General features: G+C 57.6%; 105 protein-coding genes and 5 tRNA genes (1 of these 110 running past the window's edge). 54 read left to right on the top strand and 56 right to left on the bottom strand.

Annotated features, from left to right (window positions below; translation table 11 throughout):
* Positions 1–202 (bottom strand): hypothetical protein (locus tag AC2TEL_RS14030; RefSeq protein WP_480904630.1); only part of this gene is annotated, 202 nt, incomplete at its 3' end.
* A gap of 513 nt (positions 203–715) precedes the next feature.
* On the opposite strand from AC2TEL_RS14030, the gene AC2TEL_RS14025 reads away from it, so the two are divergent.
* Positions 716–1,015, top strand: a complete 300-nt coding sequence (locus AC2TEL_RS14025; RefSeq protein WP_480839809.1) for an immunity protein TriTu family protein — start codon at positions 716–718, stop codon at positions 1,013–1,015.
* Between the two features lie 665 nt (positions 1,016–1,680).
* Here AC2TEL_RS14025 and AC2TEL_RS14020 read toward each other — a convergent pair.
* The 12 genes from AC2TEL_RS14020 to iscR form a co-directional block, all read right to left on the bottom strand.
* Positions 1,681–2,976, bottom strand: a complete 1,296-nt coding sequence (locus AC2TEL_RS14020; RefSeq protein WP_480904627.1) for a hypothetical protein — start codon at positions 2,974–2,976, stop codon at positions 1,681–1,683.
* A gap of 10 nt (positions 2,977–2,986) precedes the next feature.
* Entirely contained in the window at positions 2,987–4,354 is a 1,368-nt protein-coding gene (locus AC2TEL_RS14015) for a tyrosine-type recombinase/integrase (RefSeq protein ID WP_480904625.1), read from the bottom strand.
* Positions 4,355–4,467: 113 nt separating this feature from the next.
* A tRNA-Arg gene (locus AC2TEL_RS14010) sits at positions 4,468–4,544 on the bottom strand.
* Positions 4,545–4,619: 75 nt separating this feature from the next.
* The gene (locus AC2TEL_RS14005) at positions 4,620–5,840 is read right to left on the bottom strand and encodes a cysteine desulfurase (protein WP_480904622.1); all 1,221 of its coding nucleotides are present in this window, start codon (positions 5,838–5,840) and stop codon (positions 4,620–4,622) included.
* A 12-nt stretch (positions 5,841–5,852) separates the two neighbouring features.
* A complete protein-coding gene (locus AC2TEL_RS14000; protein WP_480904619.1) occupies positions 5,853–6,419 on the bottom strand; it encodes a Yip1 family protein in 567 nt (188 codons plus the stop codon).
* Complete coding sequence (locus AC2TEL_RS13995) at positions 6,416–6,901, bottom strand: YIP1 family protein (RefSeq protein ID WP_480839821.1); 486 nt, start codon at positions 6,899–6,901, stop codon at positions 6,416–6,418. The genes AC2TEL_RS14000 and AC2TEL_RS13995 overlap by 4 nt, the downstream gene beginning before the upstream one ends.
* Complete coding sequence (gene sufD, locus AC2TEL_RS13990; RefSeq protein ID WP_480904616.1) at positions 6,901–8,181, bottom strand: Fe-S cluster assembly protein SufD; 1,281 nt, start codon at positions 8,179–8,181, stop codon at positions 6,901–6,903. Before sufD ends, AC2TEL_RS13995 begins: the two co-directional genes overlap by 1 nt.
* Entirely contained in the window at positions 8,181–8,936 is a 756-nt protein-coding gene (gene sufC, locus AC2TEL_RS13985; protein WP_480839825.1) for a Fe-S cluster assembly ATPase SufC, read from the bottom strand. The genes sufD and sufC overlap by 1 nt, the downstream gene beginning before the upstream one ends.
* Before the next feature lie 49 nt (positions 8,937–8,985).
* Positions 8,986–9,189 (bottom strand): hypothetical protein, encoded by a 204-nt coding sequence (locus AC2TEL_RS13980; protein ID WP_480839827.1) that lies wholly within the window; start codon positions 9,187–9,189, stop codon positions 8,986–8,988.
* The gene (sufB, locus tag AC2TEL_RS13975; protein WP_480839829.1) at positions 9,189–10,709 is read right to left on the bottom strand and encodes a Fe-S cluster assembly protein SufB; all 1,521 of its coding nucleotides are present in this window, start codon (positions 10,707–10,709) and stop codon (positions 9,189–9,191) included. The genes AC2TEL_RS13980 and sufB overlap by 1 nt, the downstream gene beginning before the upstream one ends.
* 18 nt (positions 10,710–10,727) lie before the next feature.
* Complete coding sequence (locus AC2TEL_RS13970; protein ID WP_480904614.1) at positions 10,728–11,771, bottom strand: cysteine desulfurase family protein; 1,044 nt, start codon at positions 11,769–11,771, stop codon at positions 10,728–10,730.
* Positions 11,772–11,831: 60 nt separating this feature from the next.
* A complete protein-coding gene (iscR, locus tag AC2TEL_RS13965; RefSeq protein WP_480839833.1) occupies positions 11,832–12,290 on the bottom strand; it encodes a Fe-S cluster assembly transcriptional regulator IscR in 459 nt (152 codons plus the stop codon).
* Between the two features lie 180 nt (positions 12,291–12,470).
* Here iscR and AC2TEL_RS13960 point away from each other — a divergent pair, with 180 nt between their 5' ends.
* From AC2TEL_RS13960 to AC2TEL_RS13940, 5 genes are all read left to right on the top strand, one after another.
* Positions 12,471–13,124, top strand: a complete 654-nt coding sequence (locus AC2TEL_RS13960) for an alpha/beta hydrolase (RefSeq protein ID WP_480839835.1) — start codon at positions 12,471–12,473, stop codon at positions 13,122–13,124.
* Positions 13,124–13,369, top strand: coding sequence for a hypothetical protein (locus tag AC2TEL_RS13955; protein ID WP_480839836.1), 246 nt, complete (start codon positions 13,124–13,126; stop codon positions 13,367–13,369). The genes AC2TEL_RS13960 and AC2TEL_RS13955 overlap by 1 nt, the downstream gene beginning before the upstream one ends.
* Before the next feature lie 388 nt (positions 13,370–13,757).
* Positions 13,758–14,093: an SMR family transporter gene (locus AC2TEL_RS13950; protein WP_480840234.1), complete on the top strand. Its 336-nt coding sequence runs from the start codon at positions 13,758–13,760 to the stop codon at positions 14,091–14,093.
* 76 nt (positions 14,094–14,169) lie between these two features.
* Entirely contained in the window at positions 14,170–15,987 is a 1,818-nt protein-coding gene (typA, locus tag AC2TEL_RS13945) for a translational GTPase TypA (protein ID WP_480904611.1), read from the top strand.
* 422 nt (positions 15,988–16,409) lie between these two features.
* Complete coding sequence (locus AC2TEL_RS13940) at positions 16,410–16,865, top strand: hypothetical protein (protein ID WP_480904608.1); 456 nt, start codon at positions 16,410–16,412, stop codon at positions 16,863–16,865.
* Positions 16,866–17,059: 194 nt separating this feature from the next.
* Here the strand turns inward: AC2TEL_RS13940 and AC2TEL_RS13935 are convergent, their stop codons facing one another.
* The 4 genes from AC2TEL_RS13935 to recA form a co-directional block, all read right to left on the bottom strand.
* Positions 17,060–17,698: a transglutaminase-like cysteine peptidase gene (locus AC2TEL_RS13935; protein WP_480904605.1), complete on the bottom strand. Its 639-nt coding sequence runs from the start codon at positions 17,696–17,698 to the stop codon at positions 17,060–17,062.
* Between the two features lie 295 nt (positions 17,699–17,993).
* The gene (locus tag AC2TEL_RS13930) at positions 17,994–18,281 is read right to left on the bottom strand and encodes a DUF1330 domain-containing protein (RefSeq protein WP_480839844.1); all 288 of its coding nucleotides are present in this window, start codon (positions 18,279–18,281) and stop codon (positions 17,994–17,996) included.
* A 1-nt stretch (position 18,282) separates the two neighbouring features.
* Positions 18,283–20,955, bottom strand: a complete 2,673-nt coding sequence (alaS, locus tag AC2TEL_RS13925) for an alanine--tRNA ligase (RefSeq protein ID WP_480904602.1) — start codon at positions 20,953–20,955, stop codon at positions 18,283–18,285.
* 183 nt (positions 20,956–21,138) lie between these two features.
* Positions 21,139–22,203 carry a recombinase RecA gene (gene recA, locus AC2TEL_RS13920; protein ID WP_480904600.1) on the bottom strand — a complete coding sequence of 355 codons (1,065 nt, stop codon included), beginning with the start codon at positions 22,201–22,203 and terminating at the stop codon, positions 21,139–21,141.
* A 192-nt stretch (positions 22,204–22,395) separates the two neighbouring features.
* Between recA and AC2TEL_RS13915 the strand changes: the two genes are divergently transcribed.
* Entirely contained in the window at positions 22,396–22,989 is a 594-nt protein-coding gene (locus AC2TEL_RS13915) for a gamma-glutamyl kinase (protein ID WP_480839850.1), read from the top strand.
* 5 nt (positions 22,990–22,994) lie between these two features.
* Here the strand turns inward: AC2TEL_RS13915 and AC2TEL_RS13910 are convergent, their stop codons facing one another.
* From AC2TEL_RS13910 to guaB, 3 genes are all read right to left on the bottom strand, one after another.
* On the bottom strand, positions 22,995–25,286 hold the full coding sequence (locus tag AC2TEL_RS13910) for a hybrid sensor histidine kinase/response regulator (RefSeq protein ID WP_480904597.1): 2,292 nt from the start codon (positions 25,284–25,286) through the stop codon (positions 22,995–22,997).
* A 106-nt stretch (positions 25,287–25,392) separates the two neighbouring features.
* Positions 25,393–26,556 (bottom strand): RsmB/NOP family class I SAM-dependent RNA methyltransferase, encoded by a 1,164-nt coding sequence (locus tag AC2TEL_RS13905; protein ID WP_480904594.1) that lies wholly within the window; start codon positions 26,554–26,556, stop codon positions 25,393–25,395.
* 67 nt (positions 26,557–26,623) lie between these two features.
* A complete protein-coding gene (gene guaB, locus AC2TEL_RS13900; protein ID WP_480839856.1) occupies positions 26,624–28,072 on the bottom strand; it encodes an IMP dehydrogenase in 1,449 nt (482 codons plus the stop codon).
* A 217-nt stretch (positions 28,073–28,289) separates the two neighbouring features.
* Between guaB and AC2TEL_RS13895 the strand changes: the two genes are divergently transcribed.
* Both AC2TEL_RS13895 and AC2TEL_RS13890 read left to right on the top strand, forming a co-directional pair.
* On the top strand, positions 28,290–30,335 hold the full coding sequence (locus AC2TEL_RS13895) for an ASKHA domain-containing protein (RefSeq protein ID WP_480904591.1): 2,046 nt from the start codon (positions 28,290–28,292) through the stop codon (positions 30,333–30,335).
* 24 nt (positions 30,336–30,359) lie between these two features.
* Positions 30,360–31,217, top strand: coding sequence for a class I SAM-dependent methyltransferase (locus AC2TEL_RS13890; RefSeq protein ID WP_480904588.1), 858 nt, complete (start codon positions 30,360–30,362; stop codon positions 31,215–31,217).
* Between the two features lie 13 nt (positions 31,218–31,230).
* On the opposite strand, the gene AC2TEL_RS13885 is transcribed toward AC2TEL_RS13890, so the two are convergent.
* From AC2TEL_RS13885 to AC2TEL_RS13865, 5 genes are all read right to left on the bottom strand, one after another.
* Positions 31,231–31,304 (bottom strand) — tRNA-Gly (locus AC2TEL_RS13885).
* A gap of 45 nt (positions 31,305–31,349) precedes the next feature.
* Positions 31,350–32,174 carry a polyphosphate kinase 2 family protein gene (locus tag AC2TEL_RS13880; protein WP_480904585.1) on the bottom strand — a complete coding sequence of 275 codons (825 nt, stop codon included), beginning with the start codon at positions 32,172–32,174 and terminating at the stop codon, positions 31,350–31,352.
* Positions 32,175–32,302: 128 nt separating this feature from the next.
* Positions 32,303–33,364, bottom strand: coding sequence for a methyltetrahydrofolate cobalamin methyltransferase (locus AC2TEL_RS13875; protein WP_480839864.1), 1,062 nt, complete (start codon positions 33,362–33,364; stop codon positions 32,303–32,305).
* A 9-nt stretch (positions 33,365–33,373) separates the two neighbouring features.
* On the bottom strand, positions 33,374–34,300 hold the full coding sequence (locus AC2TEL_RS13870; protein ID WP_480904582.1) for a methylenetetrahydrofolate reductase: 927 nt from the start codon (positions 34,298–34,300) through the stop codon (positions 33,374–33,376).
* A 26-nt stretch (positions 34,301–34,326) separates the two neighbouring features.
* Positions 34,327–34,623 (bottom strand): virulence factor, encoded by a 297-nt coding sequence (locus tag AC2TEL_RS13865; protein ID WP_480904579.1) that lies wholly within the window; start codon positions 34,621–34,623, stop codon positions 34,327–34,329.
* Between the two features lie 239 nt (positions 34,624–34,862).
* Between AC2TEL_RS13865 and AC2TEL_RS13860 the strand changes: the two genes are divergently transcribed.
* Entirely contained in the window at positions 34,863–35,975 is a 1,113-nt protein-coding gene (locus tag AC2TEL_RS13860; protein WP_480904642.1) for a Ppx/GppA phosphatase family protein, read from the top strand.
* Positions 35,975–36,691 (top strand): RlmE family RNA methyltransferase, encoded by a 717-nt coding sequence (locus tag AC2TEL_RS13855; protein ID WP_480904576.1) that lies wholly within the window; start codon positions 35,975–35,977, stop codon positions 36,689–36,691. The genes AC2TEL_RS13860 and AC2TEL_RS13855 overlap by 1 nt, the downstream gene beginning before the upstream one ends.
* Positions 36,692–36,698: 7 nt before the next feature.
* Here AC2TEL_RS13855 and AC2TEL_RS13850 read toward each other — a convergent pair whose 3' ends face one another.
* Together AC2TEL_RS13850 and AC2TEL_RS13845 are read right to left on the bottom strand one after the other, a co-directional pair.
* Positions 36,699–36,893 carry a hypothetical protein gene (locus AC2TEL_RS13850; protein WP_480839873.1) on the bottom strand — a complete coding sequence of 65 codons (195 nt, stop codon included), beginning with the start codon at positions 36,891–36,893 and terminating at the stop codon, positions 36,699–36,701.
* A gap of 110 nt (positions 36,894–37,003) precedes the next feature.
* The gene (locus tag AC2TEL_RS13845) at positions 37,004–37,873 is read right to left on the bottom strand and encodes a YihY/virulence factor BrkB family protein (protein ID WP_480904573.1); all 870 of its coding nucleotides are present in this window, start codon (positions 37,871–37,873) and stop codon (positions 37,004–37,006) included.
* Positions 37,874–37,990: 117 nt separating this feature from the next.
* On the opposite strand from AC2TEL_RS13845, the gene AC2TEL_RS13840 reads away from it, so the two are divergent.
* Positions 37,991–39,109 (top strand): AI-2E family transporter, encoded by a 1,119-nt coding sequence (locus tag AC2TEL_RS13840; protein ID WP_480839877.1) that lies wholly within the window; start codon positions 37,991–37,993, stop codon positions 39,107–39,109.
* Here AC2TEL_RS13840 and AC2TEL_RS13835 read toward each other — a convergent pair.
* Positions 39,092–39,772: a Crp/Fnr family transcriptional regulator gene (locus AC2TEL_RS13835; protein ID WP_480904570.1), complete on the bottom strand. Its 681-nt coding sequence runs from the start codon at positions 39,770–39,772 to the stop codon at positions 39,092–39,094. The genes AC2TEL_RS13840 and AC2TEL_RS13835 overlap by 18 nt on opposite strands.
* A gap of 192 nt (positions 39,773–39,964) precedes the next feature.
* Here AC2TEL_RS13835 and AC2TEL_RS13830 point away from each other — a divergent pair, with 192 nt between their 5' ends.
* The 3 genes from AC2TEL_RS13830 to cls all read left to right on the top strand — a co-directional run bounded on the left by AC2TEL_RS13830 (position 39,965) and on the right by cls (position 44,054).
* A complete protein-coding gene (locus tag AC2TEL_RS13830; protein WP_480904567.1) occupies positions 39,965–41,575 on the top strand; it encodes an arylsulfatase in 1,611 nt (536 codons plus the stop codon).
* Between the two features lie 71 nt (positions 41,576–41,646).
* Positions 41,647–42,618: an HAD family hydrolase gene (locus AC2TEL_RS13825; protein WP_480904564.1), complete on the top strand. Its 972-nt coding sequence runs from the start codon at positions 41,647–41,649 to the stop codon at positions 42,616–42,618.
* A gap of 23 nt (positions 42,619–42,641) precedes the next feature.
* The gene (gene cls, locus AC2TEL_RS13820) at positions 42,642–44,054 is read left to right on the top strand and encodes a cardiolipin synthase (RefSeq protein ID WP_480839884.1); all 1,413 of its coding nucleotides are present in this window, start codon (positions 42,642–42,644) and stop codon (positions 44,052–44,054) included.
* Here the strand turns inward: cls and AC2TEL_RS13815 are convergent.
* Entirely contained in the window at positions 44,051–44,485 is a 435-nt protein-coding gene (locus tag AC2TEL_RS13815) for an ion channel (protein WP_480839886.1), read from the bottom strand. The genes cls and AC2TEL_RS13815 overlap by 4 nt on opposite strands.
* 172 nt (positions 44,486–44,657) lie before the next feature.
* Here AC2TEL_RS13815 and AC2TEL_RS13810 point away from each other — a divergent pair, with 172 nt between their 5' ends.
* From AC2TEL_RS13810 to AC2TEL_RS13795, 4 genes are all read left to right on the top strand, one after another.
* The gene (locus AC2TEL_RS13810) at positions 44,658–45,305 is read left to right on the top strand and encodes an ABC transporter ATP-binding protein (RefSeq protein ID WP_480904561.1); all 648 of its coding nucleotides are present in this window, start codon (positions 44,658–44,660) and stop codon (positions 45,303–45,305) included.
* Positions 45,302–47,713, top strand: coding sequence for an ABC transporter permease (locus AC2TEL_RS13805; protein WP_480904557.1), 2,412 nt, complete (start codon positions 45,302–45,304; stop codon positions 47,711–47,713). The genes AC2TEL_RS13810 and AC2TEL_RS13805 overlap by 4 nt, the downstream gene beginning before the upstream one ends.
* Complete coding sequence (locus tag AC2TEL_RS13800) at positions 47,703–48,737, top strand: lipocalin-like domain-containing protein (RefSeq protein WP_480904554.1); 1,035 nt, start codon at positions 47,703–47,705, stop codon at positions 48,735–48,737. The genes AC2TEL_RS13805 and AC2TEL_RS13800 overlap by 11 nt, the downstream gene beginning before the upstream one ends.
* Positions 48,738–48,802: 65 nt before the next feature.
* Positions 48,803–49,618 carry a sugar phosphate isomerase/epimerase family protein gene (locus AC2TEL_RS13795; RefSeq protein WP_480839894.1) on the top strand — a complete coding sequence of 272 codons (816 nt, stop codon included), beginning with the start codon at positions 48,803–48,805 and terminating at the stop codon, positions 49,616–49,618.
* 18 nt (positions 49,619–49,636) lie between these two features.
* Here the strand turns inward: AC2TEL_RS13795 and AC2TEL_RS13790 are convergent, their stop codons facing one another.
* The 4 genes from AC2TEL_RS13790 to AC2TEL_RS13775 form a co-directional block, all read right to left on the bottom strand.
* Complete coding sequence (locus AC2TEL_RS13790; protein WP_480839896.1) at positions 49,637–50,068, bottom strand: universal stress protein; 432 nt, start codon at positions 50,066–50,068, stop codon at positions 49,637–49,639.
* Positions 50,065–52,674, bottom strand: coding sequence for a TRAP transporter permease (locus tag AC2TEL_RS13785; RefSeq protein ID WP_480904551.1), 2,610 nt, complete (start codon positions 52,672–52,674; stop codon positions 50,065–50,067). The genes AC2TEL_RS13790 and AC2TEL_RS13785 overlap by 4 nt, the downstream gene beginning before the upstream one ends.
* Before the next feature lie 99 nt (positions 52,675–52,773).
* Positions 52,774–53,742, bottom strand: coding sequence for a TAXI family TRAP transporter solute-binding subunit (locus AC2TEL_RS13780; protein ID WP_480839900.1), 969 nt, complete (start codon positions 53,740–53,742; stop codon positions 52,774–52,776).
* A 313-nt stretch (positions 53,743–54,055) separates the two neighbouring features.
* A tRNA-Leu gene (locus AC2TEL_RS13775) sits at positions 54,056–54,141 on the bottom strand.
* Positions 54,142–54,285: 144 nt separating this feature from the next.
* Here AC2TEL_RS13775 and AC2TEL_RS13770 point away from each other — a divergent pair.
* A complete protein-coding gene (locus AC2TEL_RS13770; protein ID WP_480839902.1) occupies positions 54,286–54,864 on the top strand; it encodes a YqaA family protein in 579 nt (192 codons plus the stop codon).
* Complete coding sequence (locus AC2TEL_RS13765) at positions 54,861–55,325, top strand: disulfide bond formation protein B (protein ID WP_480839903.1); 465 nt, start codon at positions 54,861–54,863, stop codon at positions 55,323–55,325. Before AC2TEL_RS13770 ends, AC2TEL_RS13765 begins: the two co-directional genes overlap by 4 nt.
* Positions 55,326–55,328: 3 nt before the next feature.
* Here AC2TEL_RS13765 and AC2TEL_RS13760 read toward each other — a convergent pair whose 3' ends face one another.
* Positions 55,329–55,916: an HNH endonuclease gene (locus tag AC2TEL_RS13760; RefSeq protein WP_480839905.1), complete on the bottom strand. Its 588-nt coding sequence runs from the start codon at positions 55,914–55,916 to the stop codon at positions 55,329–55,331.
* 212 nt (positions 55,917–56,128) lie between these two features.
* Here AC2TEL_RS13760 and AC2TEL_RS13755 point away from each other — a divergent pair, with 212 nt between their 5' ends.
* Positions 56,129–56,734, top strand: coding sequence for a pseudouridine synthase (locus AC2TEL_RS13755; protein WP_480904548.1), 606 nt, complete (start codon positions 56,129–56,131; stop codon positions 56,732–56,734).
* Between the two features lie 31 nt (positions 56,735–56,765).
* Positions 56,766–57,191 (top strand): VOC family protein, encoded by a 426-nt coding sequence (locus AC2TEL_RS13750; RefSeq protein ID WP_480904546.1) that lies wholly within the window; start codon positions 56,766–56,768, stop codon positions 57,189–57,191.
* Between the two features lie 11 nt (positions 57,192–57,202).
* Here AC2TEL_RS13750 and AC2TEL_RS13745 read toward each other — a convergent pair whose 3' ends face one another.
* From AC2TEL_RS13745 to AC2TEL_RS13735, 3 genes are read right to left on the bottom strand one after another with little or no spacing between them, the layout of a single operon-like run.
* Complete coding sequence (locus AC2TEL_RS13745; protein ID WP_480904544.1) at positions 57,203–57,676, bottom strand: N-acetyltransferase family protein; 474 nt, start codon at positions 57,674–57,676, stop codon at positions 57,203–57,205.
* Positions 57,677–57,679: 3 nt separating this feature from the next.
* Positions 57,680–58,345, bottom strand: coding sequence for an alpha/beta hydrolase (locus AC2TEL_RS13740; RefSeq protein WP_480839913.1), 666 nt, complete (start codon positions 58,343–58,345; stop codon positions 57,680–57,682).
* The gene (locus AC2TEL_RS13735) at positions 58,342–58,974 is read right to left on the bottom strand and encodes a DNA-3-methyladenine glycosylase family protein (RefSeq protein WP_480839915.1); all 633 of its coding nucleotides are present in this window, start codon (positions 58,972–58,974) and stop codon (positions 58,342–58,344) included. The genes AC2TEL_RS13740 and AC2TEL_RS13735 overlap by 4 nt, the downstream gene beginning before the upstream one ends.
* Before the next feature lie 99 nt (positions 58,975–59,073).
* Between AC2TEL_RS13735 and AC2TEL_RS13730 the strand changes: the two genes are divergently transcribed.
* Complete coding sequence (locus tag AC2TEL_RS13730; RefSeq protein WP_480904541.1) at positions 59,074–60,300, top strand: MFS transporter; 1,227 nt, start codon at positions 59,074–59,076, stop codon at positions 60,298–60,300.
* Positions 60,301–60,303: 3 nt separating this feature from the next.
* Here AC2TEL_RS13730 and AC2TEL_RS13725 read toward each other — a convergent pair whose 3' ends face one another.
* From AC2TEL_RS13725 to cysS, 3 genes are read right to left on the bottom strand one after another with little or no spacing between them, the layout of a single operon-like run.
* Positions 60,304–61,080 carry a squalene/phytoene synthase family protein gene (locus AC2TEL_RS13725; protein ID WP_480904638.1) on the bottom strand — a complete coding sequence of 259 codons (777 nt, stop codon included), beginning with the start codon at positions 61,078–61,080 and terminating at the stop codon, positions 60,304–60,306.
* A 2-nt stretch (positions 61,081–61,082) separates the two neighbouring features.
* Positions 61,083–62,717: a citramalate synthase gene (cimA, locus tag AC2TEL_RS13720; RefSeq protein WP_480904539.1), complete on the bottom strand. Its 1,635-nt coding sequence runs from the start codon at positions 62,715–62,717 to the stop codon at positions 61,083–61,085.
* Entirely contained in the window at positions 62,717–64,114 is a 1,398-nt protein-coding gene (gene cysS / locus AC2TEL_RS13715) for a cysteine--tRNA ligase (protein ID WP_480904536.1), read from the bottom strand. The genes cimA and cysS overlap by 1 nt, the downstream gene beginning before the upstream one ends.
* 217 nt (positions 64,115–64,331) lie before the next feature.
* On the opposite strand from cysS, the gene AC2TEL_RS13710 reads away from it, so the two are divergent.
* Positions 64,332–64,676, top strand: coding sequence for an MmcQ/YjbR family DNA-binding protein (locus AC2TEL_RS13710; RefSeq protein ID WP_480839919.1), 345 nt, complete (start codon positions 64,332–64,334; stop codon positions 64,674–64,676).
* Between the two features lie 53 nt (positions 64,677–64,729).
* Positions 64,730–65,917, top strand: a complete 1,188-nt coding sequence (locus tag AC2TEL_RS13705; protein ID WP_480904533.1) for a pyridoxal phosphate-dependent aminotransferase — start codon at positions 64,730–64,732, stop codon at positions 65,915–65,917.
* 15 nt (positions 65,918–65,932) lie between these two features.
* Here AC2TEL_RS13705 and AC2TEL_RS13700 read toward each other — a convergent pair whose 3' ends face one another.
* Positions 65,933–66,451 (bottom strand): outer membrane protein, encoded by a 519-nt coding sequence (locus tag AC2TEL_RS13700; protein ID WP_480904530.1) that lies wholly within the window; start codon positions 66,449–66,451, stop codon positions 65,933–65,935.
* A 431-nt stretch (positions 66,452–66,882) separates the two neighbouring features.
* Here AC2TEL_RS13700 and AC2TEL_RS13695 point away from each other — a divergent pair, with 431 nt between their 5' ends.
* Positions 66,883–68,427, top strand: a complete 1,545-nt coding sequence (locus AC2TEL_RS13695) for a trimethylamine methyltransferase family protein (protein WP_480904527.1) — start codon at positions 66,883–66,885, stop codon at positions 68,425–68,427.
* A gap of 54 nt (positions 68,428–68,481) precedes the next feature.
* On the opposite strand, the gene AC2TEL_RS13690 is transcribed toward AC2TEL_RS13695, so the two are convergent.
* Together AC2TEL_RS13690 and AC2TEL_RS13685 are read right to left on the bottom strand one after the other, a co-directional pair.
* Positions 68,482–68,727 carry an EF-hand domain-containing protein gene (locus tag AC2TEL_RS13690; RefSeq protein WP_480839924.1) on the bottom strand — a complete coding sequence of 82 codons (246 nt, stop codon included), beginning with the start codon at positions 68,725–68,727 and terminating at the stop codon, positions 68,482–68,484.
* A 542-nt stretch (positions 68,728–69,269) separates the two neighbouring features.
* Positions 69,270–72,887 (bottom strand): vitamin B12-dependent ribonucleotide reductase, encoded by a 3,618-nt coding sequence (locus AC2TEL_RS13685; protein WP_480904524.1) that lies wholly within the window; start codon positions 72,885–72,887, stop codon positions 69,270–69,272.
* 697 nt (positions 72,888–73,584) lie between these two features.
* Here AC2TEL_RS13685 and AC2TEL_RS13680 point away from each other — a divergent pair.
* Entirely contained in the window at positions 73,585–73,866 is a 282-nt protein-coding gene (locus AC2TEL_RS13680) for a hypothetical protein (RefSeq protein ID WP_480839928.1), read from the top strand.
* Between the two features lie 6 nt (positions 73,867–73,872).
* Here the strand turns inward: AC2TEL_RS13680 and AC2TEL_RS13675 are convergent.
* The 4 genes from AC2TEL_RS13675 to pdxH all read right to left on the bottom strand — a co-directional run bounded on the left by AC2TEL_RS13675 (position 73,873) and on the right by pdxH (position 75,720).
* Positions 73,873–73,949, bottom strand: a tRNA-Pro gene (locus tag AC2TEL_RS13675).
* A gap of 43 nt (positions 73,950–73,992) precedes the next feature.
* Entirely contained in the window at positions 73,993–74,457 is a 465-nt protein-coding gene (locus tag AC2TEL_RS13670) for a DUF192 domain-containing protein (RefSeq protein ID WP_480904521.1), read from the bottom strand.
* An 8-nt stretch (positions 74,458–74,465) separates the two neighbouring features.
* Entirely contained in the window at positions 74,466–74,993 is a 528-nt protein-coding gene (locus tag AC2TEL_RS13665; protein ID WP_480839932.1) for a cold-shock protein, read from the bottom strand.
* A 121-nt stretch (positions 74,994–75,114) separates the two neighbouring features.
* Positions 75,115–75,720, bottom strand: a complete 606-nt coding sequence (gene pdxH / locus AC2TEL_RS13660) for a pyridoxamine 5'-phosphate oxidase (protein ID WP_480839934.1) — start codon at positions 75,718–75,720, stop codon at positions 75,115–75,117.
* Between the two features lie 135 nt (positions 75,721–75,855).
* Here pdxH and fabI point away from each other — a divergent pair, with 135 nt between their 5' ends.
* The 5 genes from fabI to trpE all read left to right on the top strand — a co-directional run bounded on the left by fabI (position 75,856) and on the right by trpE (position 81,869).
* Positions 75,856–76,662 (top strand): enoyl-ACP reductase FabI, encoded by an 807-nt coding sequence (fabI, locus tag AC2TEL_RS13655; RefSeq protein ID WP_480839936.1) that lies wholly within the window; start codon positions 75,856–75,858, stop codon positions 76,660–76,662.
* A 4-nt stretch (positions 76,663–76,666) separates the two neighbouring features.
* On the top strand, positions 76,667–77,176 hold the full coding sequence (gene gpt / locus AC2TEL_RS13650; RefSeq protein WP_480839938.1) for a xanthine phosphoribosyltransferase: 510 nt from the start codon (positions 76,667–76,669) through the stop codon (positions 77,174–77,176).
* A gap of 69 nt (positions 77,177–77,245) precedes the next feature.
* Complete coding sequence (locus AC2TEL_RS13645) at positions 77,246–78,421, top strand: aminotransferase (RefSeq protein WP_480904518.1); 1,176 nt, start codon at positions 77,246–77,248, stop codon at positions 78,419–78,421.
* An 82-nt stretch (positions 78,422–78,503) separates the two neighbouring features.
* Positions 78,504–80,345, top strand: a complete 1,842-nt coding sequence (locus AC2TEL_RS13640) for a peptidyl-prolyl cis-trans isomerase (RefSeq protein WP_480904515.1) — start codon at positions 78,504–78,506, stop codon at positions 80,343–80,345.
* A 12-nt stretch (positions 80,346–80,357) separates the two neighbouring features.
* Complete coding sequence (gene trpE, locus AC2TEL_RS13635) at positions 80,358–81,869, top strand: anthranilate synthase component I (protein ID WP_480839944.1); 1,512 nt, start codon at positions 80,358–80,360, stop codon at positions 81,867–81,869.
* Positions 81,870–81,916: 47 nt separating this feature from the next.
* On the opposite strand, the gene AC2TEL_RS13630 is transcribed toward trpE, so the two are convergent.
* Complete coding sequence (locus tag AC2TEL_RS13630; RefSeq protein WP_480839945.1) at positions 81,917–83,431, bottom strand: divergent polysaccharide deacetylase family protein; 1,515 nt, start codon at positions 83,429–83,431, stop codon at positions 81,917–81,919.
* A gap of 198 nt (positions 83,432–83,629) precedes the next feature.
* Between AC2TEL_RS13630 and AC2TEL_RS13625 the strand changes: the two genes are divergently transcribed.
* The 6 genes from AC2TEL_RS13625 to lexA all read left to right on the top strand — a co-directional run bounded on the left by AC2TEL_RS13625 (position 83,630) and on the right by lexA (position 88,455).
* Entirely contained in the window at positions 83,630–84,211 is a 582-nt protein-coding gene (locus tag AC2TEL_RS13625; protein WP_480839947.1) for an anthranilate synthase component II, read from the top strand.
* Positions 84,208–85,227 (top strand): anthranilate phosphoribosyltransferase, encoded by a 1,020-nt coding sequence (gene trpD, locus AC2TEL_RS13620; RefSeq protein WP_480904512.1) that lies wholly within the window; start codon positions 84,208–84,210, stop codon positions 85,225–85,227. The genes AC2TEL_RS13625 and trpD overlap by 4 nt, the downstream gene beginning before the upstream one ends.
* Positions 85,224–86,036, top strand: coding sequence for an indole-3-glycerol phosphate synthase TrpC (trpC, locus tag AC2TEL_RS13615; RefSeq protein WP_480839951.1), 813 nt, complete (start codon positions 85,224–85,226; stop codon positions 86,034–86,036). The genes trpD and trpC overlap by 4 nt, the downstream gene beginning before the upstream one ends.
* Positions 86,036–86,509: a cyclic pyranopterin monophosphate synthase MoaC gene (gene moaC / locus AC2TEL_RS13610; protein WP_480904509.1), complete on the top strand. Its 474-nt coding sequence runs from the start codon at positions 86,036–86,038 to the stop codon at positions 86,507–86,509. Before trpC ends, moaC begins: the two co-directional genes overlap by 1 nt.
* A complete protein-coding gene (locus AC2TEL_RS13605) occupies positions 86,506–87,678 on the top strand; it encodes a molybdopterin molybdotransferase MoeA (RefSeq protein ID WP_480904507.1) in 1,173 nt (390 codons plus the stop codon). Before moaC ends, AC2TEL_RS13605 begins: the two co-directional genes overlap by 4 nt.
* 78 nt (positions 87,679–87,756) lie before the next feature.
* Positions 87,757–88,455 carry a transcriptional repressor LexA gene (gene lexA, locus AC2TEL_RS13600; RefSeq protein WP_480840240.1) on the top strand — a complete coding sequence of 233 codons (699 nt, stop codon included), beginning with the start codon at positions 87,757–87,759 and terminating at the stop codon, positions 88,453–88,455.
* On the opposite strand, the gene AC2TEL_RS13595 is transcribed toward lexA, so the two are convergent.
* Positions 88,449–90,488: a ComEC/Rec2 family competence protein gene (locus tag AC2TEL_RS13595; RefSeq protein ID WP_480904504.1), complete on the bottom strand. Its 2,040-nt coding sequence runs from the start codon at positions 90,486–90,488 to the stop codon at positions 88,449–88,451. The two genes, lexA and AC2TEL_RS13595, sit on opposite strands and share 7 nt — an antisense overlap.
* A 78-nt stretch (positions 90,489–90,566) precedes the next feature.
* Between AC2TEL_RS13595 and gltX the strand changes: the two genes are divergently transcribed.
* Both gltX and gltA read left to right on the top strand, forming a co-directional pair.
* On the top strand, positions 90,567–91,967 hold the full coding sequence (gltX, locus tag AC2TEL_RS13590) for a glutamate--tRNA ligase (RefSeq protein ID WP_480839958.1): 1,401 nt from the start codon (positions 90,567–90,569) through the stop codon (positions 91,965–91,967).
* 121 nt (positions 91,968–92,088) lie between these two features.
* Positions 92,089–93,384, top strand: a complete 1,296-nt coding sequence (gene gltA / locus AC2TEL_RS13585) for a citrate synthase (RefSeq protein WP_480839959.1) — start codon at positions 92,089–92,091, stop codon at positions 93,382–93,384.
* A gap of 50 nt (positions 93,385–93,434) precedes the next feature.
* Here the strand turns inward: gltA and AC2TEL_RS13580 are convergent, their stop codons facing one another.
* Positions 93,435–94,523 carry a PA0069 family radical SAM protein gene (locus AC2TEL_RS13580; protein WP_480839961.1) on the bottom strand — a complete coding sequence of 363 codons (1,089 nt, stop codon included), beginning with the start codon at positions 94,521–94,523 and terminating at the stop codon, positions 93,435–93,437.
* Between the two features lie 278 nt (positions 94,524–94,801).
* Between AC2TEL_RS13580 and AC2TEL_RS13575 the strand changes: the two genes are divergently transcribed.
* Together AC2TEL_RS13575 and AC2TEL_RS13570 are read left to right on the top strand one after the other, a co-directional pair.
* Complete coding sequence (locus tag AC2TEL_RS13575) at positions 94,802–95,500, top strand: corrinoid protein (protein WP_480904501.1); 699 nt, start codon at positions 94,802–94,804, stop codon at positions 95,498–95,500.
* Positions 95,501–95,623: 123 nt separating this feature from the next.
* Positions 95,624–96,301: a DUF1638 domain-containing protein gene (locus AC2TEL_RS13570; protein WP_480904498.1), complete on the top strand. Its 678-nt coding sequence runs from the start codon at positions 95,624–95,626 to the stop codon at positions 96,299–96,301.
* 2 nt (positions 96,302–96,303) lie between these two features.
* Here AC2TEL_RS13570 and AC2TEL_RS13565 read toward each other — a convergent pair whose 3' ends face one another.
* Complete coding sequence (locus tag AC2TEL_RS13565; RefSeq protein ID WP_480839966.1) at positions 96,304–96,714, bottom strand: SufE family protein; 411 nt, start codon at positions 96,712–96,714, stop codon at positions 96,304–96,306.
* 110 nt (positions 96,715–96,824) lie between these two features.
* Between AC2TEL_RS13565 and AC2TEL_RS13560 the strand changes: the two genes are divergently transcribed.
* Positions 96,825–97,382, top strand: coding sequence for a hypothetical protein (locus tag AC2TEL_RS13560; protein WP_480839967.1), 558 nt, complete (start codon positions 96,825–96,827; stop codon positions 97,380–97,382).
* Here AC2TEL_RS13560 and rnd read toward each other — a convergent pair.
* From rnd to purM, 3 genes are all read right to left on the bottom strand, one after another.
* The gene (gene rnd, locus AC2TEL_RS13555) at positions 97,379–98,536 is read right to left on the bottom strand and encodes a ribonuclease D (protein WP_480861796.1); all 1,158 of its coding nucleotides are present in this window, start codon (positions 98,534–98,536) and stop codon (positions 97,379–97,381) included. The two genes, AC2TEL_RS13560 and rnd, sit on opposite strands and share 4 nt — an antisense overlap.
* A gap of 117 nt (positions 98,537–98,653) precedes the next feature.
* A complete protein-coding gene (gene purN, locus AC2TEL_RS13550; RefSeq protein ID WP_480861794.1) occupies positions 98,654–99,250 on the bottom strand; it encodes a phosphoribosylglycinamide formyltransferase in 597 nt (198 codons plus the stop codon).
* Positions 99,247–100,293 carry a phosphoribosylformylglycinamidine cyclo-ligase gene (gene purM, locus AC2TEL_RS13545; protein WP_480861792.1) on the bottom strand — a complete coding sequence of 349 codons (1,047 nt, stop codon included), beginning with the start codon at positions 100,291–100,293 and terminating at the stop codon, positions 99,247–99,249. Before purM ends, purN begins: the two co-directional genes overlap by 4 nt.
* Positions 100,294–100,400: 107 nt before the next feature.
* On the opposite strand from purM, the gene AC2TEL_RS13540 reads away from it, so the two are divergent.
* Positions 100,401–100,477 (top strand) — tRNA-Ile (locus tag AC2TEL_RS13540).
* A gap of 159 nt (positions 100,478–100,636) precedes the next feature.
* Here the strand turns inward: AC2TEL_RS13540 and AC2TEL_RS13535 are convergent.
* Positions 100,637–100,864 carry a hypothetical protein gene (locus AC2TEL_RS13535; RefSeq protein ID WP_480839972.1) on the bottom strand — a complete coding sequence of 76 codons (228 nt, stop codon included), beginning with the start codon at positions 100,862–100,864 and terminating at the stop codon, positions 100,637–100,639.
* 443 nt (positions 100,865–101,307) lie between these two features.
* Between AC2TEL_RS13535 and AC2TEL_RS13530 the strand changes: the two genes are divergently transcribed.
* The 9 genes from AC2TEL_RS13530 (at position 101,308) to AC2TEL_RS13490 (ending at position 111,280) form a co-directional block, all read left to right on the top strand.
* The gene (locus AC2TEL_RS13530) at positions 101,308–102,399 is read left to right on the top strand and encodes an MHYT domain-containing protein (protein ID WP_480904496.1); all 1,092 of its coding nucleotides are present in this window, start codon (positions 101,308–101,310) and stop codon (positions 102,397–102,399) included.
* A 138-nt stretch (positions 102,400–102,537) separates the two neighbouring features.
* On the top strand, positions 102,538–103,371 hold the full coding sequence (locus tag AC2TEL_RS13525; protein WP_480904493.1) for an FAD binding domain-containing protein: 834 nt from the start codon (positions 102,538–102,540) through the stop codon (positions 103,369–103,371).
* Positions 103,372–103,383: 12 nt separating this feature from the next.
* Positions 103,384–103,878 carry a (2Fe-2S)-binding protein gene (locus tag AC2TEL_RS13520; RefSeq protein WP_480904490.1) on the top strand — a complete coding sequence of 165 codons (495 nt, stop codon included), beginning with the start codon at positions 103,384–103,386 and terminating at the stop codon, positions 103,876–103,878.
* Positions 103,875–106,292, top strand: a complete 2,418-nt coding sequence (locus AC2TEL_RS13515; protein ID WP_480904487.1) for an aerobic carbon-monoxide dehydrogenase large subunit — start codon at positions 103,875–103,877, stop codon at positions 106,290–106,292. The genes AC2TEL_RS13520 and AC2TEL_RS13515 overlap by 4 nt, the downstream gene beginning before the upstream one ends.
* 53 nt (positions 106,293–106,345) lie before the next feature.
* Positions 106,346–107,212: an AAA family ATPase gene (locus tag AC2TEL_RS13510; protein WP_480904485.1), complete on the top strand. Its 867-nt coding sequence runs from the start codon at positions 106,346–106,348 to the stop codon at positions 107,210–107,212.
* Entirely contained in the window at positions 107,212–108,399 is a 1,188-nt protein-coding gene (locus AC2TEL_RS13505; protein WP_480904483.1) for a vWA domain-containing protein, read from the top strand. Before AC2TEL_RS13510 ends, AC2TEL_RS13505 begins: the two co-directional genes overlap by 1 nt.
* A gap of 12 nt (positions 108,400–108,411) precedes the next feature.
* Positions 108,412–109,224 (top strand): XdhC family protein, encoded by an 813-nt coding sequence (locus tag AC2TEL_RS13500; RefSeq protein WP_480904480.1) that lies wholly within the window; start codon positions 108,412–108,414, stop codon positions 109,222–109,224.
* Positions 109,225–109,330: 106 nt separating this feature from the next.
* Entirely contained in the window at positions 109,331–109,783 is a 453-nt protein-coding gene (locus AC2TEL_RS13495) for an SRPBCC family protein (RefSeq protein ID WP_480904477.1), read from the top strand.
* A gap of 120 nt (positions 109,784–109,903) precedes the next feature.
* Positions 109,904–111,280 (top strand): dipeptidase, encoded by a 1,377-nt coding sequence (locus AC2TEL_RS13490; RefSeq protein ID WP_480904475.1) that lies wholly within the window; start codon positions 109,904–109,906, stop codon positions 111,278–111,280.
* 10 nt (positions 111,281–111,290) lie between these two features.
* Here the strand turns inward: AC2TEL_RS13490 and AC2TEL_RS13485 are convergent, their stop codons facing one another.
* On the bottom strand, positions 111,291–112,444 hold the 3' portion of the coding sequence (locus AC2TEL_RS13485; protein ID WP_480839987.1) for an ATP-binding protein. 166 nt of this gene lie beyond the right edge of the window; the window shows 1,154 of its 1,320 coding nt (coding positions 167–1,320); the start codon falls outside the window, past its right edge; its stop codon occupies positions 111,291–111,293.

Genomic DNA, 112,444 nt, shown 5'->3' with positions numbered 1-112,444 from the left:
GATGTGCCAAGAGTTCCTGCACACCAGAACGACATTCATTGAGGATAGATGTCCGCTCAAGTCCGACAGTCGACGTTTGAAGACCTGATGAGCGACCAAACAATGCGGATGACAGCTTTGAGCCCACACCTGCCAAGATGCTCGATTGATGCTTCTGCAGAGAAATGGCATTGGTTGAGCATTGAAGCACCGCCAGCAGCACCTTTGGGTATCGAGAAGAAGGAACACATATTGTGATTGGTCCTAGTGAACAGTTGCCAAGCAAAGTTGAGCATCTCGTTGATACTGACCTTGATCCAGAGACCGGGGAATGTTCATACTTTTACAATTACTTGCTGTACACCTTTGAACATACCGGCACACTGATTACAGCACGAAGCTATATGGACGACGTCTCCGAAGTGAGTATTCTGCAGTGTCCTACTGATATCGACATTGAGAGCGAACTAAGCGGTATTTTAGCCTATCTGCGACTCAGGTATTCAGCGGTCAAACGTCTTGGTGCAAGTGGCTATACCAAAATTTAGAACGTCTTCTTTGTCCGCTTTGCCGACATTCGAGCCGTGTAGACCAACCGAAACTGTCAGATGACCGGTTTTAGCCCGGTGCAGATAAGACGAAACAGCGACGTGTTCAATGCCTACTCACGCATTGACGGTCGGCCAAACCGGCAACAAGATGGCTGCAACGTTCAGATTATGGCTTTGTGAATTTGATGACACCTTCTATCGAACAGTTTTCAGAACTTGCCAGACATCAACTGCTACCCGTGTTGCCAAATCCCAAACTGGTGATTTGTAAGCCGACGTCAAACTCGTCGGTATATATTGAGTGTGAGGGTTTTTCAGCCATTGGTCGGCTAACCTATTGGGAACAAGGCACTGCATTTTGCGAGGTCTTGGATATGGCGTCAGGCGACGAAATCTTCACTCACCACTATAACGTCGGGTCTACGACGGAACTGATAGGAGTGTTCGATGCTTTTCAGGTACAATTAGTCAGGACCACCGACTAGCTAAGGGAACATAGCACTAAGGCGGAACGGCAGCTAAGTCCGCACAGCAGACCTTGATGAACCGTGCGGCTAAAGCCCGCTTTGTGCGAACAGTAATGGCTGCACAATCCTATTTCGGTCGAGAAGCAATCCGACAAGTATACAAGGCACTAAGAAGTTGTCTGATGAAATCTCAAGAGCTTTTATTGACGCCCTAAAAGTCGAAGGTTGAAATCATGCTTCAAAAGCAACTACCAACCAATTGATATCAAGTTAAAATTAAGCCCAGTGTCTACTGACCTAAAGGCCCTCTGAGAGCCTCTTAGAGCCCCGTAGAGCGGTCCATTGCGACCGCTTGGCCTTCCCCTACCAGAAAGAAGCAAACGGCCCTGTATTACTCCTTTGGATTGATCCAATGAAGCCAAGCATCTCGTCGATTCTATTGATGAATAAAGGAATCTCAAAGCTACGCAAACTTGACAAACACTCCGAGCCATCCAACGACGGCCTTAGCGTTCATAGTAACCCGTAAGGTAGGACATTATGGTATCTATCGTTAGCATTTTAGAAGTAGACTACAAACAATCTAATACACGTCGTATGGCAAAACCAAATCTTACACATAGGAGCAGTAAGTAATTGAATCAGATAAGGTATTAGTCTCAGTATCTATTGAGGATACTTCTTCATTGAAGTTTCATCTCTAAGGTTGGCTTAACACCAATATGCTCATCAAATACTTCGCTGAACACTTCTTCAGCAGTACCAATATCCCGTGCGCGAACGATCAAACAGTCATGGATTGGAAGAGCTGGAATGTTGTGTTGCCGTTTCAATGTGAGCAGGGTTTGGTTCATAATATTCGAGTCCATAGCTTGCAGTCTCAGCGAGTTTAACCCACGAGCCTCAAGATCATTCAAAAAGGGATATTGCTCCAAAAGTTTTATTTGGACTGGGTTGCGTCTACCGCTTACCCTTCCATTGCCAACAATAGTGTGCACTGTCCGTTTGACTTCGTCGCGGTCAAAACCATCGATCTCATACAGGTCAACCCCAACGTCATAATCGAAACCGAACAATCCATGTAGCATGGTTAGTTGACAGGCTTTAATGTCAATTTCAGCTGTTGCTTCACCACCAATCTGGATACCTTTCCGGTTCTCAGATTTCCAATTGATGTAGGTGGAATCAGAGCCATAAAACCTGCCACCCATATCCCATTGGTAGTCCTCGGTATCCCCATTGTTGAATAGACGATACAGCACAGGTGGAGCACCAAAGCTGTATTCCCACTCACTCAAAAACTCATTGATTTCCCGAACATCAGATTCAAGTGCGTCCGTCAGTGGCGTTTTTGCGTATTGGATGTTTTTCGTCTTAGTCTGATCTCTTGCCTTTGTTGCTCTGAGACTGATCGGTTGGGACTTTTTCTGCTCCGTTCTGAAATGCAGAGACAGCGTTGCTGGGCTGATGCCGAAGTCTTCGAGTTTACTCAGCAAAACGGGCGTTGCCCTAAGTCGTGTAGCCCATCGTTTGTTCGGAGTGTTTGGGTGGTATATCTCCCCATCCCAATCGTCACTACCTCTGAAGCCATCAACGACATCCATCAGCCCCATTAGAGGCCATTCTTTCTTTAGGGTTTCATAGTGCCTGCTGGTAGCCAAAGTGACTTTGAATTTGGTTCTGTCCCCCAATCTCCAACAGTAACCATTTGACTCTGTGTTCAGTGATGCTTCGAGCAAGTCGCCAATAAGAGCAGCGATCGTAGCTTTCAACGATAGAGCTACTTCAGCTTTGAGACCTCTTTTTCTTCTTCCCTGCCCTCTTTGAAACGAAACAGTCTGATCAAGTAACGCATCAACAGCCGTATGAGCTTCGTCCGAAAAGGGAAGCATCACCAAGGGGGCCATTTTTGCTGCCCTCAGTTCTTCAGGTTCAAAGTCTGGTTTGAATTTCTCTGCAGTGTACTTGTCGTCTTTCATTTCTGTTTACTTAAACCAATTTCATTGAACTCACTGCACTTGGCTTCTCGCATTCGATCATATGCAGTAGATGATTGTGAAGAACCGAGAGCTCATGTCCTAATCCGTAGGATTCCCCTACACCGTAAGTCTTCCAGCCCCCGATCCTGTCATGAATATCCTTTGGACAGCCTGTATTTCTTAGTCTGTCTTTCATCGAATGCCTTAGGCTATGCATACTTTGCTTTTCACCTCTGAGTCCCTGTTGTGTTAGCCATTTGTTCAACGCGGCTGAGGTTGCATTTTTGTCGTAGTCACCATGCCTAGTGACCAGAGGAAAAAGATAATCCTCTTCTGACGCAGCCATAGCTTGCTTCACACCCCATAAAGCCGCACCAACTAAGGGGACCTTCCTAGCTGATCCGTCGTTTTTGACTTCTCTAACGCTATTTGCCGCGATGCAGACATACGGTATCGGTGCTTCCAAATGGACATCACTCCGAAGTAATCCGGCAATCTCAGACAGTCTCGCACCAGTATCGCTTAGGGCTGCAATCAACCACCTACGCTCATCGTTGACCTTCATACATCGTTTCTGAATTGACATAATCTGTTCAACTGTGAACGGGTTCTTTGTTTGTTCAAAATCCCTTTCGGATTCCGGTATTTGCAGTTTCTCTAGTGGGTTATTCATTTCGACTTCGAGTTCGAAGATAGCCGTCTTGAATACCGGCCTCACCTGAGCGAGATACCTTTTTATGGTGGCCTTTTTCACACCGCTGCCAAGCAGGTCCTTAACGTAGGCGTTCCCGTGTTCCCGCCGAAACTGATCTATTGGCATGTCTCCATTGACCTTTATGAACCTTTGTGTGGCTCGGTCAAACTGAGGGTCTGACGCCCGTCTTGGATGAAAGTACAGGTGCTTCACGATAGCTTCAGAGAAGCTGGGGCAAGTGAGTTTATTCAGTTCATCACCTTCAGCATAAAACAACTCAGCTGCCATCCTAAGGCTTGCTGGTAGGCGTTCCTTCACGATACCGGGGTTGTTTCCGTACGGGTCGTGAGAGTGAGCGAGGAGTTCATTTACAAACTCATCCGGCTCGATGTCGTATTTGTCGTATTCGACGGCTTGACCCGGCTTCAGACCATACTTTCGCAATACCGCCATTCCCTCTTCTCTAGTCTGAAGGTCTGACTGCCCCTTCGACCTCAACAGGCTCCACTCTCTGTCGATGCGCCAAGTCTCTTCGAGTGACCGCTTTGCTGCCAATGCAGGGTTGTCAGTCTTGAGCGAGAAAAACAGATGGGCCTTCCCATCGTATCTATTCTGTAGGTCGGACGGAATTCGACGGCGATAGTAGGCTGTGTCCCTACGCCACTCTACGTATTTTATCTTCATACTGATTGGGCCGATTTTGAACCAACTTGCTGCCATGTGTCACCTAATGTGTCACCTAACAGAGCGCAATAACAAACTAACTCATTGTATTTGTTATACTATGTTAATTGATATGGCGCACCTGAGAGGATTCGAACCTCTGGCCTCTGCCTTCGGAGGGCAGCGCTCTATCCAGCTGAGCTACAGGTGCCTTGAGGGTTAGCTACCCTCGTTCCGGAGTGGGTGCAACTGCAAATCCGCACTGCAATCGCACCTTTAGGCCCATTTACGCGAACAGATCATGCGCCAGTTCCAGTGCGTCAACCAGCGTGTCCACCTCGTCCGTCGTGTTATACAGACCAAAGCTCGCGCGGCATGTGGCGGTCACCCCGAGGTGATCCATCAAAGGTCCGGCACAATGATGCCCTGCCCGCACGGCAACCCCTTTTTTGTCCAGAATCGTCGAGACGTCGTGCGCGTGTCCGGCCCCGTCCAGAGTGAAGCTGAATATGGCGGCCTTGTTGGCGGTCGTGCCCTGAACCTGCAACCAGTTGAGGCCGGTCAGACGCTGCATCGCATAGTCCCGCAAACCCGCTTCATGCGCGGCAATGGAATCCATTCCAAGATCCATCATGTATTCTAAAGCTGCGCCCAAGCCGATGGTCTGCACAATACCTGGCGTTCCAGCCTCGAACTTCATGGGCGGGTCGTTATAGATCACCTGATCCTTTGAGACTTCCTTGATCATGTCGCCGCCGCCAATGAACGGGCGCATCTCGGCCATCCGTTCGGACTTGATGTAAATCGCGCCTGATCCGGACGGGCCGTACAGTTTGTGACCGGTGATGGCATAAAAATCGCATCCGATATCCCGAAGGTTCACCGGCATGTGCACGGCACCCTGGCTTCCATCCACCAGAACGGGCACGCCCTTGGCGTGGGCACCTTCGGTTATGGTTTTGACATCGACCACCGTTCCCAGGACGTTGGAGCACTGAGTTACGGCCACCAGTTTGGTTTTCGGGCCGATCGCGTCGATCACTGCTTGCGGATCAAGGTGCCCGGCAGCATCCACGTCGACCCATTTCAAGACAATACCCTGACGTTCGCGCAAAAAATGCCAGGGAACAATGTTGGCGTGATGTTCCATTACGCTCAGAACAATCTCGTCACCGGCCTGCATGCGCGGCATGGCCCAACCATAGGCGACCAGATTGATCCCTTCGGTCGTACCTGAATTCAAAACGATCTCGTCCTCGTTCGGAACGCCCAGGAACCGCGCAACCGTACCGCGGACAGCCTCGTATTTCTCGGTTGCTAGGTTCGAAAGGTAGTGCAGACCACGATGAACATTGGAGTATTCATGCGCATAGGCTTGCGTCACCGCATCGATCACCACCTGAGGCTTCTGCGCCGACGCGCCATTGTCCAGATAGGTCAAAGGCTTCCCGTTCACCTGCCGTGACAGGATCGGAAAGTCAGAGCGGATTTTCTGCACATCGTACATAGACTGTATTCCCTATTCCGGCCCGCTTGGGGTCAACAGAAGGACGAATGGAATGGCCGCGAGACCCGAAACCAATATCACCAGAAAAGACTTTCCCAATGATCCGAACTGATGCGCCTGATTGAGAAAATGCAATGTGATGTAAAGGCTGAACAGGCTCATCGCCAGGATGAGTGGGCGCAGCATCGGCGGAAGGGCCAGCGCCAGGAAAAAGATAATGACCTGGGCTGCAACCTGCAGATACTGCAACCAGATCAAAAGCGCCATGACCCCGTCGAAAGACCCCTTGCCGCCAAACAGACGGCCGATCAAGAAAAACGCACCAATGCTCAGCATCAGCGCTCCGGCCGTGGTGATCAGAATATACCATACCGGTTCCGACAAGTACTGAAGGTCCGGGTCGATGACCGGAAAGACAAGACCGGAAGCCGACTGGACCAACGTATTCAGAACAACCGCAAGGCTGAAGGCCAGCCACAATACGTCGCGACCAGGGCAGTTCGCCAGAACTTGTCGGGCGGCCTCAGCCGGATTGGCGACCGTCAACACGGCCAGGCTGCGCAGGGCGGATGTTGTCATGAATTGCGACCTTCCGCCTGAATGAGACCGGATATCCAAAACCACACGAACACAGCCACCCACGCGATGCCAACTAGGTTCAGTGCCGCACCCTTGCCGATAAACCCGGCAACAAGGCCGTTCAGAAGCACAAGAGGTGTCGATGCCAGAAGTGCCCAGAACAGAGCCAGACGTGCCCCGTAGGACGAACCACCGCCACCAAACACTTTTGAAACCAGATGTGAGAGCCAGGCCAGACAGTAAAAAAGCAAAGGCAGAATGATGATCGAGCCAAGCAGGGCCCCACCCATCTGCATGCTAAGGTCCAATCCCTCGACGTGAGCCCTGCGAGCAAGCCCGGGCAGTTGAGCGATGAATGCGATGACGCAGAATGACATCACAATCGCCAATGCACGGTCTTCCCGCTGCCCCATATCCAGCAGACGGCGCACAACGCGTCCCGGGCCGCGATACGTGGCCACGATATCCGATGTCACGGGCATCAGCGACGGCGTGCCAGCCATTCTTGCAGACGGGACACGATGACATCCGCCAGGGCCTGGTCTTCGATCTCATCCACAGCCTCAGCCAGGAATGCCAGCGTCAGCATGTCCGTTGCATCTTCTGCCGGCACCCCGCGCGAGCGGAGATAGAACAACGCCGTTTCGTCAATCGCACCGGATGTTGAGCCATGCGAACACGCAACGTCGTCTGCGTAGATCTCCAGCTCCGGCTTTGCCAGGAATTGGCTGTCATCATCCAGAAGCAACGATTGACTGATCTGGTATCCGTCGGTTTTCTGAGCACCTTCCTTCACCAGAATCTTGCCCTGGAACACTCCGGTCGCCCCGTTGCGCAGCACCTTCTTGAACACCTGCCTGCTTTCGCAGTTCACCGCATCATGGGTCACGAAAACCGTATCATCGTGGTGAAACTCGCCATCGCCGACACATGCGCCCGCGATATGAGCGACAGCGTTATCTCCGGTAAGTTCCACGACCTGTTCGTTGCGTGTCAGAACGCCGTTCACGGTCAGAGTGAACGATTTGTATACCGACTCGGTCCCCATACGCGTGAACATGTGGGTCGCGGCGCGGCGTTGATGGTCCCGTCCCTGCGCGCGGATATGGTGCAAGGTGCCACCGTCCGCGATGTCGATCTCCATGCACTTGTTGAAGCGGGACGCGGCCGGGCCGTTTTCCAGGATCGTCACCTCCGCCCCGGTCTCGACTCGGATGACGTGGTGCAAAATCGCGTCTGACGTTTCCGACGCATGGCGGTAGATCAGGCTGATCGGTTTGGACGGCTTTCCGGTCACGTTTATCGCCACGCCATCCGATGCAAAGGCGGTATTCAGTGCCGCCAGCGGGCGCGGAACAGGGGACTGCCCCTTTGCTTCAAGAACGCCGTACAACTCTTTGGCCCAATGGATGTCCTTGCAACAGATATCCTCAAGCCGGTCGATAGTAACGCCTTCCATCTCCAGATTATCCGATTCTTCGGGGCTGAATACGCCATCGACAAAGACGATCTTCAACCGGTCGAACTCATGAAACATCATGGGTTCGTCTGTCTGGAAAACGGCCGCAGATTGCGCATCAGGCGAAATCAAGGTATCCGGCCGGGTGTATTTCCAATACTCGTCCCGCCGTCCGGGCAATCCGAGTTCCCGAACGCGCATCAGTGCCGCTTCGCGCGCTGTGCGCGTGCAACCGGCATCAGGCATGCTCAGAGAGGCAAGCCGCTCTTCCGTCGCGGGTTGTTTTGCTTGAGCCAGCGCCATCAGTTCACCTCGGCAAGAATGTCGGCATAACCGTTGTTTTCAACTTCAAGTGCAAGATCGGGACCACCGGATTTAACGATGCGACCGTCTGCCATGATATGAACAACATCCGGTTGGATGTGGTCCAGCAGACGCTGATAGTGAGTGATCACCAGAAAGCTGCGCCCTTCATCCCGCAGCGCGTTCACGCCTTCGGCCACCAGCTTCATGGCGTCCACATCAAGGCCCGAGTCCGTCTCGTCCAGGATGCACATCTTCGGCTCAAGCACGGCCATCTGCAGAATTTCGTTGCGCTTTTTCTCGCCGCCGGAAAAGCCTACATTGACCGGGCGCTTGAGCATATCAGCGTCGATCTTCAGCGATTTCGCCTTGGCGCGAATGACTTTCAGGAAATCCGCCGCCGACAACTCCTCTTCGCCCCTGGCCTTGCGCTGCGCGTTCACGGCCGTGCGCAGGAAGGTCATGTTGCCGACACCGGGTATTTCGACCGGATACTGGAACGCGAGGAAAAGACCAGCAGCCGCACGTTCTTCCGGCTCCTGCTCCAGCAAGTCTTCGCCATCCAGAGAGGCCGAGCCGGCAGTCACCTCGTACCCATCGCGTCCCGACAGCACATAGCTGAGTGTCGATTTTCCCGACCCGTTCGGCCCCATGATCGCATGTACCTTGCCGGCCTCGACGGTCAGGTCTACGCCTTTGAGGATTTCCTTTTCTTCTTCCTCAAGTTTGACGTGCAGGTTCTTGATTTCCAGCATGATTTGTCCTTTTGCGTATCGCAAGGGGCGCCTCGGCCCCTGTGTGTTCCTATCCCAGAATTTTGCGGATCACGCGGGCGGCAATCCAGCCAAGGATTGCCCCTCCACCGACCGCCCAGACCGGGTTAATAAATTCCATGTAGTTGGTGTTCACATAGGCCACGCCGAGCAATCCGCCCAGAACCGGAAGTGCGTATCCCAGAGCGGTCAGCACATCATCCCGCTGAATGCGTTTGCGTGGCGTACGTGTCATCAACCGACCGAACCTTCCAGCGAGATCGCCACCAGTTGCTGCGCTTCCATGGCGAATTCCATCGGCAGGGCTTGCAAAACATCCCTGCAGAAGCCGTTGACGACCAGCGCCACGGCCTCTTCTTCGTCCATACCGCGCTGGCGGCAATAGAATAGCTGGTCGTCATCCACTTTCGAGGTCGTCGCTTCATGCTCGACCCGCGAAGAATTGTTGCGGACTTCGATATACGGCACCGTGTGGGCGCCACATTTGTCTCCGATCAACAGGCTGTCGCACTGGGTGTAGTTGCGCGAGTTCTTAGCCTTGGGATGCATCGACACCAGACCACGATAGGTATTCTGAGCCTTGCCCGCACTGATCCCCTTGGACACGATCCGCGATTTGGTGTTCTTGCCCAGATGAACCATCTTTGTGCCGGTATCGGCCTGCTGATAGTTGTTGGTGATGGCGATCGAATAGAACTCACCCTGGCTGTCATCGCCGCGCAGAATGCAAGACGGATACTTCCAAGTCACCGCCGAACCGGTCTCGACCTGTGTCCACATCACCTTGGACCGGTCGCCCCGGCAATCAGCGCGTTTGGTCACGAAGTTGTAAATTCCGCCCTTGCCGTTCTCGTCGCCCGGGAACCAGTTCTGAACGGTCGAGTATTTTACCTCGGCGTCCTCTTCGACGATGATTTCAACCACCGCCGCATGCAGTTGGGCTGTGTCCCGCTGAGGGGCGGTACAGCCTTCCAGATAAGAGACATACGAGCCCTTATCGGCAATGATCAGAGTACGCTCGAACTGACCGGTGTTTTCCGCGTTGATGCGGAAATAGGTGCTCAGCTCCATCGGGCAGCGCACGCCGGGCGGCACGTAGACAAACGAACCGTCCGAGAACACAGCCGAGTTCAGAGTTGCGTAGAAGTTATCGGAAACCGGCACCACGGAGCCGAGATACTTCTTGACCAGCTCTGGATGCTCGCGGATCGCTTCGGAAATCGAGCAGAAGATGACACCCGCCTTCTTCAGTTCTGCCTGGAATGTCGTACCCACGGAAACCGAATCGAACACCGCATCCACGGCCACCTTGCGACCTTCCGCAGGGGCATCCTCGGCGCCTTCGACGCCGGCCAGAATCATCTGCTCTTTCAGCGGGATACCAAGCTTCTCGTATGTCGCCAAAAGCTTGGGATCGACCTCATCCAGAGATTTGGGCTTTTCCTGCATCGATTTCGGACGCGCATAATAATACTGATCCTGAAAATCGATCTTCGGATAGTTCACCATGGCCCAGTTGGGTTCGTCCATCTTGGTCCAGCGCTCGAACGCGGACAGGCGCCATTCGGTCATCCACTCCGGCTCTTCATTCTTTTCCGAAATCAGACGAACGATGTCCGGAGACACGCCCTTGGGCGCGTATTCCATTTCGATTTCAGTTTCCCAGCCGTATTTATAAGTGCTGACCTCGCGCACCGCGTCCACGGTTTCCTGATCGACACCTTCTTTTACCTGGGTCTGGTCCAAAGCGGCCATAAGACACCCTCCGTCAGATCACGCGGCACGCGCGTGATGCTTTTTCTCTTTTTCAAGCCACGTTTCCGCGAAACGCAGCACATCCTCTTTTGTCGTCTCCGGCCCCAGCGAAACGCGGATCGCGCTTGCAGCCGTCAATTCGTCGTAGCCCATGGCCGTCAGGACCGTGCTGGCCTTGACCTTGCCGCTGGAACACGCAGACCCGGCGCTGATCGCAAATCCGGACAAATCCATCTGCATGACCTGCGTCTCACCTTTCCAACCGGGGGTGGCAAAACACAGTGTATTGGGGAGTCGCTCCTGATCTTTCCCGACAAAAATAGTAGATTTAGAGCTGGCCTCAAGAGCGTTTTCTAGAATATTTCTAAGTTCTGCGACTTTTTCCCAAATACCATCTGCCAGATCCCGCGCAGCCGCTTCAGCCGCGGCTCCGAAACCCGCTATTCCAATGACATTTTCAGTGCCCGAGCGGCGGCCCATCTCCTGTCCGCCCCCCTTTATCTGTGCAGGCAGATCCGTGCCACGTTTCATGACCACGGCACCAATGCCCATGGGGCCGCCAAGTTTGTGGGCCGATATCAGCGCCATCTCAGCGCCCAACCAGTTGAATGCGACGGGCAGTTTACCAAACGCCTGCGTTGCATCTGTAACGGCAAGCCCATCCGGCAGGGCCTGAACAATGCCCGTTTCGGAATTCGCCAGTTGGAGGGTCGAAACCTCAGGGCTGATAACTGCAACGTGACCGTTGGATGAAACGGATAAACTTCCGTCAGTCCAAGCCCGCACCGCATCATGTTCAATCTCGGCGCCTTGCAAACCACGCCCCGCCAGTGCCAACGCTGCGCCTTCGGTTGCGCCAGATGTAAAAACAATGTCTGCCCCATCCGCGCCAAATGCCGCCGCAACCTGCGCGCGCGCCTTTTCAACCAGCGCCTTGGCAGCCCGGCCTTCGGCGTGGACCGATGAGGGATTTCCCGCAACGTCCATCGCTGCAATCATTGCAGCGCGCGCCTCGGGTCGAAGCATGGTCGTAGCGTTATGATCCAGATAAACACGTTTCATGGATACATCTTTTTTAGCGGGCTCTTGGTGTCTTGTGATGAGAAATAGGGTGTCATGCCATCAGTCGTCCACGACTGAGAACAAGCTTGGTACGGCCGGGCACGGCGCCAGGTCATTCTGGATGACATCCGACAACCGTGTCTGGTGCAGAAACACATAAACGTTGGCGCTCAGACTCTCCCACAAACGGTTGGTCAGGGATTGGGCCCTGCTACCCGACGAAGCACCCGAAGCCCCCGCCCCTTTTTGCAGCGCGTCCACGGTTTCATCTACAGCCGACAGAATCTGAACCACACGGATATCCGATGCAGGGCGTGCCAGCCTGTAACCCCCGCCGGGTCCGCGAACCGACGCAACCAGTTCGGCACGTCGGAGTTTGACGAACAACTGCTCAAGATACGGCAGCGAGATGTCCTGCCGCTCGGAAATTTCTGAAAGCGTCACCAGTTGGTCAGCCGGCTGCAGCGCAATGTCCGCAAGCGCAACCATTGCGTATCGGCCCTTGGTTGACAGCTTCATTGTATTCCCTCGTGGCAAGAATAGCGCGAAATCATTGACGCCGCCGCAGCCAGTGCGTATCTCCCACTGACAGCGTTTTTACGCGACCCAAATGTAATTAGAACCGTTCTAAGGTGCCCGACGAATACCGTCAAGTATATCTGGGTGCCAACGTGTTAAAAAGACAGGACCAAAGCACACATGCCCGAGGTGATTTTTCCCGGACCCGAAGGCCGCCTGGAAGGCCGTTACCACCCGCAAAAGGAAAAAGACGCACCGATCGCCATCGTGCTTCACCCGCACCCACAATTCGGCGGGACCATGAACAACAAGGTGGTCTATAACCTGCACTATGCGTTCTACAACATGGGTTTCACCGTGTTGCGCTTTAACTTCCGCGGCGTTGGGCGCAGTCAGGGCGAATATGACCAGGGTATTGGCGAGTTGAGCGATGCGGCATCCGCGTTGGATTACCTGCAATCGATGAACAACAACTCGAAACACTGCTGGGTCGCAGGGTTTTCGTTCGGCGCTTGGATTGGCATGCAGCTTCTGATGCGCCGCCCCGAGATCACGGGCTTCATCAGCGTCTCGCCGCCTGCGAACATGTATGATTTCTCGTTTTTGGCACCCTGCCCGTCTTCAGGTCTGATCATCAATGGTTCGGCCGACCGTGTTGCGCCACCGGCAGACACCACCACACTGGTCAGCAAACTGCACGAGCAAAAGGGCATCACCATCACTCATAACGAGGTTGAGGGTGCCGACCACTTTTTCCAGGATCGTCACATGGACACGTTGATGACCGATGTGACCGAATACGTGAAACGCCGACTGACCGAGAACACGCGCTAATGTCCGACACAATTACCACCCTCGCCTCAAGGCTGGCCGAAGACACGATGAAAGTCATGGATGAAACCGGCGAGGATCGGTTCTTTGTCGAAGTCGGAGAGGTTCTGGGTGCCGCGTCGCAAACGCTGGAAGAGGCATTTCTGACCGAAATCCGTGTGCGTCTGGCCGAGCGCAAGGCGCGGCAATTTGTGGTCAAGAAACTGTCCCAGCACCGCTCGAAACTCAAGGCGATCGAAAAGCAATAGCTGCCTTAGACATTGGGTGAAACAAAATAAAAGGAGCCCGAAGGCTCCTTTTATTCTATCGCAGGTGATTTGCGCTCAAACCGAATTACCCGTTAACCGCTCAACAATTTGGGCTGCATCTTTGTCGACGGACCCCCCGTCTGCAAGCCACCCCAGCGCCACGATCAAGAACGATATGATGATGACGGATTTTGCAAATGTCGTCATTTTGAACTCGCTGAAAAATCACTAATAAACGCAGGCAGTCTACCACGGGTTCTCCGTTGCCGAACAGTCGGGATAACCTGACCTCCGGTCAACTCTCCCTTTGATTGAAAACAGAAACCTGCTTGCCGAAACACCCGGATTCGTGGTCAACCAAACCCACCATTCAGCAGCGAGTGAAACCGTGCCCAACGCTTACTTCATCCTCTTGTTGGCCGTTGTTGCCGAAACCATCGGAACAACTGCTCTGCAAGCCAGTCAGCAATTTACGCGCCTGTGGCCTTCGGTGTTGGTCGTCGTGGGGTATGGCTGCGCGTTTTACCTGTTGGCATTGACCCTCAAGGTGATGCCGGTGGGTATCGTCTATGCAATCTGGTCTGGTCTGGGGATTTTCCTGATCGCTCTGATCGGTTTCCTGGTTTTCGGTCAAAGGCTCGATTGGCCTGCAGTGCTTGGATTGTCGATGATTCTTGCAGGTATCCTGATCATTCACCTGTTTTCGAAGACGGCTGGGCACTAACCGCGCGTTTGGGCTGGTAACTTGTTCCAAGCCGCGCTATGCGCGCGGCAACTTCCCGTTCAAAGGCTGACCTCTCATGGACCTGCGCAATATCGCAATCATCGCTCACGTGGACCACGGCAAGACCACTCTGGTGGATGAGCTGCTCAAACAATCCGGTGCATTCCGGGAGAACCAGGCCGTAGCCGAGCGCGCCATGGACAGCAATGACCTGGAGCGTGAACGCGGCATCACAATTCTGGCGAAGGCAACCAGCGTCGAGTGGAAAGACACCCGCATCAACATCGTCGACACCCCCGGCCACGCCGATTTCGGTGGAGAGGTCGAGCGGATTCTCAGCATGGTGGACGGCGTTGTGCTGTTGGTCGACGCGGCCGAAGGTCCGATGCCGCAGACCAAGTTTGTAACGTCCAAGGCCCTGGCGCTGGGTCTGCGCCCGATCGTGGTGCTGAACAAGGTCGACAAGCCAGATGCCGAACCAGACCGTGCGCTGGACGAATGTTTCGACCTGTTCGCCAACCTTGGTGCGGATGATGATCAGTTGGACTTCCCGGCCATGTACGCCTCGGGCCGTTCGGGCTGGGCGGATATGGAACTGGACGGTCCCCGCAAGGATCTAAGCGCACTGTTTGATCTGATCGTCGATCACGTACCGTCCCCCAAGCAGATCGAGAAAAAAGATGAACCGTTCCGTATGCTGGCCACCACACTGGGCAGCGATCCGTTCATCGGCCGCATCCTGACCGGTCGCGTCGAAAGCGGTACGCTGAAGGCGGGCGACAGCCTCAAGGCGCTCAGCCGTGACGGCGCACTGATCGAGAATTTTCGCGCCTCGAAAATCCTGGCTTTCCGCGGCCTGGCGCAGCAGCCAATCGACGTTGCCGAAGCAGGCGACATCGTCACCATCGCGGGGATGAGCAAGGCCACCGTTGCAGACTCGCTGGTCTCGCCACAAGTGGATGAGGCCCTGCCCGCACAGCCCATCGACCCACCAACCATCACAGTGACATTCGGTATCAACGATTCTCCGCTGGCCGGGCGTGATGGCAAAAAAGTGCAGTCCCGCGTGATCCGAGACCGGCTGATGAAAGAGGCCGAGTCGAACGTTGCCATACGCATCTCAGATACCCCCGGCGGCGAGGCCTTCGAAGTTGCCGGCCGCGGCGAATTGCAGATGGGCGTCCTGATCGAGAACATGCGCCGTGAAGGGTTCGAGCTCAGCATTTCCCGGCCACAGGTTCTGTTTCGTGAAGAAGGCGGCCAGCGTTTGGAGCCCGTCGAGGAAGTCACTATCGACGTGGATGACGAATACTCTGGCGCAGTTATCGAAAAAGTCACAGGGGCGCGGAAAGGCGAGCTGGTCGAGATGCGGCCTGCCGGTACCGGCAAAACCCGCATCATTGCTCATGTGCCTTCGCGCGGCCTGATCGGCTATCACGGCGAATTCCTGACGGATACCCGCGGGACCGGCGTTCTGAACCGCGTTTTCCACGGTTGGGCACCGCACAAAGGTCCGATCCCGGGTCGTCGCGCCGGCGTTCTGATTTCGATGGAAAATGGTCAGGCGGTCGCCTATGCGTTGTGGAATCTGGAAGAGCGCGGCCGGATGTTCGTCGGTCCGCAAACCGATGTATATCAGGGAATGGTCATTGGCGAGCATTCGCGCGACAATGACCTTGAAGTGAACCCCCTCAAAGGCAAGAAACTGACCAATGTGCGCGCCAGTGGTTCGGACGACGCAGTCAGGTTGACACCGCATGTTCAGTTTTCACTGGAAGAGGCGATTGCCTATATCGATGACGATGAACTGGTCGAAGTTACGCCGAACGCCATTCGTCTCCGCAAGCGCTTCCTCGACCCACATGAACGAAAACGGATGGCCAAATCTGCGTGAGATTAGGGGCATCATTGCTCCCAAAAATGGAAACAATGGCACTTCTGTGACATTTTTAAGTCACTCACTAAAATAGTGGTCTTCTAAAAGCCCGGCAACTGCCCGGGCTTTCTCTTTGATTTTCTGGTGACTTCTACCTAAGGTTGTTCATGATGATGAAATCCGGGCTTTCTTCCCCCTGTAAATGTGGCAGCTTTAAGGTATAGCCGTGTCCAGAGTGCGGCGCTGCGAGTCTTCGTGGCTCCAACGGGTAAAGAGTACTGAGGAGGCGCATTATGCGCATGAGATCAAGGTTACTTTCGTTTGTTTTTGTTTCGGCATCGTTGCCAATTTTATCATCCGGCGCGGCCTATGCGTCCGAGATGTGCACGGTAAAAACAGCAAGACAATCCGTGTCTTCCAATACACTGTGCGCGTGTGATGTGGTCAGCTCTCGTATGCTGCGTTACATCCAGCGGCGGGCGGATTTTGAAGAAATTCTGCAACGCACGCTGCTTGACTGTCCGCGATTTGCGGCAGTTCTGACGGACTTTCCCACGGCATCTACGCTCGGGAACACCCAGCGATCGGGTGACGGTCGCGCTGAAGAGGAACCGAACGACTCGACGCCTGGAACCACTGGCGGCCCGGGCAATGATGATCCAGACGGCGACGATCCGGTTGGTGAAGATCCCAATGGTGGCGGCGACGATCCGGTTGGTGAAGATCCCAACGGCGGCGGCAACGACGGAGGCGAACCCGACGACGGCACGACCGACAAAGACGACGATGAAGTCGACGATGAAGTCGAGGACGATGGCGTAGACGAAGAAGACGATGAAGAAGAAGAAGAAGAAGAAGAAGAAGAAGAAGAAGAAGAAGACGATGGACCAGACTAGGTCCACATCGATGACGATCGTGACGAAGAAAGAATGACTACTGTTGGCGGCTATTGCGATGAAACTTACGGCAAGTGCTCAAGACAGAGGCGCCTACTGCCAAAACGCTTGACAGTTATCAAAAATGGGCGGCCCATCGGTCGCCCATTTTGTGTTGAACACAGTGGGCAGGTTTGCCCGTGCCAATCACGATTTCAACTGCTCCGAAAAACCCCGACCCATTGACGAGGTTGTTTCGGATCTTGCATGCGAAGAAACAGATACCGCGTAGCCGTCCAGGGTTTGATTCGACTAGTGAGGTTATCCAGGACCAGGTCCCCTCTGGCTGATCGATAGACCAACACCGCATGAGAGTTTCTGCGTGTATCCAGCACCGTAGCGATCAGTAGTTTACTGGGATCGATGCCTGCCTTGATCAGATCCCGCTTTTTCAGAAGTGCAAAATCCTCGCAGTCGCCGCCCCTCGACGTCGGAAGGGCCCAGTGCTCGGCGCGCCTGTATTGCGACTGGTCCGTTACCGATCGCGTGCTTGCGTTTACCTTCCGGTTAATCAGCTTGACCAGTTTCATCTCCTGGTCGCTGGACATGCTGATTGACGGTTTGGTCGCACAGGCCCAGGAATACTGCGCGCACAGGTCGCGCGCACCAGATGGAGGCTGTGAAGCCATCTGCCCTGGAATAAAGGCGGATTCGGCGGACGAACTCGTGGCGCCTGACACCGAAACACCAAAAACCAGAGCAATGATGGCTCCGGTTTGCCGTAATGTGCCTTGTGCATCCGCGACAAGCTTGGAGCAGAACTTTGTCATCGTCATCCCTCGATCAAACAGCATCCGAGCGATTACTTTTTCGTGCACCCATATTCCGATTCTCTTATCTATCGAGATCGGAGGCGACAAAGCAATCACGGGTCAGTTTGGGGATGAAAAACGGCGGAAATTCGTAACTCTTTTGGACAATTTCCGCTCAACAAAGTGGCGAGGACGGCCACAATTCCAAGCCTGTTGCTATCTGGCGTGCCAATGACGCACTCAATCCACGTGCCAACCATTTGCACGGGAAGGCACATATTCTAACAACAGCAGTGGGTTCTGACGCATGCACCCGGTGCGTCAGAAAGTGTTTAGGTTATTCCGTGATCTCGACGACGACGAGTTCCCGCTCACTGGCACCGCGGGCATAGTCGAGCGCCGCCTGGTACTGCGCCGAATTGTAACATTCCACCGCCGCTTCGACGGACGGGAAACGAGCCACGACATTGCGGGGCCGCTCTTTCCCTTCCAATTGAACGTATCTGGCGGCGCGTGCGATGAATTCGCCACCATGAGCCGCAATCGCTGGTCCGGCCAGTTCCGCGTATTTTCCGTAGGCTTCGCTATCCGTCACCGTGACATGCGCAATCCAGAGTGCAGGCATCTTATCCTCCCAATATCTTTTCGGCCGCTTTTATCGCGGCGTCAGAGTTTGATGCATCCTTGCCGCCACCCTGCGCCATATCCGGGCGTCCACCGCCGCCTTTTCCGCCCAACTCGGACACGGCCGCCTTGACAAGATCCACGGCAGAGACCCGATCCGTCAAATCTGATGTCACGCCGGCGGCGACGGCTGCTTTTCCACCGGTGTCCGCGATCAGCAAAACCGCGCCGGAACCAAGGCGCGCCTTGTGTTCATCAATCAACGTCGGCAAATCCTTGCCGGAAACGCCAGACAGTGCCTGCGCCAGGAACTTTGTTCCGTTGACGTCCCGCGCCTCGGTTCCGCCGCCCTGCCCCGCACCACCTGCCATGGCGAGATCCCGGCGCAACTGTGCCACCTCGTTCTGCAATGCCTTGCGTTCGTCCAGCAGCGTCTTGACCCGACCAACGACATCATCAGGCTGCGCTTTCAGCTCGAGCGCAATCTGCGCCAGTCGATGATCCTGCGCCGAGAGATACCGGAACGCCTCGTCCCCAGTCAGTGCTTCGATTCGGCGTACACCGGCACTGCTGGCACCGTCTCCGAGAATGACGAAGGTGCCGATGTCGCCGGTCTGGCGCACATGCGTGCCGCCGCACAGTTCAATCGACCAGGTTTCGCCGTCATGTCCCTTGCCGGTGGGCGCCTTGCCCATCGAGACTACGCGAACTTCGTCACCATATTTCTCGCCAAACAACGCCTGAGCGCCCAATTCGCGTGCGTTATCGGGCGTCATAACCCGTGTTTCGACGGTCGAGTTCTGGCGGATGAAATCATTAACCTCACGCTCGACCTTTTGAATCTCGTCCAGTGTCAGCGCTTTGGAATGGCTGAAATCGAACCGTAGCCTGTCTGCGGCATTCAACGAACCTCGCTGCGCCACATGATCGCCCAGTGTTTCGCGCAGTGCTTCGTGTAACAGATGCGTGGCCGAGTGGTTGGCGCGTATGGCGGTGCGACGGGCGTGATCCACCTCAAGCTCGACGGCGTCGCCTTTCGACAAGGCACCCTGGCTGACGGTCACGCGATGCGCATAGACCTTGCCTTCGGCGAACTTGCGCGTGTCTTCCACGCGGGACACATCCTGCATATTCTCAAGACGCCGGATTTCGCCGGTGTCGCCAATCTGCCCGCCGGCTTCGCCATAGAAAGGCGTCTGGTTTACGACAACCCATCCGGTTCCGCCCTGTTCGATCGTATCGACCAAAGCGCCATCAACGATCAGAGCGGCCACCTGGCCTTCGGCTTTCTCAGTCTCATAGCCAAGGAAATCCGTAGCGCCAGCGCTATCCAGAACGTCGAACCAGACCGCCTGATCTGCCGACGCACCAGACCCGGCCCAAGCCGCGCGCGCCTTCGCCTTTTGCTCGGCCATTGCCGCATCGAACCCGTCGGTATCCACAGTCCGGCCCTTCTCGCGCAGGGCATCCTGCGTCAGGTCCAGCGGGAAACCGTAAGTGTCGTAAAGCTTGAATGCCGCATCACCGGGCAGCGCCGCGCCATCCGGCAAGCTTGCAACTTCGTCATCCAACAGCTTCAGTCCGCGATCCAGCGTCTGCTTGAACCGCGTTTCCTCCAGCAGCAGCGTTTCTTCGATCAGCGGCTGCGCCTGACCCAGTTCAGCATATTGCGCGCCCATCAGTTGGACCAACGTCGGCACAAGACGGTGCATGACCGGGTCTTTCGCACCCAGCAAATGTGCGTGGCGCATGGCACGGCGCATGATCCGGCGCAGGACATAGCCGCGCCCGTCATTCGAAGGCATAACACCATCCGCAATCAGGAAAGAGGTCGACCGCAGGTGATCGGCAATCACCCGGTGGTGCACGTTCTGATCACCATAGGGATCAACACCGGTCGCGTCAGCCGAAGCCTCAATCAGCGTTTTGAACAGATCGGTGTCATAGTTGTCGTGACTGCCCTGCAGCAAAGCCCCAATCCGCTCCAGCCCCATGCCGGTGTCGATCGACTGCATGTCAAGCTCGACCATCGAGCCATCCTCGAACTGCTCGTTCTGCATGAAAACGATGTTCCAGATCTCGATAAACCGGTCGCCATCTTCTTCGGCCGAACCCGGAGGGCCACCCCAGATGTGATCGCCGTGGTCATAGAAAATCTCGGTACAGGGTCCGCATGGACCGGTTGGCCCCATTTGCCAAAAGTTGTCGTTGGTGGCGATGCGGATGATGCGATCCTCGGGCACGCCGACCTTTTTCCAAATCTCGAATGCCTCGTCGTCGGTATGATACACAGTCGTCAGCAGGCGGCTTTTGTCGATGCCGAATTCCTTGGTGATCAGCTCCCACGCAAACGGGATCGCGTCGTTCTTGAAGTAATCGCCAAACGAGAAGTTACCCAGCATTTCGAAGAACGTATGATGACGTGCGGTGTAACCGACGTTGTCCAGATCATTGTGCTTACCGCCCGCGCGCACGCATTTTTGTGCCGTTGTAGCACGCTGGTAGTCACGCGTTTCGACGCCGGTAAAAAGGTTCTTGAACTGAACCATTCCCGAGTTCACGAACATCAGTGTCGGGTCATTGCGCGGCACCAACGGGCTGGAGGCCACCACTTCGTGCCCCTGCTTGGCAAAGTAGTTCAGAAAGGTCGAGCGGATATCGTTCAGCGTGGGCATGTGGGCTCTCTCAGCGCGCAATCATTTTGTTCCGAAGGAGGTTTAGCTGCGCACCTCGGGAGTGTCCACAGGCGAGGCGTGCCGGAACGAAACAAGGCGGCCTCGTTGGACCGCCCTGTTCCCGATAATCTCCGCCCCACTCAAATAGTCGTGTGGATCTCTGCTGATCTTGTCAGCGCCCGATCAAGCTTCGAGGATGTCATCCTCTTCCGCTTCGGGCGGCATTTCAAAGTCCAGACCATGGGCTGCGCGGATCTTGTCTTCGATCTCCAGCGCAACTCGACCATTGTCGCGCAAATACTGCTTGGCGTTTTCACGCCCCTGTCCGATCCGCTCATCCCCGTAGCTGAACCACGAGCCCGACTTCTCGACGACACCGGCCTTGACGCCCAGATCGAGCAGTTCGCCCATTTTCGAGATGCCTTCGCCATACATGATGTCGAATTCCACCTGCTTGAACGGCGGGGCCACCTTGTTCTTCACAACCTTCACGCGGGTCTGGTTGCCGACAACCTCATCCCGGTCCTTGATCGCGCCGATGCGGCGGATGTCCAGACGGACCGAACTGTAGAATTTCAGCGCGTTCCCACCGGTGGTGGTTTCCGGGCTGCCGAACATCACGCCGATTTTCATCCGAATCTGGTTGATGAAGATGACCATGCAGTTCGAACGGCTGATCGAGCCGGTCAGCTTACGCATCGCCTGGCTCATCAGGCGGGCTTGTACCCCGACATTGCTGTCACCCATATCGCCTTCGAGTTCGGATTTCGGCGTCAGCGCCGCTACCGAGTCGACCACAACCATGTTCACCGCGCCAGAGCGGACCAAAGTATCTGTAATTTCCAACGCCTGCTCACCGGTATCGGGTTGCGAAATCAGCAACTCGTCCAGATCGACACCCAGCTTGCGGGCATATTGCGGGTCCAGCGCATGCTCCGCGTCCACGAACGCACAGACGCCGCCGCGTTTCTGTTGCTCGGCAATGCAATGCAGCGTCAGCGTGGTCTTACCCGAGCTTTCAGGACCGTAAATTTCCACAATCCGCCCCATCGGCAGACCGCCGATACCCAAAGCAATGTCCAGCCCCAGCGAGCCGGTCGAGCTTGCTTCGATATCCTGCTTGGCGTCCTCGCCCAGCTTCATGATCGAGCCCTTTCCGAACTGTCGCTCAATCTGGGCCAGCGCGCTGTCGAGCGCCTTTTGCTTATCTGCGTTTTTCTTGTCGCTCATCGTCAGAAGATCCGCCATTGTCCTGTCGCCTTCCCTTTTGTCACACCCTTGATCGGGCGGCAATCGCTGCTTTGTTCGCCTCTTGTTCCTTATGAGATCAAAAAGAGAACATTTCAATAAAAACTTACAGTTTTCACAGTTCCTCAATTGTATTAAAGAGTCGTTTACGACAATCTGAAAACTCAAAAGCATTGAAGGTAAAAGAAAAAAATGCTTGTTTTCTACAAGGAACGGCTTGCGCTTTTGTCCGTTCCCAAAACCGGAAGCTCTGCCTATCTGACAGCTCTTCGGGATCGCGCCGATCTTGTTGTGGCTGGTCCGCCGGAACTGAAACACGCAACTGTCCGGCGGTTTGATCGGTTTTTCCAGTCCGTCTTTCAGAAGATGTTTGATACCGAAATGGAGATCATGGCCGTCGTGCGGGAGCCGGTCGACTGGCTGGGCAGCTGGTACAGGTATCGTGGCCGCCCGGAACTGGACGGTCACCCCAACTCGACCAAGAACCTCAGTTTCGATGCTTTTGTCCGGGCATACTTGCAAAACCCCCGGCCGGCCTTCGCTGATGTCGGCAGTCAGGCCGGGTTTTTCCGTACCCGCAGCAACGGTGCCGGGGCTACGTATGTTTTCAAATATGAAAACCAGTCGGCGATACAGAATTTCCTGCAGGATCGCCTGAACTGTGACATTCAGTTGCCACAGGAAAACGTATCCCCAAAGCGGCCCATGGATCTGTCTGCTGAGACCGATGCGTGGTATCGACGCGAATATGCCGATGACTTCGCGCTACACACATCTGCGCGCTAGCTTCCTCAGTTGAGCTGCTGAAATACAGCCTCGGTCAGTTGCGTGAGCGAAAAGGGTTTCGGCAGGAATGTCGAGTTTTCGATTTCAGGGCCTGAATCACCAAATACGCCTTCTGTGTAACCGGACATGAACACCACGCAAACATCCGGTCGTGTTTCCATCGCCTTGCGTACCCAGGTTGGGCCATCCATGCCCGGCATGACGACATCGGTGACAAACACGTCGACGGACAAGGTCTGATCCTCCAGCAGTTGCAGCGCGGCTTCAGCCGATTCGGCCTCGAGCACCGTGTAGCCCTTCAACCTCAGAGCCCGCGTCGCGAAGGCACGAACAGGTGCCTCATCCTCGACCAACAGGACAACGCCCTCTCCCTGCTGAGCGCCCTGCTCATCCGGGGCAGTTATCGATTCAGGTTCAGCGGTTTCCACGGCGGCACATACGGGAAGGAAAACGGTAAACTCTGTGCCGTGCCCGAGTGTGCTATCGACAAAGATGAACCCGCCGGTTTGCTTGACGATCCCATAGGCCGTGGACAGCCCCAGACCGGTCCCTTCACCGGTGCGTTTGGTGGTATAGAAAGGCTCGAACACTTTCTGCAGCTTATCCGCAGGTATCCCCACGCCGCTGTCAATCACCTTAACGGTCACGTATTCTCCGGGCGGCACTGTGGCGCGATCTCGTGTCAGCGGTTGGTCCAATGATGCGATTTCGGTTTCGATCCGAATTTCACCACCTTCGGGCATAGCATCACGGGCATTGACGACAAGGTTCATCAAAACCTGTTCAAGTTGTCGTTTATCCGCCCGGACCGGTTTGAGCACCGGATCGTGGCTGAGGGTCAGGCGGACCTTTTCCCCAACCAGCCGGTTCAGCAAATGAATGAGATCCGAGATCGTATCGCGCAGGTCCAACACTTCGGGCCTGAGGGTCTGCTTGCGCGAGAACGCCAGCAACTGGCTGACGAGTGCTGCCGCCCGATTGGCGTTCTGATTGATCTGAACAAGATCCCCGTAGTTCGGATCGCTTTGATCATGGCGTAGCAATAGCAGGTCACAGTGACCAGAGATCGCTGTCAGCAGATTATTGAAATCATGCGCAACACCACCAGCCAGTTGTCCGACGGCCTGCATTTTTTGACCTTGCACAAACTGCGCTTCTAACGTTTTCAATTCGGTCGCATCGTTAAGAACGGCGATCAGGCAGATCTCCCCATCCTGAAAAACCCTTGACAGTGTGACCTGCACAAAAACCTCTTTGTCGGCACGGGTCAGCCGCAAGAATTCGGAATGCGGCGGCAGGTCCTGCTCGGCAGTGCGGGTGAGCCATTCCTGAAGAGGATGCCCCAGCCCCTGCATGATGTCTTCGATATTTGTTTCACCCGGTTTCAACTCTCCGATCAGACGCGCAGCAAGCCGGTTCGTTTCAAGGATCTCACCCTCGGGCGACAGCCGCATGATCGGCACGGGCAGATCGGCAAAGGACTTTTCGCCGTTTTCAGGCCCAACGCCCCGAACCGGAACCAGCGTTATGTCCCGATTCACCCCACCGTCACGAAGTGTCGACACAACCACAATCCGCGGACCATCAGCTGTCTGAAGACGCTGCATTCCGCCATTCAGGGAAACATCCCTTGGAATAATCTGGTCCAGCGAAGTCAGCTCTTTACCCAGCAACTGCCGCGCTGCATCGTTGGCTTGCGTTATGATTCTGTTGCGCCCGATTGTAAGCAATGGGGCTGTGATATCGATCCGTTGACTTTGCGAGTCCAGTCCGACCCGCCAGTAACAGAGATCGCTTTCAAGCCTGGTTACGCTGATTGATGTGGTCCGCCCCCGCGTTACAATATCCTCGCCAGCATGACCCTGCTTTCGGGCTCGCGCCTGTAGTCGCAGCAGTATCGCGGCTGGATTGGCGAAAAGTGACCCCAGACAGACATCCAGCCTTTGCCCGTTGCGCACCTGAAACCGTGCGCGCGCATTTGCGTTTGCAGTCTGCAGGTCTCCATACGCGTCAGTTATGAAACAGGCATCGTTTTCCTGTTCTATCAGCGCAATCAAAACCGCATTCTTGCGTTCGGATATTCGCGTGTCCAGCAAGGTGAATGCCGTTTGAAGCAGAACGACCAAAAGAAATGAGAGGCCGACAACGACCACCCCTGTATTCCAATGGCCGGGGAACACGCCAAAAACCGGAAGAACGCACAGAAAAAGCGCTATCGCGCCTAACGAGAGCAGACGTGCACGCCCATGTCCCCATTGTGGCAGAGGCGGTGGCAAATTCTCAGCAGTGTCCGGCATCAACTACTCGACGTGATAAATTTCAAATCAGTATCGGATCGCAATGGTTAACCACTGCTTAATTGGTCAAGCAGTAAAAATCGTCTTATAGTTGTTTTTCAACAGATTATTTTCGCGTCAAGTGCGCGGAATAGAATCCGTCAGTTCCGTGGGAAACCAGCCACGATTTCCGAAACACCGATTTCCAATCCGGATGGTCGCGCACAAAAGCATCGACAACGGTGTCGTTTTCCACCGACAGCATAGAGCAGGTTGCATAGGCAAGCACACCTCCGTCGGTTACCAGGGATGCAGCAATCTCAAGAATTTCGGATTGAGTGACTGTAAGTGCTTCCAACCCATCCTGCGTCAGTGACCACTTGCCGGCAGGCGCTCGCCTCCATGATCCGCTGCCACTACAGGGAACATCTGTCAGCACAATATCGAACGGGGCCAGTTCCCTAATCTCAGGCCCGGTCAAGATAGTGATGTCTACGCCCGCACGCGATGCCCGATCAGGTAAGTCACGCATTCGAGCGGGGTTGGCATCATGGGCAAAGACGCGCACGTTTTTGTCTCGACCCGCCAGAGCCAAGGCCTTACCACCACCGCCAGCACAAAAATCCAGAACGCGCATGCCCGGCTGCAAATCAAGCGCGGCAATAATGGCTTGACTGGCGGCGTCCTGAAGTTCGACCAATCCGGATATATATGCACGGCATTGCGAAATCTTTCGTGCGCCTTCAGTCACTTCCAGGGCCGTCTCACATGCGGCGTGCGGTTTGGCCTTTATGCTATCTTCAGCCAACACGTGAACGGCCTCGGCTAAGTCGCACTTTGACAAATTAACCCGCAAATGAACCGGCGCTCGGTCTTGCAGCGCGATGGCAGCAGCCTCAGCGTCGTTTCCCAGAGATCTCTGGAACTCCGGCCAAAGCCACTCCGGAATGTCCAGACGTTCGGCTTTGCTGGAAAAATCCCGAGCTACTTCGGCCTCAGACACGGCGGCCGGCGCGTGTCGCTCGCCGGTAAATAGATCCGAGGGGTCCTGCCCCGATGCGCGGACTTGCCCGATCATCAGGCCGCGCCCCGTTTCGGACCCTCCCAATGCCGCCAAGGAACGCTTGCGTCGCAGCGCATCGAAAACGTGATCCCGTATTGCGGCCCGGTCCTTGGACCCGGCAAACCGGCTGCGTCGCGCCCATCCGGTCAATGCCTTTTCAACCGGAGTTCCAGCCAGGATGTCTTCGAGTATATCTATAGAGGCCTGCACGCGCGCAGCTGGTGTCATTGTGATTTCCAATCCTTCACATCAGCTGCCGCGCGGCGCCCGGCCCGGACACCGCGACACGCGGAGATCACATCACCCGATAATTCGGGCTCTCGCGCGTGATTTGAACGTCGTGCACATGACTTTCTTTCAGGCCCGCACCGGTAATCTTGACGAAATTGCAGTTACGGCGCATTTCGTCGACAGTGGCGCAACCTGTATAACCCATCGCGGCCCGCAGACCGCCGACCAGTTGGTGAATTACCGCGCTGGCTGATCCTTTGTATGGCACCTGTCCTTCGATCCCTTCCGGCACCAGCTTGTCATTGGCGGCATCCTTCTGGAAATACCGATCCGCCGAGCCGCGCGCCATGGCACCCAGGCTGCCCATACCGCGGTACGATTTGAAGGAGCGTCCCTGATACAGGATCACCTCACCCGGGCTTTCGTCTGTCCCTGCAATCATCGAACCAACCATTGCGCAGGACGCACCGGCCGCGATCGCCTTTGCGAAATCGCCCGAGAATTTGATGCCGCCATCGGCGATCACCGGAACATCACCCGCCGCCGTTGCGCAATCCATAATCGCAGTCAGCTGAGGAACGCCGACGCCAGCAACCATGCGCGTCGTACAGATCGAGCCTGGCCCGATGCCGACCTTGATCGCATCCGCCCCGGCATCAATCAGTGCCCTTGTCGCCTCGGCGGTAGCGACGTTGCCTGCAATAATCTGAACCTCGTTCGACAGGGTTTTGGCTCGTTTCACCGCGTCCAGAACACCTTGCGAGTGTCCATGTGCGGTGTCCACAACAATGATATCTACGCCGGAATCCACCAATTGTTCCGACCGCTCGAACCCGGCATCCCCCACAGATGTCGCTGCGGCGACGCGCAACCGACCCAGCCGATCCTTACACGCGGTCGGGTTCAGTACAGCCTGTTCTGTGTCTTTGAGAGTTAACAATCCGGTCAGTTTGCCTTCGCCATCGACCACCAGCAGCTTTTCGATCCGGCGGGCGCGCATAAGGCTTTTGGCTTCTTCCAGATCAGCCGGCTCCTGCAACATGGCGAGGTTTTCCGATGTCATCATCGCCTTTACCGGCATGTCGTCCGACGTGGCAAAGCGCATATCCCGGTTGGTCAGAATGCCGACCACGCGGCCCGCGTCATCGACAACGGGAAAGCCGGTGAAGTTGTAGCGATCGACCAATGCCTGCGCATCGGCAAGGGTCTGATCGACACGCAGAGTGACGGGGTTGTAAACGATACCGGATTCGAACCGTTTGACCCGGCGCACTTCTCGGGCCTGTTCTTCGACCGAAAGGTTCTTGTGCACGACGCCAATGCCGCCGGCTTGCGCCATGGCAATGGCCATGCGCGCTTCGGTCACTGTGTCCATGGCCGAACTGAGCAGCGGGATATTCATGGTGATTTCACGCGTCACCCGCGTGCTTGTATCCGCCGTGGCGGGCAGCACGGTAGATGCGCCCGGAACCAGGAGAACGTCGTCAAAGGTGAGTGCCTCACGAATCTGCATCTGATAACCCCATGCAAAAGCCCGTTTGGCGGTGACCCTATTGCATGGATTGCGCCCAAGGAAAAGCCCCCGGCATCAAGTAGTTTTCCCCTGCGGGGCGATGCCGCAACCGAAAACGACGCAAGCTGCGCAAAACGTGCCGCTGATTGCCCTTTCCCTTGGCGCGTAAACCAATATCTTGCCCGGCATACGCGCGAATACAAATGGCAGGCTCAACATGACCAACGACCCTCTTGTCGTCTTTACTCCCTCGGGCAAACGCGGACATTTTCCCGTTGGCACACCGATTCTGACCGCTGCCCGTCAATTGGGTGTCGATCTGGATTCGGTCTGCGGCGGGCGCGGAATCTGTTCGAAATGCCAGATTACCCCCAGCTATGGTGAGTTTCCCAAGCACGGCGTGACAGTCGCACAAGATGCCCTGAGCGAATGGAATGCAGTCGAGCAGCGTTATGATGACAAACGCGGGTTGAAACCAGGTCGTCGTCTGGGCTGTCAGGCTTCTGTTCAGGGCGACGTAGTGATCGACGTACCGCCCGAAAGCCAGGTTCACCGCCAGGTCGTCCGCAAGGCCGCCGCTGCCCGAGCCATTACCATGGACCCGGCCACCCGGCTGTATTTCGTGGTCGTGGAAGAGCCCGACATGCACTCGCCCACGGGAGATCTGGAACGACTGGAACGCGCGCTGCGCGAGCAGTGGCACATTGACGAAGTCACCGCCGATCTGTCCCTGATGTCGAAGCTGCAACCGATACTGCGCAAGGGCAAATGGGAAGTTACGGTAGCCGTTCACAAAGGCCACAAGGACACCGTCGCCCGCATTGTCGAGATCTGGCCCGGGCTGCATGAAAGCGGTCTTTACGGATTGGCGATCGACCTCGGCTCGACCACCATCGCGGCCCACCTGACCGATTTGGAAACTGGAGAAGTCAAGGCTTCGTCCGGTTTGATGAACCCGCAAATCCGGTTCGGCGAAGACCTGATGAGCCGCGTGTCCTACGCCATGATGAATCCCGGTGGCGATCAAGAGATGACAAAAGCCGTGCGCGAGGCGATCAACGATCTGACCACCTCGATTGCAGAGGAAGCCGATATCGACGCCGCGCTGATCGTAGAGACCGTTTTTGTCTGCAACCCGGTCATGCACCATCTATTGTTGGGGCTTGATCCCGTGGAACTCGGTCAGGCGCCATTTGCGTTGGCGACGTCGGAAAGCGTCTCGTTTCCGGCGCGCGAGATGGATCTGACCAACATGAACCCGCGCGCGCAGGTCTATATCCTGCCCTGTATCGCAGGCCACGTTGGCGCCGACTGCGCTGCGGTCGCACTGTCGGAAGAGCCCGGAAAATCCGACGATCTGGTACTGATCGTCGACGTTGGCACCAACGCCGAAATTCTTCTGGGCAACACCCACCGCGTTCTGGCCTGTTCGTCGCCCACCGGCCCCGCATTCGAAGGCGCTCAGATCAGTTCGGGCCAGCGCGCGGCCCCTGGTGCCATCGAGCGGATAGAGATCGACCCGGCCACCAAGGAACCCCGCTTTCGCGTCATCGGTTCCGAGAAATGGTCGGATGAGGAAGGCTTTGATCAGGACATCGCAACAACCGGCATCACAGGCATCTGCGGCTCGGGCATCATCGAGGCCGTGGCCGAGATGCGCATCGCCGGGCTGTTGGACGAAAGCGGTCTGATCGGTTCGGCCGAACAGACCGGAACCGCGCGCTGCGTACCCGAAGGTCGGACCAACGCATACCTGATCCACGATTCCAGTGCCGAAGGCGGCCCGCGCATCACCGTCACCCAAGGCGACATCCGTGCCATCCAACTGGCGAAGTCCGCGCTTTATGCCGGCGCTCGTTTGCTGATGGACGAAATGGAGGTCGACAGGGTCGACCGCGTGGTTCTGGCGGGCGCGTTTGGCGCACATATCTCGACCAAGCATGCCATGGTGCTGGGCATGATCCCGGATGCACCGCTGGAGAAGGTGTCGAGCGCAGGCAACGCCGCCGGTACCGGCGCGCGGATCGCCTTGTGCAACATCGCCGCGCGGGCCGAGATCGAGCGTGTTGTGCGCGAGATCACCAAGGTCGAAACTGCAATCGAACCCAAATTTCAGGAGCATTTCGTCGCTGCTAACGCGATCCCGCACAAAACTGACCCGTTCCCGGAACTGGCACAAGTGGTCACCCTGCCCGCTCCTTCGTTCAATACTGGCGGCGGGGATGAGGAAAAATCTGGCCGCCGTCGTCGCCGCAGGTCATAGTCGCGCCAACGACAGGAGGTCGGAATGCAGACCGCAAACGACGAACAGGCGGAATACTGGGGAAAATCGGCCTCTGGTGCAAAATGGTTGACCTACGAAGACCAACTTGATCATCTGATGTCCCCGGTGCTCGACCTGGTGCTGAAACGTGCCGAACTGAGGCCGGGGATGCGGATTCTTGATATCGGGTGCGGCACCGGTGTCAGTTCTATCTCTGCGGCACAGCAAGTGGGATTGTCGGGCGAAGTTCTCGCAGTCGACATTTCTCAACCCTTTTTGGATCGTGCCCAAGCCCGAGCGACGCAAAGCGGTGTCCGAAACATCGAATTCCGCTACGCCGACGCACAGACGCACGAGTTTGAGGCAGGTGAACATGACGCTGCAATTTCACGCTTTGGCGTCATGTTTTTCGAAGATTCGGTTGCTGCATTCACCAATATGGCCCGCGCGTTAAAACCCAATGGACAAATGACCTTTGCCGCATGGGGTCCGCTTGGTGACAACCCCTGGTTCAAAATTCCTCATGTTGCCGCGACTTCTCATCTGGGTCAGCCACCAAGGGTGGATCGGTATGCACCCGGACCGCTGGCATTTCACGACATTGAACATGTCACAGGCATGATGGCCAAAGCTGGCCTGTCCGGTATTAAGGCCGAGGCCGTGCCAATTGGATTGGCTGGTGTTGGTTCGGTTCAGGATTCGGCTGCTTTGTGCACCCGTGTCGGCCCCGCTGCCAGGGTAATCTCTCACTTCGACGGAACAGCACAAGATGTCCGCGCCATTCAGGACGCCGTGGCAGAAGCATTTGGCCCTTATACCAATGGTCAGGACCTGAAGATTCCGGCGGTGATCAACCTGTTTCAGGCGCAGCGAGCGAATTGATTTCGAGAATGCCTGGAGCGGGTAGCGGGAATCGAACCCGCGCGTTCAGCTTGGGAAGCTGACAGGCTACCATTACATCATACCCGCCGCGCCTGTTTGGATACCCTGCCCCGGAACCGGGTTCAAGACGGATCAATCCGTCCGGGCGCGCAAACTGTCAATCAGGTCCTGATCCACTTCCAGCAAACGCCCCGCCGCTTCGAGCGTTTTTTTGTCCAAATGCTGCGGGTTCAGGTCAACCCCATCCGAAAACGCCTCAACAATGGCTGTTATCGCCTTGATTCGGGCAAATTTTTTGTTGTTTGCAGGAATAACGTTCCATGGTGCAATCTCGGTCGAGGTTCGGGCCAGCATCTCGTCCACTGCGACCTCGGTCTCTTGCCATTTCTCGCGATTGCGGAAGTCTTCGTAGGTGAGCTTCCAGCGTTTCAGCGGGTTGCGCAGCCGTTCGGTGAATCGCTCCATCTGTTCTTCCGGCGAGATGTGAAAAAACAACTTCACAATGCGGGTGCCGTCATCGACCAGCATTCGCTCAAAATCATTGATCTCACGATAGGCTTCGCGCCAGCGCTCTTCAGGGGTCAACTTTTCGATCCGCTCGACCAATACACGACCGTACCAACTGCGGTCGAATGCCGAAATTGCGCCTTCGGGTGGTAACCTCTCCCAGAACCGCAACAGGTAGTGACGGTTCAGATAGTAGTTGCGCGGCGCCCCAATCGGCCAAACCTTGAAACTGCGCGGGTCCAGAGCCTGACTGACTCGACGGATCGTTCCGCCCTTGCCGGCGGCATCCCAACCTTCGAAAACGATCACGCCCTTGAGGCCATGAAACAGAAACGCCTGCTGAATCAGCGCCAACCGAGCTTGCAGGTCTACCAACCGCTCAAGATATTCGTGTTTGCCCAGTTTTTTGGAGAGATCGGCTTCCGAGAGTTTCGGAGGATGATGAGACATGGGCGCACCTGTTTGAGACGTCGGATGCTCCCAATCTTATGACCCTGATGTTCTCTGACAATGATCCGTGTCAAAAAGAAAAGGCCGGGCGAACGACCCGGCCTTCTCGAATTTCAATGCAATGCGGATCAGGCGCGGCGACGGCGCCCACCACCACGACGTCCTCCGGCGGCACCCGTGGCGCCTGCCTCTTCGGGGGATTTGTTGAACTTGATCCACTCGCCGCCATGCGGGTCATTGTTGGTCAGCAGGTTGGCGGCGCGGATGGCCTCCATCTCTTTGCCCGCACGCGGCAGGGTCGAACCCAGACCGAACATCTGAACGAACGTCTCGTCGTCCATACCTTCCGGCAGGATGATGCCTGCGGCTGCAACAGCCTCTTTCTTCTCGGCAATCTTCTTCTGTGTCACCGGCAGAGCCACCGGGTTCATGATCGCCGACGTCATGCCAGCACCCATCGCCATCGGCAGGAAGGCGTTGTTGATACCGTGGCGGTTCGGCAAACCGAACGAGATGTTGGACGCACCGCAGGTGGTGTTCACGCCCAGTTCCTCGCGCAGACGGCGGACCAGAGCAAAGACTTGTTGACCGGCCGTTGCCATCGCGCCGATGGGCATAACCAACGGGTCGACGACAATGTCGTGGGCCGGGATGCCGTGATCGGCTGCTCGTTCGACGATCTTCTTTGCAACGTCAAAGCGCACATCGGGGTCTTCCGAAATGCCGGTGTCATCGTTCGAGATCGCCACAACCGGAACGTTGTATTTCTTGACCAGCGGCAGAACCAGTTCCAGACGCTCTTCCTCACCCGTGACCGAGTTCAGCAGCGGACGACCTTCAGCGGCCTCCAGACCGGCTTCCAGCGCACCCGGAACCGACGAGTCGATGCACAGCGGCACTTCGACCAGACCCTGAACCAGCTCGACGATCTTGCGCATCAGCGGTGGTTCGGTCTCATTCGGGTTGGGGTTCGAGTTGTAGACAACGCCTGCGTTGATATCCAGAACGGTCGCGCCTGCAGCGACCTGAGCAATGGCGTCTTTCTCGACGGTCGAGAAGTCGCCCGCTTCCAGTTCGGCGGCCAGCTTCTTTCGACCAGTCGGGTTGATCCGCTCACCAATCACACAGAACGGCTCGTCAAAGCCCAGAACGGCGGTTTTTGTTTTTGATTCTACGACTGTACGGGTCATGTCCGTTCCTTAGGAGTTTGCTGGCTTTGCCGAAGCGCCGCCGTTTTCAATCGCCCAGTTGGCGTTGGTCTTGATACCACCAAGCGGGAAGAAGTGTACGTTGGTGATGTTGAAATCCGGGTTGGCCGCTTTGTGGGTGGCCAGTTCGGTCAACACGTCTGTCGGCTCGTAAGGCAAAAGCAGCTTGGAGACGTCCATGGCGCGTTTCTGCAGAACTTTCAGTGACGGACCGACGCCGCAGGCGATGGCGAATTTGATCAGCGTCTGAAGTTTGGCCGGACCCGCGATGCCGATATGGATCGGCAGGTCGATGCCCGCTTCTTTCAGGCTGTCGGCCCAAGCGATAATCGGCTTTGCGTCAAAAGCGAACTGGGTTGCCAGCGCCATTTCGGCATCGGTTGTTTCGCTGAATTTCTGTTTCCAGCGCAGCGCATCATCGACGTTTTTGGTCGAGCCGTCCGGGTCAATGTCCTTGTTCCCCTCGGGGTGACCCGCCACGTGCAGCCGTTTGAAGCCCGCCTTGTCGAACAGGCCGGACTCCAGCAATTGCATCGAGCTGTCGAAATCGCCATGCGGCTTGGCTACACCACCGGCCAGCAGCAGCGCCTGTTCAACGCCCGCTTCGCCCTGGTACATCGAGATCCAGTTTTCCAGCGTTGCAGCATCCTTGATGATCCGCGCCGGGAAGTGCGGCATGACAGGATAACCCTCGTCCGCGATCCGCTTGGCGGTTTTCACCATGTCCTCGATCGGGGTGCCCTCGATATGGGCGATGTAGACGCGGGTGCCTTCGGGCAACAGCGCGCGGAAATCCTCGACCTTTTCGGCGGTACGCGGCATAACCTCGATCGAATAACCTTTCAGAAAGGCTTCGACGGTCGGGTTTACCGGGGCCTTCTCGGCCGCATCACGTTTCTTGAAGTTCAGCAAAGCCATTGCGGCCTCCCATACAGATCTGGGGCTCATGCCCAACCGTCATTGGCGATCAGGGCTTTGACCCGCTCCTGATCGTATTCCGTTTCCAGACGCACGGCTTCTGCTTCGGCAATCTCTGCCGGGTCGCCTTCGACCACAAAAGCTTCGGCCTTGCGCCACTCGGCCAGGTAGGCATCACTGTCCTTGGCGTTCACCTTCATGGCGGCCCGGTCGATCGCTTGCTCGAACCGTTCCTCCAATTGCCGCTTGGCGCCACGGCGGCCTTTGCCGACGATGACCTGAGCGGGAATATCGCGCCAGTATACAATAGTGACGTCAGGCATCGCTGTGATTCCTCCTAACCCGATGGGCCGGTTCTAAACTTCTATGTGGGCTCAGGTCGGTCGATTTTCGACACCCAACGCTTTTCAAGCGACGTTTTTGCCCACAGTCGCGTACCGGGCTTGTATCCGAAGTTTCCCAAGACCCCGACATCAAAATCTTCATGACGATAATGAGCGTCTTGCGTGATTGCGGTGCGCGACCTATGGTCGGGGTAACTCGAAAATCGGAGGGCGTTACGATGGCGCCCAAGCGTCCCAAAGGTGCGGGCGCGTTCCCGAAGGCGGTCGAAAGCCCCGCGCCGGCAAGACCCGATCCAGATGCGTTGTATGCGGCGCTGGATCTGGGGACAAATAGCTGCCGCATGTTGATAGCCCAGCCCAAGGGCAGCGGGTTCCATGTGGTAGACAGTTTTTCCAAGTCCGTGCAGTTGGGTGCCGGGCTGGAGCGAACCGGGCGGCTGTCACGGGCGTCAATGGCGCGTACCGTTCAAGCCCTGAGAATCTGCCAGCAAAAGCTGAAACGCAACAAGGTCAAACGGATGCGTCTGATCGCAACCGAAGCTTGCCGTCGTGCCAAGAACTCGCGGGACTTCATCCGGCAGGTGAAACGCGAAACCGGTCTGACGCTCGAGATCATCCAACCCGAGGAAGAGGCCCGCCTGGCTGTCATTTCCTGCGCGCCCCTGGTCTCAACCAAGACCGAGCAATTGCTGGTTGTCGATATCGGGGGTGGCTCGACCGAACTGGTCTGGATCGACATTTCATCCGTGCCGCGCCGGGACCGGCCGGCAGCGATCATGCGTCTGCATAACGGGTTCCACACGGTCGAAAGCCCATTTCCGGCAGCCAAGGTTGTCGACTGGATCAGCGTGCCACTGGGCGTGGCAACGCTGCGGGATCAGTTCAACGATGTCGAAGATGACTCGGCCCGTTTTGCCCTGATGAGCTGGTTTTTCGAGGAAAATCTGGCCGACTTTGCGCCCTACAAGGACGAACAGGCGCGTGAAGGGTTTCAGATCGTTGGGACCAGCGGCACCGTGACGACGGTTGCAGCCTCGCATCTGGGTCTGAAACGCTATGACCGGACCAAAGTGGACGGTTTGCGCATGACCAGCGATCAGATTGACAAAGTCATACGCAGGTATTTAGAACTCGGCCCTCAGGGTCGACGCCGGGATCCACGGATCGGTGATGACCGGCAGGCCCTGATCATGTCCGGCTCTGCCATTTTGCAGGCTCTGCTGCGTTGCTGGCCCACCGACCGTCTCTCGGTGGCGGACCGAGGGCTGCGCGAAGGCCTGCTTTATGCACAGATGAGTGCGGACGGTGTATTGGAAGACGGACCGTTCTGATGACGAAGACACCAACCGGCAGAAACAACTCGGGCCGCGGGCAGCGCGACCTGAAGGTAAAGGTCAAGACCGCGCGCGGTCGCAAACTCAGCTCGACACGTTGGCTCGAACGGCAATTGAACGACCCTTATGTCAAACGCGCGCAGGTCGAGGGTTACCGCGGGCGCGCGGCGTTCAAGATACTGGAACTGGACGACAAATTCCGCTTTCTCGTTCCCGGTGCGCGCGTGGTCGATCTGGGCTGCGCACCCGGTGGCTGGCTGCAAGTGGCGGTCAAGCGCGTCAATGCGCTGGGTGAAAAAAGCGGCAAGAGGGTCGGCACTGTTCTGGGTGTTGATTTGCAAGAGGTCGAGCCCGTTGCAGGTGCCGAAGTGCATCAGTTGGATTTCATGGAAGATGACGCCGACGAGAAGGTAAAGGAATGGCTTGGCGGCAAAGCGGATGTTGTGATGTCGGACATGGCAGCCGCATCATCCGGTCACAAGCAAACCGACCATTTGCGGATCATGGCGCTGTGCGAAACCGCCGCCTATTTCGCTTTTGACGTTCTGGAAGAGGGCGGCACGTTTGTCGCCAAGGTTCTGGCCGGGGGCGCGGAAGGTGACCTGCAAAAGCTACTGAAACAGAAGTTTCAAAAGGTTTCCAACGTGAAACCGCCTGCGTCGCGGTCCGACAGTTCAGAGAAATTCGTCGTCGCAACGGGTTTCCGCGGCTGACGGCCCGTTAATCCAGATCGAACCTGCCATCCACGATCTTTTGTTCGCGCAACGACGCAGTCGCTATCCCTTGCAACAACAATGCTTCGCCGTGGTTGACATAGACCGGCCTTTTCGCGCGCAGCTCGGCAATGCGTTCATCCAGAGAGGCTTTACGTGGTCCGACCAGCGGCTGTGTTGTTGTAGAAAAACGTTGAGACATTGGACACCTGAAAACACCTTTGGCCCTTAATCCTAACGGTGAATCTTGCCGGGAACGTGGCATAATTCCGCCCGTTCAGTGCCGTTCAGGTCTGGCAGCTTTAGGAGAGATCAGGCCGCGTCTTTGGCCTGCTGGGCGTTCCGCAGGTCGATCAATGCTCCGTTATACTCCGCTCCAAGGATCAACATCGCGGAACACAGATACAGAAAGATCAGGGCCGCCATGGCACCGGCCAATCCCGCATAAGTAGCGCTGTAGGTGGCAAACTGGGCGATATAGATGGAGAACCCCCAACCACCTGCCGCCCACAGCGCAAGCGTCAGAATAACGCCCGGCAGAATCTGAGACAGCCTGTGCCGCCGCGTCGGCAGTATCAGATGCGCCAACAAAACCGTGCCAGCCGGTACCGCAACAGTAAACGTCCATCGCAGCCGATCGACGGACAGCCACTGCCCAACGTTTACATCCGTTCTTTCCGACACCAGACGGGTGTAGACCGGCAGAACCACCTCTACCGCAGCGATGGCCAGAATGGCAGCGCCGCCAATGATAACGAGCGCAAAACACAGCAAGCGCGTTTTCCAGAACGGCCAGCTGTCCTGATCGTGGTAGGCCTGCGTCATAGCTTTGCGGACGGCGGCGACACCATTTGACGCGAAATAGACGGCCAGCAAGCCACCCAAAGTGATCACGCCGGTCCCTGCTCCGTCCAGCACCGCCCGCAATTCGGAAACGATCGGATCTGCCACGTCCTTTGGCCATGCCCCGAAGATCAATTCGATCAACTCGTCGGTGACATAGCCTTGCGACAACGCGCCTGCCAAGGCAACGGTGAACAGGACGAAAGGAAACAAGGCCATCATCAACGACATCGCCACATGGCTGCTCATGACGAAGCCATCCTTGTTATTGAATCGACGCAATGCCAGCCAAAAGGCATTGAGGAATTGTCCAAACGATGGAATCGAAGCACGGCTCATACAATGACCCTAACCCACGTTGGAACCGGGCAGAACATGGCAATATGGGTTATATGCTGAATTCTTGCCGATAACCGCCTGACCGGATTGCATAAACCCGCTGGCCTGTGCAGGATCATGGCACCCACGGAACAAGGCTTTGACATGACCTCGGAATCACCGGACAGCCCTGCCCGCCCCCGACTGACACTGACGGTTGTGCGGGATATTACGATCGTGGCCACTCTGGTCGTACTGGGGCTTTATGCCGGTGCGCGGTTTCTGATCCCTCTGACCATGGCGTTGCTGGTCAATGTTCTGATCATCGCGCTTGCCGACCGGGTGCGGGCTGTGACACGGGCACCAGTCTGGTTGGCCAACATCGCCGGCGTCACAGTTGTATTGGCCGGTTTGTTCATGATCATGTACGTGCTTGGCAGCCAGGCCACGCAGTTCGCCCGATCGATCAACACATACGAGAACCAGTTCGATACCGCCGTCAACCGTATCACCGGACTGGTTGGCAATGATGTCACCAGTTTTATTCGGGACAATCTGGTCAGCATCGACATGTCCTATGTCGCCCGCGTGTTACTGGGCAGCGCGACTTCGCTGCTGAACCAGTTTTTTCTAATCAGCCTGTATGTGGCCTTCCTGATGGCCGAACGGCTGGCCTTTCGAAAGAAGATTCAGCTTGCGGCAGGAAATCCTCAGCTAGGTGCCGATCTGGCCTCGGTTCTGGATGCGATTTCCTACAGTCTGCAACGTTATGTGGGGGTCAAGACCTTCATCAGCCTGATAACCGCCACGATCAGCTATACGGTGTTCCGTGTTTTGGGATTAGAATATGCCGAGACCTGGGCTGTGCTGACATTTGCGCTGAACTTCATCCCCTCGATCGGTTCGATCATCGCCGTGGTGTTTCCGGCCATGATTGCGCTGGTTCAGTTCGACAGCATTGGGCCATTTCTGGTGATTGTGCTGGGTTGCGGTACAATTCAGTTCCTGATTGGCAACTTTCTGGACCCGGCCATGCTGGGACGGTCCCTGAACATGTCGACCTTTCTGGTCATACTGGCCCTGACTTTCTGGACGACCATCTGGGGGTTGATCGGTGCCTTCCTGAGCGTCCCGCTGACGGTCTGTATCCTGATTATCTTCAGCCACATCCCGGCTTTGCGGCCGGTTGCGATTCTGATGTCGCTGGATGGCCGATTGGCTGAGGACGACACGAACCAGTCAACTCTGACAGAGTGAGATCAGTGCGCTCCGGTCTTTCAACCGCAACCGTCCATAGCCACCTTCAACCAATCCGTCATTAACGAGGCTGTGCAGAGATCGGTGAAGCGTCGGAGGGGAAACGGCAATCATGGCGGCCAATTCTTCCTGCGAAATATGGATCCAACCGTCCGGGTCGGTGGCCACCTCCTCCAGATGCAACAGGCGCAGGATCAGCCTTTTCATGGTTCCCGTAGTTCCAAGATTGGCGATAATTCGCAACGCCTTCTGCATGTTTTCGTAGGACAGAGCATAAAAGTCCCGCAGATATTCCGGGTTGTCTTTCACCAGACGCTCCAGCCGGGAACTCGGAAAAAACAGAGTCTCGGTCGGTTGTGTAGCGACGACGCTGATCAATCGGCGCGTGGCTGCGAACAACGCAAGATCACCAACCCAGAAACCGCCGCCCTCCTGATGCAGGGTAAATTCCTGTCCGTCATCCGCAGGTGCGGTTATCTTTACCGCGCCTTGCAGAACGCCGTGAATGCCGTCCGCCGAATCGCCGTGGAGGTATAACACCTCATCCGGGTCGTAATTCTTGCTGATTGCGCAGGCCCAAAACGCGTCCTGAAAGGAGGCCGACCGGCTCGCGAACCAGTCCGATTTCTTCAGGGAGTTCCGATTACCAAGGTTTTTTAACATCCGTATATTTCAACTTCATCATATGATAAATTGCGAACCGCTGCACTGGCATACGTTATCGTTACACAACTCCCGTGCAAACTGAATTTCTGCGGGAAATCCTTGGCTTAATGACGGGCCTTGAAATCGGTTCGAGTCCCGTTCGCAAATTTATTCGTCGGACTTCAGAGTCCAAAAGTTCAGGAGCAACACATGTCACCTTCCTCTCAACTCCTAAAAAATTGGCGCACCAGAATACGTCAGGCCGCCGTGGCGTCGATCGCTGTCGCGCTGGCATTGCCAGCCTGGGCCCAGGACCAGAAGCCCAATATTCTTGTCATTTGGGGCGATGACATCGGTCAGTCCAATATCTCGGCCTATACGATGGGTCTGATGGGGTACCGAACGCCCAATATCGACCGGGTGGCGAAAGAAGGAATGATTTTCACCGACTATTATGGTGAGCAATCCTGCACTGCCGGTCGCTCGTCATATATTATGGGCCAATCGGTATTTCGGACAGGCTTGTCCAAGGTCGGCCTTCCCGGTGCGGACCTTGGCATGCAGGTAAAGGATCCGACCATAGCGGGTTTGCTGAAAGACCATGGCTACGTTACGGGGCAGTTTGGCAAGAACCATCTTGGTGACAAAGATGAACATCTTCCTACAAACCACGGTTTTGATGAGTTTTTTGGCAATTTGTATCACCTCAATGCCGAGGAAGAACCAGAGAATGAAGACTATCCGGGTGATGCGGTTCTACCTGACGGTCGTACCTTCCGCGAAGCATACGGCCCGCGGGGTGTAATCAAATCCAGCGCCGATGGCGAGATCGAGGACACGGGCCCTCTGACCAAAAAGCGCATGGAAACGGTGGATGAGGAAACGGTTGCTGCCGCCATCGACTTCATTAAGCGCGCGAATGAGCAAGGCAAGCCCTTCTACGTCTGGTGGAACGGCACGCGCATGCACTTCCGCACCCACGTCAAAGACGAGATGCGCGCGCAGGCAAACGAGATTTCAGGACGCGTCGCTGACGAGTACAGCGCCGGCATGATCGAACATGACATGCATGTCGGTCAGTTGCTTGATTTGCTTGACGAACTTGGCATCTCCGACAACACGATCGTGCATTATTCAACAGATAACGGGCCGCACTACAACACATGGCCGGATGCAGCCGCGACGCCTTTCTGGGGTGAAAAGAACACCAACTGGGAAGGCGGTTGGCGTGTGCCGTCGATGGTGCGCTGGCCCGGTCAGATCGAGGCCGGATCGGTCACCAACGAGATCGTGCATCACATGGACTGGTTGCCGACCTACCTGGCCGTTGCCGGGGATCCCGACATCAAGCAAAAGCTGATGGACGGTTACAGTTCCCCCGCAATGGGGCGTGATTATCGGGTGCATCTGGATGGGTATAACATCCTGCCTATGCTAACCGGAGAAACGACAAAAAGCCCACGTCGCGAGATCTTCTATTTCTCGGATGACGGTGACCTCACGGCGCTGCGCTTTGACGATTGGAAGTTGATCTTCCTCGAGCAGAAAGCCTGGGCAACCCTGCGCGCGTGGATCGAGCCGTGGACCGAGCTGCGCATTCCGCTGATCGTCAATCTGCGCCGTGATCCCTACGAACGGGGTTACCGCACATCCAACACCTACTATGACTGGCTGCTCGACCGGGCCTATTTCCTGGTTCCGGCGCAACAATATGTGGGTGATTTCCTGGCAACGTTCCAAGAATACCCGCCGCGCCAGAAGGCCGCCAGCTTCAACCTGGATCAGGTGATGGAGAAACTGAACACGCCGACATCCAACTGATGCGGCTGTGTTAAAGCTCGGGGGCTGCTGATTTTGCAGCCCCTGACCATTTGAACAGGAGGTTTCCTGAAATGATTAGATCTCTTTCAATACTATTTGCCACGCTGCCACTGATTGCATTTGCCGATCCTTTGCCAAGTTGGACCGACTCGGAGTCGAAGGCGCGGATTCTTTCCTTTGTCACCTCGGTGACCGATCCCGAGGGTCCGGATTACGTGACGCCGTCCGAGCGAATTGCTGTCTTCGACAATGATGGAACGCTTTGGGCAGAGCAGCCTGTCTATTTTCAGCTCATATTTGCCATGGACCGTCTGGCCGAACTCGCCGAGCAAGACCCTGCAATCCTGTCCAATCCGACTTTGAAGGCCGCGGCCGAAGGAGATCTTGAAGCCATTCTCAAGGGCGGCCATGAGGCCCTGATCGAAGTCGTAAACGCCTCGCATTCCGGCGTCAGCGTTGCCGAGTTTCAGAATGCCGTTGCTGACTGGCTGGAAAACGCACGTCACGCCGATACGGGTTTGCCGTATGATCAGATGACGTATCAGCCAATGGTCGAGCTGTTGCGTTACCTCCGCGACAAAGGCTTCAAGACCTATATCGTGTCGGGCGGCGGCCTTCACTTCATGCGTGTCTTTGCAGAAGAAGCATACGGTATCCCACCCGAACAGATCCTGGGTACCTATGGTGAAACCACTTACGACACGTCGGGCGAAAGCCCCATGATCGCCAAGGCGCCAGGCATTGCCTTTGTTGACGACAAAGAAGGCAAACCGGTCAATATCGATCGGACCATTGGTCGCCGACCTCTTCTGGCCGGCGGAAATTCGGATGGCGATTTCGCCATGATAGAATGGACGACCGCCGGCGATGGGCCGCGACTGGGGGTTCTGGTGCACCATACGGACGCAGAACGGGAATGGGCTTATGATCGCGACAGCCATATCGGTCAACTGGTCGATGGGCTGGATAAGGGTCCCGAAATGGGTTGGGTCATCGTTGATATGGCCAATGACTGGTCTCGCATCTACACTGGCGCGAACTGAACCATTCGGAATACAACGCACTGATGTGGACATTACTTGTCTCTTTGATTCTGTTCGCACTTTATTGCGTTGCAGTCGTTTTTGCCGTCCGTGCGGCGCAGACAGCCCGAACACCTCAGGGCGCCGTCGGCTGGGTTGTTTTTCTGCTGACCTCGCCCTTTCTGGCAGTTCCGTTTTACCTGTTTCTGGGTCACCACCGGTTCAGAGGCTACCGCATCGCGCGGAAAGAAAGCGAACGCGTGGTTGAGGGCATCAAGTCCTTTGCGGATTTCTCCAAACCAGACCCCGACACATTGCGGATCAATCCACGTCCCTTTGAGGCGTTAGCGCATTTGCCGGTTTCCCGTGGCAATGGGGCCGAGCTGTTGATTGATGGCGAGGCGACATTCAAGGCCATTTTCGAAGCCATTGATGCCGCAAAAAACTATATCCTGATCCAATTCTATATCGTTCGCGACGACGCTTTGGGACAGGACCTGCAGAAACGGCTCATCGCGGCCGCCAAACGTGGTGTGCATGTGCGGTTCATGACGGATGCGGTCGGCAGTTACGGGCTGCGGTCGACTTACCTGGAAACACTGCGCAGCGCGGGAATTGATGTGGCCGACCCACGTGAACAAAGGGGGCCGAACTTCCGCTTTCAGCTCAACTATCGCAATCACCGCAAGACCGTAATCATCGATGGGGAAACCGGTTTTATTGGCGGCCACAATATCGGGATCGAGTATCTGGGCCAGAGCCCCCGGTTCGGACGATGGCGCGACACTCACCTGAAAATGACCGGTCACATCGTCAGGCAACTACAGTTGATCTTTATTGAAGACTGGCATTGGGCGCGCAACGAAGACCTGATCGACCAACTGGACTGGGCCGGCAGCGAGTCCGAACAGGATATGAACGCCCTTCTCGTGGCAACCGGCCCCGGAGATGAAACCGAAACAGGCGCGATGATGTTCTTTGCCGCTATTGCAGAAGCCAAAGAGCGCCTGTGGATTGCATCCCCGTACTTCGTGCCCGACATCGACATCATGACGGCGTTGCAACATGCCGCGCTAAGGGGTGTCGATGTGCGTATTCTGGTTCCGGATGTGATTGATCATCGTCTGCCCTGGCTGGCCGCTTTCGCCTATTTTGATGAGATCCGGGAATGCGGGGCGCGTGTATTCCGTTACACCGATGGGTTCATGCACCAAAAGGCGTTCCTGGTAGATGATACGCTGGCCGCAGTTGGGACAACCAATCTTGACAACCGCTCTTTCCGGCTGAATTTCGAGGCGATGGCGCTGTTTTTTGACCCTCGCGCCGCTCGGGCAGCTGCTGACATGCTGAAAACCGATTTCGAGGCCAGTTACGAACTGACAAGAACGTTATCGCAACAACCCACTCATATCCGTTTCGGTGCACCGATCGCGCGCCTCTTTGCGCCGATCCTTTAGGTCAGAAACCTCTCCTGAAACACGCGGGTCATCAAGGCGACCAGAAACGCAGTGGACAGACCAAAGGCCAGCAATCCGGTGACCGAAGCGAAGGCACCGAAGATGCGCAACCCCTCGCCCAGAACGATGTCGCCGTAGCCGAGGGTCGTGAAGGTCACCAGCGAGAAATACAGTGCCGAATTCCAATCGGGCAGGACATCTCCGAACACCCAGACAATGGCCCAAATCCAGACCTGTACGGTGTGTGTAAAGATGATGAATGCCAACGCGATTGTGATGGGGCCTGCTGTGGCCAGAATTGTGCTCCGGCTTTCCCACTTTTCCAGGAAGCCACGCACAACCAGAACGCACCATGTCAGCAACATGATTTCAATCAGAAAGCAGATCCCCAAATAAAGGCTGCCCCACAGTATCTGCTGCGGCAAGGTCATTCCGCGCGTCCCTCGTTTTCTTTTTTCTCTGGTTTGCAGCATGGGCCTTTGCGCAGCATTGAACAACCCTGACCCAGGGTCGGCACTGCGGCGAATGGAACCCTGAGGCGCTGGGCACTGGACACCACAAGCCGGGATTGCACATTGTGGAGTGCACCAAACGAGGTTGAGAATGCTTCTTACCATTGATCATGTTCGGAAATCCTACCCTGGTGGGCGCCCTGTTCTGAACGATGTCTCGCTGACACTGGACCGGGGCCAGACGCTGGCCCTGACCGGAGAGAGCGGGAGTGGAAAAAGCACGTTGTTGCATCTGGCTGCCGCGTTGGACGGTTTCGATGCGGGAGAGATCACCTTGGACGGCGCGCAGCTTTCGATGCTGGACGACGCAGGGCGCGCTGAGCTGCGACGTTCGACCCTGTCGCTGGTGTTTCAGCAGTTCAACCTGATCCCGTCGCTGACCGTGGCCCAGAACTTGTCGATTCATGCCCGCCTTGCCGATCGCGATAATCCTGAGTGGACTGCGCAGCTGGCGCATCGACTGGGCCTCGCTGAGACGCTGGACCGTTACCCCGAACACCTGTCCGGCGGGCAGCAGCAACGCGTGGCCATCGGGCGTGCGATGGCAACGCGGCCCAAGCTTCTGCTGGCGGACGAACCCACAGGAAACCTCGACGAAACCGCCAGTGCGGTGGTTCTGGACCTGATGTTATCATTGGTTGCTGACACCGGAACAGCGCTGCTGCTGGTGACCCACTCTCAGGATATTGCAGAACGGCTGGACCGGCGCGCGCATTTATACGGCGGCCATATCGCATGATCGCTGCCTGCCTACAGGTTCTGCTGTCCCACTGGCGTACGCACCGGTTGCAACTGGCCACGCTGTTGACCGGAATAGCCTTGGCGACGGGATTATGGTCCGCGGTTCAGGCCATCAACGCCGAGGCTCGTGCAAGCTATGCAAGAGCCAGCGCACAGCTCGCCGTTGGTCAGTTTGACGAGTTGCATGATCCGTCCGGTCTGATCCCCCTGTCCCGCTACGTCGAATTGCGCCGCGCAGGTTGGCAGGTTGCCGCGGTGTTGGAAGGTACTCTGCGAGTCAATGGGCGCTCGATGCGACTGATGGGTGTCGACATGGTAAGCTATCCCGCCCTGCCTGCGATTACTCGGGTCGAGCAAAGCAACGATCCACCTGATCCTTCTGACATCCTGACTTCTCCGGGGCGTCTGCTGATGCCACCCGACTTGGAGGCTCTGTTCGACGGGCTTGATGGTTATCCGCCTATCATCGTCAGCGATGCCCTTCCCCCGAACATGATCCTCACAGATATTGGAGTGGCAGAAGAACTGCTTGATCAGCGAAACTTGATCTCTCGTCTCGTGGTCCTTCCGGATCAGCCGGCAAACTTGCCGCCTCTGGCGCACATCGCACCGGAACTGGAGCGTACCACGCCTTCGGTTCGAACGGACACCGCGCAGTTGACCGACAGTTTCCACCTAAACCTGTCTGCGTTTGGTCTACTATCTTTCGCAGTCGGCCTGTTCATCGTGCACGGCACGGTTGGGCTGGCATTTGCGCAAAGGCGCGGAATGATCCGCACGCTCAGGGCGTTGGGTGTACCGATGCGGCGTCTCGTAACGTTGATCCTGTCCGAACTTGTCCTGCTGGCCCTGCTCGGAGGTCTGCTGGGTCTTGTTCTGGGATACTTTATCGCGGGCGCGCTGATCCCGGATGTGGCGGTAACGCTCCGTGGTCTTTACGGTGCACCGGTTGACGGACAACTGACGCTGCGTCCGCTCTGGGCGCTTGCCGGTCTCACGATGGCCGTCGGGGGCACTTTGGTCGCAAGCGGTCAGGCTCTGTGGAAGCTATCGCGTTTGCCCCTGCTGGCCGGGCCAGGATTGCAGGCCTGGGGCGGAGTTGTTTCCCGTCACGTGGCGGGCGGACTTGGCATCGCCATTATTTTGGCCGGGCTTGCGCTATACGCCGGATTTGGCAGCCTGATCACAGGCTTTGCCATGTTGGCGTGCATCCTGACCGGAGCCGCCCTGTTGTTGCCGGTCTTCCTCTCCTGGCTATTGGCCGTACTGGCGCGACGCGCACGTAGACCGCTGACCCAGTGGGTTTGGGCGGACATGCGCGCGCAGCTTCCGGGTCTTTCACTGGCACTGATGGCTTTGTTGCTTGCTTTGGCCGCCAATGTGGGCGTCGGAACAATGGTTTCCAGTTTCCGCCTGACGTTTACCGGCTGGCTGGATCAACGCCTGACTTCCGAGCTCTACATCACGGCCGCAAACGAAGAGCAGGCTGCGCAAATCGCCGATTGGCTGAAGCCACAGGTCACCGCCGTTCTGCCCATTCGTAGCACCGAGATGGCGCATGAAACCGGCCCATTGTTCCTGTATGGCGTCATTGACGACGATACCTATCGGCAGCATTGGCCGTTGATCGCACGCAGCCCCGGAGCCTGGGATATGGTGATGGATCAGGGGGCCATTCTGATCAATGAACAACTGGCCCGTCGAGCTAATCTGTGGCCGGGCGACACGCTCGACCTGACGCCAAACGATTCCCTTACGATCGCGGGCGTCTATTCCGACTACGGCAACCCCACCGGTCAGGCAATCGTGGCGATGCCGCAACTGGATGCGATCGCACCGTCGACCCCAGCACGACGCTTTGGTATCCGCGTGGCACCTGAACGCACCGCGGACCTGTCACAAGCCTTGCGTGAGCGATTTGACCTGCCCGCCCGCGCCGTCGTGCCGCAGGGGGTAATGAAGGCGCAATCGATGGCCATATTCGACAAGACCTTCGTGGTCACCTCGGCTTTGAACATACTGACGCTCGGGGTCGCGGGCTTCGCCATCCTCACCAGCCTTTTGACCTTATGGACACAGCGCCTGCCGCAGGTGGCACCGGTTTGGGCCCTTGGACTGACCCGAGCCCAGTTGGCGCAGCTGGAAATGTTGCGCAGCGTTCTGCTGGCGACGCTGACTGCCTGTCTGGCGTTGCCCTTGGGTCTGGTTCTGGCCTGGATTCTGTTGGCCGTCATAAATGTACAGGCCTTCGGTTGGCGCCTGCCCATGTTCCTGTTCCCCACCGATTGGATACGCCTGTTCGCCCTGACCTTGCTTGCTGCCACAATTGCCGCGGCCCTGCCGGCATGGCGGTTGCTGCGTCTGCCTCCTGTCAACCTTCTGAGGGTGTTTGCAAATGAACGCTAAGGTTTTCCTGCTTCTCCTCTGGTTTCCCATCGGCGCATGGGCGCAGGGCTATGCCGGGCTCGGAGGAACGGCGGAAGGTTTCGACGTTCCTCAACAAGGATACGCTTTTTCATTTCCCTTAGATCACGGGCCGCACCCGTCCTACCGGATCGAATGGTGGTATCTGACCGCAAATCTGCGGGGTGAGGACGGCCTGGATTATGGCGTTCAATGGACGTTATTCCGCTCGGCGCTCAAACCGACCGAGACTGAGGGATGGCAGAGCCCCCAAATCTGGATGGGGCACGCCGCGATAACCACCCCCGATGAACACTATTTTGCCGAACGGCTGTCGCGCGGTGGCATTGGCCAGGCAGGCGTGACGGCTGTACCCTTTGCAGCATGGATTGACGAGTGGCACATGCGTGGCGACGGAATTGACGCGCTGGAATTGGCGGCCAATGGGTCAGATTTTGGCTATGACCTCGCCCTGCGGGCCACCGGTCCGTTGGTTTTCCACGGCCAGCGGGGCTATTCCGTTAAATCCGCAGATGGGCAGGCCAGCCACTACTACTCACAACCCGCATACGCAGTTGAGGGCATTCTGCGCCTGCCGACCGGAAACGTCTCCGTTACCGGACAGGGATGGCTGGACCGCGAATGGTCATCGCAACCCTTGTCGCCGGATCAGAGCGGTTGGGACTGGTTCTCGCTCAGCTTTGACGACGGAAACAAACTAATGGCCTTTCGTCTGCGCGGAGCGCGAGGGGACTTCACCGCAGCCACCTGGATCAGCGAAGATGGTCAAAGCTCGGCCCTGCCCGACGGCTCGGCAACGTTTGCACCGCAGGAAACGGCCCGCGTCGCGGATCGAGAGATACCGGTCAAATGGCGTGTAACCCTTCCCGATCGCGAATTGGATATCGTAATCACCGCATTGAATCCTCAGGCCTGGATGGGCACTCGGTTCGAATATTGGGAAGGGCCGGTCAAAGTCTCAGGCAGCCACTCGGGACAGGGGTATCTGGAGATGACCGGGTATTGATGCGTTCTGTCGTCTGACTGTCACGGCCCGTCGTTAGAGCAGTGTCCATCGGAAAGGAACTGCTAATGACGAAATTGAAAGTGGGCGCAGCGTTGATGGTGACTGATCTGGCGACCCATCGCGACTGGCTGATCGAGGGGCAGCGTGATCTGGAAATTCAAGACTTCCTGTTTGCCAAAAACCTTGGCCAAGAGGGGCAGGATCTGATTGCAGCCGCGAAAGCGGAACTAAAAAGTTATGAAGGGCGGCTGGGCATCCATGGGCCATTCTACGACCTGCCGCTTGATTGTCGCGACCCCGAGGTAAGAGCCGTCGTGCAAATGCGTCTTGATCAGGCATTGGACGCCGCCGCCGCGCTGGGTGCTACGCAGATGGTCCTGCACTCGCCCTATAAGACGTGGAGTTTCAACAATCTCGACGCGGATCTTACAGCCCGGGCTTCCAAAATCGGGCGAACGCACGACACGCTTGCTCCGATTGTTGAACGGGCGGGCTCACTGGGTGTTCAACTTGTGATCGAGAACATCGAGGATAAGGATCCCCGGGATCGCGTCGTACTGGCAGACAGTTTCGGTGTGGATCACGTCAGAGTGTCGCTGGATACCGGCCACGCGCATTACGCCCACGGCTCCACCGGTGCACCGCCGCTTGATTATTATGTACGTACCGCCGGGGCACGGCTGGCGCATGTTCATCTGCAGGACGCGGACGGATATGCAGACCGGCATTGGGCTCCGGGTCGGGGCACAGTTAACTGGCACGCCGTCTTTTCCGCGCTGGCGGAAAGCGCACCGACCGCGCGCCTTGTGCTGGAACTCCGCCACAGCCAGGACGTCATGACCGGATTTGCGCATTTGCATCAACTGGGGCTGGCAGAATAGCCAACCCCAATCACCAGATTAACGGACCACGTAAACGGAAACAGTCGAATGTCGTACGACCCGCGCGGCATTCGGACCCAACAGATAGTCCTTAAGATCAGGCCGATGCGCACCGATGACGATCAGATCGCTTTGCGCGGTCTCGGCCGTGTGCAGGATCTCCTGATAGGCAGTGCCGGTGGCCACCACATGGCGCACCTTGGCGTTACGCTCAGGCCCCAAGACGGTATTCCCGAGCTGCTCCAGCGCCTTATGTGCGTTTTCTATAGCGTGCTCATGGTGCTCGGGTTCAAAAAAGCTGCCCACAAAAGATTCGCCATAATCCGGCAGCACCGTGACAACATCCAACTGCGCACCATCCAAATCCGCCAGACGCGCCGCCTGCCGCAGCACTTCTGCATCTGTCTCCGGTTTACCAGCGTCCACTGCGCATAGAACAGAACGTATCATGCGGGCACCTCTTGTCTGGCGGCGCGGCCGCGTTGCAGGAAGGCGATCAGACCCAGAAGGATCAGCGCCGGGATATACATCAACTGCTTAGGCGGCTGACTGGACGGAAGGCTGACAGATGTCAGACGCACGGCCTCGTCACCGTAATAGTCGAAGATGTCCAGGTCATCCGCAACCGGAGAGCCAAACATCGGTTCTTCCAGCTTGATCAACCCATCCTCTTCGATCAACAGCAGGCCCATCGCCTCGACCCGCGCAGCACCACCGTCTTCGCTGCCCACGGGCACAACGACGGTTGTGTCTGTCATCTCAAGCGTGTCGAAATCGGGCCCGCTGATGACCATCCGCACCTCGGTGCCCGGCGGCGTATTGCCAATGGTCTCCACAAATGCGGCCGGTTCAACATTGGTGAAAGGTGGCGCGAACCTGTCCATAAGGTAGTCGGGTCGGAACAGCGCAAAGGCCACAAGGATTAAGGCAATGCTTTCGTAGATACGGCTGTGCGTCAGGAAGTACCCCATTGTTCCCGCAGTAAAGACAAGGATCGCTATTGTTGCGAATATGGCAACGATGATGCCCTCTATCCAAGTCACGTCGATCAACAGAAGGTCGGTGTTGAAAATGAACACGAAGGGCAGCGCCACGGTCCGCAGGCTGTAGAAGAAGGCGGTAAAGCCCGTTCGGATGGCGTCTCCACCCGACACGGCGGCCGCGGCAAAGCTCGCCAGACCCACCGGAGGGGTAACGTCGGCCATGATACCGAAATAAAACACGAACAGGTGCACCGCGATCAGCGGTACGATCAACCCACTCTGAGCGCCCAGTTCCACAACAACCCCGGCCATCAGCGAGCTGACAACGATATAGTTGGCCGTTGTCGGCAGGCCCATGCCAAGGATCAGACTGAGAAGCCCGACCATCACCAGCATCAGGATCAGGTTACCGCCCGACAAGAATTCGACCAGATCGGCCATCACCTGCCCGACACCGGTCAGGGTCACCGTGCCCACGATCACGCCCGCCGTGGCCGTGGCCAGAGCAATCCCGATCATGTTGCGCGCACCGTCGATCAGGCCTTGCCACAGGTCAGCAACACCGTCGATGAAACGATCGTTCAGACTGCTCTCGCCACGGAACAACGCCTTGAGCGGCTTCTGCGTCAGCAGGATCACGAACAGCAGTGCGGTTGCCCAGAAAGCAGACAGCCCCGGAGATTTCTGTTCGATCATCAGAAAGTAGACCAGAACGATAATCGGCAGCAGGTAATGCAGACCGGCCTTGTAGATGTCCGCGATAACAGGAAGCCTTACCTCTTTTGCGTTCGGGTCATCGGGCTCAAGATCCGGCACCTGCGCGGCGAGGTACAGCAACACAACGTAGATGGCACAGACGACAAGACTGAGAATCAAACCGGCTGCCGACGGAGCCCAGTTGGTCACCGCATCGACCGGAAATTGCGAGCCGTAACACAGCCCTGCGAAGACAAGGAAGAATGACAGCATCCCCACGATCGTCCGCGCCAGATGGACATCGCGGTCACCCAGCGTGGGCATGTTCCGCTTCACCGCCTCCAGATGCACGATATAGACAAGCGCGATGTACGAGATCGCAGCCGGCAGGAAGGCATGGGTGATCACCTCGACATATGAAATGCCGACATATTCCACCATCAGGAAGGCCGCCGCGCCCATCACCGGCGGCATGATCTGACCGTTTACGGAGGACGCAACCTCGACCGAGCCCGCCTGTTCGCTGCTAAATCCGACGCGTTTCATCAGCGGAATGGTGAATGTGCCAGTGGTCACAACGTTGGCGATGGACGAACCCGAGATCAGACCGGTTGCCGCCGAGCCAACGACGGCCGCTTTGGCCGGACCGCCGCGCAGGTGCCCCAAGGCACCGAAGGCCATTTTGATGAAGTAGTTCCCTGCCCCGGCTTTATCGAGCAACGCGCCGAACAGAACGAACAGGAAGACGAACTTGGTGGACACGCCCAAGGCGATGCCGAATACGCCCTCGGACGTAATCCACATATGGCTCATCGCCTTTTTCAGGCTGGCGCCCTTCCAGCGGATAACCTCGGGCACCCATTCGGAGGAGCCGAAGAATACATAGGCTAGGAAAATCGTCGCGATGATCGCCATCGCGGGACCAAGCGCTCGCCGCGCAGCCTCGAACAACAGCAACAGGCCGACCAAGGCAACCCACTTGTCCGTGTCGTCCGCAAGACCGCCCGCGTCGACGATCTTGTTGTAGAAGAAATAGCCGTAAAGCGCGACGAATGTGCCCAGAATCCCCATGATCCAGTCCTGGACGGGGATATAGTCCCTTGGGCTGGATTTGAGCGCGGGATAAGCCGCGAAGGCCAGAAACATCGCAAAGGCCAGATGAAACTGCCGCGCGTTGTTCACGACGCTGCCCGGCAGGACATAATTCGCAATCGGAGACGCCAGCACGACCTGAAAGATCGACCAGATCGCCGCGACAATGGCCAGAAAGAGCCCGACGTTACCGACAGGATTGCGCCCACCGGCATCGGACGAAGCTACAAGTTCCTGTAGCTCTTCTTCGGAAAGCGGGCGATTGGATTGTGTGTCGGAACTCATGAAATGTCTCCCCGTCGCGGCCATTTTCGGCCTTCTACGTCACCCGTTTGAATCGGGTTTGGTGCAGGGCGCCCGTAGGCACCCTGCTATAAGTCTGGCTTACTGAATCCAGCCCTTTTCTTTGTAGTACTTCTCGGCACCCGGATGCAGAGGAGCCGACAGGCCATCTGCGATCATTTCTTCGGGCTTGAGGTTGGCAAATGCCGGGTGCAGCTTTTTGAAGTCATCGAAGTTCTCGAAGACCGAGCTGACAACCGCATAAACCGCATCTTCCGACACGTCTGCCGAGGTCACGAAGGTCGCGCCAACACCAAATGTAGCGGTGTCGCCGTCCGAACCACGATACATGCCACCAGGGATGGTCGCGGTACGATAGAACGAGTTGTCGTTGACCAACTTGTCAACCGCGTCGCCGCTGACGTTCACCAAAACCGAGTCGCACGCAGTAGTGGCTTCCTGGATCGAACCCGACGGGTGACCGACGGTATAGACCATCGCATCGATCTGGTTGTCGCACAGGGCGGCAGACTGTTCAGCCGCTTTCAGCTCGGTCGCCAGTTCGAAATCGTCTGTGGTCCAACCCATTTCGCCCAGCAGAACCTCCATGGTGCCGCGCTGACCGGAACCGGGGTTTCCAATATTGACGCGCTTGCCTTTCAGGTCCTCGAAGTTGGTGATGCCGGCGTCGGCACGTGCCACAACCGTGAACGGTTCGGGATGAACCGAGAATACGGCGCGCAGGTTTTCGAAGGGCCCGGCCTCTTCGAATTTCGAGCTGCCGTTAAACGCGTGGTACTGCCAGTCGGACTGCGCCACACCAAACTCCAGTTCGCCTTCGCGGATGGTGTTGATGTTGTAGACCGAGCCGCCGGTCGATTCGACCGAGCAACGTACGCCGTGTTCCTTGCGGCCCTTGTTCACCAGGCGGCAAATCGCGCCACCGGTCGGATAGTATACGCCGGTCACACCGCCGGTACCGATGGTGATGAACTCTTCGGCATAAGCTGCCGGAGCCATCATGGCAGCGGTAACAAATGCGCCGAGGCTAAGCTTGCTGCTGTTTTTCATTTAAGAACTCCCATTTTTATTGTGTGGGCGGAAAAAGGCGAAAGCCCCTGTCCGGGGAACGTGCCGATAAGCCAGATCAGCCCGTCATGCAACGGGTGCAACTATGTGAATTTTCCAATGTCTCCCAACCGTTCCGAGGTTTCATTCAGACACAACGAATGTCAAGGCCGGCACTTCGCCAGACCGCCCAAAGCCTCAGATTTGACGCTGAAACCGGAAGTTTCCCCGCCTGTAGCCAGTATAGACCCCAAAACAACCATCCTCCAATGGTCCTTAGCGAGATCAGTAATCTTTCAAGTCGAATGGGATGTGGTGGTGCCCAAGGAGAGACTCGAACTCTCACGCCCGTGAAGGCGGGGGATTTTGAATCCCCTGCGTCTACCATTCCGCCACTTGGGCCACGCACACTGGATTAGCGTCCCGCAACGGGAAGGTCCAGAGGCAAAAATCGACCTTTCCGACGTTTGTTCCCGCGACGGAGGTTGACGGTTCTTCGGGTGCGTGTTTTTGGTTGCCTGTCCCTAGACATGGATTTTGTGTTTTATGTTGCGATCACTTTATGACTGGACCATTCGTCTGGCGGATCACCCTCATGCCCTATGGGCGCTGGCAATAGTTGCATTTGTCGAAAGCTCCTTTTTTCCAATCCCTCCGGACGTTTTGATGATTCCCATGATCCTGGCGCGGCCTTCGCGCGCGTGGCTGATCGCGACGGTGGCGCTTGTGGCCTCTGTGTTGGGCGGGTTGCTGGGATATGCCATCGGTGCCTTCTTTTACGAAAGCCTCGGCCAACCCATACTGGAAGCCATGGGCAAAGCGCAGGCGATGGAAGAGTTCAACGAAAGGTTCAACGATTTCGGGTTTTGGGCTGTGCTGACGGCGGGGGTCACACCCTTCCCCTACAAAGTGATCACGATCATGTCCGGCTGGACAGGCATGCCTTTGGGAACTTTCATAGCCACGTCCATCCTCGCACGCGCCTTGCGGTTCTTCATCGTTGCGGGGCTGTTGTGGCAGTTTGGTGAGCCAATCCGCGATTTCATCGAAAAGCGGTTGGGTTTAATGTTCACACTGTTCATCCTGCTGCTGTTTGGCGGCTTCTTTGCAGTACGGTACTTATGACAAATCGAACATCACTGATCGCTTTGGCCGCAGGCGGTTCGGCTGCTCTGCTGCTGGCCGCATGGGGTTTCCAATACCTCGGCGGAATGGCGCCCTGCAAAATGTGCATCTGGCAGCGCTACCCGCACGGGGTTGCGGTCCTGATCGGTGCTGCCGCGCTGGCGCTGCCTGGTCAGCGGGCGCTTCCGCTTCTGGGCGCTTTGGCCGCTGCGATCACTGCGGGGATTGGTCTGTTCCACGCCGGTGTCGAACAAAAGTGGTGGGAAGGCCCGTCCAGTTGCTCGTCGGGCGATATTAGCGGCTTGTCAGCGGAAGAACTGATGAACCAGATCATGTCAGCCCCGCTGGTCCGCTGCGACGAGATTCCGTGGGAACTGTTCGGGGTGTCGATGGCGGGCTGGAACGCCTTGATTTCGGCCGGTTTGGTTCTGGTCTGGATCGCGGCCTGGCGTGCGCGCTAGGCTTTATTGTTCGTCCAACTCTGCGTCCCAATACAGGAAATCGATCCAACTGTCGTGCAGGTGGTTCGGAGGGAATTTGCGCCCAATATTCCGCAAGGCCTCGGCATCGGGTTGGCGCGGAGGTTTGCGCAGCGTCATTCTCGCCTGACGCAGAGATTTCGACCCTTTGCGCAGATTGCAGGGGCTGCAGGCTGCAACCACGTTCTGCCAGCTTGTGACACCGCCTGCCGCGCGCGGAACGACATGGTCAAATGTCAGGTCCCCGCGACTGCCGCAATACTGGCATCGGAATTCGTCCCTCAGAAATAAATTAAAGCGCGTGAAGGCCACGCGCTTTCTGGGTTTTACGTAGTCTTTCAGGACAACCACCGATGGTATTCGAATCTGGGTGCTGGGACTGCGGACCACTTCGTCATATTCGGCAACGATGTCGACCCGATCCAGCCAGGCGGCTTTGATAGCCTCCTGCCATGGCCATAAAGACAGGGGATAATAGGAAAGCGGGCGATAATCGGCGTTCAAAACCAATGCCGGATGATGCTTTAGCGCACCGGGTTCCCTGACAAATTCGGTCCTGAAGTCTCCGTCCATAACAGAATCGCTCCTCGCTCTGTACTGCCCGTTTTTGACATCAGAGCGGGGAACACCCGCCCCGGCCTTAACTTAACTATATATCGTGTCAAAACTCTGACAAGCCCTGAGTTTCCACAATATCTCGGGGATTGGTTAAGCCGAATCCGTAACAACATCGTGACAGTTATCCACAGGTTGCGTTCGCTGTGTCCGGCAGGCTATGGCGAAGCATGAGCTGGTTCATCCGATTCAACAAACCCTTCGATGCGCTGCCGCAGTTCACAGATCGTGCAAATGCAGAATCACCGCGTAGTACACTGTCGGATTTCATCGACCTGCCCGGTGTGTACCCGGCGGGTCGTCTGGATCGCGACAGCGAAGGGCTGATGCTTTTGACCGATAACGGCAAGTTGCAGGCTCAGATATCGGATCCCAAACACAAGATGGCCAAGACTTATTGGGTGCAGGTCGAGGGGATACCGGACGCATCCGCATTGAAGGCGTTACGCGACGGCGTGGACCTGAAAGAAGGACCGACACGTCCGGCCAAAGCCCGGCTGATCGATCAGCCGGATGCGCTCTGGCCTCGCACTCCGCCGATTCGCGTTCGGCAGACGGTGCCGGACAGCTGGATCGAATTGACGATCCGGGAAGGCCGAAACCGTCAGGTGCGCCGAATGACAGCGGCCGTGGGCCATCCCACGCTGCGTCTGATCCGCGCCCGGATTGGCGATTGGACGCTGGAAGACCTGGCACCCGGTCAATGGGAAAGTTTGCCGATGCCAACGCTGAACTCCGTGCCCCACCGCAAGCGTGATCGCCGCCCCCGCCGGTGACACGAGCTGCGATAGCGGTTAAACTCGACATATGAAGATTACGAAGGGCATCCCTGCCCCGTCCGCCATTCTTGAAGCCGCATTGTACGTAAATGATTTGAATGCAGCCGAGCAGTTTTATGGTGAGATTCTGGGGCTAACGCAGATTCAACGCGTTGAAGACCGTCACGTTTTCTATCGGGTCGGGGATTCTGTACTTTTGCTGTTCAACCCGGATCAGACCGAACAGCCGCCCAACAACCCAGACCTACCCGTTCCTCCGCATGGTGCCCGTGGCCCGGGGCACGTCTGTCTGGTTCTGACGCGCGAAGAGATCGCAACCATGCGGAAACACCTGCTGGATTGGAACATCCCGCTTGATGCCGAATTCGACTGGCCCGGCGGCGCCAGATCGCTCTATGTCAGGGACCCGGCAGGTAACTCGGTTGAGTTTGCAGAAGGTCATCTGTGGGACTAGCGCAGGGCGTATCATTTCGAAATCCGGTTGACCGGCGTTCCATCCCGCAATGGAACGCCATAAGCCACGGAAAAATCCCGAAATCCCATCTTTTCGTAGTAGCTTAGTCCAAGGACATTATCCGCCCGGATCGTCGCATTGATAGCTTGAAAACCCAACGCCGCGGCCCGTCTCTCAGTTTCTTCGAACAGTGCGCGCCCTGCGCCGCGCAAAACCGGGTGGCGGCGGGTGAAAGTAGCGATATCGGCGCAATCTTCCGGCAAGTCTTCATAGGTCCCCAACCATTGAAACCCGGCTACCTCGCCCTGATCATCAAGCGCGACGTGGCAACAGATCGTATCCGCGCCCTCTAGAAAACTTTGTGCGAACAAGGGCTCGAAAAACGGGATTTCAAGCGCGGTCGTTCCGCCGGCAGCTATGATGTCGTTTAGAATGCAGCACGCATCGGCCACGTCCTCTCGCATCATCGGCCGCACAGCAATCATGGATCAGAGGCTCAGCTTGTCGCGCATGAAGGCCAGCGCGACGCTCAGCCCGTCGGGGGCGATACCGTGCCCCGTGCCTTTCATGACATGCGCGTAGATTTCCTTGAAACCCGCAGTCTGCAGGGCCTCGGCCGCTTCGGGTAGCGATTGGGGCGGCACGACGTCATCCGAGTCGCCATGTACCAGAAGAATGGGCATCCGGCTGATCGTTTCATCGGGCAACAGGTCCGGTTCCAGCAACCGACCTGAGAATGCAACGATCCCCGCGACAGGGTCTTCGCGGCGCGGAGCCACGTGCAAGCTCATCATCGTTCCCTGAGAGAACCCGAACAGCACAACCTGCTCGGGCAACACATCCTCATCTACCATCAGGGCGTCGAGAAACGCGTTGAAGTCCTCGACAGCCATTTCCATACCGCGCCGCGCCTCTTCTTCGGACGACCCATCGATCCAGGGGATTGGAAACCACTGAAACCCGTTGGGCATTCCGGGGATCTGCTCGGGCGCATCCGGAGCGACAAACAGCGTGTCCGGCAAATGCTCACCCAGAACGTCCGCAAGACCCAGCAAGTCGGCCCCATTGGCGCCATAGCCGTGAACGAACACCACAACCGAGCGCGTGTCGCCCGAAACCGGCTCTTTTCGGAGCGCATTCAAAACCCGTGTCATCTGATCCCTTCTCTGTCTTTGGCCACGCGGTAATAGGCCCACAAAACGCGTGCCGCAACCGATCGCCATGGCGACCATGCCTCGGCCATCTGACGCAATTCCCTGTCTGTCGGACGCTTGGGCAATTCGTAGAGAATTCGAGCTGCCTCTTGCAGCGCAAGATCACCCGGCGCGATGACGTCGGCCCGGCCCAGAGAAAACATGGCGTAAATCTCGGCTGTCCAGACACCGATTCCGGAAACCTGTGTCAGAATAGCGACAACATCTTCATTAGAAGCGTCTCGTAAAGCTTTGTAATCAATACGCGCTTCGGCCAGAGCGCGGGCATATCGGATCTTCTGGCGACTCAGGCCTACAGCACGCAGATCGTCGTCGCTGGCCCACATGATCTTACGCGGACCTGTCAGTTTTGCGTCCTGCATCCGCCTCCAGATGGCATTGGCCGAAGCAACACTGACCTGCTGACTGACAATCGCGCTCAGCAACTGGGCAAATCCGTCCGGACGGCGGCGCAAGGGCAACGGACCTGTCTGCCCGAGTGCGTATGCCATGCGGGGGCAGGCTCCGGACAACCATTCGGCGCCCTCGGCAACGCAGTCTGATGTTTCAATGATGCGTCCGACGGACATGCGCGCTCCGCGTTTCGTGGTCCCCGCCGCACGTTAGGCACCTTTGTCGCATATGCAACCCGCTTGTATGCCGGACGGATCGCCGATACGGATTACGCCATGACGATGACCGCCACGACCTCGAACGACAGGCAGGCCAAACGCAACGTCGCCGTATTGGTTGCAGCGCAGTCCCTGCTGGGGGCGCAGATGCCGATGATATTTATCGTCGGAGGGCTGGCCGGTCAGTCGCTGGCGACCAATCCCTGTCTGGCAACCCTGCCGATCTCGCTGATCGTCCTGGGATCGATGCTGGCCGCCACACCTGTTTCCGCCATCATGCAGCGTTGGGGGCGGCGCGCAGGGTTTCTTGTCGGCGCGACCGCCGGTGCCTGCGGCGGCTTGATAGGTGCGTATGGCCTGTTTCTGGGATCTTTCCCCGTCTTCCTGCTGGGCAGCCTGTTGACCGGCATCTATATGAGCGCGCACGGTTTCTATCGCTTTGCGGCTGCCGACACCGCATCGGACACGTTTCGACCCAAGGCGATCTCTTATGTCATGGCCGGCGGGCTGGCAGCGGCCATTATCGGTCCGCAGATCGTCAAGCTTACGTCAACCGCCTATGTCATTCCGTTTCTGGGGACATATCTTGCGGTGATTGCGATTAACGTCATTGGCTCGGTCCTGTTCTTTTTTCTCGATATCCCGACACCTCCACGCCCGACTGAAGAGTCGGCCAAAGGGCGCTCGCGGCTAGAGCTGCTGAAAACACCCCGCATTGCCGTTGCCATCACTTGCGCCATGGTTTCGTACGCGCTGATGAATCTGGTAATGACGTCCACACCGCTGGCGGTTGTGGGTTGTGGCTACACTGCAAATGACGCTGCCGATGTGGTCACCGCACACGTGTTGGCCATGTATGTCCCCAGCTTCTTCACGGGTCACCTGATCGCCCGTTTCGGCGTCGAAAAAATCGTCGCCCTAGGCCTGGCCATTCTGGCAGGGGCCGGGGTCGTTGCCCTGCAAGGGGTTGATCTTGGCAATTTCTTCGTTGCACTGATCCTGCTCGGCCTCGGCTGGAACTTTGGCTTTATCGGCGCCACAACCATGCTGGCCGCATCTCACAACGTGAATGAACGCGGCCGAATGCAGGGTCTCAACGACCTGTTGGTGTTTGGGGGCGTTACGGTGGCTTCGCTGGCCTCGGGCGGCCTTATGAACTGTTCGGGCGGGTCACCCGTCGAAGGCTGGACTGCCGTCAACCTGGCGATGATCCCATTGCTGACACTTGCAGGCGGCGCCTTGTTGTGGCTGGTCCTGCGCCCCTCTGAAGCCGAGACAGTCTGATCCCTACCATCGGCCGGTAGCAACAGCCCACATCAACGACAGCCTTCGCCGCACTTCGCCCTGAGACAAGTCACCGGCGGCCACACGCGCAGGCTGCGCCAGGGCCCGACGCAGCACCCATTCTGCCTGCCACCCGGCAAAAAGTGCCGGACGTGCTTCGGCTGAAATCGATGACCGTGCCTTTCGGGCGGCAACTAGCCGGATAAGTGCCTTCTCAGCCAGGTTTCGAACACCGACCGGGGTACCGTCCAGCAAAGGAATCCTGCCCCGGCTTTCAAGATCGGGAATAGCCCGAAACCAGTTCGCGACACCCACGCTATAGCCAAAATCACGCAATGTCTGTTCGTCGCCAGCGCCCAAAGATTGAGCGGCAACAACCATCAGAGTTCCTGCGCTTTGATTAATGTAGTTGTCGAAATGATCCTCGTCCTCAAACGGATCGCGATAGATATCCCAACGCCTTACGGCGACATATTCATCCAGCAATGCAGCCAAATGCGGGGACAGGCAGTGCGATAAGGGTGTAACAACCTCATGACGACGAACAGTTTGACCCTCGGCGATTTCCTGCAGCGCATCGCGCCACCACTGCAGGCGCATCTCGGCGATCATCGGTTCCTGCGTGACCCACGGCGCGCGGGCTACCTCGACATTTAGGGCATAGAGTGGGAACAGAACCGCGCGCGCCGCGACGGGTGCAGCCATGGCCGCCATGAACCGGTCGGGGTCGGCCTTGTGTACCAACGCCGCGCAGGCTTTGACGTCTTCGCCGAACTCCACGGTCACTCCGCCGCAGCCGTTTGCGAACCGCAATCCCGTACCAGTTTCCACTGGATCGCATCCAGCAATGCTTCGAAAGACGCATCAACTATGTTCGCGCTGACGCCGACGGTCGACCAACGCCGCCCCTGCCCGTCCTCGCTATCGATGATGACGCGGGTCACAGCTTCGGTGCCACCCTGCGTTATGCGTACCTTGAAGTCGACCAGATGCATGTCGTTCAAAATGCGGGAATATTGGCCCAGATCCTTGCCCAAAGCCTTCGCCAGAGCGTTCACCGGGCCGCGATCACTGCCATCCTCGTCCAGCGATTCACTGACTGACAGTTTCTTTTCCCCGTCGACCTTCACTACGACAACAGCTTCGGACAGGCTGACCATCCTGTTGTACTTGTTCTTGCGGCGCTCGACCGTGACCTTGTAGCGCTTCACCTCAAAGAATTCAGGCAGTTGGTCCAGTTCGTCCCGCGCCAGAAGTTCGAAACTCGCCTGCGCGGTGTCATAGGAGTACCCCTCGGCTTCGCGGGATTTTATCCGTTCCAGAATGCGTCCCAACGCGGGATTGCCGGCTTCGACCGTCAATCCAGCCTCGGTCAACCGCTTGCGCAGGTTGGACTGTCCGGCCTGGTTCGACATCGGGATGATACGCGCATTACCGACACTGGCCGGGTCCACGTGTTCATAGGTTGATGGGTCCTTGAGGATCGCGCTGGCGTGCAGCCCTGCCTTGTGGGCAAAAGCCGATGCGCCGACATAAGCCGACTGTTTGCTGGGGACCCGGTTCAGGATGTCGTCAAGCATCCGGCTGATCCGGGTCAGCCCGGTCAGCGCTTCCTCACTGACACCAATGTCGAAACCCGACGCGTAAGGTTCCTTCAGCAGCAAAGTTGGGATCAAAGCCGTCAGGTTGGCATTTCCACACCGCTCTCCCAACCCGTTCAACGTGCCTTGAATCTGTCGCGCCCCGGCATCCACGGCCGCCAGCGAACAGGCCACCGCATTTTCGGTATCGTTATGCGTGTGGATGCCCAACCGGTCCCCCGGCAGTCCGGCGGCGATCACCGCGGCGACAATCTGCCCAACCTCTGCCGGTAAGGCACCGCCATTCGTGTCGCACAGCACAACCCAGCGCGCACCCGCGTCCAGGGCGGCGCGGCAGACCTCGACCGCGTAGGCCGGGTTGTCCTTGTAGCCGTCAAAAAAGTGTTCGGCATCAAACAGTGCCTCACGCCCCGACGCCACGATATGTGCAATCGAAGCGCGCACATTCTCAACATTTTCCTCAAGCGAAACACCTAAGGCATGGGTCACGTGGTAATCATGCGACTTGCCGACCAAACAAACAGCCTGCGTCCCGGCGTTCATGACGGCCGCCAGAACATCGTCGTTTTCAGCCGACCGGCCGGAACGCTTGGTCATTCCAAACGCTGTCAACATGGCTGACGTCACGGGGGCGGCGTCAAAAAACGCGCTGTCCGTTGGGTTGGCGCCGGGCCATCCACCTTCGATATAGTCGACACCCAACTCGTCCAGAGCCTGAGCGATCTGAACCTTCTCGGCTGTCGAGAACTGAACCCCCTGTGTTTGCTGACCATCACGCAGGGTTGTGTCGTAGAGGTAGAGGCGTTCTTTGACCATCACACATCCTCCAGCTTGGCGGCGTTGAAACCGGCACCCGGCACCAGATCCACGCCGTCCTTGCTCATCCGAACCTCAAGCCCCGCAGCCAGATACAGCGCTTTCAGACGATCAACCTCGGCAAAGTCCTTGGTCTGCATGGCGGTCGCCCGCGCTTGGGCGAGCCTTTCGGCATGTGATGACAAATCAAGCGTGCCGGTTTCCGCCCAATCGCCCATTTCAGCCGTCAACAAACCCAATGTTTGCGCACCGGCCAACAGAGCCGCCGCATTGCCTTCCGCTGCCAGACGATGAAGTTCTGCGATGGCGCCCGCAGTATTGAGGTCATCTGCCAACGCTTCGATCACCGCGGGTGCCACGTTGGCGGCGGGCTCGATGCCCGCTGTCAGCGTCCGCCATTTGCGCAGCGTCGCCTCGGCTTCGCGCGCCTTTTTCTCGGTCCAGTCCATCGGCTTGCGGTAATGGGTTTGCAAGAAGACAAACCGGATCACCTCGCCCGGAACGCCTTGCTCCAACAGGTCATGAACGGTGAAGAAATTGCCCAGCGATTTGGACATTTTCTTTCCCTCCACCTGCAGCATTTCGTTGTGCATCCAGACCCTTGCAAACTCTCCATGCGGGTGTGCGCAGCGGCTTTGTGCGATTTCGTTCTCATGATGCGGAAACATCAGATCGTTGCCGCCGCCATGGATATCGAAACTTTCGCCCAGCAACTCATAGCTCATGGCCGAGCATTCGATGTGCCACCCCGGTCGCCCGCGTCCCCAGGGCGACGCCCACCCCGGTAGGTCGTCTGTTGATGGCTTCCAGAGCACAAAGTCCATCGGGTTCTTCTTGTAAGGCGCCACCTCGACACGAGCGCCAGCGATCATGTCATCCACCGACCGACCCGACAGCTTGCCGTATTCCTCTTTCCAGCTGTCGACGGCAAACAACACATGCCCCTCGGCCGCATAGGCATGGCCTTTGTCGATCAGGTCCTGCGTCATCGCGATCATCTGCGCGATATACTCCGTCGCGCGCGGCATCTGGTTGGGCTTCAACGCGCCCAACGCACCCATGTCATGCAGATACCAGCCGATCGTCTCATCCGACCGCTGCTGAACCAATTGCTCCAAAGGGCCATCAGCGCCTGCATTTTTCCGGGCCAGCGCAGTCGCATTAATCTTGTCGTCCACATCGGTGAAATTGCGGACATATGTCACGTGCTCGGCCCCAAACACGTGGCGCAGCAATCGAAACAACACGTCGAATACGACAACGGGCCGCGCATTTCCCAGATGTGCCCGGTCGTAGACCGTCGGGCCACAGACATACATCCGCACATTTTCAGGGTCGATCGGCACGAAATCCTCTTTCGTCCGCGTCCGTGTGTTGTGCAGTTTGATCGTCTTCATCGGGTCTTGCTCCTAAAACAGCATGCGCTTGCGCGTTGGCGCGGGCATAGCAACTTGTCTCAGGGATGAAAACGAAAGAAACCGGCCCGCGTGAGTGATCAGCAGGGAATGCAGCAGATAATGATGCAGGTCATACGGTTCATAAGCTCCGCATAGCACGAGACACATTCTGCGCCAAGCCTTGAGTTCATTCGCACCACGCGGCAAGGTTAGTGACATGAGCCGCGATTTCGTCAATTCCATATGCCGGGATTTGCCCGGCGCCGAATTATCCGACCCCTGGGGCGGAGGGCACGACGCATGGAAAGTTGGCGGCAAGATGTTTGCTTGCGTCGGCTCGGTCGGGGATGGCGTTTCTGTAAAGACGCCGGATATTGAGACCGCCCAGATGCTGATAGATGCAGGTATTGGCACCAAGGCCCCTTATTTCCACAGAAGCTGGATTCGCTTGCCCTGGGAAACCGACCCCGAGGAAATGCGCCACCGGTTGACCGCTTCTTATGACATCGTGCGCGCCTCGCTGACCAAAAAGGTACAGGCAACCCTGGCTGCACGAAGCTGATTGACAAACCTTCCAGCCTCTGCCCCATTCGGGCGAAATCAGGGAGGCGTGGAATGAAACTGTCGCATCGCATCACACATCTGACCCAAGGTGGTTCCGATGGCTGGGACGTGTTTTACCGCGCGCGCCGCATGATTTCGGAAGGCCATGCAGTGACCGAACTGACGATCGGTGAACATGACATCGGGACAAGCCCCGAGATACTTGCGGAAATGTATGCCTCTGCCCAAAGCGGGCACACGGGCTATGCGATGGTTCCCGGCACCGATCTGCTGCGCGACACTGTGGCCGCTCGGGTTCAGATGCGCACCGGAGTGAAAACTTCGCGCCACAACGTGTTGATCACGCCAGGCGGTCAGGCCGCCCTGTTCGCCGCTCACGTCGCGGTGTGCAATCCCGGCGATACGGGATTGTTCCTGGATCCCTATTACGCCACCTACCCCGGCACGATACGCGGCGCGGGAGGAATTGCCAAAGCGGTTCAGACACACGCTGAGGACGCCTTTCAGCCCCGCGCGGATGAAATAGAACAGCACGCGGACGGGGCCGTTTCCCTGCTGATCAACACGCCGAACAATCCAACTGGCGTGGTTTATTCCCCCGAAACGCTCAGCACGATCGCTGAACTTTGTCAGCGCCACGATCTGTGGCTGATCTCGGACGAGGTTTATGACACTCAGGTTTGGGAAGGATCGCACCTTTCGCCCCGTGCGTTGGCTGGCATGGCCGAGCGTACTTTGGTCGTTGGCTCCATGTCCAAATCTCATGCAATGACCGGCTCTCGTTGCGGATGGATCGTCGGCCCGGAAGAGGTGATCGAACACCTGATCAATCTGGCGACCCATACAACCTATGGCGTACCGGGGTTCATTCAAGACGCTGCAAGTTTTGCCCTTAGCGCGGGTCAGGGACCCGAGGAAGAGGTAGCCGCCCCATTCCGCCGGCGGCGTGAACTGGCAACACGGCTGCTTGCGCAGCAAAACACTGTCGGTCTGATCCCGGCACAGGGGGCGATGTATCTGATGCTGGATATTCGCGCCACCGGCCTGAGCGGTGAGGGGTTCGCAAACGCCCTGCTGGACGCACATTCCATTGCCGTTATGCCCGGTGAAAGCTTCGGCGTTGCTGCCGCGGGTCACGTGCGCGTCGCGATGACGGTTGATGATGAGAGATTCGAGGATTCGCTGAAAGTGTTGTGCGATTTCGCCGGTCAGTTGTCTCGGGACAGGGGTGCCGCCTAAGGCACGCAGCGCTCGTTAAAAACGGAATGTCGTGCGCAGATTGATGACATTTGCATCCAGCCCACCGCTGGACCGAGTCACGTCATCAAAATTCTGGCGCAAGGCCTCGCCGCTGATGACGAACCTGTCCCCGATCGGATACGCGACGCCGATCCCATAGACAGCTGCCGTGTCACTTCTGCCGGATGTGTCCGCGCGCGCAGTACCAACAACCACGTAGCCAAGGGCCGATCCAAAGTCGTAGCCGCCCCGCAGTTTCAGCCGGGACATGCTGTCGAGAGTTCCTTCAGATTGCCCGAGATCCAGGTTAAAGCGGTTGTATTCCAGCTCTCCGCCCAGAACGAAATTGCCGAAATCGAAGTCGTATCCAATATGGGGGCCGAAAACAAAATCGTTGCCGCCACTACCGCCGGGGCCATCAACATCTGCATATCCAAAGCTGAACCCGGCAAAAGCTCCCGTCCAATCCTCCGCCAGCGCCGGTCCGGCGCTCAACATCAGAATTGCGGACAGTATGGCCTTAATCGGTTTCACTCAAACCTCCGGACGTGCGCTGCCGGTTTTGGCGGGTTGCCTCACGCGAATCTGAAGCATGCCAGAAAATCAGCTAACCCAAAGTTCCTCATTAAATAACTGATATCAGCTTAACAGAATTCCATCCTTGCGGGAAAAAACATTTCCTCACGGATTCTTGCGTGACATTTAGGCCATTCGGCACTGTCGAGAGGAAGTGCAGCATGGTTAAAGAATTCCACGCAGTGGTCGCAAATAGAACAGATTATGCCGGCGTTGGTTGCCTATTCTCGTATGAAATGCCGAGGGCTCTGATGAAGAACGATGTATGGAAGATATCCCTTGTAAGCCGCACCATCGGTGCGGACCGGGGACGTGCCGCAAGGGGGCGGCCTCTGGCGGGTTGAGCCCGCCAAAACGTACTTCCTGTCTAGTAACCGGACCCAAAAATAATGAATGATCAATCCCGAAACTCCTCGCGCAGTGGCGGCCGCTCGGCCCGTCGCGCAGCCCGCTCGAGCGCCCTGCCCGACCATTTGCGTCCAGTGCGCCCCGGTATGGAGGGCGGAACCTACAAGCCGCTCAGCCAGCAGGATATGGAGCGTATTCACGCCGCAGCCCTGACCGCACTGGAAACCATCGGTCTGGCCGACGCACCGCAAAGTGGCATCGACTACCTTGTTGGTGCGGGCTGCATTCTGGGCGAGGACGGTCGCATCCGCTTCCCCCGCGCACTGGTCGAGGACATGCTGGCCAAGGCAAACCGCTCGGTCACGTTGTATAGCCGTGACGGCAAAACCGACCTGGAGTTGTCTGGAAATCGCGTACATTACGGAACCGCCGGTGCCGCCGTTCACATGGTCGACGTCCACGGGCGCGAGTATCGCGATTCGACGGTTCAGGACCTGCATGATGCGTCCCGCATTTGTGACAGGCTGGATAATATCCACTTTGTCCAGCGCCCCATGGTGTGCCGCGATATCCTGGACAATCGGGAGATGGATCTGAACACGATCTACGCGTGCTGCTCGGGCACGTACAAGCATGTTGGCACCTCGTTCACCGATCCAAGCTATGTCGCTCCGGCCATGGAAATGCTGCACATGATCGCTGGCGGCGAGGAAAAGTGGCGCGAACGGCCATTCGTGTCGAACTCCAACTGTTTTGTCGTGCCGCCGATGAAATTTGCAACCGAAAGTTGCGAGGTGATGGAGGCCTGCATCAAGGCCGGAATGCCGGTTCTGCTTCTGTCAGCGGGCATGGCAGGCGCAACGGCGCCGTCCACTATTGCCGGCGCCATCACGCAGGCCACGGCCGAATGTCTGGCTGGTCTGGTCTATGTAAATGCTGTCAAACCCGGCGCTCCGGCAGTTTTCGGCACCTGGCCGTTCGGTCTGGACCTGCGTACCGGTGCAATGTCGGTCGGATCCGGTGAGCAGGCCCTGCTGAGCGCAGGCTGCGCGCAAATGCACAAGTTTTATGGCCTGCCCGGTGGCGCCGCGGCCGGTGCATCGGATTCGAAACTGCCGGACATGCAAGCCGGCTGGGAGCAAATGTGCTCAAACGTCATGGCAGGTTTGGCCGGACTCAACATGGTGTACGAGGCTGCCGGCATGCATTCGTCGCTGCTGGGTTTCTGCCTTGAAAGCCTGATCCTTAGTGATGATCTGATCGGTCAAGCCCTGCGCTGCGTACGTGGGATCGAAGTCACGGATGACACGTTAGCTCTCGACCAGATCGCCGAGGTTTGCCTGGGCGGGCCCGGGCATTACCTCGGAACGGATGCCACGCTCAGCCGGATGCAGGTGGACTACGTCTACCCTGCACTGGGCGACCGAACGTCGCCCAAGGAATGGGCGGAACTGGGCAAACCGGATCTGATCGAAAAGGCGATTGCGCGTAAGGAAGAAATCCTGGCCACCCCGTCGCAAGCGAAATTCGATCCCCTTCTGGATGCTGAACTGCGCGCCAAATTCAACATTCACTTGCCTGTATAACCCGTTGAAAATGCAGCGGCCCGAACGGAGTCGGGCCGCCGTCGCGATGAGAGATCAGCCGTTGCTTGGGGGAAGCAGACCGGCTTCCTGCGCCACCGCGATCTCGTCCGCGTCCAGCGCGCCGTCACCATTTGTATCCATGGTCGAGAAGACGTCGGCGTCAACTTCGGGCACAACGGCCTGAACTTCTTCGATGGTCAGTACCCCGTCGCCGTTGGCGTCAGCCGTGGATTGCGCAACTGCCAGAGTCGGCAGTCCAAGTACAATTGCTGAAATGACAGCCATGTTTTGCGGTTTCATAAAGGTGCCTCCTGAGTGAGTTTTTTGTGTCTTGGTGTCCGGACAGGCATCAAAAACACCCTCACCCACCCCCTCGTCACCCGTTTTGCGGGACTTTTGCGTTTTCGCGCCAATCTCCGCGTGTTTCGCCGAGTCGCATCCGCAATCCGCCGCTGTACAAAATGACCAATGGGCGTTTCGGCGGTTCTTGCCCGACAAAATTGCAGTGATCCGGCGAACCTGTGCTCAAATCGGCGACTCGGCAGCCTCAAAAAGAAAGGGGGCCGAAGCCCCCTGTCAGTTTCGCCTTCCAGGCTCATATCGTTGACCGCCCGGTGTTTTTTTGCCTGCGGCCTGGACTGCGCATGGGACGAGCGCACCCGCCCCGTGAGAGAGTGGGAGGGAGCAATATTCCGCCCCACCCTGTTCCCGGTCGACACGGGCATGCCGACCGAGTGGAGCAAGGCGCCTTGGGTAAGTCTCAGGCCTTGCTCCGTATTCGTCGGGGCCGGTCACTGTGGCAGCTTCCGACCCCTGCACCCCGGGTTGCCGGGGCGTTTTCCTCAGCTACACCCGCTTGTCGCGCCGCAGGTGTTGCATTTCATGCAGGTGCCGTTGCGCACCAATGTGTAGTTGCCGCATTCGCCGCAGGGATCGCCCTCATAGCCCTGCATCTTGGCCTTGGTGCGGGCGTCCATGCTGGTCGCCACGGCGGTTTCTGCCGGCGCTTCGAACTGCGCGGCTGTTTCTGCCAAGCCGTTCACTTCGGCCTGTCCGCCGTTAAAAACCATCAGATCCTGCGGCAGGCGTTTACGCAGGTAGCCTGTCGAGCTGATTTGTTTCAGCACTTCCAAGGACTTGGTGGCAGCACTGTCGCTGATTTCCGAGACATTTGACAAACCGTCTTCCTCGCCCCGGCCCAGATCGTCAAAGGTCGCGCCTTCGGGTTTCACATGGGCCAGATCGGTGCGGTCCAGATAGGACACGGCCAGTTCGCGGAAGATGTAATCCAGGATCGACGTCGCGTTCTTGATCGAGTCGTTGCCCTGCACCATCCCTGCTGGTTCGAACTTGGTGAAGGTGAAGGCGTCGACGAACTCTTCCAGAGGTACGCCATATTGCAGGCCGACCGACACAGCGATGGCGAAGTTGTTCATCATCGCCCGGAAGCCAGCGCCTTCCTTATGCATGTCGATGAAGATCTCGCCCAGCTTGCCGTCTTCGAACTCACCGGTTCGCAGATAGACCTTGTGGCCGCCGACGATTGCCTTCTGGGTATAACCCTTGCGGCGATGCGGCAGTTTCTCACGATGGCTGCGGATCATTTCCTTGACCACAACCTTCTCGATCACCTTCTCGGCGAGAACGACGGCTTTTTCCTGCGTCGAACCGCTTTCCAGCACTTCTGCCGCCTCATCGTCATCCTCGACCAGCGCCGCTGCCAGAGGTTGCGACAGTTTCGAGCCATCGCGGTACAATGCATTCGCCTTAACACCCAGCGACCAGCTGAGTTCATAGGCCTTCTGGCAATCCTCGATGGTAGCGTCGTTCGGCATGTTGATCGTTTTACTGATCGCGCCCGAGATGAAGCTTTGCGCTGCAGCCATCATAGTGATGTGGCTATCAACCCCAAGGGAACGCTTGCCTTTCTTGCCGCACGGGTTGGCGCAGTCGAAGATCGCGTAATGCTCTTCCTTCAGATGCGGCGCCCCTTCCAGCGTCATGGTTCCACAAACGTGGTCGTTGGCCGCGTCGATATCCGCCTTGGTAAAGCCCAGATGACGCAGCAGGTCGAAGGTCGGGTCATTCAGCTTGGTTGCCGGGATGCCCAGAACGCCGGTGCAGAAATCCTCGCCTAGTGTCCACTGGTTGAAGACGAACCGGATGTCGAAGGCGCTTTCCAGCGCGGCGTCCACTTTAGCCAGTTCGTTCGGGCCAAAGCCATGACCCGTCAGCGAAGTATGGTTGATCCCCGGCGCGTTGCCGATAGTGCCATGACCGACAGCATAACCCACAATCTCTTCGATCTGAGACGAGGAATAACCCAGCTTTTCCAACGCCGACGGCACCGAGCGGTTGATGATCTTGAAGTAACCGCCTCCCGCAAGCTTCTTGAACTTGACCAGAGCAAAGTCCGGCTCGATCCCGGTGGTGTCGCAATCCATCACCAGACCGATGGTGCCGGTGGGCGCGATCACGGTCGCCTGCGCATTGCGGTAACCGTTCTTTTCGCCAAGGCTCAGTGCCTCATCCCAGGCCGACATGGCCAGATCAATCAGACGCTTGTCTGGGCAGTTGCCATGGTCCAGCGGCACCGGCTTAACAGCCAGTTTTTCATAACCCTCGGTCACTCCTTGTGACGCACGGCGGTGGTTACGGATGACGCGCAGCATGTGGTCGGCGTTGCGTTCGTAACCTTTGAACGGGCCAAGCTCTCCGGCAATCTCGGCCGAGGTCGCATAGGCTACACCGGTCATGATCGCGGTCAGTGCGCCACAGATCGCCCGGCCCTCATCCGAGTCGTAGCTGTAGCCCATGTTCATCAGCAGGCCACCGATGTTCGCGTAGCCCAGACCCAAAGTACGGAAATCATAGGACAGCTGCGCGATTTCCTTCGACGGGAACTGCGCCATGGTCACTGAGATTTCCAGCGTCAGGGTCCACAGACGCGAGGCGTGCATATAGTCCGCCGCCTGGAATTCACCATCCTTGAGGAAGGTCAGCAGGTTCATCGACGCCAAGTTACAGGCCGTGTCGTCCAGGAACATGTATTCCGAGCACGGGTTCGAGCCGCGAATCTCACCATCTTCGGGGCAGGTATGCCATTCGTTAACCGTGTCGTGGAACTGTATGCCTGGGTCGGCGCAGGCCCATGCCGCGTGACCGACCTTCTCCCACAGATCGCGGGCCTTGACTGTGCGGGCGACCTTACCGTCGGTGCGATTGATCAATTCCCAATCGGCGTTCTTTTCGACCGCAGTCAGGAACGCATTGGTCACACGGATCGAGTTGTTCGAGTTCTGGCCAGATACCGAGCTGTAGGCTTCCGAATCCCAGTCCGTATCATAGGTCGGGAATTCGATGCTGTCGTGGCCCTGCTTGGCGTAATCCAGAACACGTTTGATGTAAGTCTCGGGGATCGCGACCTTTTTCGCCTCGCGAACCGCTTTCTTCAGGCTGTCATTCTTGTTGGGATCATACGCATCATCTTGCGCACCGTCCCAGCTGCGGATGGCCTCGAAAATGCCGTTCAGCATCTTCTCGTGCATCTTCGATCCGGCAACGATCGAGGCCACCTTCTGCTCTTCAATCACCTTCCATTCGATGAATTGCTCGATATCCGGGTGATCTGCATCGACGATTACCATCTTTGCTGCCCGACGGGTTGTCCCGCCTGATTTGATCGCGCCAGCGGCGCGGTCGCCGATCTTGAGAAATCCCATAAGGCCCGAGGACTTGCCGCCACCCGACAGCGCCTCGCCTTCTGCACGCAGATGGCTGAAGTTGGTCCCGGTGCCCGAGCCGTATTTGAACAGGCGCGCTTCGCGCACCCACAAATCCATGATGCCGCCTTCGTTCACCAGATCATCATCAACGGACTGGATAAAACATGCGTGCGGCTGCGGATGCTCGTAAGCGGATTTTGATTTGGTCAGCTTGCCGGTTTTGTAATCGACATAGTGATGGCCCTGCGCCGGGCCATCGATTCCATAGGCCCAGTGCAGACCGGTGTTGAACCACTGCGGAGAGTTCGGCGCCGCACGCTGCGTGGCCAGCATATAACGCATCTCGTCAAAGTAAGCACGCGCATCTTCTTCGGACGAGAAATAGCCACCTTTCCAGCCCCAATATGCCCAAGCGCCGGCCAAACGGTCGAACACTTGCTTTGAGGAGGTTTCGCCGTCGAATTCAGCACCATCAGCGGGGACAGAGCGCCACAGGAATTCGGGAACGTCCTTCTCTTTGACCTTTTTCAGCCTGGACGGAACACCGGCCTTGCGGAAATACTTCTGCGCGATGACATCACTGGCCACCTGACTCCAACTGGCCGGGACTTCGATTTCGTCGAGTCGGAACACGATGGTGCCATCAGGGTTTCGGATTTCCGAGGTCGCCGACACAAAATCCAGATCTGCGTATGCATCTTGCCCTGGTTTGGTGAACTTTCTTTCAATCTTCATTTCCGCAGCCCCAATTCAGCCCAATGTTCGCTTCCCGGCACTTAAACTTGTCCTGCGGGGTGCCGCCCGCCTTGCCGCCAAATTTCGGACACTACGGGACGGTGCGCCGTCCAAGACAGCGCAGAACCGATCAAACGGTTGCACGTCGCAATTAAGTGCTTTCCGACCCTCGCCCATTGCCTGCTCTGGCTATTTCGCTACCAGATTTAGTGGCAATCCTTTCGGCCCATACAATTTGGCGTATCTACCCATAGGAGGTCAACGTTCTTTTTCCGTCATTTTTGAAATCTTTTTTGTTGACGTAACCCATGAAACCGGCGGTAAACCGCCAATCCGCGATTCCTCCACAAATCGATTCACAGTTACGTCAGATCAACGCCGCGAACATTCAAATTGATTTCCTGTTATGAACACCACAGTTACAGGCAGTAGATCATCTGCAACACAATTAACGTAGGTGTAAGAGAATCATCTTCGCGAAATCTGAACGCGTGCCATACTCGACGGAAGTGAACGGATTTGAACAAGGCCGGATTTAATTATGCATTTGTTGCGACTGCTACCAATCCTGGTCCTTACAGTGTCCTGCGCACCACAGGAATTGCCGCCTGCATCTCGTAGCGCACAATTCGCTGACTATCCGAAAAAACTGTTCACCTCTTTCGAAACAGACTGTGCAGGGCCGGGAGAAGACTATGTGAAAACGGGTCAGAGCACCTTTGAATGCCGCGAGTTGCTGTCGCCACAAACCACGGCGTTTCTGATTCTCAACTATGACGGCTATCCACAGAACCTGCCGCAAATCGTGACGCGCCTGAGTTCGACCAAGAATAGCCAAGGGTATCGGGTCGACGCGGATTTGTTCTTTCTAGTTCCGCAAAGAAACGGGTCGACAGTGAAAGTTCCGGTCCAAGGGGATGCGTTGGATCGTGACCTCTCCGACATCTATATCGGATATGGTGGAACACCAGTATTGTGAGAGAAGTGGTCGGGGCGGCAGGATTCGAACCTACGACCCCCTGTACCCAAAACAGGTGCGCTACCAGACTGCGCCACGCCCCGGACCGTGCGCCTTCCTAACGATGCCGATTTGATTTGAAAACCCCTAACAAGGCCAAATCGCGGGGCCTTGCGAAAAAATTTCGTGCCGCATCCGTGTACCGGGCCGAATACCATAGCTTGCGGCAAGGCCCGCATTGATTTCCAGCACCGCATAAACCGAATCTCCGCCTTCGATTGGCGTCAGATCTCCGGGAATCGCCATTTCATGTACATGGGTTACTGTCCCCGACCGATCGACAAAAATCATGTCCAGGGGGATCAGAGTATTCTTCATCCAGAAGGCCACGCGTTGCGGCGGATCGAACACGAAAAGCATCCCGGAGCGTGCAGGCAGGTCTTCACGAAACATCAACCCGCGCGATCTTTCCTGAGGAGTCCGGGCCAGTTCGATGTCGAAGCGAACCTGCGAATTTTCGCTCTTCAGGTCTACTCGATCCAACCTGCACTCTGCTCTGGCGGCCGCACTAAGTATCAAAGTGAGAACCACCAGGAGAGAGGCAAATTTCATCACGGCTCTCAACTGTTCAGGGCTGCTTCCCAGGCAAGAACCTGCGCCGCCATGCGGCCGCGCTTGCCGTCGATCACGCGCATCGCCAATGCTTCGCCCGGCTGCAGGTCCGCAAGGCCGGATCGACGCAGGACTTCGATATGCAGGAACACATCTTCGCTGCTGCCAAACACGTTGGCAAAGCCAAATCCCTTGCCCTTGTCGAACCATTTGACTCGCGCAGCTTCCAACGGTGCCGCCGCGATTACGTTCGGGTCCAGCTCAGCAAAATCAGCCAGCATCATCGACTCGGCCCGGGCGGGTGGATCGACACTGATCACTTCGACCGCCTGAACACCCCGGTCGGTGCGATGCGTCATGATCTCGATACCTGCACCGTCCGCGACGGAGCTTTGGCCGAAATTGCGCAGCACGTTGACGTGCAACAGAATATCCGGGCCGCCTTCTTCGGACACAACAAATCCGTACCCCTTTGCGGGATCGAACCATTTAACGTGTCCACGGACGCGATACATGCTGTTCAGATCTTCTGGCACTGTTTTCCCATCACGAAAGCATTAAGGTCGTTAAGGGTTTGGTTTCTATGAGATTGGCACACAAATTCAAGCCGAAAAAGTCCTTTATTTATGGGCCGTTGCATTTCACGATACGCGAGTGTCATGGATTCAGCCTTTGTATGTGCCATTCCGAACGGTCGGGATTCCACCGCCACTGGAACCTGTCATGCAAACGGAAAGCTCCATCTGCCCAGAATTCGATCTCGGTCGGCTTTAACCGATAACCGCCCCAAAATTCAGGGCGCGGCGGGTTCGGGCCCAGCTTTGCCGTAACTTTGGCCACCTCGGCCATCAGCGCGGTTCGGCTTTCCAATGGCTGCGACTGACGTGAGGCCCAGGCCCCCAAACGGCTTTTGAGCGAGCGCGAGGCATAATACTCATCCGCCTGCGGGCCGTCTTCCCGGCTGATTGTACCACGAACGCGGATTTGGCGCCGCAACGATTTCCAGTGCATGACAAACGCCGCCTTGCCCGAGCCGTCCAATTCTGCCGCTTTGGTGCTGTGGTAGTTTGTGTAAAAGACAAAAGCGTCCGCTTCGATGTCTTTCAACAGCACCATGCGAACGTTGGGCAACCCGTCCTCATCCACAGTTGCCAGGGCAACTGCGTTCGGGTCATTGGATTCCGTTTTCTCAGCTTCACCCAGCCACCGCCGCGCTATTTCAAACGGATCGGTGCCGGCAAAGATGCCACTGCGCTCGTTCATTTCCATCCCCTGGAAACAATTGGTCCCGACCCTAAGGCGAGAACCCGCTGCGGGCAAGAGCGCATGGCCTTGATGCAGGGCAATCAATGGCATAAACCAACCGAACACAATGCGACGACTGGCGGAGAACCGAACATGTCAAATCAGTTGATGGCCGGAAAACGCGGCCTCATCATGGGACTGGCCAATGACAAATCTATCGCTTGGGGGATCGCGCGCGCCTTGTCCGATGCCGGCGCCGAGCTTGCTTTTTCCTATCAGGGCGATGCGCTGAAGAAACGCGTCGATCCACTTGCCGCCCAGTTGGGCAGCGAAATCGTTTTGCCCTGCGATGTCAGCGACGAAGAATCGATTGACGCCCTGTTCACTTCGCTCGAACAGAAGTGGGGCAAGCTGGACTTCGTGGTTCACGCGATCGGGTTTTCGGACAAGAACGAACTGCGCGGTCGTTACGTCGACACCAGCCGCGCCAATTTCAACCTGACCATGGATGTCTCGGTGTATTCCTTCACCGCCGTGATGCAGCGGGCTGAAAAGATGATGGCCGAGGGCGGCAGCGCAATCACCCTGACATATTATGGCGCCGAGCAGGTCATGCCGCATTACAATGTCATGGGTGTCGCCAAAGCCGCGCTTGAGGCATCCGTCAAGTACCTCGCGGAAGACCTGGGCAAGGACGGCATCCGCGTCAATTCGATCTCGGCGGGGCCGATCAAGACGCTGGCCGCCAGCGGCATTGGCGATTTCCGCTACATCATGAAGTGGAACGAGTACAATTCGCCCCTCCGCCGCAATGTGACAATTGACGATGTCGGCAAGTCGGCCCTCTATCTGCTGTCCGATCTGTCAAGCGGTGTGACCGGCGAGAATCTGCACGTTGATTCCGGATACCACATCGTCGGCATGAAAGCCGTAGACGCGCCGGACGTTGAAAAGGGTTAAGATCATGAGCGCCAAAGACCGCCTACCCCACGAAAAAGGTTTTCACATCAGTTGGGATCAGATCCACCGCGACTCGCGCGCGTTGGCGTGGCGGCTGGACGGCCAAGGCCCAGATGACGGTGCATGGCGCGCAGTCGTCGCGATTACACGCGGCGGCATGGCACCGGCGATGATCGTCAGCCGCGAGCTGGACATTCGCACTGTCGACACGATCAGCGTGAGATCTTACCACCATCAGGCCCAGGGCGAAGCCGAAGTTCTGAAGTCGCCGGACAAGGACCTGATGGGAGATGGTGAAGGCATTCTGATCATCGACGATCTCGTCGACAGCGGCAAAACGCTGGAGCTTGTGCGGGTAATGTACCCCAAGGCGCATTTTGCGACGGTGTATGCCAAACCCAAGGGCCGCCCCATGGTCGACACGTTCATTACCGAAGTCAGCCAGGACACTTGGATCTTTTTTCCATGGGACATGGCACTGCAATATGTCGAACCCTACCGGGGCACCGACTGATCCCACGGATTTCTCCACAACAAACACCTCGAAGCGCGAGGAGGTTCCTCGCCTCAAGAACGGCACGCCATGATCCAGACCCGCACCACAGCCACCTTTCCCCCTCCGGTGATGGAGGCACGCCGGTGGCTTGAAGGGGTCACATTTCCCACCGACCGCCCGCTGATCAATGTCAGTCAGGCGGCCCCGGTTGATCCGCCGCCCCTCGCGCTGCGCGAGGCCATGGCCGAATTCGCCATCTCAGAGGACAGCGCCCATCTTTATGGGCCCGTATTGGGAAACGATGATCTGCGCGCGGAACTTGCTGTGCAAATCGGCGATCATTACGCGGCCCGGATTTCCCAGAATCAAGTGGCAATCACCTCAGGCTGCAATCAGGCGTTTTCGGCCGTCGTTTCGGCAATCACTGATCAAGGGGATGAAATCATCCTGCCAACCCCGTGGTATTTCAACCACAAAATGTGGCTGGACATGGCAGGCGTTAAGGCCATCGATTTACCGACCGGTGACGACCTGCTTCCCGATCCGGCCAGGGCCCGAGGCCTGATCACCGACAAAACCCGCGCGATTGCGCTGGTAACCCCCAACAATCCCGGCGGCGTGGAGTATCCCGCCGATCTTGTGCGTGCTTTCTATGACCTAGCACAGGAGGCGGGCATTCGCCTGCTCGTCGATGAAACCTACCGCGACTTTGACAGCCGCAGCGGACCACCGCACGAATTGTTCCAGTTGCCGGACTGGCAGGATACGCTGGTTCATCTTTATTCATTCTCAAAAGCATACCGATTGACTGGGCACCGTGTGGGCGCCGTCGCCAGCAGCGCCGCGCTTTTGGCAGAGATGGAGAAGTTTCTGGATACGGTTGCAATCTGCCCCGGCCAAATCGGCCAGTTTGCCGCCCTCTGGGGCATGCAGCACCTGTCTGAATGGGTGGCGGCTGAACGCAACGAGATTCTCGATCGCCGTGCCGCAATCAGTGAAGGTATGCCCCGTCTTGCCGACAAAGGATGGCGGCTGCTGGGGCTTGGCGCCTATTTCGCCTACCTCGAACACCCCTTCGACATCGACTCGGACGAGCTTGCCCGTCGATTGGTCAGCGAAGCAGGCGTCCTGTTGTTGCCGGGCACGATGTTCATGCCCGATCACGACCCGGCCGGAAAGCGGCAGGTGCGCGTGGCTTTCGCCAATCTTGATCGCGCCGGAATCGAGCGGTTGTTCGACCGTTTGCAAGCGGTAACCTTCTGAGCTTGCCCCTCGGCGGTGCGCGTCGTATTCAGGGCGCCAACCGACCGGGCAGTTCCTGCCACCACCAAAGCAAGAGGGCACCATGGCCGCAGGCATGAAAAACCTATCGAAGACCTTTGTCTGGATCCTCATGGGCCTTTTGATGCTGGGCCTGGCCGGGTTTGGTGCGACCAGCCTCACCGGCACAGTGCGAACCGTTGCGCAGGTTGGCGATGAAAACGTTTCGATCGATTCCTATGTGCGTGAATTGCAACGGGAAATCAGGGCGGTCGAAGCGCAGACCGGCCAGCCGATGCAGATGTCTCAGGCCAGCGACCTGGGCTTGGACCGGCTGGCCCTGTCACGCCTGATCGCACTGGCCGCGCTGGACAACGAGGTTGCTCAGTTGGGCGTTTCAATCGGTGACGAGAACCTCCAAAAGGAAATCGTGCAAATTCAAGCCTTTCAAGGCGTCAACGGCGAGTTTGATCGCGAGGCCTACCGCTTTCAGCTTGAGCAGGTCGGGTTGACGGACTCCGAGTTCGAGGCAGACCTGCGCAAGGAATCCGCCCGCACCATCGTGCAGGGCGCTGTCATGAGCGGTGTAGAGATGCCGCGCACCCTGACCGATGCGCTGTCCAACTATATTCTGGCCCGGCGCAGCTTTACCCTAGCAACCCTGTCCTCTGACGCGCTTGAGACGCCGATCTCTGAGCCGACGGACGAACAGGTTCAGGCCTATTACGACGAGAACACCGATCAGTTCACCCTGCCCCGCACCAAGCAGCTGACTTATGCAGTTCTGTCGCCAGACATGCTGCTGGACACGGTCGAAGTCGACGAAGAGACCGTGCGCCGCCTATTTGACCAGAGGGCCGAGCAGTACCAGCAGCCGGAACGACGCCTGGTCGAACGTCTGGTGTTTTCAAGCGAAGCAGAAGCAACCGAAGCGTTGGCACAGCTTGAAGTCGGCGGGGCGGATTTCGAACAGTTGGTTCGCGACCGCGAGCTGGAGCTGAGCGACGTGGATCTGGGCGACGTCACGCGCGAAGACCTGGGAGAGGCAGCAGACGCCGTGTTTGCGGCCGAGATCGACGATGTGGTTGGGCCGCTTCCGTCAGTCTTTGGCCCCGCCCTTTTCCGCATCAACGGTTCGCTGGCCGCAAATAACGTTAGCTTTGAAGACGCAGAAGCCGAACTTCGGGAAGAACTGGCCGCCGACCGTGCGCGCCGCCAGATCGAGGCGCAGGCCGAAGATATCAACGACATGTTGGCCGGTGGGGCCACGCTGGAGGAACTGGCGGCAGAAACCGATATGGAGCTGGGTACGATTGACTGGACCCGGCAGAGCGACGACGGCATTGCCGCGTATGACGGGTTCCGCACTGCGGCAGAAGCCGTGCAAGACGGTGATTTCCCCGAAGTTGCGTTTCTCGAAGATGGCTCGATCTTTGCTTTGCGATTGAACGAGGTTTTGCCACCCCGCCCCGAACCGCTGGAGACAGCTCGTTCTCGCGTGGCCGGCGCATGGGTGCAGGCAGAGACCGCAAAGGCGTTGCAGGAACAGGCCAACAGCATTTTGACCCAACTGGCGACCGATGGTGATTTCGCGGCAACAGGTCTGCCCTTCCGCGTGGAAAACGCGCTGACCCGGACGGCGTTTCTGGATGATGCACCGGTCAACTTCATGAGCCAGGTATTCGAGATGGAGCCCGGAGAGCTGCGCGTTATTCCGGGCCCTGGCACTGCTCTGATCGTGCGTCTCGACGAAGAACTGCCACCTGCGGAAACCGATGAACAACGTCAGATGCAGGACGCGCTGGCCGCGCAGTTGGATCAGGCGCTTGCACAGAACATCTTTGATATCTACGTGCGCGATGCTCAGACCCGGGCCCGTCCTGTCGTGGATCAACAGGCCCTGAACGCCGTACAGGCCAGTTACTAAAAGAGACCGGACATGGCCCTGACACCAGAGTACGACGCATTCGCACGCGCATATGAGGCGGGTGAAAATCAAGTCGTCTATACCCGACTGGCCGCTGATCTGGATACGCCCGTGTCCCTGATGCTCAAGCTGACGGGCGCGCAGAAAGACGCCTTCATGTTGGAGTCTGTCACCGGTGGCGAGGTCCGTGGTCGGTATTCGATCATCGGGATGAAACCCGACCTGATCTGGCGGTGTCATGGGGAAACCTCGTCACTGAACCGCTCGGCCCGGTTCGATGCGGATGCGTTTGCGCCGCAGGGCGGCAACCCGATGGACAACTTGCGTGCGCTGTTGGCGGAAAGCCGCATTGCACTGCCCGACAACCTGCCCCAAGCCGCCGCAGGTCTTTTTGGGTACTTGGGCTATGACATGGTTCGTCTCGTGGAATATCTGCCAGACGTGAACCCGGACCCGCTCGGCCTGCCGGACGCAATCATGCTGCGCCCTTCGGTCGTTGCCGTTTTGGACGGGGTCAAAGGTGAAGTCACCGTCGTGTCTCCGGCCTGGGTCAGCGACGGGCAGTCGGCCAAAGCGGCCTATGCGCAGGCTGCCGAACGCGTGATGGACGCCGTTCGCGATCTGGAACGCGCCATGCCCGCCGAAACCCGCGATCTGGGTGAAGCCGGCGAAGTCGCGCCACCGGTGTCGAACTTTACCAAGTCCGGCTATATGGAAGCGGTCGAGAAAGCCAAGGAGTACATCCGCGCCGGCGACATCTTTCAGGTCGTCCCTGCACAACGCTGGACGCAGGATTTCCCGCTGCCTCCCTTCGCGCTGTACCGATCCTTGCGGCGCACGAACCCGTCGCCCTTCATGTTCTACTTCAACTTTGGCGGCTTTCAGGTCGTTGGCGCCAGCCCGGAAATTCTGGTGCGGGTCTTCGGCAGTGAAGTGACGATTCGACCTATCGCCGGAACCCGCCCGCGCGGCGCCACGCCCGAAGAAGACAAGGCCAACGAAGTCGACTTGTTGGCCGATAAGAAAGAGCTGGCCGAACATCTGATGCTGCTGGATCTGGGTCGCAACGATACAGGTCGGGTCTCGAAAATCGGTACCGTGCGTCCAACCGAAGAGTTCATCATCGAACGCTACAGTCACGTGATGCACATAGTTTCCAACGTGGTCGGTGAATTGGCCGAGGACAAAGACGCGTTAGATGCCTTTTTTGCGGGAATGCCTGCCGGTACGGTGTCTGGTGCACCAAAGGTTCGTGCGATGGAAATCATCGACGAACTGGAACCGGAAAAGCGCGGCGTCTATGGCGGCGGTGTCGGGTATTTCAGCGCAGGCGGCGACATGGATATGTGCATCGCCCTACGCACGGCCATCGTTAAGGATCACAAGCTGTATATTCAGGCCGGCGGCGGAGTTGTTTATGACAGCGACCCCGAAGCGGAGTTCATGGAAACCGTTCACAAGTCGAACGCCATCCGTCGCGCGGCGGCCGATGCAGCGCGGTTCACCGGCAACGGCAACAGCTGAGCGGCGGCAGGTCTCGCGAACTCTGCCCCTTTCACACGCTCAATGCATCACTGAATCTCGTTCATCATCACGGCCGAGATCGGGGCCATTGCGACCCGGCTGCCGCGATCCTCAAGCCCCCAAAGCAACAGGGCCGAAATAGTCTCGGGGCGAAGGCGACCCAGCATCACGACCGCGCCCTCCTGATTGGCACGAAACGCGGCCTGATCCAGAAAGCGGCGCATCACGTCCGGGTCCTGGCGCGCACCGTCAAAATCCCGGAACACGACGCTTGACGGGATGCCGTTACGCGCAGCCAGTTTCTGCACTGTGTTCAAGCCCTTGCCCTGCGTGACCAGACCACGTCCTGTCCCTCCGGCAATTGCAGCCACCTGATCAGCCAGCTTGCGGTTGCCCTGGATGCCGGTGTCGACACCTTCCAGAATTCCAACAGTTTCGGGCAGAGCGTCCAACCACACCGACAGGGACACTTCGGCATCCTGCGCACTGGCTGCCGCAGGCAAATCGGCCACAGCCAAGACCTCGAAACCCGCTGCACGGTGGCGGGCCATTTTCTCGGCGGCCTCGGGATCGGACGGCTTTACGGCAAAGCTCAGAGGGTATGGGAAATCCTTCAGCGCCTCTGCGCCATACGCGCCTTCGTCGTCGATCAGAATAATCGACATCAGCGGCTTGGCTTCGGGGTTTTCAAAACTTGCCGCATAGTCCTCGATCGGCTTTCCTGTGGTCGTCGGTGCTTCGACAACTTCTTCGACCTCGGGCTCGTCCCGTTCCGTCAGCGGCAGGATTCGTTTACCAACGCCCGGAGATGTCACCGAAGGTTGCTCGCCACCGATCTGAGGCAAGGACGCGATCCGAGGCAGGTCGCGCGGTTCTGTGTCTTCTTCCCCCTCAACGGCAATTGGATTGCCTTCGACCCGAGGCTCGGACCGGACTTCCGGTAACACGGGCTGAGGTTCTGGTTCCGGCTCCACGATAGCGACCTGCTGTTCGTCTTCCTTGGGTGCAGGCTCTTCGGGCTGCTCGGCGACTTCGGGGGTCACCTCCGGTACAACTGGTTCCGTCAGTTGCGGTTCCGGTTCCGGCGTCGACTCTTCGATGACCACCGGTTTTGGCGGGGATGGCACTTCCGCGACCGTATCTGGTTCCACGTCCTGACTGGGCAACACCGGCGCAGGCGCGGTTTCTGCCGGCACGGCAGGTGAATCCACCGCTACCGTCACCGAAGGCGCAGTCGGCGTGTCCGGTTCATCCAATTCCAGGGGCGCGGTCCCGGTCTGCGGTAAAGCGTCGGTTTGCGGCTCGGCATCACTCAGACTGGCTAGCGTATCAGATTGGTCTTCGGGGCTTTCCGGTGCACGAGGAGGTAACTCGACCAGATCCGCGTCGTTTCCGGTTCCGTCCACATTCGCCGTGCCCTCAAGCACGGGCACAGTCGCCACGACAGGCGCTGTGGTTGTAACTTCGGGTTTGCGGGTCAGCGGTGTGGTCACGGACAATGCCACGCCCACGATCAACACAGTGACCGCCCCGGCGATCAGTCCACCGAAAAATCCGCCCATCGAAATCTCGCCTCTCGCGTTGTTTCCTGCCTTACCTACCTCGGGCGCCGTCTGCTGCGGCACTCACTTGCGAAAACGCCGGGGGCCGATGTCCCCTTGACGCTGCCGCACAAGCCTGAGCATGTATGTCCCGACATTATATCGCGTCTCGGGGCTGCATCGCCAGCCCGAAATGCTCGAACATAAGACACGTGCAAAATGCTGCTGCTGATCGACAACTATGACTCGTTTACCTACAACCTCGTTCACTATCTGGGCGAACTGGGCGCTGAAATGGTTGTGCGGCGCAACGACGCGCTGGACGTGCAGGAAGCGATGGCCATGAATCCGGCAGGAATACTGCTGAGCCCCGGCCCCTGTGACCCGGATCAGGCCGGCATTTGCCTGGCACTGACGGAAGCTGCGGCTGAAACTCGGACGCCACTGATGGGTGTGTGTCTTGGGCATCAGACCATCGGCCAAGCCTTTGGCGGCAACGTCGTGCGCTGTCACGAGATCGTGCACGGCAAGATGGGCCAGATGCACCATAACGGAATGGGCGTTTTTGCCGGCCTGCCGACGCCGTTTGACGCAACTAGGTATCACTCGCTGATTGTCGAACGCGACACCCTGCCCGGCTGTCTTGAAATCACGGCTGAACTCGACGACGGCACGATCATGGGGCTGCAGCACAAGGAATTGCCGATACATGGCGTTCAGTTTCACCCTGAATCCATTGCGTCAGAACATGGCCATGCCCTGCTCAAGAACTTCCTGAATGAAATGAAAGTCCCCGCATGAGCGACGCACTGAAACCGCTGATCGGTGCTGCGGCCGACCGGCCGCTGACCCGCGCCGAGGCCGAACAGGCATTTGGCATTTTGTTTGACGGAGAAGCAACACCCAGCCAGATCGGTGGATTACTTATGGCCATGCGGACACGCGGTGAAACCGTCGATGAATACGCTGCCGCAGCGGCAGTGATGCGCGCCAAATGCCATGCGGTACACGCTCCGGTGGGTGCCATGGACATCGTCGGCACCGGTGGCGATGGCAAAGGGACGCTGAACATCTCGACCGCGACGGCATTTGTAGTCGCCGGCGCGGGGGTTACCGTGGCCAAGCACGGCAACCGCAATCTCAGTTCGAAATCAGGGGCTGCGGATGCGCTGGGGCAACTGGGTATCAACGTTATGGTCGGCCCGGAAGTCGTTGAAAGGGCTTTAAAAGAGGCCGGTATTGGCTTTATGATGGCCCCTATGCATCATCCGGCTATCGCCCATGTCATGCCGTCTCGGCAGGAACTGGGCACGCGCACGATTTTCAATATTCTGGGCCCGCTGACCAACCCGGCCGGGGTGCGACGACAGCTGACCGGCGCTTTCAGCCGTGACCTGATCCGCCCGATGGCCGAAACTCTGGGTTTGCTTGGATCCGAGCACGCGTGGCTGGTTCACGGATCGGATGGCACGGACGAGTTGACTATTACCGGTGTCAGTTGGGTCGCCTCGGTCGAGGACGGCACTGTCAAAGAGGTCGAGATTCACCCCGAAGACGCTGGCCTGCCGGTTCATCCGTTCGAGGATATCATCGGCGGAACGCCCGAAGAGAACGCCATCGCTTTCCGCGCTCTGCTGGATGGCGCGCCTTCGGCCTATCGCGACGCTGTCTTGCTGAATTCCGCTGCCGCGCTGGTGGTTGCCGACGCGGCCAATGACCTGCGGGAAGGCGTCGCGATGGCAGCTGAAAGTATCGGCAGCGGTAAAGCCAAAGACAAAATCGCCACCCTGGCCCGAATTACACAGGAAGCCGCATGACCGAGACCGTTCTGGACAGGATCAAAGCCTACAAACTGGAAGAAGTTGCTGCGGACAAGGCCAGTAAGTCATTGGAAACTCTGGAAACCGAGGCGCACGCGGCTCCGGAAACTCGGGGATTTGCGGATGCCCTGCAAACTGCGACGCGCAAGGGCTATGGCTTGATCGCCGAGATAAAAAAAGCCAGCCCGTCCAAGGGATTGATCCGCGCGGATTTCGATCCACCGTCCCTGGCCAAAGCTTATGAGCAAGGCGGTGCTGCATGCCTGTCAGTTCTGACCGATACGCCCAGCTTTCAGGGAGCCAAGGAATTTCTGACAGCGGCCCGCGCCGCGTGCTCGCTGCCGGCATTGCGCAAGGACTTCATGTATGACCCCTATCAAGTGGTCGAAGCGCGCGCGCTGGGGGCTGATTGCATCCTGATCATTATGGCCTCGGTCAGCGACGCGCAGGCTGCGGAACTGGAACAAACCGCTTTTGACTGGGGTATGGATGTTCTGATCGAGGTGCACGACGAGGCCGAACTGGAACGTGCTGCGCAACTGAAAAGCTCGCTGATTGGAATAAACAACCGCAACCTCAAGACGTTCGAGACCACTCTTGACACAACACGGCGATTGTCAAAGCTGGTTCCTGCGGATCGTACGATTGTCTGCGAAAGCGGATTGAGCACGCCCGAAGATTTGGCAGATATTGCCCGGTATGGCGCGCGCTGTTTTCTGATCGGCGAAAGCCTGATGCGTCAGGATGATGTGGCCGCCGCAACCCACACGCTGCTCGCCAACCCGTTGGTTCCCGGAGTGATGTGATGCCACTGACCCATTTCGATGCACAAGGCCAGGCCCATATGGTCGATGTCTCGGACAAGGCGGTAACGGATCGCGTTGCCGTGGCTGCAGGTCACGTGAAGATGGCTCGGGAAACCTTTGAAATCATTTCGGAAGGCCGCGCAAAGAAAGGCGATGTCCTGGGCGTGGCGCGACTGGCCGGGATCATGGGTGCGAAGAAAACCCCGGACCTGATCCCCTTGTGCCACCCGTTGCCGATCACACGTGCGGCCGTGAAACTGACGCTGGATCCCGACTTGCCGGGCGTACAAATTGAAGCGACTGTCAAGACATCAGGGCAGACCGGCGTTGAGATGGAAGCTTTGACTGCAGTTTCGACGGCAGCGCTGACGGTCTATGACATGACCAAGGCGGTGGACAAGGCGATGGAAATAGGCGGGATCAGGGTTCTGCTGAAAGATGGCGGTAAATCAGGGCGTTACGAAGCGGAATGATTACCGTAGTAGAGGCACGCAGCCTACTCTTTGATCTGGTTACTCCACTCCCTGCCGAGACTGTTCCTTTGGCCGAAGCCGCCGGCCGCGTTCTGGCCGAAGATGTGGTCGCCACGCGAAACCAACCGCCGTTTGCCGCGTCCTCGATGGATGGCTATGCGGTCAAATCAACCGAAGTTGAACTGCACGCGATGTTCAAGGTTATTGGTGAGGCCAGAGCGGGTCATCGTTTTGACGGCTCCGTCGGTGCCGGTCAGGCCGTGCGCATCTTTACTGGTGCACCGGTTCCAGAAGGCACTGACTTTGTCGTTATTCAGGAAGACGTAGACCGGCGGGACAACCTGATCACGATCACTGACGACCCCGGCGCCAAGACCAACATCCGCCCGGCAGGGATTGATTTCGAGGTCGGAACTAGGATTTCCGCGCCACGACACCTGCGCGCGGAAGACATTGCCCTGATGGCGGCGATGAACGCCCCCGTCGCTTCGGTGACTCGAAAACCGGAGATCGCGCTGATTTCGACGGGAAACGAGCTGGTCATGCCCGGCGAGACCCCTGGCCCGGACCAGATTATCGCCTCAAATACGTTTGGCCTCAAAGCCTTACTGGAAGACGCTGGAGCACATGTTCGCGTATTGCCGATCGCGCAGGACACACCCGCATCACTCGAAGCAGCGTTCGAGTTGGCGCACGGAACCGATCTGGTCGTTACCATCGGGGGCGCCTCGGTCGGAGATCATGACCTCGTCGCTGATGTCTCAGAGGCACTTGGGATGGCACGGTCCTTCTACAAGATAAGGATGCGCCCGGGAAAACCGCTTATGGCCGGGCGGCTGGGCAATGCCGCGATGGTCGGCCTACCCGGAAACCCGGTCAGCGCCATGGTTTGCGGCTATCTGTTCCTGGCCCCCATGGTGCGGCGCATGCTTGGGCTTGAACAAGTGCTGTCGCCTTTTCAACGCGCCAAACTCACAGCGCCACTTGGCAAGAACGGTCCACGCGAACACTACATGCGCGCCATTCTTGACGAGACCGGCATCCGGGCCTGCGACGATCAGGACAGTTCTCTGCTCAGCGTATTGGCTCGGGCCAACGCGTTGCTTGTACGTGACCCACATGATCCAGAACGTACAATCGGCGACGAGGTTCTGTACCTGCCAATCTAGCAAACCGGCAAATCCGTTGACACAAAACGTGAACATGCGTAGAACAAAAGAAAACGCATGAGCGACGAGGTGCGAGCGATGCTGACCAAGAAACAGCTGGATTTGCTGGAATTCATTCATAAACGCGTTCAGGCGGACGGTGTTCCGCCCAGTTTCGACGAAATGAAGATTGCACTGGATCTGAGGTCTAAATCCGGGATCCACCGTTTGATTACGGCGTTGGAGGAGCGTGGCTTTATCCGCCGACTCGCCCATCGGGCCCGCGCCATCGAGATCGTCAAGTTGCCGGAAAGCCTTGGGGGCGAGCCGACGGCCGGTTTCACACCACGCGTGATCGAAGGCAACCGCCCCTCCGGGCCACGTCCGGCGAATTATGAACCGGTGGCGGTAGACGCGATGGAATTGCCGGTAATGGGCCGTATCGCCGCCGGTGTTCCAATCGAAGCGATCAGCCATGTATCTCATCACGTTGCGGTTCCCGGTACCATGGTATCCGGACATGGCGACCACTACGCCCTTGAAGTGCGAGGAGATTCGATGATCGACGCGGGAATCAACGACGGAGACGTCGTTGTGATCCGCGAAACGACTGTCGCAGATAATGGCGATATCGTAGTGGCCTTGGTCGAAGATCAGGAAGCCACGCTCAAGCGGTTCTTCCGGCGCGGGCACGCAATCGCGTTGGAAGCCGCCAACCCGGCCTATGAGACACGTGTTCTTCCTGAAGAAAAGGTTAAGGTTCAGGGTCGTCTGGTCGGGCTGATCCGCAGCTACTGATCCTTGATGTTCCGGGCATCCGGCGACCAAAGCCTGCGCCCGGAAACCTCAGCGCTGGTCACAAGCTGACCATTGTCAATTGCCAGGCTGCCCGAACTCAGTAGTTTTTCGGGGCCGAATACAACGCATTCGCCGCTGAGTTCCAAGGCAACTGGCGATACCACGATCTGTTTTTCGTTGCATTCGTCAAAGCGTTGAGCCGCTTTTTTACCAGTGACGTGAACCAGTTCTTTGTCTGCCAGCAAATACCGCTGTATGCGATCCGGCACATTAGGCCATCTGGCGGCGGCGTGGGCTTGATCCGAACCATCACCATCATTTTCCAGCCAGACTGACGCCACAAAACCGTTCCCCTTTTCTTTGCTCAGTGCCCGTCCGTTTTCGGTCATAACGCCAACCAGGCCGCCCGTATCGGCAACCAGAACTTCCGGCCGATGCCCCTGTCCCCACAGCATCAGCGCAGCAATGATTGGCACCACACCTGCCCATCTGGCACGACCTTGCCAAAGGATCACCCATAGGGCGCCCAATGCCAGGATGGGAAGCACAAGATCCGGCGGGCTGACCACATATCCCTGTGCGCCATCCAACCCCGAGGTCCATTCGGCAACCCCCAGAATCCAGCGCAACCCAATGCCCATCAGCGCCAACGCGAGCCACTCCAACCCAAATGGCGCCAGCAACGCCGCCACAACGGCGGCTGGAACCACCACCGAACCCATGACGGGTACGGACAAAAGGTTCGCCAGCAGACCATAGTGTGACATGGTATTGAAATGCGCGGCCCCAACTGGTGCTGTGGCAAGGCCCGCGATGGCAGAAGACATCAACAACCCCAGCACTGGCTTCGCCCATTTTGGGCCGTGGAACGGTCCGAAATCACGCAACCCTCCGAATACCGCGACCAAAGCCGTAGTTGCGGCAAAAGACATCTGGAACCCGGGGCTTAACAGGGATTCAGGTCGAAGGATCAAAACGATCAGGGCCGCAACGGCTACGGCCCTCAAGGAAATTGCCCTGCGGTCGAATAGCACTGCGCCGAACATGACGCTGACCATCACAAAGGCGCGCTCGGTCGCGACGTTTCCACCCGACAGTAGAAGATAGATCGTTGCGGCAACCAACGCACAGACAGCGGCAAGCTTTCGCACCGGCCAGCGCAATGCCAGCACGGGAATCGCTGCGAATCCGACCCGACAAGCCACGAAGACAAATCCGGTCAGAAGACCCATGTGCAACCCGGAAATAGCCAGCAGATGCGCAAGGTTGGACGCTCTTAGTGATTCAAGTGTTTTCTGCCCCATGCCGCTGCGATCCCCGGTTGTTACGGCAGCAGCAAAACCGCCAATGTCGCCCGGTAGTTCGCTGCGCACATGATCGGATATCGCCATGCGCCAGGACGTGATCAAAATTCCCGTGCGCCCATCCTGCGCCGGGGCCGCAGACATGATAGGAACCCGGGTATACCCAACGGCACCCAGCTGTTGAAACCAGGCATGTCGGCGGAAATCAAAACCACCGGGCTCGACCGGTCCCTGCGGCGGAGACATATGCGCGGTCGTCATGATCCTTTGACCCGGCGCCAACGGAACAGCTTCGCCATGCACGGAAAGCCGGATGCGCTGCGGTCGCTGTTCTTCAGGTACATCCCTAAGTCGTACCCGATCCAGCGTCACCCGCAGCGCATCCGACGCAGAGCGGTCCAGCGCCACGACCCGCCCCTCGATCGGGCCATAGTAGCGCCATTGCAGAACCGGCTCTGCAACTGCGTGGGCGCGCGCACCGGCCAGCAGGAAACCGGCGGCGACCAGCGCCACACCAACAGCCAGCGGAGACCATGCGGCGGGCAGTTTCAAACCACCAATTGCCGCACCCAGCGCCACGACCAGAACCCAGCCATAGAGTTGCGGGCCGGGTTCAAACCGCAGGTTGAAATAGAGGCCAACTCCAACTGCCAGGCAGACCGGCGACCACGGAAACAGATACCCTCGCTGCTTCAATAATGCGGTCTCAATCCCGGCCAGAACACGCATGGTTGCCCCCGTCCTCCGGGCTCGTTAGACAGGCGCCAACTCTAAGCCGCTACGGTTACCAAAAGGTTAATCACCACCATGTCCGATCAGGTCGTCACCCGTTTCGCCCCTTCTCCCACTGGTTTTCTGCATATCGGCGGCGCTCGCACCGCACTGTTCAACTGGCTGTATGCACGGGGTCGTGGCGGCAAGTTCCTGTTGCGGATCGAAGACACCGACCGTGAACGCTCGACCCCCGAAGCGACGGCAGCGATTCTGCAGGGGATGGAATGGCTGGGGCTGGATCATGACGGCGACGTCATCAGCCAGTTCGAAGGTGCTTCGCGTCACGCCGAAGTGGCGCACCAGCTGCTTGCTGAAAGTAAGGCCTATAAGTGTTTCTCGACACAGGAAGAAATTGCCGCGTTCCGGGATCAGGCGCGCGCTGAGGGCAAATCGACCTTGTTCCGCAGCCCCTGGAGAGATGCCGACCCATCGACCCATCCTGATTTGCCGTTTGTGATCCGCATCAAGGCCCCTCAGGACGGAACTACAGTGATCCGGGACCGGGTTCAGGGTGACGTTACCATTCGCAACGATCAACTTGACGATATGATCCTGCTCCGCTCGGACGGAACGCCTGTCTACATGCTGGCGGTGGTGGTGGACGATCACGACATGGGCGTGACCCACGTGATCCGGGGAGACGACCATCTGAACAACGCAGCGCGTCAGATGATGATCTACGAGGCTATGGGATGGGACGTGCCGGTCTGGGCGCATATCCCGTTGATTCACGGCCCCGACGGCAAGAAACTCAGCAAACGGCACGGAGCGTTGGGTGCGCAGGAATATCAGGCCATGGGCTATCCCGCCGCCGGCATGCGCAATTACCTGGCGCGGCTGGGTTGGAGCCACGGCGACGATGAGTTCTTTACCGACGAACAGGCGAAAGAATGGTTTGATCTGGATGGTATCGGCAAAAGTCCCGCCCGGTTCGATCTGAAGAAGCTTGAGAACCTCTGTGGGCAGCATATCGCAGTTTCCGATGATGCTGCATTGCGGCAAGAGATTGATGGCTATCTGGCAGCGGCTGAGCTTGATCCATTGATTGGCACACAATCCAGTGATCTGGAACGTGCGATGTATTGCCTCAAGGATCGGGCCCGAACTTTCCCGGAACTGCTTGAAAAAGCGCATTTTGTTTTGACTGAAAGGCCGATCGAACCAGACGAGAAGGCTCAAAAAGCGCTCTCATCTGTATCCGATGGTATACTGGGCGAATTGACGCCGCAGCTGCAAAATGCTAGCTGGTCCCGTAACGAACTGGAGGAAACCCTGAATTCGTTCGCAGAAGCGAATGGGCTAAAGTTCGGTAAACTGGCAGGTCCGCTGCGGGCGGTGCTTGCAGGTCGAGCCGTGACACCTTCGGTTTTTGATATGATGCTCGTGCTTGGGAGGGATGAGACCCTGGCGCGGCTTTCCGATGCAGTGAATTAAGCCCGACCTTCACATTCGGGTAACGCTGCTCCGCTAAGACCCGGACTGCGCGCTTGCGTGCAGCCGTTGCCCGCAAGGTCGGACAGCGAACCGACTTGCGCATGACTAAGGAAGGGACGAAATGACCGATAGCAACAAAACCGCCACTCTGACTGTTCATGGTAAAGAGTATGAGTTGCCGGTTCACTCGCCGACCGCTGGTCCGGACGTTGTTGATATCCGCAAACTTTATAGCGATGCCGGTGTTTTCACCTATGATCCCGGTTTCACATCGACTGCAAGCTGCGACAGCACAATCACCTATATCGACGGGGAAAAAGGTGAATTGCTGCACCGGGGTTACCCCATCGACCAACTTGCTGAAAAATCCCACTTTCTGGAAGTCTGTTACCTGCTGCTGTACGGAGAGCTTCCGGTCGCGAAGGATCTGGAAAAGTTCGAAACCACGATCACGCGCCACACCATGCTGCACGAACAGATGCAGTATTTTTATCGCGGTTTCCGTCGCGACGCGCATCCGATGGCCATTATGGTTGGCGTCGTGGGCGCGATGTCTGCCTTCTATCACGATTCGACCGATATCTCGGACCCGCGCCAGCGCGAGATCGCGTCGCACCGCCTGATCGCCAAGATGCCCACCATCGCGGCCTGGGCGTACAAGTATCACACCGGCCAGCCTTTCGTGTATCCGCGTAATGATCTGGACTATGCGTCGAATTTCCTGCGCATGTGTTTCAGCGTTCCGGCCGAAGAGTATGAAGTTAACCCGATCCTAAGCCGCGCAATGGACCGGATCTTCACGCTGCACGCCGACCATGAACAGAACGCTTCGACCTCGACCGTGCGTCTGGCCTCGTCTTCGGGTGCGAACCCGTTCGCGTGTATCGCCGCCGGCATAGCCTGCCTCTGGGGTCCGGCCCATGGTGGCGCCAACCAGGCTTGCCTTGAAATGCTCGAGGAGATCGGCACCGTTGATCGCATCCCCGAGTATATCGCCCGTGCCAAGGACAAGGACGATCCGTTCCGCCTGATGGGCTTCGGCCACCGCGTGTACAAAAACTTCGACCCACGCGCCAAAGTGATGAAGCAGTCTGCGGACGAGGTGCTGGACCTGCTGGGCATTGAGGACAATCCGAAACTGCAGGTCGCAAAGGAGCTGGAGAAGGAAGCTCTGGAAGATCCGTATTTCGCCGAGAAGAAGCTGTTCCCGAATGTCGATTTCTATTCGGGCATCATCCTCGAGGCGATGGGCTTCCCGACATCGATGTTCACACCGATCTTCGCGCTGTCGCGCACGGTCGGCTGGGTCAGCCAGTGGAAGGAAATGATCGCCGATCCTCAGAACAAAATCGGTCGCCCGCGCCAGTTGTATCTGGGCGAAACCCTGCGGGATTATGTCGATATCGAGAATCGTTGAAATCAAACAGTACGCAAAAAAGCCCCGGCATCGCGCCGGGGCTTCTTTTGTCAGAACAGACTCAATTGATCCCCGACTTGCGGCGGTACTTCAAACAGATCACACCGTAATGGCGGCGTTTGAAGTGCCAAGCCAAGTCGTTTGACCGCAGCCTTGAAGCGGTGGGCGATCATCTCGGCATATGTGCCTTCACCTCGCATTCTATGGCCCCAGCGCGGATCATAGTCTTTGCCCCCGTGCATCTCTCGCAGGCGCGCCATGATTTTCCCGGCGCGGTTTGGTTCATGCTCTGCCAGCCAATCCTGCCACAACTCGGAAACTTCCCGCGGCAGCCGCAGCATGATCCAACTGGCTGCGTCAGCTCCCGCCTCCTGACCTGCCTCCAACAGGTGCTCGAGCTCGTGATCCGTCAGTCCGGGTACGATAGGCGACGTCATGACACGCACCGGAACGCCGGCCTCGGTCAGCCGCCGGATCGTTTCCAACCGGCGTTGCGGAGATGGCGCGCGTGGTTCCATCCTGCGGGACAGATCGGCATCTAGGGTCGTCAACGAAATCCCTACGCGAACCAAACCCAGCTTTGCCATCGGTGCGAGAATGTGCAGATCACGCTCGACTAGTGCGCCCTTGGTCACGATACCGACCGGGTGCTGAAACTCTCTCAGGACTTCAAGGCAAGACCTTGTGATTTCGCGTTTTTTTTCGACGGGTTGGTAGGGGTCCGTGTTCGTCCCCAGAGCGATGGTCGCGACTTTATAGGATCGAGCAGACAGTTCGCGCCGCAACACTTCTGCCGCGTTCGGGCGCACGACCAGACGTGTTTCGAAATCCAATCCCGGGGAAAGCCCCAGATAGGCATGCGTCGGACGCGCGAAACAGTAGACGCACCCGTGTTCGCACCCTCGATATGGGTTGATCGAACGGTCGAAGGGTAAATCCGGTGACGCATTGTAGGTAATCAGGCTTCGTGCAACTTCATCCCGGATTTCGGTACGCAACGGCGGCAATTCCTCGTCGTCGTGCCAACCATCACTCATGGCGACAGTCGAAAACCGCTCGAAACGACCGGTCTGGTTGGACGCCGTGCCGCGAGCGACCAGTCTTGCATGATTGACAATTTGTTCGCTCTTTGTTCTCATTGTTCTGTGATATAGGACCACGGCTACTCAGACAAGGCGATTTCCGCGGACCTCCGAGCCGTCAGCCAATGGGATAATTTGAAAAAACCGAACGATCCTGAATGGATCACAAGATAATCATGCAAAAAAATCCGTCCCATTGCGCCAAAATTTGACCTATAGGTCGGTCTAAGAACGACCAAGGTCGCAATCGTCACAGTATGCATGCGACGAAATGGCCAAAACGGTAAAAATTGCCACCCCGGGCCGAGGGCCCGAACAGCTCAGGGAAATGCCCCATGTCCGATGAAGAAGACATCATCCTGTCCGAACTGAACGACGACGAACTTGTCGAGCAGATGTTCGACGACCTTTATGATGGTCTGAAGGAAGAGATTGAAGAAGGCGTGAACATTCTGCTGGAACGCGGATGGACCCCTTACGACATCCTGACCAAGGCACTTGTGGGTGGCATGACGATCGTTGGCCACGATTTCCGCGACGGTATTCTGTTCGTCCCGGAGGTTCTGCTGGCCGCCAACGCCATGAAAGGCGGCATGTCGATCCTGAAACCGCTGCTGGCGGAAACCGGCGCACCGCGCGTGGGCAAGATGGTGATCGGCACCGTCAAGGGCGACATCCACGACATCGGCAAGAACCTTGTTTCGATGATGATGGAAGGCGCGGGCTTCGAAGTGGTCGATCTGGGCATCAACAACCCGGTCGAAAACTATCTTGAGGCTCTGGAGTCCGAAAAACCGGACATTCTGGGCATGTCCGCTCTGCTGACCACCACGATGCCTTATATGAAGGTCGTTATCGACACGATGGTCGAACAGGGTTTGCGCGATGACTATATCGTACTCGTAGGTGGCGCACCGTTGAACGAAGAGTTCGGCAAGGCAATTGGCGCAGACGGGTATTGCCGTGACGCGGCTGTGGCTGTGGAAATGGCCAAGGACTTCGTGTCGCGCCGCCACAACCAGATGGCGGGCTAAGGCAACGGAAAGATTACCAAGGGCCGTCCTTTTCGGGCGGCCTTTTTTGTTCCGGGGCCAAGCTTGAATACCGGCCACCCGAAACACTAGATTTGATCTGATACGCAATCGAACGGATGGGTCATGACGGACACGCCATTTCCAGACGACGAAAGCCTGACGCAGCAGGGTTATAACGCGCAAAGTCGGTCAGAAAATATACTGCTGATTGCCTGCGGTGCGTTAGCGCGAGAGATTCTGGATTTGAAAGCCCGTAACGGCTGGGACCACATGGCGCTAACCTGTCTTCCGGCGATTCTGCATGTCCATCCCGAACGCATCACTCAAGCGGTCGAGGAAGCGGTGGCCAAACACCGTGACGGCTATGAAAAAATCTATGTCGTCTATGCCGATTGCGGCACGGGCGGGCTGCTGCAGCAGGCCTGCGACCGGTTAGGCGTAGAGATGGTCAAAGGCCCGCATTGTTACTCGTTTTTTGAAGGCAACGACGCCTTCGCGGACCACAGCGAAGACGAAACCACCGCCTTTTATCTGACGGACTTCTTGGCGCGGCAATTCGATGCTTTCGTCTGGAAACCTCTGGGTCTCGATCGGCATCCTGAACTACGCGACATGTATTTCGGGAATTACACCAAACTCGTCTATCAGGCGCAGACCGACGACCCTGACCTGACCCGGCGTGCTCAGGACTGCGCGGACCGGATGGGGCTGGCCTTTGAACGCAGATTGACACGATATGGCGATCTGGAAACCACACTGTCCGATTGGGCGGCGCGCCCAAACGCCGAACGGCAGGACTAATGTCAGGCGTTGGCCAATGCGACTTCGCGAATCCGTTCGACCATTGAACGCAGCCCGTTAGAGCGTTGCGCAGACAGATGATCGTTCAGCCCCAGCCGCGCCAATTCAGTTGCGGCATCCACGCGGGGCACTTCGTTCACCGGCAAACCATTGTAAAGACTGCGTAAAACCGCGATCAGGCCGCGCACGATCAGGGCATCACTATCGCCATCGAAATGGAACACCCCCCCCTCGATGACGGGATGTAGCCAAACCTGACTTGCGCAGCCGTGGACCTTGGTCGCGGGCACTTTCAACGCGTCATCCAAAGGTGGCATCGCCTTGCCCTGCTCGATGACATGGCGGTACCGGTCTTCCCAGTCCTCCAGGAACTCGAAGTCCTCGACGATCTCTTCAAAGGCGGACGTTGCCATAGGTCGGCTTTTCCTTGCGTTACGCGGTCACAAATGTGACCTATGCTCACCTTTACCTCCTGTCCACCCCCCAGCGTGGCTTTTCAAGGCGATCAAATTACGGTAACCCCATGCAGGAAAATACGCGCAAATCTCTGGGGCCCATGCACAAATCTCTGACCGTTCTTCTGGTTTCCTCGTTCATTCTGTCCTCCTGCAGCGGCTGGCGCGACTCGCGGGTGAACCCCTCCAACTGGTTTGGCTCCAGCACCCCTGCCCCGGTCGAGACGTCGGCAGACGATCCGAATGCTCTGGTTCCCGAGCAAGGCGATGGCATCGGCCTGTTTGAACGCCCCGAGGCACAGGACACAAGTGTCCCTATTGCCAGAATCGATGAGCTGAGGATCGAGCCCACACCGTCCGGCGCCATCGTCTACGCATCCGGCACCGCAATTCGACAGGGCGCTTACGAAGCCCGACTCAGCCGTGTCGACTCGGAAGAAAACACAAAAAACGGCGTTTTGGAGTTCTCATTCCGCGTGAACTATCCCGATTACTCGACGGCGCAGGGGACTGAACGTTCACGTATGGTCTCAGACGCCATCAACGTGTCGGCAGACGAACTGCAGGGTATTCGTATGGTCCGCGTGGTGGGCCAACAGAACGCCCTGGAATCGCGCCGCCGCTAAAGCGACACGACCTGAACGGTCTGCCCTTTGGCCGCCAGCGCGATCTTGCCATCGCAGAGCTTCAGGGCATCTTCCCCGAACACTTCAAACCGCCAGCCGGTCATGGCCGGCACTTCTCGTTCTCCTGCCGCGATAAGATCCAGGTCAGCGCTTGACGCGATAAGCTTGGCTGCAACGCCCGCGCTTTCCGTCTTTGATTTCAGAAGCACCCGCAGCAGGTCCGCCAACGCAGGATTGACCTTCAGCTTGTCGCGACTGTTATCGACCTTTGGCAGTTGATCTGGCGGGCAATTCACCCCACGTTTGACGGCGGCCAGAATGCCGTCGGCGATCGGACCTTTGCGCGCTTCGCGCAGCAGTAACCGCGAACCACCCAGATCCGAGTGCGATTTCGGCTTGGTCGAGGCCAATTCGATCAAAGCATCATCCTTGAACACCCGGCTGCGCGGAACGTTGTTCTCTTGCGCATATGCTTCGCGGAATTGCGCCAGCTCCCGGACCACGGCCAGAAATTTCGCCGAGTTGGTGCGTGTTTTGACGCGCCGCCAGGCGTCCTCGGGGCGAATATTGTAGGTTTCCGGGCGCGTCAGTATCCGCAGTTCCTCGGCAACCCAGTGGCTGCGTCTGGTCTTTTCAAGCTCAGCCGCGAGATATTCGTAGATCTTCCGCAAGTGGGTCACATCCGCCAGAGCGTAAGCCTTCTGCGCATCCGTCAGAGGGCGGCGCGACCAATCGGTAAAGCGCGAGGTCTTGTCCACCCCTTCTTTACAGATTTTCCGGACCAGCGTTTCATAACCCACCTGTTCGCCAAAGTCGCAGACCATCGCGGCAACCTGCGTATCAAACAGCGGTGTCGGAAAGATACCGGCTTCGACCCAGAAAATCTCAAGATCCTGCCGCGCGGCGTGGAAAACCTTGATTACGTTTTCGTTGGTGAACAGGTCATAGAGCGGTGCCAGCGACATACCTGCGGCCAGAGGATCAACCAGAACTGCGCTGTCTTCGTCGTCAGACGGGTAAGCCATCTGAACGAGGCACAGTTTCGAATAATAGGTTCGTTCACGCAGAAATTCCGTATCTACAGTGACATAGGAGTAATTCGAAGCCGTCTGGCAAAAATCGGCCAGTTCTTGCGTGGTTGTCAGGGTTTTCATGCGCCGTGCTGTGTTTGCTCTTGTTCTTTGGTGACTGCCCGTCTTTTTGTCCTCGTCCCGAGCGTTAGGGGCGACCATAGGCCGAATTCCGGGGGCGTGTAAATCACCCAAGGCAATTCAGGGCAGGTGAACCGGTGTCCTGTCCCCGCCAGAAAACCGCCGCAAGACCGCAGGATACAGCTTATGCTCCCATGCGAGAACCCGTGCAGCCAAAACCTCTGGCGTATCCCCTTCTTCGATCGCGACGCGTGCCTGTCCCAGGATCGGGCCATCGTCCAGTGCCGCCGTTACTTCGTGAACGGTGCAACCATGCTCGGCGTCACCGGCCTCGATTGCGCGGGCATGTGTGTTCAGACCCTTGTAATTCGGCAATAGCGACGGGTGAATATTCAGCATCCGCCCCTGAAAATGCGAAACAAATCCGCCGGTCAGAACCCGCATGAACCCGGCCAGACAAACGATATCGGGCTGCGCATCCTGCAAAGGCTTGATCAACTCTGCTTCGAAAGCCACCCTGTCGCCCTTGTAGGGACGGTGATCCACTACGGCTGTGGGGATACCGCGATCCGCCGCTTTTTCCAGCCCGCCCGCCTGTGCGTCGTTGGACATAACCAGACACGGGCGCGCGGGATGATCGCCCGTCATACTGTCGACCAGCGACACCATGTTCGACCCCCCGCCGGACAGCAGAATGGCGACCCTTTTGTGCCTCACAACAGCGAGCCCGAATAGGCAACACCCGGGGTTTCGGTGACCGTTCCGATGCGCGAAACCGTCTCACCAGCATCGGCCAGCACTGCTGCAACCGTGTCGGCCTGATCTGCGGCGCAGGCAACGATCATACCAATGCCGCAGTTGAAGGTCTTGAGCATTTCGGCCTCGGCAATCCCGCCAATTCCGGCCATCCAGCCAAACACAGGCGGCAAGTCCCACGTGTTGAGGTCGATCTCGGCCCCCAGCCCTTCTGGCAGAACACGCGGTAGGTTTTCTGTCAAACCTCCGCCGGTGATGTGGGCCAGCGCGTGGACGCCCCCTGCCCTTATCGCCGCCAGTGCCGGTTTGACATAGAGACGCGTCGGCGTCAGCAGTGCCTCACCCAACGAGCCATCACCAAAGGGAGACGCCGCATCCCAGCCCAGCCCCGACATTTCGACCAGTTTGCGCACCAGCGAATAGCCGTTGGAATGCACCCCATTCGAGGCCAGCCCCAACAACACGTCACCCGCCTGCACGCCATCGGGCAAAGCTGTACCACGCTCCATCGCACCAACTGCGAAACCAGCCAGATCGAAATCTCCATCCGGATACATGCCTGGCATTTCCGCCGTCTCACCACCGATCAGAGCGCATCCGGACTGGGCACAACCGTCAGCAATTCCTTCGATAATCCGCGCAGCCGTGTCCGTGTCCAGCTTGCCTGTGGCGAAATAGTCCAGGAAAAACAACGGCTCGGCCCCCTGACAGATCAGGTCGTTGACGCACATCGCGACTAGATCGACACCCACGCCGTCGACCACACCGGTATCAATCGCGATCCGCAGCTTTGTGCCAACACCATCGGTGGCCCCAACGAGAATCGGATCTTCGTAGCCGGCCGCCTTGAGGTCGAACAACGCGCCGAAACCACCGAGGCCACTCATCACACCCGGGCGATTTGTTCGCTTCGCCGCCGGCTTGATCCGATCGACCAGAGCGTTGCCTGCGTCAATATCCACACCTGCATCGGCGTAGGTGATTCCGTTCTTGCCCGCTGTCATCGTCGGTCCCCCGTGAGTGCTTTGCGCGCGGGTTAGTCGATTGTTGGACATGTTGCAACGGTCAGGCTTGACGCGGGCCCTGATCGTGATACGCAAGGCGCTCAGGCGGGCCTGTAGCTCAATTGGTTAGAGCAGAGCGCTCATAACGCTTTGGTTGGGGGTTCGAGTCCCTCCGGGCCTACCAAATACCGCCTTGCGGCCCCAAATTTCTGTGAAAAGTTGTCCCGCAAACACACCCGTGAACGGCCTATCATCTGACGTAGGCCCATCCAGCCAGGCGCTTATCTCTGCAAGTAGCCCCGGGATTCGCCGATTGCTCGGCTTGTTATTTCTCGCACAAGCTTCAGCCGCTCACGTACACACCGCTTTTGGGCCGGTAGAATATTTTCTGATCGTGAAGCCGCCCCAGCAGGTCTTGAATGCGATGAAGGGATTCCTCTTTTTCAGAGTTGTTTTCCTCGTCTTCGTTGGCCAACTCATGAGACAGTGATGTCATAGCACGCCGCAAAGAAGATTCGATAAGGTCTATGTCGTCGACGGACAGTTCGAACATGTCGTTGTATTGGGGCATTCCGGGACCTCCTACATGCGCGCAGAGTTCCAGAGTGCCTTACCTTGGGACGGTTTTCCAGTTCTACTAATTTGCGAAGAACTCTGACTTGAGGCATCTGACCGCCTGATGGTGTAGATTTCCGCAAAACGGTAACTGAAGGTGTCGCAACATACCGCGTACCGTAATTCACACGCTTATTGTCGGTGAATAGCTACAACGTCGAATAAGGCGAACACTGAGGCGGCGCTGAACATCACCACTTTCGCAACTCATCTTCGTCCTGAAAGAAATCAGTGCCTGACAAGAGCAGCATGATGACTTTTGTCTTTCCGAAAACCCTATGGAAAAGTCTGAAACTGCACCCAGATTGTGATCTGAACCGGGTTAGCAGATGTGTCGATTGTACCCTTATATGAGGTTTGCTAACGTCACCCTGCGCTGGGGAGGGCGCGCACGCCTACATGTTGGAGTATTCACATAACGTCTGGCTGGTGGCGGCGTCTTTGGCCGTGGCTTTGATGGCCGGATTCACAGGACTCTATCTGACACACGGCGCGTCGAAACTGGATGATCAGAGGCGTAAGTTCTTCGTAGCCCTGGCTGCGATCATCCTCGGCGGCGGTATCTGGTCCATGCATTTTGTGGCCATGCTGGGGCTCCAATTGCCGATCCTGTTTTATTATGACGCCCTGATCACGCTGATTTCAGCGCTTGTTGCGATCCTGATGGTCGGTCTGGCGTTGCTGTTGCTTCATTTCCGCCCCCGGACAATGAGCACGATCGTTGGCGCCGGTGTGATCGTGGGGCTGGGTATCGTGGTGATGCATTATGTCGGTATGGCCGGGATGGAGCTGTGTCGACCCGTCTACAACGTATGGGACGTTGCCATTTCGACGCTGGCTTCGGTGGTACTGTCCGTGCTGGCGATCTGGGCCGCGTACGACAACCGTACGCAACGCAATATCCTGTTGGGCACCGTGTGCTTTGGACTGGCAGTTTTTACCATGCATTTCGTTGCTACGGGCCTGACTGATTTTGTCGCTACGGACAGCGCCGGGGGCGCTGGTCCAGCCCTGAACAATCAGGTGCTGGCAATGGGGGTCACGGTGGCGGTATTCCTGATTTGCGGCGCGTTTTTACTGACCGGTATTTCCTTTATCGAGTCCGAGCCTGCCGCTGCTCCTGCCGACCTTCCCACTCCGGAACCAATTGTCACCCTTCGTGCTGGGGTTCCATACGAGCGTGAGGGCCAGACATTTTTTGCAGAACCCTCCAAAATCGCTGCCATCCGGGCCGAAGGGCACTACACAGTCCTCTACATGGACAATGAGAAACTGTTTTGTCCCTGGTCCATCACCGAAGCTGAAACGCGTTTGAAACCGGACGGTTTCTTGCGGTCACATCGAAGCTATTTGGTGAACCCCAAGCATGTCTCCAGCTTCGAGCGGCATAAGGATAACGGCACCTGTTATTTCGATGATGTCGATGCTTTGACCAAAGTACCTGTCAGCCGATCCCGCCTGAATGACATCCGCGAGGCTCTGGGCCTGTAATCGCAGCTCGTGCAGCCCATTCGCATTTCGTGAAACAAGCTGCGCGCCCCGTTCCCGGCGGCTGGATCGGGTAATCCCACCGTTCATTCTTAGCCTCAGGTCCTCAAGGCAAATCGCTCGGACCCAGGGAGGAAGAACATGATACCAGCCGGTTTTGAGTATCACCGGCCAGGCGATATCGCCTCGGCCATTGGGATTCTACAAGAACATGGAGACGAAGCGCGTGTGATTGCGGGCGGGCACAGCCTGATCCCGATGATGAAGCTGCGCATGGCCGAAATGGGCCATCTGGTCGATCTTCAGGCCATTGATGAGTTGAAGGGCATCGAGATCGGCTCCGATACCGTCATCTTGGGCGCGATGGTCACACAGCACGAGTTGATCGCGCATGAGGGGCTGGCTGCCGCCATTCCCTTGATCCGCGAGGCTGCGTTGCAGATCGCAGACCCGCAGGTTCGCTATATGGGCACCGTCGGCGGCAATGTCGCCAATGGTGACCCGGGCAATGACATGCCCGGATTGATGCAGTGTTTGAACGCGAAATTCGAATTGTCCGGCCCGGACGGAACACGCAGCGTCGCCGCGCGCGAGTTTTATGAAGCAGCCTATTTCACCGCCCGTGAGGATGAGGAAATCCTGACGCAGATTTCGATCCCGGTCCCCGGCGCTGGTGTTGGGCAGGCGTATGAAAAGCAGAAACGCAAGATCGGCGACTATGCGACGGCCGCAGCTGCGGTGATGGTTGGCAACGGTCAGGCTTCGGTCGCGATGACCAATCTGGCAGACACACCCATCTGGTCCGAAGGCGCAAGCAATGCGCTGGCCAATGGGGACGTCAGCGGCTGTGTCGCAGCGATGCTCGACGCGATCGATCCGGTGGCCGACAACCGCGGCCCCGTCGAATTCAAGAAACACGTAGCCGCTGTGATGCTGCGCCGCGCCATCGACCGTGCGCAGAGCCGCGCGGTTTGAGGGGAGGAAACCATGTCGAAAATGCACGTCAAACTCACCGTCAATGGCAAGCAAGTCGAAGGTCTGGCCGAGCCGCGCACGTTGCTGATCCACTTCCTGCGGGAAGATCTGAAAATCACCGGTCCTCATATCGGATGCGAGACCAGCCATTGCGGTGCCTGCACCGTGGATATCAACGGAAAGTCCGTCAAATCCTGTACGACCTTCGTGGCGCAGGTGAACGGCGCCGATATTACCACCGTTGAAGGCCTGACCAATGACGATGGCAGCCTTGGTGTTCTGCAAGAGATGTTCCGCGAACATCACGGGCTGCAATGCGGCTTCTGCACGCCGGGCATGATTACCCGTGCGCATCGTCTGCTACAGGAAAACCCGAATCCGACCGAAGAGGAAATCCGATTTGGCATGGCCGGCAACCTCTGCCGCTGCACCGGATACCAGAACATCGTCAAGGCGATCTCGGCATCGGCTGACATGCTGAACGCTCAGAAGGAGGCCGCGGAATGAACGATCAAACCATGACCCCCGAAGAACGCGCCGCCAACCTCAAAGGAATGGGCTGCGCCCGCAAACGCGTCGAGGACGTGCGCTTCACCCAAGGCAAAGGCAACTATGTCGACGACGTCAAACTGGAAGGGATGCTGTTCGGCGCTTTTGTCCGCTCGCCCTATGCCCATGCCCGCGTTGTCAGTGTGAACAAGGACGCCGCACTGGCCATGCCCGGCGTTGTTGCTGTGTTGACTGCCGAAGATCTGGCGCCGCTGGGCCTGCACTGGATGCCGACGCTGGCCGGTGACAAGCAAATGGTGCTGGCCGACGGCAAGGTTCTGTTTCAGGGCCAGGAAGTCGCCTATGTCGTAGCCGAAAACCGCTACATCGCGGCGGATGCCGCGGAACTTGTCGAGGTCGAGTACGAAGAACTTCCCGTCCTCACCGACCCGTTCGAGGCGCTGAAATCGGACGTTGTTTTGCGCGAGGACCTCGCAGGTCAGACCGAGGGCGCGCATGGCCCGCGCAAGCATCACAACCACATCTTCACCTGGGAACAGGGCGACAAAGACGCGACCGAAGCTGTTCTGGGCGAGGCCGATGTCGTGGCCGAAGAGATGGTCTATTACCACCGGACCCACCCATGCCCGCTGGAGACATGCGGCTGCGTTGCCTCGATGGATAAGGTGACCGGCAAGCTGACGCTCTATGGCACGTTCCAGGCCCCACATGCGATCCGTACGGTCGTTTCACTGATCTCTGGCCTAGCCGAGCACAATATCCGGGTGATCAGCCCTGATATCGGTGGTGGCTTTGGCAACAAGGTTGGCGCCTATGCGGGTTACGTCTGCTCGGTTGTCGCGTCCATTGTCACCGGCCGACCGGTGAAATGGGTCGAGAACCGGATGGAAAACCTGATGTCCACAGCCTTTGCCCGCGATTACTGGATGCAGGGCAAGATCGCTGCGACCAAGGACGGCAAGATAACCGGTCTCTGGTGCCACACGACAGCGGATCATGGTGGATTTGACGCCTGTGCTGACCCGACCAAATTCCCGGCCGGTTTCATGAACATCTGCACCGGGTCCTATGACATTCCAACTGCCTATCTGGCAGTGGACGGGGTCTATACCAACAAGGCACCGGGCGGTGTCGCCTATCGTTGCTCGTTCCGGGTGACCGAGGCTGCCTATTTCATCGAACGGATGATCGAGATTCTGGCCATCAAGCTGAACATGGACGCGGCCGAGCTGCGCCGGATCAACTTCATCAAGGCCGATCAGTTCCCGTATCAGTCCGCGCTGGGATGGGAATATGACTCAGGCGATTACCACACGGCCTGGGACAAGGCGTTGAAGGCCGTGGACTACGAAGGTCTGCGGGCCGAACAGGCGCAGCGGATCGAGGATTTCAAAGCCGGCAAGACTCGCAAACTACTGGGAATTGGTCTGACGCATTTCACCGAAATCGTCGGCGCAGGCCCGGTCAAGAATTGCGATATCCTTGGGCTTGGTATGTTCGATAGCTGCGAAATCCGTATTCATCCGACCGGCTCTGCCATCGCGCGGCTGGGGACAATCAGTCAGGGTCAGGGCCACGCAACGACCTTTGCCCAGATCATCGCAAGTGAGATCGGCTTGCCTGCGGACGATATCACGCTGGAGGAAGGTGACACCGACACCGCGCCTTATGGGCTTGGGACCTATGGGTCTCGGTCGACACCTGTGGCCGGTGCGGCAACGGCAATGGCTGCGCGCAAAATCCGCGCCAAGGCGCAGATGATCGCGGCCTATCTGCTGGAGGTCCACGACGACGATGTCGAATGGGACGTGGACCGGTTCTCGGTCAAAGGTGCGCCTGAGCGGTTCAAGACGATGAAAGAGATCGCCTTCGCCGCCTATAATCAGGCGATCCCAGGGCTGGAACCCGGTCTGGAAGCCGTCAGCTACTATGACCCGCCCAACATGACCTATCCCTTCGGCGCCTATATCTGTGTCATGGAGATCGATGTGGATACCGGCGAATGGGACGTCCGGCAGTTCTATGCGCTGGATGATTGCGGCACCCGGATCAACCCCATGATCATCGAAGGCCAGGTCCATGGTGGCGTGACCGAGGCACTGGCCATCGCGATGGGTCAGGAAATCGCCTATGATGAGATGGGTAACGTAAAAACCGCCACGCTGATGGATTTCTTCCTGCCGACGGCTTGGGAGACGCCCAACTACACCACCGATCACACGGTGACGCCGTCTCCGCACCACCCGATAGGTGCCAAAGGAGTGGGCGAGAGCCCGAATGTCGGTGGCGTCCCTGCGTTCTCGAACGCGGTGCATGATGCGTTCAGGCCCTTCGGTTTGGTCCAGAGCCATATGCCGCATGACCACTGGCGCATCTGGAAGATCGCCAACGGTCTGGGAATGCATGGCTAAAAGGAAAAGCCGCCGCGTTGAACCCCTTCGCGGCGGCAATCCGGGAGAATGGCATGAGCTTGCATGAGATACAGCAGGGCCTCGCCGAGGTGGGCTATGTCGCCGACGATCGATTGGCGATGGCGCTGCATCTGGCGCAGACACTTGGCCGACCGCTGCTGTTGGAAGGCCCGGCTGGCGTCGGCAAAACCGAAGTCGCCAAGGCGTTGGCAGCCCAACGCACCGCGCGCTTGATCCGGTTGCAGTGTTACGAAGGGCTGGATGCCAGCCATGCCATCTATGAATGGAATTACCAGCGCCAGATTCTGGCCATTCGTGCCAGCGAGGCGCAGGGCGGCACCAGCGAGGCGCAGTTGTTCACCGACGACTACTTGCTGAAGCGGCCCTTGCTGGAAGCGATCAGCGAGGACGAACCGCCGGTTTTGTTGATTGATGAGATCGACCGGGCGGACGAAGAATTCGAGGCCTACCTGCTTGAAATACTTTCAGACTTTCAGATCACCATCCCCGAACTCGGTACAATCAAGGCGCGCTCGCGGCCTGTCGTGATCCTGACGGCCAACGGCACCCGGGATCTGTCCGACGCACTGCGCCGCCGCTGCCTCTATAGCTTCCTCAACTACCCGTCCCGCGAAACTGAAATCGCCATTCTGCATGCCCGAATGCCCCAGATCGAAGGTCAACTGGCCCGGCAAATCGTCGGTGTTGTGCAGGCATTGCGCAAAGAAGATCTGGAGAAAACCCCCGGCATTGCCGAGATGCTGGATTGGGCGGCTGCTTTGTCCGGCCTTGGCGTCAATGACCTGGCCAAATCCCGGAGTGAGGTTCAGGCCACGTTGGTTTGCCTGCTCAAAACCGCCGCAGACTACGATGCTGCCCCGCCAGAGGTCATGGACCGGCTCATCGGAAAGGTTGCGTGATGCAGGTCACCCAGTTTCCATCTCGCGCGCAAGGATTGGCGGATCGCATGTCCGGGTTCATCGCGCATCTGCGAATGAACGGGTTGCGTGTCGGACCGAAGGAAGCCGGAGATGCGCTTGCGGCCTTGTCGGCCGTCGAAGCGACCGATGTCGAACAGGCACGGCAAGCCTTGTGCGTGTTGCTGTCCGGCGACGCCGATGATTGGCGTCGCTTTAATGACCTCTTTGACTCCTATTGGTTTAACGCTGGAAAGCAAAGAACCGGAATGGCACGAGACACGCATGTGCGGGTGCAATCCGCCAAACCCATGATTTGGCAAGAGACAAGTCGGAAGGAAGACGAACACGAACCCAAGGCAGATCACGCCACAACTCCGGCGGAAGGCAACGCAGAGGCCGAAGGGATAGACGGCAAACTTGTTGCAACCCGCGTGGACAACCAGTCGCGCCGGGATCTGCGCGAGTTGATGGACGAGGAGTCGCTGAAACAAGCCGAAGCTGCGGCAACGGCACTCGCGCGGGCAATCCGGGATCGGCGGTCGCGTCGTAGAAAACAGGCCCTCAGGGGTCCGTCCCTAGATATGCGTCGGATTCAGCGCGCCAGTCTGGCGCGCGGCGGTGAACCCATCGACCTGTTCCGGCGAGCCCGACCACTCCGACCCATGCGGATTGTCGCCTTGTGCGACGTCAGCGGGTCGATGACCGTTTATTCAAGGGTTTTTCTGGCCTTTCTAAAGGGCTTGGTCGGCAGCGGAACCGAAGCGGACGCATATCTGTTTCACACAAGGCTGATGCGGGTGACCGACGCGTTGCGCGACCACGACACACTGCGCGCTGCGGGACGATTGTCTTTGATGGCTGATGGCTTTGGCGGTGGCACCGATATCTCCGGCAGTCTTGAGACCTTCCTGACTGGCTATGGCGCACGCGCCCTGAATGGGCGGACGATCGTTCTGATCCTGTCGGACGGCTATTGCAGCTCTGATCCGCGCGACTTGGGCGACGTTCTGGCGCGCATCCGGCGCAAATCGCGGCGGATTGTCTGGCTGAACCCGTTGAAGGGCTGGAGAGATTACCAGCCCGTTGCAGCCGCCATGCAGGCGGCCGAGCCATATCTCGATGCGCATTTGCCGGCAAATACGCTCGACGCACTGGCAGCGCTGGAACCCGAGTTCCGGAAATTGTGAAAGGACACGGCCATGGCAGGTTTCGACATATTCGACACGATTGAGGAGTTGCGCCGCAAGGGCGACGCCTTTTGCGTGGCAACTGTCCTTCGCACCGCCGACGCGACTTCGGCCAAAGCAGGTGGCAAAGCAGCGATTACCCGCGACGGGCGGATATTGGGTCACCTGGGCGGTGCATGCGTGCAGCGCGCCGTTCGCACATCCGCGCTGGAGGCGCTTGCGAGCGGATCTCCGAAAATGATCCGCGTGAAACCTACAGAAAAGGTGGTGGCCATGACGGACGCGGATGGTGTTCGGACATTCAAAAGCGGCTGCCCGTCGGGTGGCACGGTCGATCTGTTGGTCGAGCCATATCAGCACGCACCCCGCGTTGTAATTTTCGGCGATTCACCAATCGCTTTGGCCCTTGCGGACCACGCCGCACTTGCCGGGTTCCGGGTTTGCCTGCCGGAAGGTTCGGAAAGCTCAACAGATCACACCAGTTTCCGCTCAGACGATATAAATGCGCTTGGCGTCGAACCGCGCGATTTTGTCGTGGTTGCCTCTCAGGGAAAAGGTGACGGAGCGGCATTGAAGGCGGCGCTGGAAACGCCCGCATATCGCGTGTCGATGGTCGCCAGCCGGCGCAAGGCTCAGGTCTTGTGTGACAAGCTTGAGGCGATGGGAATGGCCGCCGAACGAACAAATCGGCTCAAGTCACCCGCGGGCCTGAATATCCACGCAATTGATCCGCATGAAATCGCGCTGTCGATCCTGGCCGAGATCATCCTCTGGCGGAATTCAGACAAATCCGAGGAGACATCGCATGATGAAAAAATGGCGTGACGTGTTACGGGCATTGTGGCCCGCGCATCCCGAAATGACACCCGAAGAAGCGACCGAGGCCGCGCTTCGCGTTTTCCCAAGATGTTGTTGAGCAGAGGACACTTAGGTGGAACTGAATGACGAAATCCGCATCGCCGCCCCGCGTGACGTCGTGTATCGCGCGTTGAATGATCCGGATGTCCTGAAAGAATGCATCCCCGGCTGTGAAGAACTGATACAGCATTCGCCCGAGCATCTTGAGGCCAAAGTTGTCTTGAAGATCGGTCCGGTCAAAGCACGCTTTAGTGGAGAGGTGACTTTGGACAACTCCAAGGCCCCAGACGAGTTTTCTCTGTCGGGTGAAGGCAAAGGAGGTGCCGCCGGGTTTGCAAAGGGGGGTGCGGATGTCTCTCTGGTACCGGAAGGGGAAGAAACAACCCTGGCCTATACCGCGAAGGTCGAAGTCGGCGGAAAGATCGCGCAATTGGGTAGCCGGTTGATTGCCGGTACTGCAAAGAAACTCTCGGCCAAGTTTTTCGAGCGTTTTGGGGAGATCGTCGCCGAACAAACGGTTACCTGAAGGTTCATCGAAAGATCAAAGCCTAAGTATTCACCGTTTTCCGACCTGACCCGGCAACAAACACTTTGAGGGATGTTCCGGGTCACGCCAGATTGATCCCAGATTTTTGCGGGGGTTCCTATGGGATGGAGTGAATATCTGGACGTGCATCAGACGCGTTTTGTCGATGAGCTTTGCGATTTCATCCGGATTCCATCCGTTTCGGCAAAACCCGAGAATGCAGCAGATGTGCAGACCGCGGGCCAATGGGTAGTTGATCGCCTTAAGTCTGCAGGCATCGAAAACGCCAATATGTATCAGACGGCAGGTCATCCTGTCGTCTGCGCCGACTGGCTGCACGCCGGGCCCGACAAACCTACAATCCTTGTTTACGGTCATTTCGACGTTCAGCCGGCAGAGCCCTTTGATCTTTGGACCTCACCACCGTTCGAACCGACGATACGCGGTGATCGGATTTACGGGCGCGGCGCGACCGATGACAAGGGCGCGATGCTGATCCCCATTCTGGCCGCAGAAGCATTGCTGGCGGAGACAGGCAAACTGCCCGTGAACGTGCGGTTTTTCTTCGAAGGGCAAGAGGAAATCGGCTCTCCTGATTTGCCACCGTTTATCGAAAAGAACCTCGATCGCCTTCAGGCAGACATGATCTTTTCCGCCGACGGATCACAATGGGACACCGAAACACCGCAGCTGGTTCTTGGATTGAAGGGGCTGACGTCGCTTGAAATCGAGGTGACCGGAGCGCGCGCCGACCTGCACTCTGGCATGCATGGGGGCGGTGTGGCCAATCCAGCTCAGGCCCTTGCCCATCTGCTTGCCAGCATGAAGGCACCGGAGGGGGGCATCACGATTGAGGGGTTTTATGACGATGTCGTCGAGCTTACCGCCGAAGACCGTGACGCAATTGCGCGGGTTCCGTGGGACGAAACCGCCTATCTTGCACAGACCGGTGCACCTGCGACGCATGGCGAGCCGGGATACTCCACACGCGAAAATCTTTGGGCGCGCCCGACATTTGAAATCAACGGTTTGACCAGCGGCTGGCAGGGCCAGGGAACCAAGACTGTTCTACCTGCATCTGCGTCGGCGAAGATTACGTGTCGGTTGGTGGCCAACCAAAACCCGGAACGGATATTCGAGCTGATCGCTGCGCACGTCGATGCGCATTGCCCGCCCGGCGTCTCGGCCAGAGTCACCAGAAACCCCGGACGCGCCGATCCTTTCCTTGTACCGGCAGGCCACAATGCCACGGCCATCGCCGGTCAGGTTCTGGAAGAGGTTTATGGCAAGGCCCCCTACAAGACCCGGGTCGGCGGCTCAATTCCCGTTATGTCCACGCTGCTTGATCAACTCGGACTGCACGCCGTCATGTTCGCATTTGGACATGAGGACGAAAACCAGCACGCTCCGGACGAGTTCTTTCGCCTCCCGACATTTCGTTTGGGTCAGACGGCATATGTGCGGCTTATGCAGCGACTTGGCGATGAAACGGCCTGAACCCGCTTTTTCATCGCCCGATCACGATATCCGCACATAGACCACCCAGACGCTCGCTTTTACCCAGCCGCAATGTACCGCCATGCGCGCGCGCGATGTCGGCAACGATGGCAAGACCCAGACCGACTCCGCTGCCTTGATTCTGGTTTCGGGCAGGGTCAAGCCGGGTGAACGGCTTCACGGCTTCGGTTCGTTGCTCTAGCGGAATACCGGGGCCATCATCTTCGACCCGAATGCGCAAGGACTTTGGCGAGAGTGTCAGGCTCACTTCAGCGCGGGAGCCGTAGCGAACGGCGTTGCCGATCAGGTTTTCGACCGCGCGTCGCATCGACATTGGGCGCACCATCGCGGATCCCTCACCGTCGACCGACACAATTTCAACATCGTGACCGGCGCGTTGGGAATCCTGCACAATTCCCTGCAACCAAGATTTGGGTTCGACCTTTTCAGGCGCGCCTTCCGCGGCTCCTCGGGAAAACTCCAGAAACGCGTCCAGAAGCGACTGCATTTCGTCCACATCTTTCAGCATTTGCGCACCATCGTCTTCCGGCAGCAGCGACAATCCCAGTTTCAACCTCGTAAGCGGGGTGCGCAGATCATGGCTGACACCAGACAGCATCCGCGTACGTTGTTCTATCTGGCGCTCAATCCGCGCCCGCATATCCAGAAAAGCATTACCTGCCGCACGCACTTCGATTGCTCCGTTCGGCGTATAGGGCACCACCCTGCCCCGCCCGAAAGCCTGCGCCGCATCCGCAAGGCGGGTGATCGGGCGCAGCTGATTGCGCATGTAAAGGAATGAGATTGTTGTCATCAGGACGGCAAAGAACACCATCGTGACAATCAACTGGTGCGGCGCAGCGGGCGACAACCTCCTGCGATCAAAAACCAGCTCGAGGATTCCAAGGTCGGTGTCCAGATATACCCGGGCTTCTCTGCCGCTTGGCAGGGCGATTGTGACGATTTCAGGTATACGGTCGCTCAGATTTGCGGCAACTTGCGGCGCAATGAAGTCGTGCCAACGACGTGGGCCGGGCTCGGCTTCTTCGTTCGGTGGAAGGAACCGCGCCGTCATCCCCAGAACCGTGAGTTCGGATCGTAGAGCCGCCAGCGCCTCCTGCTGCGTTTCGGCGCCCTGAATGCCGTCCATTATAAGATCGACTT

This window comes from Ruegeria sp. HKCCD9138 (assembly GCF_057220975.1).
The sequence above is the reverse complement of the archived record's forward strand: the minus strand, read 5'-3'. Positions and strand labels throughout refer to the sequence as shown.

What these genes read in the sequence shown, in the direction of transcription:
- purM (WP_480861792.1), bottom strand. Translation starts at nt 100,293, where the DNA reads ATGACAGCGGGCAAGAACGGAATCACCTACGCCGATGCAGGTGTGGAT.
- AC2TEL_RS13490 (WP_480904475.1), top strand. Translation starts at nt 109,904, where the DNA reads ATGGGATGGAGTGAATATCTGGACGTGCATCAGACGCGTTTTGTCGAT.
- cysS (WP_480904536.1), bottom strand. Translation starts at nt 64,114, where the DNA reads ATGAAGACGATCAAACTGCACAACACACGGACGCGGACGAAAGAGGAT.
- AC2TEL_RS13710 (WP_480839919.1), top strand. Translation starts at nt 64,332, where the DNA reads ATGAGCCGCGATTTCGTCAATTCCATATGCCGGGATTTGCCCGGCGCC.
- AC2TEL_RS13850 (WP_480839873.1), bottom strand. Translation starts at nt 36,893, where the DNA reads ATGTCTCAACGTTTTTCTACAACAACACAGCCGCTGGTCGGACCACGT.
- gpt (WP_480839938.1), top strand. Translation starts at nt 76,667, where the DNA reads ATGAGCGCCAAAGACCGCCTACCCCACGAAAAAGGTTTTCACATCAGT.
- AC2TEL_RS13535 (WP_480839972.1), bottom strand. Translation starts at nt 100,864, where the DNA reads ATGCCCCAATACAACGACATGTTCGAACTGTCCGTCGACGACATAGAC.
- AC2TEL_RS13525 (WP_480904493.1), top strand. Translation starts at nt 102,538, where the DNA reads ATGATACCAGCCGGTTTTGAGTATCACCGGCCAGGCGATATCGCCTCG.
- AC2TEL_RS13830 (WP_480904567.1), top strand. Translation starts at nt 39,965, where the DNA reads ATGTCACCTTCCTCTCAACTCCTAAAAAATTGGCGCACCAGAATACGT.
- AC2TEL_RS14015 (WP_480904625.1), bottom strand. Translation starts at nt 4,354, where the DNA reads ATGAAGATAAAATACGTAGAGTGGCGTAGGGACACAGCCTACTATCGC.
- AC2TEL_RS13565 (WP_480839966.1), bottom strand. Translation starts at nt 96,714, where the DNA reads ATGGCAACGTCCGCCTTTGAAGAGATCGTCGAGGACTTCGAGTTCCTG.
- AC2TEL_RS13530 (WP_480904496.1), top strand. Translation starts at nt 101,308, where the DNA reads ATGTTGGAGTATTCACATAACGTCTGGCTGGTGGCGGCGTCTTTGGCC.
- typA (WP_480904611.1), top strand. Translation starts at nt 14,170, where the DNA reads ATGGACCTGCGCAATATCGCAATCATCGCTCACGTGGACCACGGCAAG.
- AC2TEL_RS13805 (WP_480904557.1), top strand. Translation starts at nt 45,302, where the DNA reads ATGATCGCTGCCTGCCTACAGGTTCTGCTGTCCCACTGGCGTACGCAC.
- iscR (WP_480839833.1), bottom strand. Translation starts at nt 12,290, where the DNA reads ATGAAGCTGTCAACCAAGGGCCGATACGCAATGGTTGCGCTTGCGGAC.
- AC2TEL_RS13825 (WP_480904564.1), top strand. Translation starts at nt 41,647, where the DNA reads ATGATTAGATCTCTTTCAATACTATTTGCCACGCTGCCACTGATTGCA.
- trpD (WP_480904512.1), top strand. Translation starts at nt 84,208, where the DNA reads ATGAGCGACGCACTGAAACCGCTGATCGGTGCTGCGGCCGACCGGCCG.
- AC2TEL_RS13790 (WP_480839896.1), bottom strand. Translation starts at nt 50,068, where the DNA reads ATGATACGTTCTGTTCTATGCGCAGTGGACGCTGGTAAACCGGAGACA.
- AC2TEL_RS13875 (WP_480839864.1), bottom strand. Translation starts at nt 33,364, where the DNA reads ATGACCCGTACAGTCGTAGAATCAAAAACAAAAACCGCCGTTCTGGGC.
- fabI (WP_480839936.1), top strand. Translation starts at nt 75,856, where the DNA reads ATGTCAAATCAGTTGATGGCCGGAAAACGCGGCCTCATCATGGGACTG.
- AC2TEL_RS13510 (WP_480904485.1), top strand. Translation starts at nt 106,346, where the DNA reads ATGAGCTTGCATGAGATACAGCAGGGCCTCGCCGAGGTGGGCTATGTC.
- AC2TEL_RS13605 (WP_480904507.1), top strand. Translation starts at nt 86,506, where the DNA reads ATGATTACCGTAGTAGAGGCACGCAGCCTACTCTTTGATCTGGTTACT.
- lexA (WP_480840240.1), top strand. Translation starts at nt 87,757, where the DNA reads ATGCTGACCAAGAAACAGCTGGATTTGCTGGAATTCATTCATAAACGC.
- AC2TEL_RS13865 (WP_480904579.1), bottom strand. Translation starts at nt 34,623, where the DNA reads ATGCCTGACGTCACTATTGTATACTGGCGCGATATTCCCGCTCAGGTC.
- gltA (WP_480839959.1), top strand. Translation starts at nt 92,089, where the DNA reads ATGACCGATAGCAACAAAACCGCCACTCTGACTGTTCATGGTAAAGAG.
- AC2TEL_RS13915 (WP_480839850.1), top strand. Translation starts at nt 22,396, where the DNA reads ATGCTTGTTTTCTACAAGGAACGGCTTGCGCTTTTGTCCGTTCCCAAA.
- AC2TEL_RS14025 (WP_480839809.1), top strand. Translation starts at nt 716, where the DNA reads ATGACACCTTCTATCGAACAGTTTTCAGAACTTGCCAGACATCAACTG.
- gltX (WP_480839958.1), top strand. Translation starts at nt 90,567, where the DNA reads ATGTCCGATCAGGTCGTCACCCGTTTCGCCCCTTCTCCCACTGGTTTT.
- AC2TEL_RS13795 (WP_480839894.1), top strand. Translation starts at nt 48,803, where the DNA reads ATGACGAAATTGAAAGTGGGCGCAGCGTTGATGGTGACTGATCTGGCG.
- AC2TEL_RS13580 (WP_480839961.1), bottom strand. Translation starts at nt 94,523, where the DNA reads ATGAGAACAAAGAGCGAACAAATTGTCAATCATGCAAGACTGGTCGCT.
- AC2TEL_RS13640 (WP_480904515.1), top strand. Translation starts at nt 78,504, where the DNA reads ATGGCCGCAGGCATGAAAAACCTATCGAAGACCTTTGTCTGGATCCTC.
- AC2TEL_RS13930 (WP_480839844.1), bottom strand. Translation starts at nt 18,281, where the DNA reads ATGCCTGCACTCTGGATTGCGCATGTCACGGTGACGGATAGCGAAGCC.
- AC2TEL_RS13505 (WP_480904483.1), top strand. Translation starts at nt 107,212, where the DNA reads ATGCAGGTCACCCAGTTTCCATCTCGCGCGCAAGGATTGGCGGATCGC.
- pdxH (WP_480839934.1), bottom strand. Translation starts at nt 75,720, where the DNA reads ATGAACGAGCGCAGTGGCATCTTTGCCGGCACCGATCCGTTTGAAATA.
- AC2TEL_RS13770 (WP_480839902.1), top strand. Translation starts at nt 54,286, where the DNA reads ATGTTGCGATCACTTTATGACTGGACCATTCGTCTGGCGGATCACCCT.
- AC2TEL_RS13995 (WP_480839821.1), bottom strand. Translation starts at nt 6,901, where the DNA reads ATGCCCGTGACATCGGATATCGTGGCCACGTATCGCGGCCCGGGACGC.
- AC2TEL_RS13810 (WP_480904561.1), top strand. Translation starts at nt 44,658, where the DNA reads ATGCTTCTTACCATTGATCATGTTCGGAAATCCTACCCTGGTGGGCGC.
- AC2TEL_RS13840 (WP_480839877.1), top strand. Translation starts at nt 37,991, where the DNA reads ATGGCACCCACGGAACAAGGCTTTGACATGACCTCGGAATCACCGGAC.
- AC2TEL_RS13695 (WP_480904527.1), top strand. Translation starts at nt 66,883, where the DNA reads ATGAATGATCAATCCCGAAACTCCTCGCGCAGTGGCGGCCGCTCGGCC.
- AC2TEL_RS13740 (WP_480839913.1), bottom strand. Translation starts at nt 58,345, where the DNA reads ATGACACGGGTTTTGAATGCGCTCCGAAAAGAGCCGGTTTCGGGCGAC.
- AC2TEL_RS13835 (WP_480904570.1), bottom strand. Translation starts at nt 39,772, where the DNA reads ATGTTAAAAAACCTTGGTAATCGGAACTCCCTGAAGAAATCGGACTGG.
- AC2TEL_RS13955 (WP_480839836.1), top strand. Translation starts at nt 13,124, where the DNA reads ATGTCCGACACAATTACCACCCTCGCCTCAAGGCTGGCCGAAGACACG.
- AC2TEL_RS13735 (WP_480839915.1), bottom strand. Translation starts at nt 58,974, where the DNA reads ATGTCCGTCGGACGCATCATTGAAACATCAGACTGCGTTGCCGAGGGC.
- AC2TEL_RS13880 (WP_480904585.1), bottom strand. Translation starts at nt 32,174, where the DNA reads ATGTCTCATCATCCTCCGAAACTCTCGGAAGCCGATCTCTCCAAAAAA.
- AC2TEL_RS13980 (WP_480839827.1), bottom strand. Translation starts at nt 9,189, where the DNA reads ATGACACGTACGCCACGCAAACGCATTCAGCGGGATGATGTGCTGACC.
- moaC (WP_480904509.1), top strand. Translation starts at nt 86,036, where the DNA reads ATGCCACTGACCCATTTCGATGCACAAGGCCAGGCCCATATGGTCGAT.
- guaB (WP_480839856.1), bottom strand. Translation starts at nt 28,072, where the DNA reads ATGCAGATTCGTGAGGCACTCACCTTTGACGACGTTCTCCTGGTTCCG.
- trpC (WP_480839951.1), top strand. Translation starts at nt 85,224, where the DNA reads ATGACCGAGACCGTTCTGGACAGGATCAAAGCCTACAAACTGGAAGAA.
- AC2TEL_RS13685 (WP_480904524.1), bottom strand. Translation starts at nt 72,887, where the DNA reads ATGAAGATTGAAAGAAAGTTCACCAAACCAGGGCAAGATGCATACGCA.
- alaS (WP_480904602.1), bottom strand. Translation starts at nt 20,955, where the DNA reads ATGCCCACGCTGAACGATATCCGCTCGACCTTTCTGAACTACTTTGCC.
- AC2TEL_RS13705 (WP_480904533.1), top strand. Translation starts at nt 64,730, where the DNA reads ATGAAACTGTCGCATCGCATCACACATCTGACCCAAGGTGGTTCCGAT.
- AC2TEL_RS13845 (WP_480904573.1), bottom strand. Translation starts at nt 37,873, where the DNA reads ATGAGCCGTGCTTCGATTCCATCGTTTGGACAATTCCTCAATGCCTTT.
- sufD (WP_480904616.1), bottom strand. Translation starts at nt 8,181, where the DNA reads ATGGCGCTGGCTCAAGCAAAACAACCCGCGACGGAAGAGCGGCTTGCC.
- AC2TEL_RS13750 (WP_480904546.1), top strand. Translation starts at nt 56,766, where the DNA reads ATGAAGATTACGAAGGGCATCCCTGCCCCGTCCGCCATTCTTGAAGCC.
- AC2TEL_RS13570 (WP_480904498.1), top strand. Translation starts at nt 95,624, where the DNA reads ATGACGGACACGCCATTTCCAGACGACGAAAGCCTGACGCAGCAGGGT.
- AC2TEL_RS13890 (WP_480904588.1), top strand. Translation starts at nt 30,360, where the DNA reads ATGCAGACCGCAAACGACGAACAGGCGGAATACTGGGGAAAATCGGCC.
- AC2TEL_RS13765 (WP_480839903.1), top strand. Translation starts at nt 54,861, where the DNA reads ATGACAAATCGAACATCACTGATCGCTTTGGCCGCAGGCGGTTCGGCT.
- sufB (WP_480839829.1), bottom strand. Translation starts at nt 10,709, where the DNA reads ATGGCCGCTTTGGACCAGACCCAGGTAAAAGAAGGTGTCGATCAGGAA.
- AC2TEL_RS13690 (WP_480839924.1), bottom strand. Translation starts at nt 68,727, where the DNA reads ATGAAACCGCAAAACATGGCTGTCATTTCAGCAATTGTACTTGGACTG.
- AC2TEL_RS13595 (WP_480904504.1), bottom strand. Translation starts at nt 90,488, where the DNA reads ATGCGTGTTCTGGCCGGGATTGAGACCGCATTATTGAAGCAGCGAGGG.
- AC2TEL_RS13860 (WP_480904642.1), top strand. Translation starts at nt 34,863, where the DNA reads ATGGCGCCCAAGCGTCCCAAAGGTGCGGGCGCGTTCCCGAAGGCGGTC.
- AC2TEL_RS13895 (WP_480904591.1), top strand. Translation starts at nt 28,290, where the DNA reads ATGACCAACGACCCTCTTGTCGTCTTTACTCCCTCGGGCAAACGCGGA.
- AC2TEL_RS13935 (WP_480904605.1), bottom strand. Translation starts at nt 17,698, where the DNA reads ATGCTGTTTGATCGAGGGATGACGATGACAAAGTTCTGCTCCAAGCTT.
- AC2TEL_RS13960 (WP_480839835.1), top strand. Translation starts at nt 12,471, where the DNA reads ATGCCCGAGGTGATTTTTCCCGGACCCGAAGGCCGCCTGGAAGGCCGT.
- AC2TEL_RS13730 (WP_480904541.1), top strand. Translation starts at nt 59,074, where the DNA reads ATGACGATGACCGCCACGACCTCGAACGACAGGCAGGCCAAACGCAAC.
- cls (WP_480839884.1), top strand. Translation starts at nt 42,642, where the DNA reads ATGTGGACATTACTTGTCTCTTTGATTCTGTTCGCACTTTATTGCGTT.
- AC2TEL_RS13520 (WP_480904490.1), top strand. Translation starts at nt 103,384, where the DNA reads ATGTCGAAAATGCACGTCAAACTCACCGTCAATGGCAAGCAAGTCGAA.
- rnd (WP_480861796.1), bottom strand. Translation starts at nt 98,536, where the DNA reads ATGAAAACCCTGACAACCACGCAAGAACTGGCCGATTTTTGCCAGACG.
- AC2TEL_RS13905 (WP_480904594.1), bottom strand. Translation starts at nt 26,556, where the DNA reads ATGACACCAGCTGCGCGCGTGCAGGCCTCTATAGATATACTCGAAGAC.
- AC2TEL_RS13625 (WP_480839947.1), top strand. Translation starts at nt 83,630, where the DNA reads ATGCTGCTGCTGATCGACAACTATGACTCGTTTACCTACAACCTCGTT.
- AC2TEL_RS13910 (WP_480904597.1), bottom strand. Translation starts at nt 25,286, where the DNA reads ATGCCGGACACTGCTGAGAATTTGCCACCGCCTCTGCCACAATGGGGA.
- AC2TEL_RS13500 (WP_480904480.1), top strand. Translation starts at nt 108,412, where the DNA reads ATGGCAGGTTTCGACATATTCGACACGATTGAGGAGTTGCGCCGCAAG.
- AC2TEL_RS13970 (WP_480904614.1), bottom strand. Translation starts at nt 11,771, where the DNA reads ATGAAACGTGTTTATCTGGATCATAACGCTACGACCATGCTTCGACCC.
- AC2TEL_RS13855 (WP_480904576.1), top strand. Translation starts at nt 35,975, where the DNA reads ATGACGAAGACACCAACCGGCAGAAACAACTCGGGCCGCGGGCAGCGC.
- AC2TEL_RS13670 (WP_480904521.1), bottom strand. Translation starts at nt 74,457, where the DNA reads ATGAAATTTGCCTCTCTCCTGGTGGTTCTCACTTTGATACTTAGTGCG.
- AC2TEL_RS13760 (WP_480839905.1), bottom strand. Translation starts at nt 55,916, where the DNA reads ATGGACGGAGACTTCAGGACCGAATTTGTCAGGGAACCCGGTGCGCTA.
- AC2TEL_RS13785 (WP_480904551.1), bottom strand. Translation starts at nt 52,674, where the DNA reads ATGAGTTCCGACACACAATCCAATCGCCCGCTTTCCGAAGAAGAGCTA.
- AC2TEL_RS14020 (WP_480904627.1), bottom strand. Translation starts at nt 2,976, where the DNA reads ATGAAAGACGACAAGTACACTGCAGAGAAATTCAAACCAGACTTTGAA.
- AC2TEL_RS13815 (WP_480839886.1), bottom strand. Translation starts at nt 44,485, where the DNA reads ATGACCTTGCCGCAGCAGATACTGTGGGGCAGCCTTTATTTGGGGATC.
- AC2TEL_RS13645 (WP_480904518.1), top strand. Translation starts at nt 77,246, where the DNA reads ATGATCCAGACCCGCACCACAGCCACCTTTCCCCCTCCGGTGATGGAG.
- cimA (WP_480904539.1), bottom strand. Translation starts at nt 62,717, where the DNA reads ATGGTCAAAGAACGCCTCTACCTCTACGACACAACCCTGCGTGATGGT.
- AC2TEL_RS13630 (WP_480839945.1), bottom strand. Translation starts at nt 83,431, where the DNA reads ATGGGCGGATTTTTCGGTGGACTGATCGCCGGGGCGGTCACTGTGTTG.
- AC2TEL_RS13800 (WP_480904554.1), top strand. Translation starts at nt 47,703, where the DNA reads ATGAACGCTAAGGTTTTCCTGCTTCTCCTCTGGTTTCCCATCGGCGCA.
- sufC (WP_480839825.1), bottom strand. Translation starts at nt 8,936, where the DNA reads ATGCTGGAAATCAAGAACCTGCACGTCAAACTTGAGGAAGAAGAAAAG.
- AC2TEL_RS14000 (WP_480904619.1), bottom strand. Translation starts at nt 6,419, where the DNA reads ATGACAACATCCGCCCTGCGCAGCCTGGCCGTGTTGACGGTCGCCAAT.
- trpE (WP_480839944.1), top strand. Translation starts at nt 80,358, where the DNA reads ATGGCCCTGACACCAGAGTACGACGCATTCGCACGCGCATATGAGGCG.
- AC2TEL_RS13745 (WP_480904544.1), bottom strand. Translation starts at nt 57,676, where the DNA reads ATGATTGCTGTGCGGCCGATGATGCGAGAGGACGTGGCCGATGCGTGC.
- AC2TEL_RS14005 (WP_480904622.1), bottom strand. Translation starts at nt 5,840, where the DNA reads ATGTACGATGTGCAGAAAATCCGCTCTGACTTTCCGATCCTGTCACGG.
- recA (WP_480904600.1), bottom strand. Translation starts at nt 22,203, where the DNA reads ATGGCGGATCTTCTGACGATGAGCGACAAGAAAAACGCAGATAAGCAA.
- AC2TEL_RS13780 (WP_480839900.1), bottom strand. Translation starts at nt 53,742, where the DNA reads ATGAAAAACAGCAGCAAGCTTAGCCTCGGCGCATTTGTTACCGCTGCC.
- AC2TEL_RS13515 (WP_480904487.1), top strand. Translation starts at nt 103,875, where the DNA reads ATGAACGATCAAACCATGACCCCCGAAGAACGCGCCGCCAACCTCAAA.
- AC2TEL_RS13755 (WP_480904548.1), top strand. Translation starts at nt 56,129, where the DNA reads ATGAGCTGGTTCATCCGATTCAACAAACCCTTCGATGCGCTGCCGCAG.
- AC2TEL_RS13560 (WP_480839967.1), top strand. Translation starts at nt 96,825, where the DNA reads ATGCAGGAAAATACGCGCAAATCTCTGGGGCCCATGCACAAATCTCTG.
- AC2TEL_RS13870 (WP_480904582.1), bottom strand. Translation starts at nt 34,300, where the DNA reads ATGGCTTTGCTGAACTTCAAGAAACGTGATGCGGCCGAGAAGGCCCCG.
- AC2TEL_RS13575 (WP_480904501.1), top strand. Translation starts at nt 94,802, where the DNA reads ATGTCCGATGAAGAAGACATCATCCTGTCCGAACTGAACGACGACGAA.